Source organism: Natrinema sp. SYSU A 869, from assembly GCF_019879105.1.
Classification (GTDB): Archaea; Halobacteriota; Halobacteria; order Halobacteriales; family Natrialbaceae; genus Natrinema.
In genome coordinates, this window is sequence record NZ_CP082248.1 from 57,672 (window position 1) to 173,014 (window position 115,343).

The 115,343-nt window shown below is 56.8% G+C and carries 84 protein-coding genes, 1 tRNA gene, 4 rRNA genes and 22 pseudogenes (1 of these 111 only partly in view); 59 read left to right on the top strand and 52 right to left on the bottom strand.

Going from position 1 to position 115,343, the window contains the following annotated elements; genetic code table 11:
* Positions 1-23: 23 nt before the first annotated feature.
* Positions 24-1,180, top strand: a pseudogene (locus K6I40_RS04160) (glutathione-independent formaldehyde dehydrogenase).
* A gap of 242 nt (positions 1,181-1,422) precedes the next feature.
* Here K6I40_RS04160 and K6I40_RS04165 read toward each other — a convergent pair.
* The 3 genes and pseudogenes from K6I40_RS04165 to K6I40_RS04175 form a co-directional block, all read right to left on the bottom strand.
* Positions 1,423-2,541 carry a GTP-binding protein gene (locus tag K6I40_RS04165; protein ID WP_255681607.1) on the bottom strand — a complete coding sequence of 373 codons (1,119 nt, stop codon included), beginning with the start codon at positions 2,539-2,541 and terminating at the stop codon, positions 1,423-1,425.
* A 309-nt stretch (positions 2,542-2,850) separates the two neighbouring features.
* A pseudogene (locus tag K6I40_RS04170) lies at positions 2,851-3,827 on the bottom strand (formyltetrahydrofolate deformylase).
* A gap of 321 nt (positions 3,828-4,148) precedes the next feature.
* Positions 4,149-5,353 (bottom strand): annotated as a pseudogene (locus K6I40_RS04175) (DHHA1 domain-containing protein).
* A 328-nt stretch (positions 5,354-5,681) separates the two neighbouring features.
* Between K6I40_RS04175 and folP the strand changes: the two are divergent.
* Positions 5,682-8,108, top strand: a complete 2,427-nt coding sequence (gene folP / locus K6I40_RS04180) for a dihydropteroate synthase (protein ID WP_222914342.1) — start codon at positions 5,682-5,684, stop codon at positions 8,106-8,108.
* A gap of 46 nt (positions 8,109-8,154) precedes the next feature.
* On the opposite strand, the pseudogene K6I40_RS27870 reads toward folP, so the two are convergent.
* Positions 8,155-8,640 (bottom strand): annotated as a pseudogene (locus K6I40_RS27870) (transposase); the annotation flags it as partial.
* A gap of 169 nt (positions 8,641-8,809) precedes the next feature.
* Between K6I40_RS27870 and K6I40_RS04185 the strand changes: the two are divergent.
* From K6I40_RS04185 to K6I40_RS27875, 6 genes are all read left to right on the top strand, one after another.
* Positions 8,810-10,297 (top strand): NADH-ubiquinone oxidoreductase-F iron-sulfur binding region domain-containing protein, encoded by a 1,488-nt coding sequence (locus K6I40_RS04185; RefSeq protein ID WP_222914344.1) that lies wholly within the window; start codon positions 8,810-8,812, stop codon positions 10,295-10,297.
* Between the two features lie 3 nt (positions 10,298-10,300).
* Positions 10,301-11,266: a 2Fe-2S iron-sulfur cluster-binding protein gene (locus K6I40_RS04190; protein WP_222914346.1), complete on the top strand. Its 966-nt coding sequence runs from the start codon at positions 10,301-10,303 to the stop codon at positions 11,264-11,266.
* A 29-nt stretch (positions 11,267-11,295) separates the two neighbouring features.
* A complete protein-coding gene (gene fdhF, locus K6I40_RS04195) occupies positions 11,296-13,530 on the top strand; it encodes a formate dehydrogenase subunit alpha (RefSeq protein WP_255681688.1) in 2,235 nt (744 codons plus the stop codon).
* A gap of 1 nt (position 13,531) precedes the next feature.
* On the top strand, positions 13,532-14,272 hold the full coding sequence (locus tag K6I40_RS04200; protein ID WP_222914347.1) for a DUF1641 domain-containing protein: 741 nt from the start codon (positions 13,532-13,534) through the stop codon (positions 14,270-14,272).
* A gap of 105 nt (positions 14,273-14,377) precedes the next feature.
* Complete coding sequence (locus K6I40_RS04205; RefSeq protein WP_255681608.1) at positions 14,378-15,763, top strand: molybdopterin-dependent oxidoreductase; 1,386 nt, start codon at positions 14,378-14,380, stop codon at positions 15,761-15,763.
* Positions 15,764-16,008: 245 nt separating this feature from the next.
* Positions 16,009-16,221 (top strand): molybdopterin dinucleotide binding domain-containing protein, encoded by a 213-nt coding sequence (locus K6I40_RS27875; RefSeq protein ID WP_255681689.1) that lies wholly within the window; start codon positions 16,009-16,011, stop codon positions 16,219-16,221.
* A gap of 74 nt (positions 16,222-16,295) precedes the next feature.
* Here K6I40_RS27875 and K6I40_RS04210 read toward each other — a convergent pair whose 3' ends face one another.
* The 4 genes and pseudogenes from K6I40_RS04210 to K6I40_RS04220 all read right to left on the bottom strand — a co-directional run bounded on the left by K6I40_RS04210 (position 16,296) and on the right by K6I40_RS04220 (position 19,841).
* Complete coding sequence (locus tag K6I40_RS04210; RefSeq protein ID WP_255681609.1) at positions 16,296-18,047, bottom strand: archaea-specific SMC-related protein; 1,752 nt, start codon at positions 18,045-18,047, stop codon at positions 16,296-16,298.
* Entirely contained in the window at positions 18,044-18,250 is a 207-nt protein-coding gene (locus K6I40_RS27880; RefSeq protein ID WP_255681610.1) for an ATP-binding protein, read from the bottom strand. Before K6I40_RS27880 ends, K6I40_RS04210 begins: the two co-directional genes overlap by 4 nt.
* 79 nt (positions 18,251-18,329) lie before the next feature.
* Complete coding sequence (gene rdfA / locus K6I40_RS04215; RefSeq protein ID WP_222914349.1) at positions 18,330-18,938, bottom strand: rod-determining factor RdfA; 609 nt, start codon at positions 18,936-18,938, stop codon at positions 18,330-18,332.
* A gap of 175 nt (positions 18,939-19,113) precedes the next feature.
* Positions 19,114-19,841 (bottom strand): annotated as a pseudogene (locus K6I40_RS04220) (IS6 family transposase).
* A gap of 234 nt (positions 19,842-20,075) precedes the next feature.
* Between K6I40_RS04220 and K6I40_RS04225 the strand changes: the two are divergent.
* Complete coding sequence (locus K6I40_RS04225; RefSeq protein ID WP_222914351.1) at positions 20,076-20,723, top strand: helix-turn-helix domain-containing protein; 648 nt, start codon at positions 20,076-20,078, stop codon at positions 20,721-20,723.
* Between the two features lie 679 nt (positions 20,724-21,402).
* On the opposite strand, the pseudogene K6I40_RS27885 reads toward K6I40_RS04225, so the two are convergent.
* Positions 21,403-21,603 (bottom strand): annotated as a pseudogene (locus tag K6I40_RS27885) (hypothetical protein); the annotation flags it as partial.
* 171 nt (positions 21,604-21,774) lie between these two features.
* Here K6I40_RS27885 and K6I40_RS04230 point away from each other — a divergent pair.
* Positions 21,775-22,674 (top strand): annotated as a pseudogene (locus K6I40_RS04230) (DNA-binding protein).
* An 813-nt stretch (positions 22,675-23,487) separates the two neighbouring features.
* On the opposite strand, the gene K6I40_RS04235 reads toward K6I40_RS04230, so the two are convergent.
* From K6I40_RS04235 to K6I40_RS04245, 3 genes are all read right to left on the bottom strand, one after another.
* The gene (locus tag K6I40_RS04235; RefSeq protein WP_222914353.1) at positions 23,488-24,294 is read right to left on the bottom strand and encodes a class I SAM-dependent methyltransferase; all 807 of its coding nucleotides are present in this window, start codon (positions 24,292-24,294) and stop codon (positions 23,488-23,490) included.
* 151 nt (positions 24,295-24,445) lie between these two features.
* Positions 24,446-25,270 carry a DUF2182 domain-containing protein gene (locus tag K6I40_RS04240; protein ID WP_222914354.1) on the bottom strand — a complete coding sequence of 275 codons (825 nt, stop codon included), beginning with the start codon at positions 25,268-25,270 and terminating at the stop codon, positions 24,446-24,448.
* Entirely contained in the window at positions 25,267-25,806 is a 540-nt protein-coding gene (locus K6I40_RS04245; protein ID WP_255681611.1) for a DUF1326 domain-containing protein, read from the bottom strand. Before K6I40_RS04245 ends, K6I40_RS04240 begins: the two co-directional genes overlap by 4 nt.
* A gap of 231 nt (positions 25,807-26,037) precedes the next feature.
* On the opposite strand from K6I40_RS04245, the gene K6I40_RS04250 reads away from it, so the two are divergent.
* The 3 genes from K6I40_RS04250 (at position 26,038) to K6I40_RS04260 (ending at position 28,463) form a co-directional block, all read left to right on the top strand.
* Positions 26,038-26,853: a MarR family transcriptional regulator gene (locus tag K6I40_RS04250; RefSeq protein ID WP_222914873.1), complete on the top strand. Its 816-nt coding sequence runs from the start codon at positions 26,038-26,040 to the stop codon at positions 26,851-26,853.
* A 176-nt stretch (positions 26,854-27,029) separates the two neighbouring features.
* Positions 27,030-27,416: a cupin domain-containing protein gene (locus K6I40_RS04255; RefSeq protein ID WP_255681612.1), complete on the top strand. Its 387-nt coding sequence runs from the start codon at positions 27,030-27,032 to the stop codon at positions 27,414-27,416.
* A 249-nt stretch (positions 27,417-27,665) separates the two neighbouring features.
* Positions 27,666-28,463 carry an alpha/beta hydrolase gene (locus tag K6I40_RS04260; protein ID WP_222914358.1) on the top strand — a complete coding sequence of 266 codons (798 nt, stop codon included), beginning with the start codon at positions 27,666-27,668 and terminating at the stop codon, positions 28,461-28,463.
* Between the two features lie 67 nt (positions 28,464-28,530).
* Here the strand turns inward: K6I40_RS04260 and K6I40_RS04265 are convergent, their stop codons facing one another.
* Positions 28,531-29,328, bottom strand: coding sequence for an alpha/beta hydrolase (locus K6I40_RS04265; RefSeq protein WP_222914361.1), 798 nt, complete (start codon positions 29,326-29,328; stop codon positions 28,531-28,533).
* Positions 29,329-29,346: 18 nt separating this feature from the next.
* Positions 29,347-30,747 (bottom strand): FAD-binding oxidoreductase, encoded by a 1,401-nt coding sequence (locus K6I40_RS04270; RefSeq protein WP_222914363.1) that lies wholly within the window; start codon positions 30,745-30,747, stop codon positions 29,347-29,349.
* 161 nt (positions 30,748-30,908) lie between these two features.
* On the opposite strand from K6I40_RS04270, the gene K6I40_RS04275 reads away from it, so the two are divergent.
* The 8 genes and pseudogenes from K6I40_RS04275 (at position 30,909) to K6I40_RS04310 (ending at position 40,256) form a co-directional block, all read left to right on the top strand.
* Complete coding sequence (locus K6I40_RS04275) at positions 30,909-31,472, top strand: OsmC family protein (RefSeq protein WP_222914365.1); 564 nt, start codon at positions 30,909-30,911, stop codon at positions 31,470-31,472.
* Complete coding sequence (locus K6I40_RS04280) at positions 31,472-32,248, top strand: methyltransferase domain-containing protein (protein ID WP_222914367.1); 777 nt, start codon at positions 31,472-31,474, stop codon at positions 32,246-32,248. The genes K6I40_RS04275 and K6I40_RS04280 overlap by 1 nt, the downstream gene beginning before the upstream one ends.
* 34 nt (positions 32,249-32,282) lie before the next feature.
* Positions 32,283-33,104: a class I SAM-dependent methyltransferase gene (locus K6I40_RS04285; RefSeq protein ID WP_222914369.1), complete on the top strand. Its 822-nt coding sequence runs from the start codon at positions 32,283-32,285 to the stop codon at positions 33,102-33,104.
* A gap of 1,511 nt (positions 33,105-34,615) precedes the next feature.
* Complete coding sequence (locus tag K6I40_RS04290; RefSeq protein ID WP_255681613.1) at positions 34,616-35,317, top strand: class I SAM-dependent methyltransferase; 702 nt, start codon at positions 34,616-34,618, stop codon at positions 35,315-35,317.
* A gap of 170 nt (positions 35,318-35,487) precedes the next feature.
* Positions 35,488-36,435 (top strand): CPBP family intramembrane glutamic endopeptidase, encoded by a 948-nt coding sequence (locus K6I40_RS04295; protein WP_222914371.1) that lies wholly within the window; start codon positions 35,488-35,490, stop codon positions 36,433-36,435.
* 277 nt (positions 36,436-36,712) lie between these two features.
* The gene (locus K6I40_RS04300; RefSeq protein WP_222914879.1) at positions 36,713-38,134 is read left to right on the top strand and encodes a serine hydrolase domain-containing protein; all 1,422 of its coding nucleotides are present in this window, start codon (positions 36,713-36,715) and stop codon (positions 38,132-38,134) included.
* 163 nt (positions 38,135-38,297) lie between these two features.
* Positions 38,298-38,537 carry a hypothetical protein gene (locus tag K6I40_RS04305; RefSeq protein WP_222914373.1) on the top strand — a complete coding sequence of 80 codons (240 nt, stop codon included), beginning with the start codon at positions 38,298-38,300 and terminating at the stop codon, positions 38,535-38,537.
* Positions 38,538-39,417: 880 nt separating this feature from the next.
* Positions 39,418-40,256 (top strand): annotated as a pseudogene (locus tag K6I40_RS04310) (IS5 family transposase).
* A 78-nt stretch (positions 40,257-40,334) separates the two neighbouring features.
* Here K6I40_RS04310 and K6I40_RS04315 read toward each other — a convergent pair.
* The gene (locus K6I40_RS04315; protein WP_255681614.1) at positions 40,335-40,910 is read right to left on the bottom strand and encodes a helix-turn-helix domain-containing protein; all 576 of its coding nucleotides are present in this window, start codon (positions 40,908-40,910) and stop codon (positions 40,335-40,337) included.
* Between the two features lie 198 nt (positions 40,911-41,108).
* A complete protein-coding gene (locus K6I40_RS04320; RefSeq protein ID WP_222914375.1) occupies positions 41,109-41,567 on the bottom strand; it encodes a hypothetical protein in 459 nt (152 codons plus the stop codon).
* Between the two features lie 86 nt (positions 41,568-41,653).
* On the opposite strand from K6I40_RS04320, the gene K6I40_RS04325 reads away from it, so the two are divergent.
* The 6 genes from K6I40_RS04325 to K6I40_RS04355 all read left to right on the top strand — a co-directional run bounded on the left by K6I40_RS04325 (position 41,654) and on the right by K6I40_RS04355 (position 46,880).
* Complete coding sequence (locus K6I40_RS04325; protein WP_222914378.1) at positions 41,654-42,205, top strand: DUF4188 domain-containing protein; 552 nt, start codon at positions 41,654-41,656, stop codon at positions 42,203-42,205.
* Between the two features lie 303 nt (positions 42,206-42,508).
* Positions 42,509-42,889, top strand: coding sequence for a winged helix-turn-helix domain-containing protein (locus K6I40_RS04330; protein WP_222914380.1), 381 nt, complete (start codon positions 42,509-42,511; stop codon positions 42,887-42,889).
* Complete coding sequence (locus K6I40_RS04335; RefSeq protein ID WP_222914382.1) at positions 42,882-43,715, top strand: arsenite methyltransferase; 834 nt, start codon at positions 42,882-42,884, stop codon at positions 43,713-43,715. The genes K6I40_RS04330 and K6I40_RS04335 overlap by 8 nt, the downstream gene beginning before the upstream one ends.
* Positions 43,716-44,145: 430 nt before the next feature.
* On the top strand, positions 44,146-44,577 hold the full coding sequence (gene arsN2 / locus K6I40_RS04340; protein ID WP_222914384.1) for an arsenic resistance N-acetyltransferase ArsN2: 432 nt from the start codon (positions 44,146-44,148) through the stop codon (positions 44,575-44,577).
* Between the two features lie 1,141 nt (positions 44,578-45,718).
* Complete coding sequence (locus K6I40_RS04350; RefSeq protein ID WP_255681615.1) at positions 45,719-46,348, top strand: hypothetical protein; 630 nt, start codon at positions 45,719-45,721, stop codon at positions 46,346-46,348.
* The gene (locus K6I40_RS04355; RefSeq protein WP_222914386.1) at positions 46,341-46,880 is read left to right on the top strand and encodes a hypothetical protein; all 540 of its coding nucleotides are present in this window, start codon (positions 46,341-46,343) and stop codon (positions 46,878-46,880) included. The genes K6I40_RS04350 and K6I40_RS04355 overlap by 8 nt, the downstream gene beginning before the upstream one ends.
* Positions 46,881-46,885: 5 nt before the next feature.
* Here K6I40_RS04355 and K6I40_RS04360 read toward each other — a convergent pair.
* Positions 46,886-47,808 (bottom strand): annotated as a pseudogene (locus K6I40_RS04360) (tyrosine-type recombinase/integrase); the annotation flags it as partial.
* A 32-nt stretch (positions 47,809-47,840) separates the two neighbouring features.
* Here K6I40_RS04360 and K6I40_RS04365 point away from each other — a divergent pair.
* The 4 genes and pseudogenes from K6I40_RS04365 (at position 47,841) to K6I40_RS04380 (ending at position 50,695) form a co-directional block, all read left to right on the top strand.
* Entirely contained in the window at positions 47,841-48,674 is an 834-nt protein-coding gene (locus tag K6I40_RS04365) for a type IV toxin-antitoxin system AbiEi family antitoxin (protein WP_222914388.1), read from the top strand.
* Positions 48,671-49,015: pseudogene (locus K6I40_RS04370) on the top strand (nucleotidyl transferase AbiEii/AbiGii toxin family protein); the annotation flags it as partial. The gene K6I40_RS04365 and the pseudogene K6I40_RS04370, both read left to right, overlap by 4 nt.
* A gap of 321 nt (positions 49,016-49,336) precedes the next feature.
* Positions 49,337-49,573 (top strand): annotated as a pseudogene (locus K6I40_RS04375) (nucleotidyl transferase AbiEii/AbiGii toxin family protein); the annotation flags it as partial.
* A gap of 520 nt (positions 49,574-50,093) precedes the next feature.
* Positions 50,094-50,695 (top strand): annotated as a pseudogene (locus K6I40_RS04380) (IS6 family transposase).
* 27 nt (positions 50,696-50,722) lie between these two features.
* On the opposite strand, the gene K6I40_RS04385 reads toward K6I40_RS04380, so the two are convergent.
* Together K6I40_RS04385 and K6I40_RS04390 are read right to left on the bottom strand one after the other, a co-directional pair.
* Positions 50,723-51,229 carry a VOC family protein gene (locus tag K6I40_RS04385; RefSeq protein WP_222914391.1) on the bottom strand — a complete coding sequence of 169 codons (507 nt, stop codon included), beginning with the start codon at positions 51,227-51,229 and terminating at the stop codon, positions 50,723-50,725.
* A gap of 49 nt (positions 51,230-51,278) precedes the next feature.
* Entirely contained in the window at positions 51,279-51,569 is a 291-nt protein-coding gene (locus K6I40_RS04390; RefSeq protein ID WP_222915009.1) for a hypothetical protein, read from the bottom strand.
* Positions 51,570-51,635: 66 nt separating this feature from the next.
* Between K6I40_RS04390 and K6I40_RS04395 the strand changes: the two genes are divergently transcribed.
* The 5 genes from K6I40_RS04395 (at position 51,636) to K6I40_RS04415 (ending at position 55,613) form a co-directional block, all read left to right on the top strand.
* Positions 51,636-52,163 carry a hypothetical protein gene (locus K6I40_RS04395; RefSeq protein WP_222914394.1) on the top strand — a complete coding sequence of 176 codons (528 nt, stop codon included), beginning with the start codon at positions 51,636-51,638 and terminating at the stop codon, positions 52,161-52,163.
* A 3-nt stretch (positions 52,164-52,166) separates the two neighbouring features.
* A complete protein-coding gene (locus K6I40_RS04400; protein WP_222914396.1) occupies positions 52,167-52,625 on the top strand; it encodes a hypothetical protein in 459 nt (152 codons plus the stop codon).
* 357 nt (positions 52,626-52,982) lie between these two features.
* A complete protein-coding gene (locus K6I40_RS04405) occupies positions 52,983-53,864 on the top strand; it encodes a right-handed parallel beta-helix repeat-containing protein (RefSeq protein ID WP_222914398.1) in 882 nt (293 codons plus the stop codon).
* Positions 53,861-54,172, top strand: coding sequence for a hypothetical protein (locus K6I40_RS04410; protein WP_222914400.1), 312 nt, complete (start codon positions 53,861-53,863; stop codon positions 54,170-54,172). Before K6I40_RS04405 ends, K6I40_RS04410 begins: the two co-directional genes overlap by 4 nt.
* A gap of 283 nt (positions 54,173-54,455) precedes the next feature.
* Positions 54,456-55,613 carry a Fic family protein gene (locus K6I40_RS04415; protein WP_222914402.1) on the top strand — a complete coding sequence of 386 codons (1,158 nt, stop codon included), beginning with the start codon at positions 54,456-54,458 and terminating at the stop codon, positions 55,611-55,613.
* 508 nt (positions 55,614-56,121) lie between these two features.
* Here the strand turns inward: K6I40_RS04415 and K6I40_RS04420 are convergent.
* The 3 genes from K6I40_RS04420 to K6I40_RS04430 form a co-directional block, all read right to left on the bottom strand.
* Positions 56,122-57,087 carry a phosphotransferase gene (locus K6I40_RS04420; RefSeq protein ID WP_345779387.1) on the bottom strand — a complete coding sequence of 322 codons (966 nt, stop codon included), beginning with the start codon at positions 57,085-57,087 and terminating at the stop codon, positions 56,122-56,124.
* Between the two features lie 1,147 nt (positions 57,088-58,234).
* The gene (locus tag K6I40_RS04425) at positions 58,235-58,378 is read right to left on the bottom strand and encodes a hypothetical protein (RefSeq protein ID WP_222914408.1); all 144 of its coding nucleotides are present in this window, start codon (positions 58,376-58,378) and stop codon (positions 58,235-58,237) included.
* A 582-nt stretch (positions 58,379-58,960) separates the two neighbouring features.
* Complete coding sequence (locus K6I40_RS04430; protein ID WP_222915011.1) at positions 58,961-59,149, bottom strand: hypothetical protein; 189 nt, start codon at positions 59,147-59,149, stop codon at positions 58,961-58,963.
* Between the two features lie 225 nt (positions 59,150-59,374).
* Here K6I40_RS04430 and K6I40_RS04435 point away from each other — a divergent pair, with 225 nt between their 5' ends.
* A complete protein-coding gene (locus K6I40_RS04435) occupies positions 59,375-59,545 on the top strand; it encodes an HNH endonuclease signature motif containing protein (RefSeq protein ID WP_222914410.1) in 171 nt (56 codons plus the stop codon).
* A 168-nt stretch (positions 59,546-59,713) separates the two neighbouring features.
* Here the strand turns inward: K6I40_RS04435 and K6I40_RS04440 are convergent, their stop codons facing one another.
* Entirely contained in the window at positions 59,714-60,292 is a 579-nt protein-coding gene (locus K6I40_RS04440; protein WP_255681616.1) for a hypothetical protein, read from the bottom strand.
* Between the two features lie 68 nt (positions 60,293-60,360).
* Here K6I40_RS04440 and K6I40_RS04445 point away from each other — a divergent pair.
* The 6 genes and pseudogenes from K6I40_RS04445 to K6I40_RS04465 all read left to right on the top strand — a co-directional run.
* Positions 60,361-61,029 (top strand): annotated as a pseudogene (locus K6I40_RS04445) (nucleotidyltransferase domain-containing protein); the annotation flags it as partial.
* Positions 61,030-61,878: 849 nt separating this feature from the next.
* On the top strand, positions 61,879-62,094 hold the full coding sequence (locus K6I40_RS04450; RefSeq protein ID WP_222914413.1) for a helix-turn-helix domain-containing protein: 216 nt from the start codon (positions 61,879-61,881) through the stop codon (positions 62,092-62,094).
* Positions 62,081-62,665: an HTH domain-containing protein gene (locus K6I40_RS28865; protein ID WP_345779388.1), complete on the top strand. Its 585-nt coding sequence runs from the start codon at positions 62,081-62,083 to the stop codon at positions 62,663-62,665. Before K6I40_RS04450 ends, K6I40_RS28865 begins: the two co-directional genes overlap by 14 nt.
* Positions 62,662-63,462, top strand: a complete 801-nt coding sequence (fabG, locus tag K6I40_RS04455) for a 3-oxoacyl-ACP reductase FabG (RefSeq protein WP_222914416.1) — start codon at positions 62,662-62,664, stop codon at positions 63,460-63,462. Before K6I40_RS28865 ends, fabG begins: the two co-directional genes overlap by 4 nt.
* Positions 63,463-63,524: 62 nt before the next feature.
* Entirely contained in the window at positions 63,525-64,652 is a 1,128-nt protein-coding gene (locus K6I40_RS04460) for a thiolase family protein (protein WP_255681690.1), read from the top strand.
* A complete protein-coding gene (locus tag K6I40_RS04465) occupies positions 64,649-65,008 on the top strand; it encodes a nucleic acid-binding protein (protein ID WP_222914421.1) in 360 nt (119 codons plus the stop codon). The genes K6I40_RS04460 and K6I40_RS04465 overlap by 4 nt, the downstream gene beginning before the upstream one ends.
* 513 nt (positions 65,009-65,521) lie before the next feature.
* Here the strand turns inward: K6I40_RS04465 and K6I40_RS04470 are convergent.
* Positions 65,522-66,876 (bottom strand): annotated as a pseudogene (locus K6I40_RS04470) (sulfatase).
* Positions 66,877-67,065: 189 nt separating this feature from the next.
* Between K6I40_RS04470 and K6I40_RS04475 the strand changes: the two are divergent.
* The 3 genes from K6I40_RS04475 (at position 67,066) to K6I40_RS04485 (ending at position 68,720) form a co-directional block, all read left to right on the top strand.
* Positions 67,066-67,215, top strand: coding sequence for a hypothetical protein (locus tag K6I40_RS04475; protein WP_222914423.1), 150 nt, complete (start codon positions 67,066-67,068; stop codon positions 67,213-67,215).
* 94 nt (positions 67,216-67,309) lie between these two features.
* The gene (locus tag K6I40_RS04480) at positions 67,310-68,140 is read left to right on the top strand and encodes an alpha/beta hydrolase (RefSeq protein ID WP_222914424.1); all 831 of its coding nucleotides are present in this window, start codon (positions 67,310-67,312) and stop codon (positions 68,138-68,140) included.
* A gap of 199 nt (positions 68,141-68,339) precedes the next feature.
* A complete protein-coding gene (locus tag K6I40_RS04485; RefSeq protein ID WP_222914426.1) occupies positions 68,340-68,720 on the top strand; it encodes a DUF302 domain-containing protein in 381 nt (126 codons plus the stop codon).
* Between the two features lie 138 nt (positions 68,721-68,858).
* Here the strand turns inward: K6I40_RS04485 and K6I40_RS04490 are convergent, their stop codons facing one another.
* A complete protein-coding gene (locus tag K6I40_RS04490; protein ID WP_222914428.1) occupies positions 68,859-69,923 on the bottom strand; it encodes an NAD(P)/FAD-dependent oxidoreductase in 1,065 nt (354 codons plus the stop codon).
* Between the two features lie 414 nt (positions 69,924-70,337).
* Between K6I40_RS04490 and K6I40_RS04495 the strand changes: the two genes are divergently transcribed.
* Complete coding sequence (locus K6I40_RS04495; RefSeq protein ID WP_222914431.1) at positions 70,338-70,712, top strand: helix-turn-helix domain-containing protein; 375 nt, start codon at positions 70,338-70,340, stop codon at positions 70,710-70,712.
* 97 nt (positions 70,713-70,809) lie between these two features.
* On the opposite strand, the gene rrf (K6I40_RS04500) is transcribed toward K6I40_RS04495, so the two are convergent.
* The 9 genes and pseudogenes from rrf (K6I40_RS04500) to K6I40_RS04540 all read right to left on the bottom strand — a co-directional run bounded on the left by rrf (K6I40_RS04500) (position 70,810) and on the right by K6I40_RS04540 (position 81,251).
* Positions 70,810-70,931: ribosomal RNA gene (gene rrf, locus K6I40_RS04500) — 5S ribosomal RNA — on the bottom strand.
* A 71-nt stretch (positions 70,932-71,002) separates the two neighbouring features.
* Positions 71,003-71,124 (bottom strand): 5S ribosomal RNA (rrf, locus tag K6I40_RS04505).
* A 129-nt stretch (positions 71,125-71,253) separates the two neighbouring features.
* Positions 71,254-74,173: ribosomal RNA gene (locus K6I40_RS04510) — 23S ribosomal RNA — on the bottom strand.
* A gap of 219 nt (positions 74,174-74,392) precedes the next feature.
* Positions 74,393-74,464: transfer RNA gene (locus K6I40_RS04515), tRNA-Ala, on the bottom strand.
* A gap of 143 nt (positions 74,465-74,607) precedes the next feature.
* Positions 74,608-76,081: ribosomal RNA gene (locus K6I40_RS04520) — 16S ribosomal RNA — on the bottom strand.
* The 16S, 23S and 5S rRNA genes sit together here with 1 tRNA gene alongside, the layout of an rRNA operon.
* Before the next feature lie 1,531 nt (positions 76,082-77,612).
* Positions 77,613-77,780, bottom strand: a complete 168-nt coding sequence (locus K6I40_RS04525; protein ID WP_255681617.1) for a hypothetical protein — start codon at positions 77,778-77,780, stop codon at positions 77,613-77,615.
* A gap of 459 nt (positions 77,781-78,239) precedes the next feature.
* Positions 78,240-79,739 (bottom strand): AAA family ATPase, encoded by a 1,500-nt coding sequence (locus K6I40_RS04530; RefSeq protein WP_255681618.1) that lies wholly within the window; start codon positions 79,737-79,739, stop codon positions 78,240-78,242.
* A gap of 358 nt (positions 79,740-80,097) precedes the next feature.
* Positions 80,098-80,685 (bottom strand): annotated as a pseudogene (locus K6I40_RS04535) (IS5 family transposase); the annotation flags it as partial.
* Positions 80,686-80,750: 65 nt separating this feature from the next.
* The gene (locus K6I40_RS04540; protein WP_222914434.1) at positions 80,751-81,251 is read right to left on the bottom strand and encodes a hypothetical protein; all 501 of its coding nucleotides are present in this window, start codon (positions 81,249-81,251) and stop codon (positions 80,751-80,753) included.
* Between the two features lie 838 nt (positions 81,252-82,089).
* Here K6I40_RS04540 and K6I40_RS04545 point away from each other — a divergent pair.
* Positions 82,090-83,322, top strand: a complete 1,233-nt coding sequence (locus K6I40_RS04545) for a C39 family peptidase (protein WP_222914435.1) — start codon at positions 82,090-82,092, stop codon at positions 83,320-83,322.
* A 1,822-nt stretch (positions 83,323-85,144) separates the two neighbouring features.
* Positions 85,145-86,143: pseudogene (locus K6I40_RS04550) on the top strand (IS630 family transposase).
* 933 nt (positions 86,144-87,076) lie between these two features.
* On the opposite strand, the gene K6I40_RS04555 reads toward K6I40_RS04550, so the two are convergent.
* A complete protein-coding gene (locus K6I40_RS04555) occupies positions 87,077-87,850 on the bottom strand; it encodes an IclR family transcriptional regulator (RefSeq protein WP_222914437.1) in 774 nt (257 codons plus the stop codon).
* Between the two features lie 696 nt (positions 87,851-88,546).
* Here K6I40_RS04555 and K6I40_RS04560 point away from each other — a divergent pair.
* The gene (locus K6I40_RS04560; protein WP_255681619.1) at positions 88,547-89,125 is read left to right on the top strand and encodes a phosphogluconate dehydrogenase C-terminal domain-containing protein; all 579 of its coding nucleotides are present in this window, start codon (positions 88,547-88,549) and stop codon (positions 89,123-89,125) included.
* A gap of 202 nt (positions 89,126-89,327) precedes the next feature.
* Here the strand turns inward: K6I40_RS04560 and K6I40_RS04565 are convergent, their stop codons facing one another.
* The 4 genes and pseudogenes from K6I40_RS04565 to K6I40_RS04575 all read right to left on the bottom strand — a co-directional run bounded on the left by K6I40_RS04565 (position 89,328) and on the right by K6I40_RS04575 (position 92,854).
* Positions 89,328-90,722 (bottom strand): four-carbon acid sugar kinase family protein, encoded by a 1,395-nt coding sequence (locus tag K6I40_RS04565; RefSeq protein WP_222914439.1) that lies wholly within the window; start codon positions 90,720-90,722, stop codon positions 89,328-89,330.
* Positions 90,715-90,993, bottom strand: coding sequence for a RuBisCO large subunit C-terminal-like domain-containing protein (locus K6I40_RS28870; RefSeq protein ID WP_345779396.1), 279 nt, complete (start codon positions 90,991-90,993; stop codon positions 90,715-90,717). The genes K6I40_RS04565 and K6I40_RS28870 overlap by 8 nt, the downstream gene beginning before the upstream one ends.
* Positions 90,927-91,976, bottom strand: a pseudogene (locus K6I40_RS04570) (RuBisCO large subunit C-terminal-like domain-containing protein); the annotation flags it as partial. The gene K6I40_RS28870 and the pseudogene K6I40_RS04570, both read right to left, overlap by 67 nt.
* Before the next feature lie 71 nt (positions 91,977-92,047).
* Positions 92,048-92,854, bottom strand: coding sequence for a hypothetical protein (locus K6I40_RS04575; protein WP_222914440.1), 807 nt, complete (start codon positions 92,852-92,854; stop codon positions 92,048-92,050).
* A 168-nt stretch (positions 92,855-93,022) separates the two neighbouring features.
* Between K6I40_RS04575 and K6I40_RS04580 the strand changes: the two genes are divergently transcribed.
* On the top strand, positions 93,023-93,448 hold the full coding sequence (locus K6I40_RS04580) for a VOC family protein (protein WP_222914442.1): 426 nt from the start codon (positions 93,023-93,025) through the stop codon (positions 93,446-93,448).
* A 406-nt stretch (positions 93,449-93,854) separates the two neighbouring features.
* Here the strand turns inward: K6I40_RS04580 and K6I40_RS04585 are convergent, their stop codons facing one another.
* Positions 93,855-94,643: an SDR family oxidoreductase gene (locus tag K6I40_RS04585; RefSeq protein WP_222914444.1), complete on the bottom strand. Its 789-nt coding sequence runs from the start codon at positions 94,641-94,643 to the stop codon at positions 93,855-93,857.
* Between the two features lie 298 nt (positions 94,644-94,941).
* Between K6I40_RS04585 and K6I40_RS04590 the strand changes: the two genes are divergently transcribed.
* Complete coding sequence (locus K6I40_RS04590; protein WP_255681620.1) at positions 94,942-95,703, top strand: aldolase/citrate lyase family protein; 762 nt, start codon at positions 94,942-94,944, stop codon at positions 95,701-95,703.
* A gap of 216 nt (positions 95,704-95,919) precedes the next feature.
* Here K6I40_RS04590 and K6I40_RS04595 read toward each other — a convergent pair whose 3' ends face one another.
* The 5 genes and pseudogenes from K6I40_RS04595 to K6I40_RS04620 form a co-directional block, all read right to left on the bottom strand.
* Positions 95,920-97,224, bottom strand: coding sequence for a TRAP transporter large permease (locus tag K6I40_RS04595; protein ID WP_222914446.1), 1,305 nt, complete (start codon positions 97,222-97,224; stop codon positions 95,920-95,922).
* Positions 97,217-97,462, bottom strand: a complete 246-nt coding sequence (locus K6I40_RS04600; RefSeq protein ID WP_222914448.1) for a hypothetical protein — start codon at positions 97,460-97,462, stop codon at positions 97,217-97,219. The genes K6I40_RS04595 and K6I40_RS04600 overlap by 8 nt, the downstream gene beginning before the upstream one ends.
* 332 nt (positions 97,463-97,794) lie before the next feature.
* Positions 97,795-98,808 carry a TRAP transporter substrate-binding protein gene (locus K6I40_RS04610; RefSeq protein WP_222914452.1) on the bottom strand — a complete coding sequence of 338 codons (1,014 nt, stop codon included), beginning with the start codon at positions 98,806-98,808 and terminating at the stop codon, positions 97,795-97,797.
* A gap of 660 nt (positions 98,809-99,468) precedes the next feature.
* Positions 99,469-99,900: a universal stress protein gene (locus K6I40_RS04615; protein WP_222914454.1), complete on the bottom strand. Its 432-nt coding sequence runs from the start codon at positions 99,898-99,900 to the stop codon at positions 99,469-99,471.
* Positions 99,901-101,335: 1,435 nt separating this feature from the next.
* Positions 101,336-101,864: pseudogene (locus K6I40_RS04620) on the bottom strand (IS6 family transposase).
* A 41-nt stretch (positions 101,865-101,905) separates the two neighbouring features.
* Between K6I40_RS04620 and K6I40_RS04625 the strand changes: the two are divergent.
* Positions 101,906-102,074: pseudogene (locus tag K6I40_RS04625) on the top strand (IS6 family transposase); the annotation flags it as partial.
* Positions 102,075-102,551: 477 nt separating this feature from the next.
* Here the strand turns inward: K6I40_RS04625 and K6I40_RS04630 are convergent.
* The 4 genes and pseudogenes from K6I40_RS04630 to K6I40_RS04645 form a co-directional block, all read right to left on the bottom strand.
* The gene (locus K6I40_RS04630; protein WP_222914456.1) at positions 102,552-102,941 is read right to left on the bottom strand and encodes a hypothetical protein; all 390 of its coding nucleotides are present in this window, start codon (positions 102,939-102,941) and stop codon (positions 102,552-102,554) included.
* A gap of 673 nt (positions 102,942-103,614) precedes the next feature.
* Positions 103,615-104,619, bottom strand: a complete 1,005-nt coding sequence (locus tag K6I40_RS04635) for a sulfite exporter TauE/SafE family protein (RefSeq protein WP_222914890.1) — start codon at positions 104,617-104,619, stop codon at positions 103,615-103,617.
* 29 nt (positions 104,620-104,648) lie between these two features.
* A complete protein-coding gene (locus K6I40_RS04640; protein WP_255681693.1) occupies positions 104,649-104,891 on the bottom strand; it encodes a hypothetical protein in 243 nt (80 codons plus the stop codon).
* Positions 104,884-106,372 (bottom strand): annotated as a pseudogene (locus K6I40_RS04645) (FAD-binding oxidoreductase). The gene K6I40_RS04640 and the pseudogene K6I40_RS04645 overlap by 8 nt, the downstream one beginning before the upstream one ends.
* Before the next feature lie 149 nt (positions 106,373-106,521).
* On the opposite strand from K6I40_RS04645, the pseudogene K6I40_RS04650 reads away from it, so the two are divergent.
* Positions 106,522-107,432 (top strand): annotated as a pseudogene (locus K6I40_RS04650) (transcriptional regulator).
* A gap of 269 nt (positions 107,433-107,701) precedes the next feature.
* Positions 107,702-108,586: an alpha/beta hydrolase gene (locus K6I40_RS04655; protein ID WP_222914457.1), complete on the top strand. Its 885-nt coding sequence runs from the start codon at positions 107,702-107,704 to the stop codon at positions 108,584-108,586.
* Between the two features lie 143 nt (positions 108,587-108,729).
* Here the strand turns inward: K6I40_RS04655 and K6I40_RS04660 are convergent.
* A pseudogene (locus K6I40_RS04660) lies at positions 108,730-109,567 on the bottom strand (IS5 family transposase).
* 321 nt (positions 109,568-109,888) lie between these two features.
* Here K6I40_RS04660 and K6I40_RS04665 point away from each other — a divergent pair.
* Positions 109,889-110,569: a DUF2270 domain-containing protein gene (locus K6I40_RS04665; RefSeq protein WP_255681681.1), complete on the top strand. Its 681-nt coding sequence runs from the start codon at positions 109,889-109,891 to the stop codon at positions 110,567-110,569.
* A gap of 150 nt (positions 110,570-110,719) precedes the next feature.
* Entirely contained in the window at positions 110,720-111,703 is a 984-nt protein-coding gene (locus K6I40_RS04670; protein WP_222914461.1) for a hypothetical protein, read from the top strand.
* Positions 111,704-112,119: 416 nt separating this feature from the next.
* On the opposite strand, the gene K6I40_RS04675 is transcribed toward K6I40_RS04670, so the two are convergent.
* Complete coding sequence (locus K6I40_RS04675; protein WP_222914463.1) at positions 112,120-113,616, bottom strand: TrkH family potassium uptake protein; 1,497 nt, start codon at positions 113,614-113,616, stop codon at positions 112,120-112,122.
* A gap of 262 nt (positions 113,617-113,878) precedes the next feature.
* On the opposite strand from K6I40_RS04675, the gene K6I40_RS04680 reads away from it, so the two are divergent.
* Together K6I40_RS04680 and K6I40_RS04685 are read left to right on the top strand one after the other, a co-directional pair.
* The gene (locus tag K6I40_RS04680) at positions 113,879-114,394 is read left to right on the top strand and encodes a hypothetical protein (RefSeq protein ID WP_222914465.1); all 516 of its coding nucleotides are present in this window, start codon (positions 113,879-113,881) and stop codon (positions 114,392-114,394) included.
* 45 nt (positions 114,395-114,439) lie between these two features.
* Positions 114,440-115,177, top strand: coding sequence for a sugar phosphate isomerase/epimerase (locus tag K6I40_RS04685; RefSeq protein WP_222914467.1), 738 nt, complete (start codon positions 114,440-114,442; stop codon positions 115,175-115,177).
* 48 nt (positions 115,178-115,225) lie between these two features.
* Here the strand turns inward: K6I40_RS04685 and K6I40_RS04690 are convergent, their stop codons facing one another.
* On the bottom strand, positions 115,226-115,343 hold the 3' portion of the coding sequence (locus tag K6I40_RS04690) for an ArsR family transcriptional regulator (protein WP_222914469.1). The gene runs 464 nt beyond the window's last position; 118 of the gene's 582 nt are visible here — the last part of the coding sequence; its start codon lies off the right edge, out of view — the gene reads right to left on this strand; its stop codon occupies positions 115,226-115,228.

Consider the following 115,343-nt stretch of genomic DNA (forward strand, 5'->3'; position numbering starts at 1 on the left):
AGTGGAGATATCGATCAATGTCCATGAATGCCGTCGTTTACAAAGGCGAACGCGAGGTAGCAGTCGAAGAAGTCGAGCAACCCCAGATCGAGCACCCGAACGATGTCGTGATCGACATCACGACGTCGTGCATCTGCGGGTCCGATCTACACATGTACGAGGGCGGACGGCCGCGGAGTCAGGGATCGTATTCGGGCACGAGAACATGGGTATCGTGACCGAGGTCGGCGACGCGGTGAGTTCCCTCGAGGTGGGCGACCGCGTCGTCGCGCCGTTTAACGTCGCCTGTGGCTTCTGTGAGAACTGTGAGAACGGCTACACGGGCTTCTGTACGAACGTCAACCCCGGATTCGCCGGCGGCGCGTACGGGTACGTCGCGATGGGGCCATACCAAGGCGGTCAGGCCGAGAAACTCCGCATTCCGTACGCGGACTTCAATGCGCTCAAACTGCCTGACGGGGACGAGCACGAGGATTCGTTTGCACTGCTCGCGGACATCTTCCCGACCGGCTGGCACGGCACGGAACTCGCCAACCTCCAGTCCGGTGACTCCGTCGCTATCTATGGCGCCGGTCCGGTGGGCCTGATGGCGGCCTACAGCGCCAAGCTCAAGGGTGCCGCGGAGATTTACGTCGTCGACCGCGTTCCCAGCCGCCTCGAACTGGCTGAGGAACACTGCGACGCGACGCCGATCAACTTCGAGGAGGGAGATCCGGTCGAACAGATCAAAGACATCCACGGCGGCGGCGTCGACAAGGGCGTTGACGCCGTCGGATATCAGGCCATCGATCCAGATAAGGAAGGTGACGGCGCGTATGACCCTGCTCGCGAGAACCCGGCTGTCGTCATCAACAACCTCATTCGGACGGTCCGCCCGACCGGTGAACTCGGGATTCCGGGTCTGTACGTCCCCGAAGACCCCGGAGCACCGGACGACATGGCCTCACAGGGACGTCTTGGCATCGACTTTGGCCTCCTTTTCGAGAAGGGGCAGGCGCTCGGTACCGGTCAGTGCAACGTCAAGGAGTACAACCGCGAACTCCGCGACATGATTATCGAAGGGCGTGCCGATCCCAGCTGGGCCGTCTCGCACCGCGTCGACCTAGAGGACGCGCCGGAGATGTACGAGAAGTTCGACAACCGCGAGGAAGGCGTCACGAAGGTCCTGCTGGAACCGTAACCCTCGCGCGATCAGACGCCTCCGTTTTAGCGTGACTACGTCGCTCTGAGTCATGTGGTAGCAGATCACTCACACAGAGTTTTTCGTACCTAGACGGCTGGACGCAAGGGACCGAGTACGAGACGTGGACGAGTACCCGAGTACGACGCGAACCGGACAGTAACCGGCGATGGATCAACGTCGGCTGTGAGGCTTCTGCGGGCGCTGGAATGACCAGCGAAGGGATCGGATCCGGACGGAGATCAAGCGGATCCGCGGGGGAAGGGATCGGTAGAGTACTCTTCGGTCTGTTCGTCGGATGCCGCCAGACAGCCGTCGAGTTCATCGGTTACGGCCGCTTCATCGAGGTCGCTACCGATGAACACTAGCCGCGTCGCCGGATCATCATGGCCCCATTCGCCGATCGGGCCAGCCTGGACAGACGGACCGGCTTGACTCACCCCGAGAACCGTCTCTGGGCGACTCGCTACCCACACGAACCCTTTCGCGCGGATGATCTCGCTGTCCCAGTCGTCGAGCCACGCGTCGAACCGTTCAGGGTGGAAAGGACGCTCTCGCCGATAGACGAACGACCCGACTCCGTGTGCCTCGGCCGCCGAGACGGCATCGCCACCGTGGTCGTGACCCGGATCCTCGTTTGCTGCTTCTCCCGACAGGGCTCGTTTCCAGCCTTGCTGCCGCCGCGCCGCTTCGAAGTCGAACGATCCGGTGTCGAGAACGTCACTCGGGTCGACATCGCTGTACGTCGTTCGATGAAGCGTCGCGCGCGGCTGGAGTTCGCGGATGGCGGCCTCAATAGACTCCCGCGCATCGTCGGGTACCATATCGCACTTGTTCAGCAGCAACACGTCGCAGAACTCGATCTGGTCGACTAACACCTCGGTCAACGGGCGTTCCGGGTCCGGGGCAGCATCCGGGAGGGATTCTTCGGAATCGAACGCTTTCCAGAACCCGTAGGCGTCGACGACCGAAACTGTCGTATCGAGGCGGAACCGGTCCGGAAGGCTGTCTTCTTTTGTCCCCTCCGTGAGCGTACGAGCGATGGGAACCGGTTCGCTGATTCCTGACGCCTCGACGACGAGGTGGTCGAACGAGCGCTCCTCGGCCAACCGCGTCGATTGAGCGATGAGGTCGTCCTGGAGCCGACAGCAGATACACCCGTTCGAGAGGTCGACGACACTCTTCTCCGTCTCGTCGGCGATTAACTCCGCGTCGACGTTGACCTCGCCCATGTCGTTGACGATGACGGCGATTCGCCTATCGCCGGGATTGTTCAGCAGTCGGTTGACTAGCGTCGTTTTGCCTGCACCCAGCGGTCCGCTGATAACAGTGATCGGAATCTCGGATGAAGATGTGACCATACCGTATGGCATCTCGTGTCGACGTCTAATGAATCTCCCGTCATCACCGAGAGTGATGGTTCGTGGCCCCCTACAATATCGACGATACAGAGGCCGTTATTGCAGTTTTATGTTCATGATTGGCGTCGCGGTCGGAACGAGGACACGTCCGCTACAGACTCGCTCGCACCGTCCACAACAGATTATTTACTTGATGTGTTGCGGAGAACTGGAAAACGTGCCGGTTCGTCTAGCGCAATACGGGAAAGAAATCACTCTCTCGTCGCCTCTGCGACGGACCCCGTGGTCAAGCTTGAAAGGCGCCGCGAGTCAGTCATCCGCCGTCGCCGTCTCGTCCGTTTCGTCGCCAGCCACCGCGTCGAAGCCGTCGACCGGCTGGTCGGGGATCAGCCGGTTAAGTTCCTGGGGAGCGCCGAGCTGCGTGTCGGTCTCGTCGGGATTTCGAGTTCGGTGCGTCCGAACTGCACGGAGAGCTCTTCGTCGAGATGGAGCTTCATCGCTTCGAGAAGGGCCTCGGCTTCGAGCGGTTGGCCGAGCCGCTTGAGGTCTGCCTCCGTGGCATCCGAAGGGACGTTGAACGACCGCTGGGTGATGATTGGGCCCTGGTCGAGATCGGTGGTCACGTAGTGGGCGGAGACACCGGCGATGCGGGCTCCCTCTTCGAGAGCCTGTCTGTACGCAGCGGCACCGGGGAATGCCGGGAGCAGACTCGGATGAACATTGATGATCCGACTCTCGTAGCGGAAGACGACTTCGGGCGAGAGGATGCGGATGTAGCGAGCCAGCGCGATCAGGTCGATGTCGTAGTCGGTAAGCAGGTCGAGCAGTTCTTCTTCGTTGGGAGCCCCCTTCTCGTCGCCGATATCGTGAAAGGGAACGTCGTACTGCGCCGCGAGCGGCTGAAGGTCGTCGTGGTTCCCGATGACTACCTCGATGTCCGCGTCCAGTTCGCCGCTGTTCCAGGCCTCGAGCAACGCTTCGAGGCAGTGACTCTCCTTGGTAACGAGGACGGCGATGGACTGGTTCTCGCAGTCGGACGGGAACCGAACCTGGACGTCAACCCCGAACCCGTCGCAGAGGTCCTCGAGGTCCTCCTGGAACTTCAGTTGGGTAGTGACCATCTCCGATGTATCGACCTCCATAGTCATCCGGAACGTACCGTCCCGAACGGCCTGGTCGAGGTCCACGATGTTGGCGTTGCGCTCGAAGAGGAAGGAGGTCACCTCGGCGATGAGGCCCGTATCGTCTTCGCCCACGACCGTTATCTCAGTCCACTCGCGAGTCATACCTGCATCCTCCGACTACTGCCGTCGGTCGTTCTACTCGTTTTCCATCGGTTCGATTCGAGAGAAGCTTTGCGTTCACGTAGCAGTGATCCGTAGTCCGCCGAAGCGGACGTCTCACTCTCTTTGAGAGGCATTCCGGACGTGACTTCCAGTCCTCCGGTAATTAACCTTGTTCCTCCTGAAACACGGGGGATACGATGTGTTTTCGGAGTCGCAATATGCCAATGAATTCTGACAACATGAGAAGGAAGACGTACGGTGTATGGGATACCGAGCGACAGCGGAAGTGCAGTCGCTCCAGGTAATGGTGCGCCGAAGCGGCTACGCCTGCTCCCGCAGGTACTCGACGATGGTCGTCGGTTCCTCGTCCAACCCACCGCCCTGCGCAAAGGTCGAACCGCCGCCACCGCCACCGCCGAACTCCGCCGTGACATCGTCGATGATCTCGCTGGCGTCCGGTTCGCCCGTCGTCGCGACGACCATGAACGAACTACCGTTGACGCCGGTAAGTGCGATCACGTCCCCTGCGTCTCCAGCGAGTTTTCTGACTCGCTCGGAAACGTCGTTTGGACCCATCCCCTCGACTTCGCCGACTAGCCAGTCGTCACCGTTCTTCGATACGGCTTCGTCCGCCAGGGTCGTCAGGCGTTCCTCCAACAGACGCTCGTGTAACTGGTCGATCTCTTCCGTGAGAGAACCGTTCTCCTGTACGAGACTGGTAGCCCGTTCTGGAAGGTCATTGACGCTCGTATTCAGCACGTCCGCCGCACGTTCGGCGTTCTTTCTATCGTCGATCCGTGTCTGGATGGCCGTATGACCGACAGCGTACTCGACGCGGATGAGATCGGACCCTGGATTCGAGACGTCCAACACCGATATCGGCCCGATCTCATCGGTATTCTTCACGTGGGTACCACCGCAGGCCGCGATATCCCACTCGTCGATCTCGACCACGCGAACGGTATCAGACAATTCGCCGTCGTCAGTTACGTTGAACACCACGTCGTCGCGCTGACGGGCGCGCTCACTGTCCATTTCTTCCCACGTGACGTTCCGCGAGTCCCAGACGACTTCGTTCACCATTCGCTCGAACGTGACAGCGTTTACGTCGTCCGGATTGTGATCAGTTTCGAAGTCCAGACGACCTTTCTCCGAACTGATATCGAATCCGCCGTATCCGGGGTCCTCGAACAGTTTCCGTCCTGCACCGTACATCAAGTGACTCGCCGTGTGCGCTCGCATGCAGTAGGTCCGGAACTCTTCGTCGATGCGACCCGTGACGGCCTCTCCCGCTTCGAAGCCAGGCACAGTCGCGAGGATATGGATGGTTTCCCCGTCTCGTTTTTGCACGTCGGTGACGTCAATACCGTCCAGAAATCCGTTGTCGGCCGGTTGTCCACCCCCTTCCGGGTAGAATACGTCCGGTCCAAACGGACCGCACGACCGTCGACGGACCGAACGGTCGCCTCGAACTCGGTCACGTATGGCTCTTGGGCCGCTATATTGTTCGTCGAGTCGGTGGCCATAATGGGGATCTCGTCACACACTTTCATAAACAACACGGTGCCCGTAAAGCGTAAGACGCAGTTGGCCGACAGAGGGTTGCACTCTATCAAAAGATGCGACCGGTCGGCCAGCAGAGGCGGTGCGAAACGCGACTTCAGATCGGTGGCAGGACAAGGATGGCACCCCAACCTCGATATATAAACCACACTACAAGCTGTGGATACGTGAGCAGTGCCGACCATGAATCGAGGGCTATTTTCTCGGTAGAGACACCTGATTGTGGACGCTAACCGGCCGAGATAGCGATGCGGCAACACATTAATACCGATACCGGTGTCCCTATTTGACATGGAGTACCACGAGGCAGTCAACTATCTGGAGAGTCTGGACCGTTCCCGTCCGAAGCTCGGGACGGAGACGACCGCTAGGATGCTATCCGCTCTCGGAGATCCACACGAGAAAGTCGACTGCGTCCAGATAGCGGGGTCGAACGGGAAAGGGAGCACAGCGGTGATGCTCGAACGGGTACTGCGGGAAGCGGGCCTTAACGTCGGCCTATATACCTCCCCAGACCTGAACGACTTCCGCGAGCGGATCCGGATCAACGGAGGGAAAGTCTCGAAGGAACGCGTCCGATCGTTCGTCGAGGAGATCAAACCATGTCTCTCACGACTGCGCGGCGACGGTGACTGTCCAACGTACTTTGAGGTACTGACCGTACTCGCATTGCAGCATTTTGGCAGTGAAGACGTCGATGTGGCAGTCCTCGAAGTCGGTATCGGTGGTCGGCACGACGCAACGAGCGTCGTAGACCCAGTGGCCGGTGCCGTCACGAACGTGAGCCTAGAGCACACCGACGTTCTCGGCGAGACGATCGAAGAGATCGCCCGAGACAAAGCGCAAGTCGCACCGGACGGGAAACAGCTCGTAACGAGTGCAAATGGCGAAGCGCTCGAGGCGATCCGATCCGAAACGGAGGTCGTCACTGTGGGCGAAGCAGAGGCCGACACCATCGCCCGAGAGGGTGAAATGACCTCGCAGGTCGAAACAACCGTCTTGATACTCGGTCGGGAGTGGAATGTCGAGACGAACCTTCCGTTGCTTGGCCAGCACCAGGCGACCAACGCCGGAGTTGCGGCGACTCTCGCCCGACAAGTAGCGAAAGTCGAGACCTCTGCGATCGAACTCGGACTCCGCAGCGCCCACTGGCCGGGTCGGTTTGAAGTAATGTCGACCAACCCGCTGGTGATCCTCGACGGTGCTCACAACCCGGCCGCGTGCGAGACGCTCGCTGATCTCGTCGACCGGTACGAGTTCGACGGATTACACCTCGTCTTCGGCGCGATGAAAGAAAAAGACCACTCGAGAATGGCAGCGGAACTCCCTGAATCGGACGTGCTCCACCTCTGTCAGCCAGATGTGAGTCGGGCCGCGTCCTTCGACACGCTAACAGGAGCGTTCGAGACGTACACAGCCCAGATCGAGCGGGACAAGACGGTACAAATGGCAGTCGAACGGGCGCTCAACTCGGCAGACAGCGACGACTGCGTACTGATCACCGGTTCACTGTACGTCGTCGCCGAAGCTCGCGATCGATGGACGCAGCGCCAGATCCCAAAACAAGCTGATACACTCGACGCTGCGCGATCCGTTCTCTCCGAAGCGTACGTTCAGGATGGGTTCGCCAACCGTATCGCTAAAGACACTGTCACCAATACGTTCAAAATTCAGTTGCGCAAGAAGCAGGCGGAGTATCTACAGCAGACGATGCAATCCATCGGCGGGACGTGTGTCGTCTCAGAGATCGATTCTCCCGGGCGACATGTATCCGTCGTCCTATCTGGAACTGCCACCCAGTACGAACGTTTGGCCGACACGATCCAAAGCAGTGATTTGGGACTTTCGTACGTTTCGGAACGGTTCAGGGAGATTATCAGCGATAGCGAAGAGGCCGACCAGTATCCGTGGGATGCCGACACGGCAGTCATGGGTATCCTGAACGTTACTCCGGACAGTTTCTACGACGGCGGCCGGTACGCTCAGATGGAGGACTCCGTACGACGAGTCCGTGAAATGGTTTCCTCGGGCGCGGACATTGTCGACGTCGGCGGCGAGAGTACGCGGCCGGGAGCCGATCCGATCACGGTTGAGGAGGAGATCGAGCGTGTCGTCCCGGTTATCGAACGCATCTCCGGGACAGACGTGCCAATCTCTGTCGATACGAGGAGAGCCGCTGTCGCAGACGCCGCCCTGGAGGCGGGCGCAGACATAATCAATGACGTCTCCGGACTAGCAGATCCGGACATGCGATTCGTCGCTGCCGACCACGATGCGCCGGTCGTCGTCATGCACAGCGTAGATGCCCCGGTCGATCCGGACCGATCGACGGCGTACGACGATGTCGTCGAGGACGTCATCCGTGAACTCGGTCAACGAGTGTTGCTCGCCGAACAGGCGGGACTCGATCGCGATCAGATCATCGTCGATCCCGGACTCGGCTTCGGAAAGTCCGCCACAGAGTGCTTCGAGTTGGTCGACAGGCTGGGGGAACTGCGTGCTCTCGGTTGTCCGATCATGGTCGGCCATTCCCGCAAGTCCATGTTCGAGCGCGTTGACTGCAGTATCGACGATCGACTACCGCCGACGGTAGCAACGACGACCATGGCGGCCGAGCGAGGTGCGGATATCGTCCGCGTCCACGACGTCGAAGAGAACGCCACTGCGATCCGGACGGTTCGAGAAACGAACAGTACGGACAGAAAGGAGCCATACTAGTTGGGAGGTGAGACTGCAGCGGGTTTAGCGGGCTTACTATGCGTGAAACCGATAAACCGACTGCTCGCCAAATCGAGTACAGCAAACACGCGAACGTGAAGTCGAAGAATTGGAGTCGGAAATCCTTTGAGTTTGTCGTGGCCATAAACCGCTTGATCGACTTGTAGCCGCTCTCGTTCTCCCAGCGATACCCGTACTCAGTGATGAGATTACCGCGATTCGACAGAAACACCGAATACTGCCGGTGATCGTCATGCTCAGAGTACCCTTTCCGTCGATCGATCTATGTCGTCTCGTGTCATTCGTTCTTTCTAAGATCGCGTTTGTAGTCAGTTTCGTATCGGTCGCAGTCACTTCGGAGCAACCGCTTGGCTTTGGCTTTCTCGCTGGTCTGCATTCGTTTTGGGGCGACGTACGACAGACAGCGCTGGCTAATCATCTCTAGGACGTGCTGGCTGTCGAACCCACGGTTTATTGACACGTTATCACGGTGAACGCGGCCCTTAGCAGACTCAAGCAGAGATCCCACGACGAGAGGTCAAGTATGGGTTCTGCTATGAGGGAGTTATCGGTACCAGTTATAATATAGCGGCTATTTATATTCATACCACAGTTACGAAACCATACACAGTTAACATGAGATCAAACCATCCCAGTGATTTATGATACGGAACGAGAATAGACCCATGAGAACGTAGCAAATGACGGCCATTACAACAGGCGATCATCTAGTCGTTCGAATCGCCGACAGCGATCCAGACGAAGGCTCTGTTCCATCCACCACTAGCTTTGACGGCTCCGTCGTCAACGTCGGCCCGACTGGAGTTCCCGCGCTCGAACCGCTCGTCACAGTGTCGGCTGCGGGCCGAACTGCGCTTCATACACGATGTTCGACGGAGGATCTTGAATCGATCGTAGCAAGCATCGATACGACTGGCAGCGTCGACGGTTCGGACCCGGATGCCGTCCTCTCGCACGCCCCAGACCGAAACCAATTTCCGACCGCACCGCTGCCCGGGCTGCGTGCTGGCGACAGACGCGTGCTCGGAGCATGCGGCTGGCGACGGCCGACAAGCGTTGCAGACCACGAGGCCGCTGGCGGATTCGTTGCGAGTGAGGCGGAAACGGTGTTGAGTGTCGGTGAATCCCTCCAGGGTCGCGGATGGGGTGATCTATGTCAGGACAGATCTCTCACCGACATATGGCGAACGGTCCGCGCGGCCGACGGCGATCCGATCGTTGTGGTGAACGGACACGGCTCACCCGCTGACACGCTTTTGCTCTCCAGCGCGCCGTTCGATGTCCTTGACGGCGCGTCCGCTCTCGCGAACACCGTCGCCGCCGACCGGATCGTGATCTACGTGTCCTCGGAAGTCGATAATGTGGTCGAGACAGTTGGTTCAGCAATCGACGCCTACCCGGACCCCGCGGCCCCGATGGAAGTGTGTACCGGTCCCCAAGAATACCGGGCGGCCGAGCCGACGATGACGGTCGAAGCTCTGGAAGGGAACCACCGGCTGGAGGCTCGGCTCCGACCCCCGGGACTTGAGCGTGTGGGACTCGACGGCCAGCCGACGCTCGTTCACACGCCGCGGACGCTCGCACATCTCGCCGTGGGCCTGCGTGAGGGCATCGACGAACAAACGCGCGTGCTGACCGTCCGTGGTGACGTCGACTCCGTCGCGACGGTCGAACTCTCGGAGACGGAGACACTGTCAGAACTAGTCGACACCGTCGGCGTTGACGGGTCGTTCAAGGCCGCTTGCGTCGGCGGTCGGTTCGGCGGGATCACCCGTGATCTCGATGTCGGTATCGGCTCGAAGGCGCTCCGAGACGCCGACCTCGGAACCGATGGGACCGTCGATGTCCTCTCGGACGACCGGTGTGTAGTTGAGTTCGTCGGCCAGCGTGTAAGCTTCGCCGCCGAGGAGAACTGCGGCCGATGCGTGCCGTGTCGGGAGGGGACGGCGCAGTTGACGTCGCTACTCAGGGATGTCTACGGAGGCGAATTCGACACACAAGCGATCGAAGAACTGGTCCGTGTGATGACCACTTCAAGTATATGTGCGTTTGGCGAGCGGGCAGGTCGACCCGCCCGGACCGCTATCGAGGCGTTCACATCGGAGTTCCAAGCGCACGCGGAGGGTCGCTGTTCCGCAGGTACCTGTCTCGACGCACTGGAGGCCTAATCTATGAGTTCGGAAACTCCACAACAGACCGACGCACCGCCGCTGACAGAGCAACTCGCCCCCGGAACGGCAACGGATCCCCCGGTCAGGAGCACCGACGCGGCGACCGTGACTGTCGACGGAACCCGCGTCGAAGTGGAGGCCGGCGCGACGCTTCTGGACGCGGTCGAGGCGGTCGATACCGAGGATGACGTCCCGGCGTTGTGTAGCTACGGTCGCCAAGAGATCGGTCCTCGGAGTGAGTGCCGAACCTGTATGGTCGGAACCGACGAACACGGCGTCGTACCGGCGTGTAGCTTCCCGGCTACGGACGGGCTCACCGTTCAGACCGCCGCAGCCGACGCCGCCGAAGCTCGCGACGTCAACCTCGATCTCGTCCTCTCGGATCACAACCTTCGGTGTACGACCTGTGGGAAGAACGGACGGTGCGAACTGCAGGACGCCGCCATCGAACAGGAGGTCGAAGAACCGCGGTACGGCGTCCTCGACGATCGCGACGAGTACGAACCGATCGACGACTCCTCGTCGTTCATCCAGATCGACCGCAACAAGTGCATCCTCTGTAACCGTTGTGTCGAGGCCTGCAACGATGTTCAGGTTGAGGGTGTCCTCCGGATAGAGGGCACCGGTCAAGACACACGGATCGGGTTCCAGAGCGACGCGGAGACGATGGAGGATTCGACTTGCGTCTCCTGTGGGCACTGCGTGACCGTCTGCCCGACCGGCTCGCTCGTCGAGAAAGGGATCGAGGACGCAACGACGATTCCTCTCCCTGGCTTCACACAGAAGAATAGCGTCGGAAAGACCTACGAAAGCACCGGAAAATCGAAGGGACCGATGACGCCGAAGAAACGCACCGAACGCACGCCTGAGAAGCCCACGAATGAAATGATCGATGCACCGACCGACGACAGCACATCGAGCGATGCCTGGGACGACGATGCCCAGAGCGGAGGTGACTGGCTGTGAGCGACGACCTCAACGGTGTCGCAGGGTATATGCAGGAAGCCAAGAATCAAGCGATAGAGAACGTCGAACACGTCGCTGAGGGCGTCGCTGCCCAGACGCTCCCCGAAGGGAAACTGTTCGAGATCGCACAGTCGATCAGTGACAAGCGACTTGAGGAGCTGACCGTCGAAGACACGACCTGTGGCTACTGTGCGGTCGGCTGTCGGTTCGACCTCTACTCCGACGGCGAAGAGGTTCTCGCTGCGCGTCCGACTGACGAGGAGGACGCACCCGTAAATGGAATCTCCACGTGCGTGAAAGGGAAATTCGGCTACGACTTCGTGAACTCCGACGACCGGCTGACTGCGCCGCTGGTCCGCGACGAACACGGGGAGTTCCGCGAGGCGACGTGGGACGAAGCGCTCTCGAGGGTCGCCGAGGGGCTCGACCGTATCCGAGACGAACGCGGCGGCGAGGCGCTGTCGGTGATCGCCTCCTCGAGGGCGACGAACGAGGATAACTACCTGATGGGCAAGTTCGCCCGGCAGGTGCTCGGCACCAACAGCATCGACAACTGCAATCGGCTGTGTCACTCTTCGACGGTCGCCGGGCTGGCGAAAACCTACGGATATGGCGCTGCATCCATCAGTACTGACGACCTCGAACTCGCTGATTGCATCCTGCTGACGGGGTCGAATACCACTGAAGCCCACCCCGTCCTCGCGACGCGGATCAAACAAAACGTAAGAGACGGAGGTGACCTGCTCGTGTTCGATCCGCGAGAGGTCCAGATCGCCGAGTACGCGACGCAGTATACCCAAATCAAACCCGGATACGACGCCGTTTGGATCAACGGTATCACCCGTTACATCATCGATAACGGCCTTCACGACGAAGAATTCGTCGAAGAGCGGACTACGGGGTTCGAGGATGTCAAGGAAGCGGTCCAGGAGTTTACCCCCGAGCGCGTCGAGGAGGTCACTGGCGTCCCGCACGAAGCGATCGTCTCTGCTGCAGAGACGATTGCCGCGGCGGATGCCTGCGTGTTCGGATGGACGCTCGGCCTCACCGAGCACTCCCACGGTACCGAGAACGTAATGGCGATGGCGAACCTCGCAGCGATCACTGGCAATCTCGGAAAGCCCGGTGCGGGAGTCTCGCCGTTCCGCGGGCAGAACAACGTTCAGGGCGGTGGTGGCGATATGGGGCCGCTTCCGGACAACTTCCCGGGATATCAGGACATCGCCGACGACGACGTTCGCGCGAAGTTCGAAGACGCCTGGGACTGCGAGATCTCATCGGAATACGGCTACTACACGACCCAGATGTTCCTCGCGGCCGACGGCGACGACATCCGTGGGATGTATATCATCGGCGAGAACGCGGCGCTCTCAGAGCCCGGCATCAACCACGCCGAGGACGTGCTCGAGGACCTCGAGTTCCTCGTGGTCCAGGATCTCTTCGTGACCGAGACCGCCCAGTACGCCGATGTTGTCCTCCCGGCCTGTTCGTTCGTCGAGAAGACAGGGACCTTCACGAACACCGACCGCACGGTCCAGAAAGTCAACAAAGTGATGGAGCCGAAAGGCGAATCCCGACCAGACTGGCGAATTCTTCAGGACCTCGCAAATCGGATGGGGCGCGAGTGGGACTACGACTCGACGGCCGAGATTATGGACGAGGTAAACTCACTCACACCACTGTACGGGGGCATCACTCACGAGCGCGTCGAAGCGGAGGGTGGCCTCCAGTGGCCTTGCTGGGACGAAGATCACCCCGGGACGAAACGGCTCTATACGGAGGGATTCAACACCGAGGATGGCACGGCTTCGCTCCAACCTGTCGGATACAGCGAGCCCGCGGAGACGCCGGACGAGGAGTACCCGTTCACGCTCACTACCGGCCGCGTCCTGTATCAGTATCACACAGGGACGATGACCCACCGTGAGGAGGGCATTATGCAGTACAACCCGAGTGACTTCGTCGAAATCAACCCCGAGACCGCAGCCGAGTACGGCATCGAGAGCGGTGACCCGGTTCGGATCGAATCCCGACGCGGCGAAACGACTGTCCCCGCACAGGTGACCGACCGCGTGGGCCCCGAGAACCTCTTCGTTCCGATCCACTTCGCCGAGAGCGCCGTGAATCGCCTCACCGACGAAGAGCACCTCGATCCGGTCGCATCGACGCCGGAATTCAAGGTTTCAGCCGTGAGGATCGCGGCTGTCAAGGACGATATCGATCGAGCCGGAACTGAAGCGGTCGGGACAACGGGGGACGACTGAGATGGCGAAGCCACAGCCGTCCTACCCCGAGTCAGCGACCAACGGCGCGCGGAAAGAGCGTCCCGAGGGCAACGGCGAAGCGGCCGTTAAAGACGCCCTCGCAACCCACGGTGACGACGTCGCCGCAGCGATCGAGCAAAGTGACGAACTCGCGGATGCGATCACAACCGCGGTCCTCGTGCTCGCGAGTGCCGACGATGATGAGGTTGGCCACGTCACGGACTCGGCGGCCAACCTCATCGCCGCCGCCGACGGCCTCTCGACGGACGGAACAGCGGAGTTCGCGGATGAGCTGGGTGAGAACGCCGACGCGCTTTCGGCGTCACTCGAGGTCATCGTCCAGTTCCAGCGCGAGGGCCACCTCGAAGATCTCGCGACCATCGCTGCCTCGTTTACCGAATCGCTCTCGCCCGAAGAGGTCGAGGAGTTATCGGTGATGGTCGAAGACAACGGAACCGAACTCGTCACCGTCCTCGATACCATACTGGAACTCCAACGCGAAGGGCACCTCGACGACCTCGTCGAGACCGCGAAGACGCTCTCGATGCTGGAAATCGACGAGGATGCCGCCCGCGGTATGAACGAGTTTTTCGGTGCGATCGGCGATGCCCAGCGTGACTCCGAGCCGATTGGCCTGCTGGGGACGGTGTCGGCGCTGTTGAATCGGGACATTCGGTTCGGCCTCGGATACTTCATCAGTCTCCTGAAGGCTAAGGGACGGCGCATCAGGGAACGATCCTGAACAGTGAGCAACACCAACGACCACTCGACCGTCTGTCCACTCTGTGCAGTCGGCTGTCGGCTGGAGCCCGGTGATGCGTCGTGCGCTGAGGGGGTCCCGGGACCCATGAATCCGAACGGTCGACTCTGTCGAAAGGGCATCGGCGCACTCGATGTCGACACAGGCGACCGGCTTACGCAACCACTGCTCCGAGATGGGGGCGAACTCCGGCCAGCGTCGTGGGGAGAAGCCTACGAACGGGTCGTCGACGGAATCGACGCCACCCTCGACCGTTACGGTCCCGACGCGATGGCGTTCTTCGGCGCGCCACACTGCACCAACGAAGAGAACTATCTCCTACAAAAGCTGGCACGAATGCTCGGCACGAACAACGTCGATAATCGGGCTCGACTTTGTCACGCGTCTACGGCCCGGGCTCTCGAGACGCGCGTTGGATGGCCTGCGTCGACGAACGGGCTCGCTGAACTGATGGACGCCGACGTAATTGTCGTCGCGGGGGCCAACCCCGCCGAACGCCAACCGATCGCGTTCAACAGCTTCGTCCGACCGGCAGTCAATAACGGTGCGGTGCTCGTCCACATCGATCCAATCGGTAACGCGACGACGCGCCTTGCAGATATCCACGTAACCCCTCGTCCACGAACCGACGCATTGGTGTTCGATCTGGTGAGCAGTCGACTCCTCGATGGGGACCAGGTCGATCGAAATTTCATCCGCGAGCGCACTCGACAGTTCGAGTCGTTCGCAGCATCTCTGCGGGGTCTCGACCCAGCCCAGGCAGTGTCTGTGGCGGGCGTTGACGAAACGCATCTCGATCGCCTCGCGGAACTTCTTGCGACCGCGAACAGTGTCGCAGCGCTCGTTGGAACGGGTGTCGAAGGCGACGGCACAGACGCTTCCGACGCGCTCCTTGACCTCCTCCTTCTCACCGGGAACTGTGGTCGTCCCGGTACCGGACTGTACGTCCTCCGTGGCCTCGCAAACGAGCAAGGGGCGACTGACGTCGGCTGTGTACCGGATCGGCTACCCGGTCACCGATCTGTGAGTGCGATCGACGCTCGTGAACGACTCGCCGAGGCGTGGGGCATGACACCGCCGCCAGACCCCGGTAAGAACGCCCGGGAGATGCTTACGACCTGCGGTGAGGAAATCCACGCAGCGGTCGCCGTCGGCGAGAACCCGGCCGTCTCGAAGTGCGATCCCGAGTGGACTCGCGACCGACTCGACGCACTCGACCATCTCGTTGTTCTCGATCCGTTTCTCAGCGAAACTGCGAGTAACGCGGACATCGTGCTCCCGGTCGCTGTTGGATTCGAGAAACAGGGGACCGTTACCAATCTCGAGCGGCGGGTCCAGCGCTTTTCCCCAACGAAAACCCCCCAGATTCGGTTCGTTCGGATTTCGAGATTCTCCGTGATCTCGGGACGCGGTTACTCCCCGATTCGAACGCGTTCAAACACCAAACGGTTGCCGATGTATTCGATGAACTGACCCGTGTCGCACCGACGTACAGTGGACTTTCTTTCGCCGGGCTTGGATCGTCCGGTCAACAGTGGCCAACCGACGTCGATTCGACACTGTACCGAGACAGCTTCGAGACGTCTGACGGACGAGCCGTCTTCAGTAGCAGGCGACCGAGATACGCTTTCGATTCCGCGAGCGGTCTCTCTCTGGTCACTGGCGGACGGATGGGAGGATCACAGCCCGACGCCAGCGAGGCGAACCGCGTACTCAGAATGCATCCAAAAGACGCCCGAGACCGGGATATCGAAGAACAGGAGCCTGTTGTAATTTCGAATGAGGAACAGACTATCGGGGCTAGTGTCGAGTTGGACGAGAACGTTCGGCGTACGGCAGTATACCTCCCTGCCCAAGTCGCGGATCCCCTTCTGCGTCGCGGCACAAGCACCGTCACGGTCGAGTCACCGTCCGACCGGGACCACATGTGAGACTACGAAGTGGTCGGATTTTGGGTAGTTGTGTCGCTTCGATGTACTGGTCAGATACGATGAAACAACCGTACTCAGGGCGCTGCATCGAGCGTCGAGGTGGTAATAGAACAAAAGGTGCTGTCAAGTTCATCGGCTTCCTCGGGGAGAACCGCTGTGACGACGTAATCCGCGTGCTGTTTGAAATACGTCAGGAGGCCGTAGATACGATCAGCGTCGAGCATCTCTACGGCATCAATGACGACGATGGGGAGTTCAGAGCTCACACCGTGTGCGATATACCCCGCGAGCGCGACAACGAGCCCGATAACTTCGCGTTCGCTTTTACTTAGCGTGTCGATCGTATCCTCGTAGGCAGCCCCGTCAGCAGTTGACCGCACGACGTGTAGTTCAAAATCGGTCCGAGAAGTCGATCGTTCCGTTGTCTCGGTGAGACGCTCGATCCATACGCGCTCGATGTTTTCGTACTCTAACTCATCTATCACCTGCTGCATCGATTCGTTGAACGCAGACACGAGATCGCGCTCTATCGTTTCGATCCGATCGCGCTGTTCCTGAAGCTGCTCGGATATGGACTCGCGCTCGGCCTCGAGATCGTCACGCTCGGCGCGTTCGGACTTGATCCGTTCGATCTCAGTCTCGACGTCGGTGAGTTCGTTCTCGAGTTGGCCGCGTTTGTACTCGAGATCGCTGATATCGCCGTATAGACCGATGAGTTCGTCGTCCTCCACATTGATCTCTTCAGCTTTCGTTTGAAGCGCTTCGATCTCACTCTGGAGCGACGATCGGTCATCCTCGAGCCCCTCGACTTGTTCCTCTCGGCGCTCGATTTCGTCTTCGATCGACTGTTTTCTGTCTACGAGCCGTTTGCGTGTCTCGCGTTGCTCTTCGAGCTGTCGCTTCCGGCTTTCGAGGGACTCGATCCGATCAGCGATCACGCTCTGTTGGTCTCGTTTTTCCTCGAGGATTTCCCGGACGACTCGGACCTGCTCCGCTATCTCCGACCGTTCGACGGTGTTCCCGCACGTCCAGCACGTGATCGTCCGGGACGTCGGATCGAGTTCACTGATGATGTCATCGGACTTCATCTGATCGGGGATATCAGTCTCGTCGTCCAGCAGTTGTCCGTTCATCTCTACGATCGGACTGAGCGCGTTGATCGTCGTCGTCAACTGCTGTTTTTGATGGTGGAGTTGCTCGATCTCGGTTTCGATCTCGTCGAAGTCCTGTGTCTCATCGGCACCGTGCACCTCAGCTAATCTCTCTGAAGTCCCGTCGAGATCGTCACGAAGCGATGACAATGCCTCTTTCTGTGTTCGAATTCGATCTCGGATCGTCTCCCGCTCCGTGCGTTTCTGTTGTAACTCCTCGAGTATCCGTTCGTCCTCGTCTGTCCCTCCGCTTACTTCCCTTTCCTCGATAACCTCGCGTTTTGCCTCGAGAGATTCCTCGATATCACGTATTTTCTTCTGCAAGCTATCGGCCTTCGCCTGGAGCGTCGGAAGGCGATCTACCATCCGATCTATCTTTTCGAGTCGGCCATCGATATCGTCTTTTCTGGTCTTCAGGCGATCGATCTCCGATTTGATCTCCTCGGTATCGATCGGTCTCATCAGTAAGCCGTAAATATCGTTATCGTTGACAATAGCCCGTCGAATCGGATTCGTTTCACCGAGCGCGACAAACAGTTCACAGAGCTGGTTCCGATCAGAAACGCGATCGGCATCGGAGACAACCGAGCTGCCGTTTTTCGCGTTTAGGTCGACGTAGTAGTCACCGTCGTCCGTTTCGAGTTCGACGTACCCCTCGTCAGCGTCGCTCTTCAACTTTGGATCGTTCCCCCGAGGACAGCAGAAAGTGCACGCAAAAAGGAGGACTTGTTTGACGCGTTTTCTCCCGAGAGTAGCGTGACTCCCGGAGAGAGTGTCACGTCTCCGTCTGATATTCCCCCGATGTTACGAACGTGTACACGAAGATCACCCAGTTCTTCGGCAGTATAATCTGTCGATGTCGTATTATTATATGACATGGTAGTTCAGTATTCGATGATATTCGACACTTCAATAGATAAATAATAAACCCCATAATCTTCAATCTTATGTCAACATTCATTTCTCTGTATCATTGGCGCAGTTACAACGGCCTCGCTCTAGAAGCCGAGAGAACGTATACTCTTCTCCACACTTCGTGCAGGCGATTCGAAGACTCAACGTCACGTCCACGTCGCTGATCGCCACATGACCGGCAGAGCGAAGTCGGTTAATCGTCCGTTCAGTGATGACCTCAGTCCGAGATAATAGTTTGAACACCGTATTTTTTGCGTCGGAGGTGGTTACGTTCGGCTCGTAAGATGTATCCACCCCGAGACATTCTTGGAGATGCGTTCGAATAGTCTGGTAGCTAACAAAGTCCGACGTGACTGCCTCTGGATCTACCCCTGATCGTCTGAGCCGGTCGTTTACTTCGATTTTCGAACCCGAACTCACGTCGTCGGCGGTAAGAAGGTAATACGTATTTTCGACCTCACCCTCGATTATTTCGGCTCTGGCATCCCGCATCGCGGCCTCGAGCACTCGCTGGTTGAAGTAGGTCTCGAGATCTCGAAGGCTCGCATCGGAATTCTGTTGCCGGTCCCGTAGCTTCGCATCGACATCGTCAAGTCCCCACTTCTCGCATACCCGATCGACCTTGCACACTTGACTGTCATCAGCGGACATTGGCTACCTGTAGAACGTGCGCTGGGACACCGGGTCCATCGTTACTCTACTTATGGTATCGGAGGCTAGTCGTCGCATACCTGTTTTAGATCCCGTTCATAAATAACCATAACGATATTGTTGTATCTTCTTGCCATGCTTCTGAAAGCGGGTCTGTTGTATCATAGGGCACTGTCTAGTTTAGCACCTCCGCTGGCGTCTGTCCGTTAAGTGATTGGTGCGGTCGTTGTGTATTGTAGTAGTGTATAAACTATTCAAGTCATTCTCTGACGCTTGCCCGACTGCCCACCCATGAATTATGGAAGCGGTCAGCACGTATTTTGAAGGTGTAAAACCACTTTCCGATCAGGTTTCGATCAACGTAGTTGAGCTGACCGCTCAACCCTAATCGGGAGAGGGTAGTCAGATATCCGTAGCCATCGACGAGAAACACCGTCTCGGAGAGATCGTGTTTCTCGGTCAACTTATGCAGGAACGCAGCGGCTGGATCGGTCCCTCGTCGTCCGAAGACTGCAACATCAAGAATCACCCGCGAGCCTAGGTCGATTGCAGCATATACCCAAGACCAATCGCTATTGGTCTTGACAGAAATCTTATCAAAGGCGACCCGCGACGGCTTCGCCGTCCTCAGAACGCTCTGCGTTCTGATGGGCCGCACGAGAGCGTTGCTCTTGTGGACGTCGGCGGGTCTGGAACGGTATCAGCCAGCCGATGTACCCAGTGCCAGATTGCTTGATGTGACCGTTCAACGCCGAGCAAGCGAAGAATCGCTTGTGTCTCTCGAAGCGAGCAACCGGTCGCGTGGAGACGGACGGCGAACGCCCTGACGGGCGTCGCCGTCCGCTCCCAAGATTCATCAAATTCCGCTGCGTAGCACTCGCTGAGCAGGTCTGCGAGTGACATAGCCAAACTAACTCTACGACCTGCTCATTCCCAAACTGGCCTAACTAGACACTGCCTATCATAGTGATTTATGTCCCTCGAGAGTCGTTGCCAATACAGGAAGTAGCTAGACTGAAATCGTAATCTTCCACGATGAGAAAATGATACCCGAGAAACAATGAAAAATATCTTACTTGCGGCAACATTCAACCAGCTATCCGGATGATAGGTGGATAAGAGTCATAACAAAATCAAATGTCAATAACAGCGAAAGCATATATCGAACACGAAGACCTAGCGCTCGTTCCGACACTGTGCGATCTTGATGGCGTCAATATTCGGGTGATCCACCAAGCTACGACCGATCCGACCTCCAGTACTTTCCCGTTCGTGATCGAGTACGACGATCTCGAAGAGTTAGAAGAGACACTCAATAGAGATCATACTGTGACCAAGTACGAACGAATAGATAGCAATAACGGCACCAATATATATCAGATACAACATACAGATACAGCTAAACTTATCAGCCCAGCTGTCACCCAGGTCAACGGATTCCTCTTACAATCAGAGACGAAAGATAAAGGATGGCTGATTCAGGCACAGCTATTGAGCCGGGACGCACTTAACTCTGTATGGGAGTATGCGAGGGAAAACGACATCAATTTCAGATTGCTGGAGTTGTATGAAAAACGGAAGGGAGGGTCCGATAGCTCGTTTGGATTGACGGAAGAACAACAGAAAGCTCTCGAGATCGCGTACGAAAAAGGGTACTTCAGCGAACCGCGTGAGATGTCGCTCGAGGACGTTGCCAACGAAGTCGGCATCTCCTCTACAGCGATGAGCGGCCGTCTGCGCCGAGGGATGAGAAACCTTCTCTCCTCGACACTCGTTGAAGATTAGAAATGACTTATAGCGCCCTTGGTGGGGCGCTGTTCAGATGAGAGCGTGACTGGACAAGGCGGTATGATTCGTGAGTTTTCTGTCAGAATTCAACCTCTTTATGAATTCTATGAGAGTCCATCCCCTCTACTAATCACGAAAGATGAATCTCAGCAGGTCACGGCTTCCTGAGGGTGATCGTACATGAATTCCGAATCGACGTCAGTCGGAGCACCACTCGAGGAATTCCTCCGGTCGAAGGCGAAGGGCGGCCAAGACAGCAGGAACTACCGCCGAAATCACGAATGCTGCGTCGAGGACTTTCTCAGCTGGCTCGAAACGGATCCCCGATCGGGAACGATGTCGACAAGGTTTTTGCTAAGGTAGTGGCCGAAATCTCGAGTAGCCAATCTCGGAATTCGTCTGTGATACGCGGGTTCTCCTTGAGGGCTTGTTCTGCACTTCCGTATTCAATCGCACTTGGATCAGCGTATGCTTGACAGGGCCAGCTGACCCACACGTCATTAGCAGTAACGTCGTTGAACGGGCGGTTGTCTGGATCAATGAGATCGGCAACGGCGAACTCTCCGGGTAGTTTTCTGAGTAGTCCGTTCGCCTTTGAGTGGAATCAGCTTATCTGAACAATATCGAATCGGACGGTTTTACGGTGGGGTGCACTCAATCGATACCCAACTGCATCGACAGTCAAGCCGTACTCGACAAGGATCTTGCAGCGAGCGGTGATGAGTTGCCGAGAGAACCGGACATGGTCGCTCTCAGCCATCGTATTGGGCGTATCGGGCCCTGCTTCAGACAGATGCTCCAAAATTCGATCGTCGGCGCAAGGTATCCAGTTAGCGTCGCATACTCGACTCTGCTTGCGCCAACACGTCCCTGACACGTGTTGAGTCCCGCGTCTCGCTATCGTTTGAGAGAGTACAACTCTCTCGCAACTTAGCGAATCATAGATTCGCGATGTCCGCGAAACCATCGGTTTCGCTTGATGATAAAAGACGCGTCGCGTCTTTCAAACTGTCGGCGCGTGAGGCCTTCGGAACTTAGTGAGGTCCCAATGTCAAGTAATAACTCGAGTAGCAAGGTCGTTACGGTGGATGAACAGGCATTCGAACAGGCAGGCGAGCAGACGGTCGATGAAGATAGCGTCCCAGTGGTCGACGAGACGCCGATATTCGAGGCGACGGTCAAACAGGAGATACAGGCAAAGGTAGATACGAACCACCCGGACGGAATTGCAGAGACGAGTACCGAGCGGATTCACGGTGTGACCCTCGAGCAGGAAGAACGCATCAGGGCGCGAGAGGAAGAACTCGAGCGGATAGTTCCCAGGCCGAGCTGGGAACGCAGGAGGGTCGTGAAAAGCGGACGCGAGAGATTGCCGCGAGACGGAGCGTAGAGCGGCGTGTGACGTTCCAGAAACGGACTGCGAGCGTGAACCCAATGGCTGACCCGGAGCGGGCGGATCCCCGTGCAAAACTCACTCAGAAAAGAGTTGGCGGCAGTGAACAAGCAATCGATGCGGCTGGCCGAGAAGTTGGATGGCTAGTCTCGAGCGGCGATCAGCCGGCGGTTGGGTGAAGCCGTCGTCAGTGGGAAAGACCTGACGAGTACGGTCGTCAACGTGTTCGAGGAGTTGCAGACAGCGCCCGGACAGGTGATTCCCATTGGGAAACTCGAGGAGGTCGATCGAAACGAGGTGAACATCGACGGGTGTGTCGAAATGCTGTGGGATCCATCGCATCCGAGCATTGCGCAGGTCGGTCTCATCGCAGACGACAGTGGACAGACGCGTGTGACGATCTGGAAGAAGTCCGAAGCACTGTGGATCGAGGAAGGTGAGCAAGTGCGCATTCACAAGGCGGCCCGGAACTGGTACGAGGGACGTGTCTCACTGGCCGTGACCGGCTGGAGCACGATACATTTCCCCAATCGCGATCGCTGGTGGGAAGCGTAGTTGATTACTGCGGTCTTCTTTTTGCTTCGTGCCAGTCCAACCCAGACCACCTCCTCCCCACCTTCCGCTCCGTGCTCGCTTGGGAAGGCGAACGTAGTGAGTCTTCCCAGCTCTCGTTCGCTCCGTTCACGAAAATTTCGCTGCGCGCGCAGCCGCAACCTCAGAGAGGTCAGTTAACTACTATCCTGGGAGATCAGTATCCAAAGAGAAAATCTTCTATTTTGCATATTTTTACTAATTGGATCTGAACTGAGTCATTTTCGGATCAAATCCTGCAGCGCCCATACATTTGAGGTACAATAATCGCCCGACGGCGCGGCGATTATCGGTCGAACGGGCCGGTTCGTTGCTTTCGTTCGATAGCTGACCAAGCGAGTTGGTGTCACGGGGATCCGCGTACATCCAAACCGGTCGGTAGAGAGAAAATCAATCGCCGATTGGCGGCCGATCATTGCTGGAGATTACCTCCACCCAAATCTTGTCAAAAGTTCTGTGCTGCATCTCTCATGGGGCCCTCGTTTATTTCGTCTCATCGGCACTGAACTGACCATAAAGTACTGCGTGCGCATGGAACGCTTCCAGCATCCACGAACGAAGTGAGCGGTTCACCGACGGCGAGGCCGAAGGCCGAGCCGTCGGCCTTTTTCATCGAAGTTTTTGCGCCGAGTGGTTCGCCGTGGCGAACCCGAGGCGGAAAAAGTTCGTTCTCTGTATCCAGTATGCCACCTCTGACAAGGTCTGAGAAGGTTTCAGTGGTCGTGCTGCATATATCCCACTCCACCGCTGATAAGCCGGTGATCGGTTGGCACTAAATCAGCCGACTACTGCCGTCGTCAGGCAGTACTCCATGGGAACGGCATTCTGGCTATCGTCAAAGTACTGCTCGATAGTCTCGATCATTTCCTCACGGAGGGCCGGGAGATCGTCTTCGTCGATGTTTTCGAGTGCTACGATGAACATTCCAGACTGGGTTACTGCGGCCTCCCAGTAGTGTTCCGGTGAGAGAACGGGCGTCAATACTGTTCCAGTCTCAAACACGAGTTCATCGACATTGTCGCCTAACCGTTTCCTCACGACGTCAGGATCGCCCCACAGGAAGGGCGGAACCGGCGCATCTGGCTTCGGTGGGAGATACTCGGTCAACGTTTTACCCATCGCTGGGACGACGCTCGCAGGCGTCCATGAGGTAAACGCGATCTGCCCACCCGATCGCGTTACTCGAAGCAGCTCCTGAGCGGCAGCATCAGGCGGGTCTGCGAACATGTGACCGACGCATGAGAGCGTTATGTCGAACGCATCGTCATCGAACGGGAGATCCGTCGCAGTACCTTCGTGCCAAGAGATATCCTCGACACTTGCAACCGCGGCATTCTCTTTGGCCTTCTCAAGCATTGTCGGGGTGATGTCCAGACCGGTGACGCTGGCACCTCGCCGAGCAGCGGTGATGGCGATGTTTCCGGTCCCACAGCCGACATCTAGTACGGTATCGTCCGAATTGACGTCCGTCGCATCAACGAGACGAGCCGCCATGGACAGGAAATGCGGTGCGATGTCCGAATAGGACCCGAGCGACCACACAAATTTCGCGTGCTCCTCTGGAGACGATACTTCTTGAGCCATGGTAACAAACTACGCCCCGGACCAGTATAACACTATGTGCTGAGCGATACATCCTCCGTATTCAGCAGCTGATTCCCGAGAGTTTCTCGGTAGGTCGCCAAGCGGCTGTGGTGAATACAGGGTTCCTATCCATCGATCACGCCGGATGATTCTACACGAAGGTGACCAAGATGAGGGCACTCCCAGCGATGCCAGCGACTACGCCAACACCCTTAGCCAGCTGTGTTCCCCATGAAACCGTTCGTTCGAGCGAAAGCAGGATCGCAATGAGCGCCATCCAGACGATATTCATCGAACCGACGACCACCATAAACGCGAACAGGGCCCAACAGCACCCGACGCAGAAGATGCTGAACTCCCAGCTCATACGGATGGCCCCACGAACGCCCGGCTGGTGGTGACCCATCAGGAAGCCGAGCGGCGACCGGCACTGGCGCAGACAACGGTCTTTGTACGGCGAGAGTTGATACCCTGCTAGGAGCAGTAGTGTCCCGCCCAACAGAAGCCCGCCATGTTCAGTCGCAAGGGTGCCAACTGGCACCACGGTGTTGACGATGAGGGGAACAACCCCTGTCAGCGTCCACAGGAGTGCGTATGTTCCCATAACCGCCCCAACCCGTGCTGCTTTTCCTGTAGCAGTTGTTCCCTCAAGCGTCTTGGCGTAGAGTCGGAACAACGGGACCGAGGACGGATACATCATTGCGACCATCATCACGCCCCACATGAGCAGGTAGAGTCCGATTCCGGTCACCCCGTTCGAAAGCGCCATCGCTTCCGGCGCTCCAGGATCGGACATCTGCATGTCTCTCGCTCCGCCCGGCATCGGGAGCCAGCGGCCGATGACCACCCCCCACGCGAGCAACGCGATCACGTAGGTGACGAGTGCGACAGTCGGGATCCGGCGGTTGAAATGATCGCCGAACAATTTCCCTGTGGACCTGAGCAATTGGCGGGAGCGGTCTCCCACCGTCGTCATGCGTTCGCTAACTCGAAATCACAGAAGAACGCGTTGTTCTCCGAGACGTCCCACGTGAATTCGTCGTTGTATTCGACCGTGGCAGTGGTGGATTTCCCGGTAGACATCTCCAGACTCTTCGTGAATGGATGGGGTGCGATCCTTCCGAGTTCCTCGTTGAAGCCGTATTTCCCGGCCACCTCCATGGAGATCATATCACCGACCTCGACAGAGAAATCTGCCCCATCCCGGGTGAATGAGAACGGGGCGGCCGCGACCTCGGCACTTTCGACGTGGGTATCGGCAGCGACCGCGAAGATGCCGCCGGCCCGGCCCGATAAGATGTCTTCGAGAGCGGCCTGCTGGTCGTCGTCGGCCGTCTCGTCGATGATGACCACCATTTGCCAGGCAGTATCCGGATCGAACAGGACTCCCTCTTCGCTCCGGATGAGCATCGCAGCGTGGAGGCCACTCAAATCGACATCACCGTAGTGGCCGTCTTCGATATGCCACGCGAACGAGACCGTACAGATATTATCGTCTGGAGATTCCAACACGATACACTGACAGGTGGCGTCACAGTTACACGCTTCAACGTAATCACCGCTGATGGACCATTTTTGTGACATAGATACACTGTCGCCGCCCAATATGAAGTAGTCATCCAGTGAAATCCAGTCACTACGTGCAATGGTCGGACGCATCCATACGCGGATCGTAAAATTCTATATCGAATTCATATGCTGTACAAGATGAACGAATAGTTATGTCGTTGGCACACCTATGTGTTGTATGTATCAAAGGGCACAAATTCTACGCCTCTCGACGATATCGAGTTCCTCGCACGATCAGAACACCGCGTCACAGTATTGGCTGCGCTGGCTAGGCGTCCCCAATCCCGGACTGACCTTCTAGAGCTGACTGAGGCGTCAAGTTCTACGATCGGGCGCACGTTGCGCGAGTTCGAAGGACGTCAGTGGATCGAGAAGGACGGCCACCAGTTCGAGGCCACACAGCTAGGTAGATTCGTCGCGGCGGGCATGCGGGAACTGACCGACCGGCTCGAAACGGAGCAACGGCTTCGGGACGTCTGGCAGTGGCTCCCGTCCGAGACGAGTGGCTTCACCATCGAAATGGCGTCCGATGCGGTCGTGACGGTAGCCGGTGCTGATGACCCGTATGGCCCAGTGAACCGATTCGTGTCGTTGCTCTGGGAAACGGACGGGTTTCGGTTCGTCGGGCACGACGTCGCCCTGCTGGAGCCGTGTAAAGACGAGCTCCGTCAGCGAATCCTCGACGGCATGCAGACGGAGGTCATCGACCCGCCAAGCGTCGCTCGATACATCCTCTCGACGTACAAGGAACACTGTTCAGAGCCGCTGGAGAGCGGTAATCTAACGGTCCAGATGCACGATGAGTTGCCCGCCTACGGACTCAGTCTCTTCGACGACCGAATCGCAATCAGCGGCTACAACACGGAGAGCGGGACGGTCCAAGTATTGCTCGATACCGATGCACCGGAGGCACACGAGTGGGCGATATCGGCGTACGAATCCTACCGACGCGAAGCGCGACCACTCGCCCTCAAAATGGCAGCAAAGTGACCACATCAGTGCCGCCGGAAAGATCGGCTGCCGCTCCTCTCCCAGCGAGAGCCCAGCTGTCTGCAGGAGTGATTCTTGCACCGCCTGCAAGACGGTCGGTGGCTGGGTGAGTATCACTGGATGCCTACATGCTCCGCTCACTCGTAGTGAGACGTACTGAATTCGAGGCCAAGCCAGTGCACCAAGCAAAAGAAGACCTAACAGTCGTCATGGAGACGCCAGCAGCGGTCGTTCAACAGCAACCGGGGTTCGGAGCCGCGACCGAATACGGCGAACTGGCCGCAGAACACTTCCAGGTGAGCGCGGGAACCGACCTCACTCCCTTGCTGAAAGGACTCCACGAAGATACCTGTCAGTGCCCACACTGGGGATACGTGATAGAGGGCGAAATCAACGTCCAGTATTCCGACGGAACCGAGGAAGTAGACGACGCCGGGGACCTCATCTACTGGCCGCCAGGCCACACACTCTGGGTTGACGAAGACACGGAGTTCATCCTGTTTAGTCCACAGGCGGACCACATGGCGGTCTTCGAACATATGGCAACCAAGATGGACGAATAACGATGACAACGACACTCAACCAGGTGATGGAGATCGTCTCGTGTCCGCGCTGTGACCGAGAGACACCCGTTTCAGTTCCGGACACGGATGTAGACTTGGAAGTTAGACGATCTGTCGCGCTCTATGGCGATCACACGACCGTCACGTGTCCAGCTGATCACAGATTCTGGGTGTATTTCTGTTGAAGAAGAGTACTCGTGAATACAACCACCCATGACAGAAACAACACCACTAGACTCAGATACGGAAATGGGAACAGTCACGTCTACTGATGGGACCGAGATCGCCTTCGAACGGACGGGGAGCGGGCCACCACTCGTGCTCGTCCACGGAGGTGCCTGCGATCACCGGTTCTGGGACCTCTCCAACATCCGTTCCACTTTCGCAGAACAGTACACGGTCTATCCGATGGATTGCCGTGTTGTTGGCAAAAGTGACGACGCCGCCGAGTACGAACTGGAACGGGAGTTCGAGGACGTGGCTGCGGTCGTCGATCACCTCGACGAATCGGTGACGCTCCTCGGGCACTCCTCCGGGGCGCTCTTATCGCTGGAGGCGGCCCTGCGTATCAATGATCTCCACAAACTCGTTCTGTACGAACCGCCGATTCCGGTCGGCAACCACGAACTCTACTCCGAGGAGGCGCTCGCGGAGATGAAGCGCCTGCTGGACGAGGGGAAGAACGAACAGGTGCTCGTGCTATTCCTCCGAGAAATTGCTCAGTCTACGCCGGAGGAAATTGACGCGCAGCGCTCGGCACCGGACTGGCAAGACCTCGTGGGCGCGGCCCACGTCTGGCCGCGCAGCGTGCAAGCGGTCGGCGAGTACGAGTTCGATGCGGCCCGATTTGCAGACTTGACCACGCCGACCGTGTTATTGACCGGCAGTGAGGGTCCACCGTTCTTGAAAGACGCCACGGAACGGGTCAACGATGTGCTTCCGAACAGCCGGATCATTACCTTCGATGGGCACGCGCATGAGGCGATGCTCACCGCACCGGACCGCTTCATCGAAGAGGTGCTTGTATTCACTCTTGAATCGAACTAAGGGATCCACTCTTCTTTTCGGCAGCCGTTCGATCTACACCCCGCCCGAAAATACAGCCGTGTATCGATCACAGCGAGTTGATGAAGTGGCTCACCACCCGATTGAACCGCTCCGGTTCCTCGAACGGGGGACAGTGACCGCTGTCTTCGAAGCGTTCAAACTTGGCGTCTGGAACGAGATCCGCGACGTGTTTCACGGCCACGATCGGTCCCCGTGTTTCGCCCGCGCCGGCGCAGACCAACAGCGGAACGTCGATTTCGGGAAGAACGTCCCGATAATCGCGGGTGAGCGCGTCGAACAGGATGGCACTTTTGACCGGTGCTGGAGTTCGAGACATCTCGTCGAACTGTAACGCTCTCGCCTCGGCAGTGGGATTCTTGAAAACCTGCTCCGTGAAGCGGTCGAGGAGGCTCGTCCGGTCGGCCTGAGCCAATGCGAGCACGTCTTTGAGACCCTCCAGATCGGTGAGTCCATACTCGTAGTCGTCCCACTGGAACCGCGATGCCTCGATATCGACATCGACCAGTCCCCGTACTCGGTCTGTACCGAATTGATCCACGTAGTCCCACGAGACGAACGCACCCATCGACCAGCCAACGAAGACCACATTCTCAAGATCTCGCTGTTCGACGAAGTTGTGGACATCGCGGGCGTACTGCGCGACCGTGTGCCCGAGATCCGTCTTTTCCGACCGACCGTGCCCCCGGAAATCAATAGCGATCGTTCGGTACTCGCTTGAGAGTCCAGTCAACTGCGACTCGAAATAGCGGAGACCGCACATGACGCCGTGGAGAAAAACGATCGGCTGGCCCTCTCCGTGATCCTCGTAATAGAGATCCGCCCCGTTACACTGGATGTATGGCATAATAATTATCGTATGGTATTAGATGCTCGGCTCGATATTCTGATTCATCTGGAACAGGTTCTCGGGATCGTACTCGTTTTTGAGTGTGGCCAACCGCTCGTAGTTGGCACCGTACGCGGCCTTCACTCGTTCGTCACCTTCCTGACTGAGGAAGTTCACTGCGACCCCATCCGATGCGAACGGGGCGATGGCGTCCATGAACTCTTGGGCCCAGGAGATGTGAGCCTCGTCCTTCTCGGGATCGGTCCAGCGCGGGAAGACGTTGAAGGAAAACGCGGCATCTCGGTGCCGAAACGCCGTCGTGTCGGGGGAAACCCGCGCGATCGCGCCGCCGAGATGCTCTAGTACGATGTCGCTGGACGGTGTCGGGCGGGTTCGTGCCCGGTCTACGACGATGTCGATCGCTTCATCGGAGAGCGGTTCCACCAGTTGTGTCTTCCAGTAGTTCCGAGCGCCTGCCTTCAAGTCCTCGTCGAACAGCTGTTGTAAGCCGGTGAACGGCATGGGCCCGACGAGATCGGCGATCGGATCGCCGAATTCTCGGAGCGGTTCGACGACCTGCTCGCCCTCTTCGATAGGGCCCGAGTAGCACATGATGAAGGCGACGACCGTCGTCCCGTGCAGTTCCTCTGGGATGAACGGTTCCAGCGGTGCCGCCGTGATTGCGACATAGCAACAGAGTTCGTCCGGTGCTTCAGACGTGAACTCACGGTGGAACCGGAGAAGATCCGTGGCATCCTCGAACGGGTGGAAGATCGGACCACCGAGCACTTCCGGGCCGACCTTGTGACAGTCGAACTCGAACGAAGTAACGATCCCGAAGTTGCCGCCGCCACCGCGGATTCCCCAGAAGAGATCCTCGTTTTCGTCTTCGCTCGCGTGCAGCAACTCCCCGTCTGCAGTAACGATGTCCGCTGACCGGAGATTATCGATCGTGAGGCCATACGATCGACTGAGCCATCCCCACCCTCCACCCAGTGTGAGTCCGGCGACGCCGGTCGTCGAGACGATACCGGCAGGCGTGGCGAGACCGAACGCCTGCGTCTCGTGATCGAGTTCACCGAGAAGGACACCGGGTTCAACCCGGACGGTTCGGGTTTCGGGTTTGACCCGCACTGATTTCATCCGAGAGAGATCGATCACGAGACCACCGTCGCATACGGCGTTGCCGGCAGCGTTGTGCCCACCGCCTTTGACAGCGAGGGTAAGGCCATGTTCGGTGGCGAAGTTCACTGACGCGATTACGTCCGTGACGCTTGCGCACTGAGCGATGAGTGCGGGCTCCCGGTCGATCATCGCGTTCCAGATCGTCCGAGCCTCGTCGTACCCGTCGTCGTTCGGACGGAGCAGCGTCCCACGAAACTGTTTCTGAAGGTCGCTAACTGCGTTGTCGTCTACCGGGGGTGCATGAACTGCCATGACGAACGATATGGCTTTGAGGGATAGGTAGTTACCTAGTGATTCTCACGCACTCAGTGACCCCCGCTCATCATCTGCAAGGCGGTCAGTGGGTGGCCGAATGCCACGAGATGCCTACATAGCTCTCGTCCGCGTCTTCCTCTTACAGGGAGGAATATCTCATGAGTATCACTCACGGCGTAGATGTAGAGCAACTCGGCCAAGCGGTCGAAGCAATCACAGAGGAACCTGAAGGTGGCCAATTCCGGTTCCGCGCGGAAACCGAATGGACCGACGGCCTGCAATGTGTGACGACGATCGACGATTTCGATCAGGCCGGCGAACGAATTCACACCCAGGAGTTCCGCGTCGAGGGCGACGAACCGGAACAGATCCTGGGCAACCGGACCGCACCGAATGCGGTCGAGCTCCTGCTCGCCGCCCTTGGATCGTGTCTGAGCGTCGGATACGCGGCCAACGCCGCTGCCATGGGTATTGAACTCAGTGACCTTCGATTCGAACTCGAAGGCGACGTCGATCTCCGGGGATTCCTTGGCATCTCCGAGGACGTCCGCGCCGGGTACAACACGGTGACCTGCACCGCCTACATCGACGCGGATGCGTCGGAGGATAAACTCGCCGAACTCCGAGACCGGGTCGAAGCCACCTCACCGCTGCTGGACAACATCACGAATGCCGTCCCGCTCGAAACCGACGTTGTCCCCGTACAGAGGGGTGAGCAGTAATGTCGAAATCACTCGACGTCGATAAGCTAGAGCGAGAAGTCAAGACCGTCTACCGGAACGTCGCAGAAGCGCCGACCGACGAGCATCACTTCGAGATGGGACGCCCGCTAGCGAAGCGGCTCGGCTATCCGGCTTCTGATCTCGATCGAGTGCCAGCAGAGGCTATCGACTCCTTCGCTGGCGTTGGATATCACTTCGACCTCGCCGACATCCAGGAGGGAGACGACGTGCTTGACTTGGGCAGCGGCTCGGGCATGGATGCCTTCGTCGCGGCGCTTCACGTCGGTGACGCTGGGAGCGTGAGTGGGCTGGACATGACCGATGAGCAACTGGAGAAGGCACGGCGGCTCCGCGACGAGGCCGGGATGGAGAACGTCTCGTTCGAACAGGGGTACATCGAAGACCTCCCGTTCGCCGACGAGTCGTTCGACGTCGTTGTATCCAATGGCGTCATCAATCTCTCTGCCGAGAAAGAGCACGTCTTCGCGGAGGTGAATCGCATACTCAGGCCAGATGGCCGGTTGGCACTCTCCGATATCATCAGCGAAACCCGGATGCCCGAGAGCATCAAATCCAACGCGGATCTCTGGGCGGCCTGCATCGGTGGTGCCGAACAGGTCACCGACTATACCGATATGATCGAAACGCCCGGCTTCGAAGACGTCGAAGTCCGAGAGAATCCACAGTACGAGTTCATCTCGGATCGAGCGACGAACGCGTGCCAGAAGTACGGCGTGAAAAGCATCTCGCTGGGCGCTCGAAAGAGTCATCAATAAAATTGAGGATAGAACTTACTATAAGGCAACCGAGATGAACGATAATATCCAGTCAGTTGATTACGAGGGCATTACGGAGGGTCAACGGGAGATGTGGTCGAGCGGCGATTTCAACGAAATTGCCCGCCAAAACGTCGTCATGGCCGAGGCACTCTGTGAAGCCGTCGATCCACATCCCGGACAACGAGTCCTGGACGTGGCGTGTGGGAGCGGCACAGCGGCGCTAATCGCGGAGCGACGGTACTGTGACGTCACGGGCCTCGACTACGTACCTGGATTGATCGAACGAGCGAAAACCCGGGCGCGGGCCAACGGACAAGAGATCGACTTCCAGGTTGGTGATGTCCAGGACATGCCCTTCCCCGACGACAGCTTCGACGCGGTACTCTCGGTGTACGGCGTACAGTTCGCACCCGATCAGGAACGGGCGGCACATGAACTGCTTCGGGTGTGCAAACCGGGCGGCAAAATCGGTCTGGCGGGTCCTATTCCCGACGGGTGGAGCGGCGACTGGTTCGCTGCTCATGCGCAATACGTTCCTCCACCACCCGATGTCCCATCGCCCTTCCGCTGGGGCACCGACGAGGGGCTCAAGGAGCTACTCGGCGCTAGCACTCGGTCGATCGAAAGTGACCGACGATCTGCGCTCCAGTACTATCGGTCGATCGACCATGCGGTGGACGTGTTCAACACGTACTTCGGCCCGACAATCCAGGCGCTCAAGATGCTTGATACTAATTCGAAAGAGCGCTTCCGAACTGACCTCGGGAAAGTATTCGACCGTTATAACCATGCGACGGATGGGACTGCAATCGTCGAGAATCAGTACCTACAGACCGTTGCAACTCCCGTGTAGTGCGGTGTATTTTCAACTAGGACCCAGTCACTTGAATTCGACCGCCTCACGCCTCAAAGGTCGATTCGTTCGACACTCGAACTAGAGCCTGCAGCGCCCATAGATTTGAGGTACAATAATCGCCCGACAGCGCGGCGATTATCGGTCGAACGGGCCGGTTCGGTGCTTTTGTTCGATGGCCGACCAAGCGTGTTGGTGTCACGGGGATCCGCGTACATCCAAACCGGTCCGTAGAGAGAAAATCAATCGCCGATTGAGGGGAAAGCCGCTAAGCAAGGCAAATTCCAAATGTAGTGCTCTAAATCCCTCGTTTTGAGATTATCTAAACGAGCCAATTTGGGACCAAGGTTTCAATAGTAGCGACTCGTTGCTTAGATACAGAGAACAATGGCAGAGGACCGTTCAGCTACGGATATCTTTCGGTTACTATCCGACGATACCCGAGTTGATATCCTCCAAGCCGTTGCCGTCGCCCAGTACGAACTCGAACAAGTCGGATCCGGGCCTGCACAACTCGCTTTCTCAGAGATTTACGACCACGTCGAGGTGGAAAATACCTCGAAGCTATCGTACCACCTCGGAGAACTCACCGGTACCTACCTTCGGAAAAGCAACGACGGGTATTCGCTTTCACATGCCGGGGAGCGAATCGTTCGATTCATTCTGTCGGGCAATTACGAGCAACCGGACTCGTTCGGTCCCGAATCGATCCCTGGGACGTGTATCTTCTGCGGCGAAGAATCACTCGAAGCACGGCTTTCGCATCAGTTCTTCCGTATCGATTGCACGAGGTGTGAACAGCAGGTCATGGGTCAACCGATAACGCCTGCGCAGGCCAGAACACGAGACGATGATGATTTGATCCGAAGCGTCCAGCTCCGAAGCGCCGAGGACTACCGGCAGATTCGGCGAGGGATGTGTCCTGAGTGCGGTGCTCACCTTTCTGCCGAAATAATTGAGATTCCCGAGAGTCCGTTACCTGATTCCGATTCGTTTGTTGTGACGAGCAGTTGTGAGGAGTGTCTCCGAGAATACAATAGTCCGTTGACTTATACCGTCCTCCACCATCCTGCTTCAATTGCGTTCCATTGGGACCACGGCATCGACGTGACATCGAGAGGGATCTGGGAGTTCCACGACCGCGTCTACGACGGTCGTTGGACGTCCAGGCAATTCGCATCCGACCCTGACGAATACGAAGTCGTGTTACGCCACGGGGACGACGCAGTTCGGCTCCATCTCAATTCGTCTGCGACGGTCACGCGGACAGAGCGCGTGCGACGCGAAAGTGGCGAATTTTAGCACACCTGACAGAGTAATTACGAAACCGCCGTTGACCGAAATCCATTGTTCGTTCAGAGTCCCCCGAGATAGACGAGTGCGACGCTTAGACAGGCGGATATCGGGTCAATCTGAGTTTTGAAACGAACCCGATAAGTTATCAAATTTCCGATAGATTTATTGATACCGCTGGCTCGTATTGCAGTCGAAGTCAACGGAGACCCGAACCTATGCAATCGAGCAATCCAGGTGAACAGGTAAATCCGAAGGAAAACACGAACAGTGAGAGTACCGAGCGAGACCAGTCGGTGCAAAGACGGTCGATGTCGGCCGAAGAAATCGCCGACGCGTACGCAGACGTAGCTGACAAACTCGCACGGTGGCAGCGACTCGACCGGCTGTTCGCTGGTCGGTATCGTCGCCGCCAGTTCGAGCACGCGAACGGCCGAGTGCTTGATGTCGCCTGCGGTACAGGGAAGAACTTCAGCTATCTCCCACCGTCAGTCGAACTCGTCGGTATCGACATCAGCACCGACATGCTCGCCCACGCACGTGACGAACTCGACAGACTCGGTCTGGACGGCACTGTCCACCAGATGGACGCCCAGGCACTCGACTTCCCTGACGATAGCTTCGACACGGTTATCTCGTCGTTTTCCACATGCACGTTCCCCGACCCAATCGCGGTGCTCCACGAGATGGAGCGGGTCTGCACCCCCGACGGCGAGATTCTGCTGGTCGAACACAGTCGTAGCAATATTGCTCCACTTGCCTGGCTTCAGGACTGGCGCGCCGAGTCCCACTACGAGAAGAACGGCTGCCGGTTGAATCACGACCCGCTGGCGACCGTCAAACAGGCGGGACTCCCGGTCAAGAACGTCTCTAATGCGTTCTTCGGTCTCGTCACCGCCATCGAAGCCACTCCGAGGTGAGTATCCACCAATGAACACAAACACGACCCAGGAATCGCTCACGAACTGGTTCGACAACCACAATTCCACAACGCACAGAACCACTATGTACACCCCTCACCCGACGCGTCGCCAGAACCACCCGAACGAGACATTGCATCCGAATTCGACCGGAATGCGGGAGGTGACGCATGTATAACGTTCGCACCTTCCTTCGGTCGCTTGTCTGGAGTCAGCAGAGTGGCCGGGTGCGTGCCGTCTGGCGCGTGCTCGTTCCGGTATTCGCTGGCTTTCTCGCATTACAGTTCGTGAGCGCGGCGGCGTTCACACTCGACTTGAATCGCGGCCAAATGATGGTGGCCGGGTTCACCGGGACCACCGTCGTGATGACGGTCGTTCTCGGCGTCTCGGCCCGGTATCTCGACCGCCGGCCGGTCCGAGAGTACGGGTACCGCCTGTCGTGGAACTGGTGGCGTGACTTCGTCGCGGGAACCGGAATCGGAACTCTCGTCGTTGGACTGACCTTCGTCATCGCGCGCCAGACCGGTTCGTTGCGGGTAGCTAGTAGTGGACTCGTCCCGGACACAGCTTCTCTGGGATGGTTGCTGGTGTTCTTCGCCGCGTTCGCCGGCGTCGCGTTCTACGAGGAGTACATCTACCGTGGCTCGTTCATCATGAACGCGGTCAAGGGGCTCACGGCCCGCGGCGTCACTCGGCCGGTCGGCACCGTTGTCGCGTTGCTCGCAAGCACGTTCGCGTTCGCCGTCATCCACCTTCCCGGTGCGATTGCTGCGGACGCGAACGTCGCACTCGTCGTCGTGAAGACGGGGCTGCTCGGCGGCTTGTTCGGCATCGCGTATCTCCGAACCGGCGAGCTCGCGTTTCCGATGGGGTTGCACCTCGGCGTGAACTACGCGCTGATGAACGTCTTCGGCATCTGGGCCGCAGGAACACCCGGCGTCCCGACGCTACTGACAGTCGAACTCACCGGAACAGGCCTGTGGAGCCCATCCCGTGGCATTCCGCTCTTCGTAGCGATACTTGTCGGATACGTCCTTGTGATCGCGTGGACACGAGGACGAGATTACGACTGCACTGCCCAGCAATACAACCGCTCCACTCCCAGGCATTCAGACTAATGACACGACAACGACTTTCCAAGACAAACGACAGCGCTCATGGAACGACGAGACGGTCGTTCCTCACCGGTCTCGGTGGGCTCGGACTCATTGGCATCGGAACCACGGTGGGTCGAACAAGTGCTACGACCGACTCTAGAGCCAACGATCTACAACAACACATAGACCCCTTCGCGGATCCGGGCGAGCTTGAAGCGTTCGTCGATGAGGTGATGGCCGAGCGGGTCGGGACGACAACGCCCGGAGCAACGGTCGTCATCGTCAGTGGAGACTCCCTATCCTCACCAAAGGATATGGCTCTGCTGACGTCGATACCGACGATCCGGTTCGAGCTAATGAGACAGTGTTCCGGGTTGGATCGGTCGGGAAACTCGTGACATACACCGCCGTCATGCAGGGTGTCGAACGGGGTGTGCTCGACCTCGACGCCGACGTGAACACGTACCTCGACGACTCAGCAGTTACCGTACCGGACACGTACGACGACCCCGTGACACTCCGCCACCTCGGTACGCACACCGCCGGGTTCGAGTCCGCACTCGATCCCGACATTGTCGCCGACCCAGCCGCTCTCGACTCGTTGGAGACGGTACTTATCGACCAGCAGCGCTCACGCATCCGTCCGCCTGGCGAGCTCGTCGGGTACTCCAACTACGGTGCGGCGCTTGCCGGTCACATCGTCGAGGAAGCTCACGAGACGACGTTTGACGAGTACGTCCAGTCGGAGATCTTCGAACCACTCGGCATGATTCACAGTACGTTCGCCCAGCCCGTCTCTGACGACCAGCCTGGCAACCTTGCCGCACCCCACGTCCGCAACGGTGAGTCGTTCACGGTTGCCGACGACGTGTACCTCAACATGCGTCCGGCGGGCTCGCTGAGTGCGACGGCGACGGACATGGGGGCGTTCATGAGCGCACACCTCGGCGGCGGTTCAGTCGGCGACAGGCGGATTCTCCACACGGAGACCGCCAAAAGGATGCACAGTCGTCACCACGTGCGTCATCCAGCAGTCACGAACTGGCGGTACGGCTTCCACGAGCACGGTGACCCAGATGCTAACCTTATTGCCCACTCGGGCGGAACGGTCAACTTCACGAGTCACCTGCTGCTCGCTCCGGACCACGATGTCGGGATCTTCGTCGCCTACAACAGCAACCCCGACGAGCTTCCGGCGACTGTCGTCGATGAGATCGTCGCGGCGTACAATCTCCAACCGCCACCGACTACGCCGACACCCACTTCGAGACCGGGCGGTGATGAGCGCGCTGAAACTGTCGCTGGCGAGTACAGCCTCTCGTATCTCCCGCAGAGCGGTCCCCTTCAGGTAGTAGACCTGCTGGAACACGTAACTGTCGAACCCGCAGACGACGGCCGTCTGCGCACGACGACTCTCGAAGATCCCGCTCGGGAGTGGGTCGAAACCGAACCGTACGCGTATCAGGAGGTCGGCGGTCACGATGTTCTTGGCTTCGAGGTCACGGATGGAGACGTAGAAGTGCTGAATATGAGCAGTGAACCGAACGGCGTCTACCAGCCTGTTCCCTTCCACGAACGCCAACTCGTCACCGGCGGTGTCCTCGGGACGGCACTATCCGGGTTTGGCCTCTCGCTCATTGGGTGGGGCGGACAGAGCACCTGGCGGCAGTGGAAGCAGTATCGCACCGATGACGAACCTGACACGGAGGACTCCGAATGACAGATCAACACGTCTCTCAGCAACAAACCGGACAGCCGTGCGACGACACCGACAGTAGCGGGTTCACTTACGGCGTCAAACGCCGACTGACAAGCCCTCGTGGCTTGCTTGTACAGCAGGCGTCGGGTTAAGCGGTGTCTCCATCGGGTTCGTCGTGCTCTTCATGTTCGTATTGGATACCGGCGGCGACCTCACGCTCTTCACGCGCCCGCTCCAAATGCAGATCGCCCTCGCGCTTCCGTATCTCATCGGTGTTCTTACGCTCGGGACGACTGCCGGTGCCCTGCTGGCATGGCGGTACCGCTACTGGTCACTGCACGCACGCATCCACCAGACGATCCTGGCACTGCTGGGCCTCGCGTTCAGCTGGCAGCTCTCGATGCTCGGATTCCTAGCAGTATGAGTGGGGGGTCACAGAACGATTCGCATGACGTCCTTTCGCCCTGTTTGGAACGAGCTATCTGTTCACTACATTCAAGGAGTGAGCGTTTCCGGTTGGCGCGAATCGGTTTGAGGAAGGTCGGGCCGTTACTGACTACCCTTGGAGGAGGGCAGCTACTTCCGCTGCGATTCGTTCCGGAGCTTCACCTGGACAGCTGTGACTGACGCCGTCGAATTCGACCGCCTCACGCCTGAAAGAGCGATTCGTTCGATAATCGAACCGGAGCCTGCAGCGCCCATACATTTGACGCGGAATAACCGCCGGATGGCGCGGCGATAACCAGTCGAACAGGCACGGTTTTGCTTTCGTTCGATGGGGCAACGAGAGTGTGGTTCTGCCTGGGGTTCGCGTACAGCCAAACTGGTGGCGAGAGAGAAAATCAATCGCCGATTGACACAACACCCCCAATACTCTGCAAGGATACGTATGCTGAATACAGCGGCTGTGTGCAGCACGAACAAGTCGTTTGTTTCACGTCGAAACGAGTGAACCACCCGTTCAGTAGACCTGCGCAAGTACCTTTTTCCGCCTCGGGTTCGCTCGCTGCGCTCGCTCACCTCTCGGCGCAAAATCTACGCTAAAAAGGCCGCTCGCTCCCGGTGGTCGCTCGCGGGTGCAGCGCTTGCGACTCGACCACAGCGGTAACGCCTCCGCCTGTATTCAGCACAACCCGCCCCGACCTATACGGATTCTGGTAGAAAGTACGTGCTAAATACAGAGGATCGGCCTTGTTTAGACGCTCAAACGTTAACAGTGTAGAGCCGATCGAACTCGTATCGTCGTACTAGTAGCTCGGAGAAAATACCAAATCTACTAGGAAGTGAAGCGGGACGGGTTCGTTGTGCACACGAAGACCTCCCGCTTCACAGAGAAGGTTGTATCGCTCGCCCAAAAAGCCGTCGTTGGCACGCCAGCTCCGGTCTACCGTCCGGGAGAAGAAGGCTACGCTGACTGGGTGATTCTCGCCGTTCAGGGATTGAAAGAGTATCTCGGCCATCCGTACCGGAAGCTGATGGACGTCCTCCGCGAGATGCCGAGAGTGACGAAATCACTCGGTTTGACGCCTGAAACGGTGCCACACTTCTCGACGGTGTGTACGCGAAAGCAGGCGATTCCAATGAAGCGGTGGCGAGCGATCCTCGATCAGTCCGTCGAGCTGTATGATCTCGGTGATGTGCAGGCGATCGACGCAACCGGTGTCGATCGCGTCCAAGCCAGCCAGCACTACGCCAAACGCACCGACTACACGTTCGAGGCGGTGAAGACGACGCTGCTCATCGATTGTGAAACCAGTGCGATTCTCGATATACACTGTTCGATGAAACAACCGCACGATACACAGGTCGGCTGGCAGGTGTTAGTGCGGAATCTCGATGAGTTGGCGACTGTCGCTGCCGATAAGGGCTACGACTGGGAGGAGCTTCGCACGAGATTACGTGCAGAAAGTATCACACCGCTGATTCCGCAGCGAGATCCTGGAATGCGGGGGTGGGCGAGAAATTTCTCATCAAGGACCGGGCGTATCACCAGCGTTCGAACGCTGAATCGGTGTTTTTCGGGCTCCGGCGCAGATACGGCGATACGCTCTGGTCGAGAACCTGGTTCGGTCAATTCCGTGAACTTGTCATGAAATCCGCCGTCCGCAACATCGAACGCGCTATAGAGAACTCACACCCGTGAAATCACGCGTCCAAACAAGGCCCAGAGGATCTATTCATTACGGATTCGTGATGCAGTTCGGAGCCGTCGGCGGAGCGGTCAGTCACGGCTAAGTGTAAATCGCCCGATGATACGGCCCGCACCGCGCCGAATCGTCTCGCTCGCACTCGACTTGTCTACTCCAAGCGTGTCTGCCAGTTCAGCGAGGGTACACTCTCGCGGCACTTCGAAGTATCCGCGGCGGTGTGCGACGGTCAGGTATTCACGTTGACGGTCGGTCAGCAGGGCATCCTGCTCGTCGGTATGAACGAGCGTCAGCAACTCGTACTCGCGGCCGGTGTCATCGAGTGCCGCGCCGAACGCTTCGAACTGGTCCTGTGTCGCGGTCAGATCGAATTCCATCTCGCCGTCTTCGACGATGATCGGGAACTCCGGCGGGAGCGAGGATTCCCAGAGAAATTCGTAGAGGCTCTTCTCGTCGGCTTCATACTGCCCGATAGCTCGCTGGTCGTCTACGTACAACTGGTCGTACGCGGAAATGTCAGTGTATCCTTGGATGGCATCGGTGACCCGCTCCGGGTTCTCGGCCCGGACTTCACCGAGTTCGAGCGCCCGACCGCCCTTCGGGACGCCGGTGAGCAGTCGGAGCGTCGCGTCCGGGAACGACTTAGACACCTCAGTGATCCAGATTCCCTGAGGCAGGGTCAAACGGAAGCGTGCACGAATCATATCCATCTCTTCCGCTGTGAGCGTTGGGTTCGAGACGTAACCATCGTGGATCATCATTTACTCCGCCCCAGCAAAAATATTAGTCTGCTCGCCACCCCAAGTCACAGGTCTTGCATCACACGTCGGCCACTCTGTTTTCTCCCGTCACGTATCACCCCGGTACCACAGCACTGCCCCGTATATTGATCCGATAACGACCGAGACGATGAGCGCGAGTACGATCCCGAACGCAAGATAGCCTGCGACGGGATTCGAGTACGGCATCATCACGTCCTGTGGTGGTTCGACCGCCCACGGGCTGATATGAAAGTACGCGAGCATTCCGGCACTGAACGCGAAAAACCCGGCCCAGTACCTAGCCTCGACGCGCCGGGTTAACGTCAGATAGAGGCTGATTGCAAGCAACGGGTAGATAGCGAGGCTATACGTGAACGCATTCACCTCCGGCGTGAGGGGCCAGCCGACGTGATTACCACGGATAATGTGGTCGATGTGGTGCGCTATTCCTAGTACAGTTGGAACCAACACGAACAGGTAAAACGCCCGCGTCAGGGTACTGTCCTTGGTTGGCAGTTCGATCGGGAGCATGTCTTCGACTTCCATATCTGGAGATCGTCTGCAGCCGCAATCAGGATTCACCCAACATGTTGGGAGAACGATCAACTCGATGTCACCCCACCAGCAACACGATGACAGACAACTGCCATCGGGGTGACGAACCGATCGAACAGAAGGTTGCCGCGGAGCGCAGCGAGGAATTCGTAGTCTTCCACATTGGCCTCCGAATCAACGCGTTCTGGAAGCTCCATCGGTGGCTTCCGATCTTCCTAATCGAGCCACAGATAGTCCGGGAACTCGTCTCGGACCCAGAGTCGGGCTTGCTCGGGAGTCGAACAGTCGTCGGACCCGGCATCCGAAACATCGGATTTGTCCAGTACTGGGACTCCTTCGAGGCCCTCCGTGACTACGCGCGGGACAGCGATCGCCTTCATTTCCCCGCCTGGCAAGACTACTATGAAGACGGAACGAAAGAAGACGCGGCTGTCGGGATCTGGCACGAGACGTACATCGTCGATCCCGACGACTACGAGACAGTCTACAACAATATGCCACCCCATGGTCTTGCCGCAAGCGACAGGACAGAGATCGTGCCTGCGTCGGATCAGCGGAATACAGCGGCAGGCCGATTAGGACAGACTGACGGTACCGATTCGCCGATCCATACTACCGACTCAACGTGAGGATTGATTAGCGTATCTAAGGGGGAGACTATGACCGAAATAGAAAGATTCCGAGAGGTTGACGCCATCTGTAATCGACCACAGGTATCTCCTCAATCAGCCGAGATAGATGGTCAAACTGTATGAGGCGGCCCGCTTCGCCCAGAGCGATGACATCCGGATGGGCCCAGTATGGAATTCAGATAGATTCTGGATAGAATCGGATTTTCGGGGCCATAACTCCCTCTAAAAGCTCTCTTCACGGTAGATGAACTACGACCCGAACACTTATATTAGCATACCCTAATATTAGGGTATGCTAAAATGAGTGGGCAGAAGACCAATAGCCAGTCAGCAGAGAGCCGAGACCAACAAGGGACTGATTGCTGTACTGCCAGTCATTCGCACTCACTGGCGGAACAGGAGGTAGCCGCTGACGTAGATGTCCTTGCAACCCTCGGGAACGATACTCGGTACGAAGCGCTTCGACTTATCGCCGAGGCCGACGACGACATCTGCGTCTGTGAGATTGAACCCGCACTCGGCGTGAGCCAGGGAGCAGTCAGTCAAGCACTCTCTCGGCTCTTCAGCGCCGGCCTGGTCGAACGACGAAAGGAGGGCAGATGGCGGTATTATACCGCGACACCGCGCGCAGAACGACTTCTCACAGTCCTCGACGATACGAGATCACACGATAATGACTGATACCACACCCACAACGGATGCGGATGGTGACCGTCTCAGTGCCCACGAACAGCGCACCGCCGTGCGCGAACGGTACGGACAAATCGCCACGGAGTCGGCCTCGTGTTGCGGAGAGACGGGATCCTGTAGCGAATCACCCACAGATACGTCGAAGAAAGTCGGCTATTCGGACGACGAACTCAACGCCGTTGACGGGAACGCAAATCTGAATCTCGGCTGCGGTAATCCCACTGCGATCGCTAGCCTGGACGAAGGGGACACCGTCCTCGATCTCGGCTCCGGTGGCGGGTTCGATTGCTTCCTCGCTGCCCGCGAAGTCGGGGCGGCCGGCCACGTCATCGGCGTCGATATGACGCCCGAGATGATCGAGAAAGCCCGCCGAAACATCGAGTCGAACGCTGCACAGAACGTCGAGTTCCGAATCGGCGAAATCGAACACCTTCCGGTCGCAGATGAGTCCGTGGACGTGATCCTCTCGAATTGCGTCATCAACCTCTCGCCGGACAAACTACACGTGTTCCGCGATGCGTATCGAGTCCTCCGACCCGGCGGACGCCTCGCCATCTCGGATGGCGTCCTAACTACCGAACTACCGACCGACCTACAGTCGGATCCAGCCTCAGTAGCTGCATGTATCGGTGGAGCCGTCTCAATTCCAACGCTCGAAACGATGCTGAGCGAAGCCGGATTCACAGACGTTTCCATCGAACCGAAAGCGGACAGCGACGAGTTCATCCGTGAGTGGGACGATGAACGCGATTTGAGCGATTACGTTGTCCCAGCAACGATAGAAGGAGCAAAATCAGGAACGGAGTCTCATCCATAGCATGAAAACGAGCCCGGACAACCGTAGTCCCGCGGTTCTGAACATGGACACCGCTACCGAATGCATCGACCAATCGAATAACGATCGATCCAGTAGACACAAGAGGTACACTATGCATCGACCGCCGCCTGACCCACGAAAGTATCGAACCACTACTGACCCTACGTGGAGAGGTATCCTCGTATCCTACCTGATGGTAGCGTCGTTTCCGCTGTTACTCTGGGTTGTGAGCCAGCCCGTAGCTGGGACCGTAGTCGTGACGGCTATTGTCGGGCTAGCCCTCGGAGTCCGCCACGTCCATAAACTGGCTCGCTGCTTCTTCGAGTGTGGTGGGTTCGCGTTCGAACTCGGCGGGAAAATACGGGTATGTATTGCTCAGCCAAGTGTCGAAACGGCGTGCTAACCGTCAATTGGACCGTATAAATCCTTCATGATAACGATCGAGAAGGCGGATGAAGAAGCACTCCACCGTGTTGAATCATTCCTAAAACAGAGTAACTTGCCGTATCAGGATGTGCGCTCAAACCCGGACTGTTTCTTCCTCGCGTACAGTGGCACGGAGTGCATCGGGAGTGGAGGCGTTGAGATGTACGGTTCAGATGGACTCCTCCGGTCTGTCGTTATCAGAGAGACCGATCGTGGACAGGGCTACGGGACGATACTGTGTGATGAGTTAGAAGAGTATGCGCGAGCGGATGGTGTTCAGATACTTTACTTGTTGACCACGACCGCATCAGCGTTCTTCCGAGACCGAGGATATGAAGAGATCAGTCGGGAGAACACCCCACCACGTATCCAGCAAACCACCGAATTCACGGACCTGTGCCCGAGCTCGGCCACCTGCATGCAAAAATCGCTCTGAGCTTGATTCACCGAGAATCCCATGCCGTCCACGGGACAGGAGATGTCATGCTTTCAGCAGATGTAGGATTCATCTATCTTCAAGAATGTCTCCTACCAGCGCTCTCACATATACATGAACAGATAATAGAAGCAGGGTGTCAGAGACGAAGATGCTGTACACGATGTGTGGCTCGCCCTTGATGGGAAGTTGGACAAACACGGAAACCGGCGGTTCTTGTGGACGAGCTGTCCGACGATACGATGTTCACTTCGCCCCCGCCCGTCCTCCAGCGGGCGATTGGGGCACTGATCGCCCCACTCGCGCGCCGACTGGGATACCAGGCCACATACCCGGAGTATGAGCGGCCAAGCTTCTGGGTGTCGCAGGTGGAACAGCTGCCAGAGTGAGTTTACTTTTCCAACATACCCCCATATTTAGTGACAGAAAAGGTGATATTGAAACGGTCGATTTCGGTCGTCTCACGCCTCAAAGGTCGATTCGTTCGATGGTCGAACTAGAGCCTGCAGCGCCCATCGCAGATTTTCGGGGTTAAAATCACCATACAGCGGCGGGGCAAGATGCCGCACGAACACACTGCCGTTGCTTTCGTTCGATGGGGGATAGGTGAGTAGTCTCCACGAAAATTCGCGTACGTCCACAATAGTGGCGAGAGAGAAAATCGATCGCCGATTGTACAATACCCTCTATCAGGAGGCGCGTGCTGACATACAGAGGATGAGTTCAGCAAGGTGAGCTTGTTTGTTCCACGCTGAATGCGGTGACCCGGCCGCTCACTATGCGTGCGTAATGAGTAATCAAGAAGCCCTGATCTCAGTCACCCTTAATCTGGCAGGGCCCGAATACGCCCCTATGGACGACAAAGATGCGAAGAATATCAAGGTTTATGAATAGTACAGACATGGTGAAATTATAGGGGAGGAAGTGCGAGCAATCTTGGGCGACGATGTCATCAATTCGATGGAAGCGGAAGTTGAAGCGTTTGAATCAGCCATGGAACGCGATACGAGCGTTTTCTTTGTTGGTGACGACAACTGACCACGAATCTGGATTAATAGGGAACGACCGAAGTTCCAACCGTAGTAGACTAGTTGGACAGATCTCCAAAACACTTTAGAACATAGTTCGCGTACTATGGACTATGTCGAACGCTCCAACTCCTATCCAACCACCGGACGCGGGACACACCGCACACCGGTTTTTCGTCATCCAAGAGCTGCTGGGGACTCCTGATCTCGCGCGGTTCTACACAGATCTCTTGATCAACTCCCCCACAACGGTCACGGCAGCCCGTGAGCGCCAGGGTTTCTCCAAGAGTACTGCCTACAAGTACGCAAATACACTGGCCGAGTTGGGTGTCGCAGAGGAGTTGGATGAGTACGAAGATGGCTCTTCACTCTGGCGTGCCGACCCCGTGAGTGGAGACTGGACAGACGAAATAACCCTTGAACTCGGCCCCGCCATTATCGCGGTCTATGGCGCAACCAGTGTGGACGACGATCTCGAATTGTTCGTTGACCGCCACGGGAAGGCCGCACTCGCACCGGCGGTCATGGCCACGCTCACTTACCTGCAAGGCGAGACAACGCGTCGTGGTGTCGCGGATGAACTCGGTATCCCTGCTGTGGAGGGCATCGCGGTCACTCAGGCAATTGAGCGAATCATCGCCGTGGTGAAAAACCACGACCCAACCCTCAGCGACATCACGTTCGAGGTGGACGTTCACGACCGCGCAATTGAGCAGGGACCGTACCAGCGAGCCGATGAGTGAGGAGCATCCGTCTCCGTTCCCAACAGCCCTTATTCTCGATACAAGCTTTCTTCGAACCATCGGGGGAACGGAATCCACCTCGTATCAAACATTCATACAGTACGTCAGAGGGGAGGGAATTGACCTTTATCTGACACCGGGTGTCGTGGAGGAACTCGCGGAGCAACGCGGATACATCAGTATCGACTGGGTTGATCGAGCGGACACAACAGCATGGATCAATCTCATCGATACCGTGCAGCCAGGAGTTCGGGTGCACGACGGGCCGCGTGCTGGCAAGATTATGGATCGGGTTCATGAGCGACTGGCGAAGTTTGAGCAGACAGATCCAGACGAGCTAAGGAAGACTGATTCAGAACTTCCAGCGGCTGCCGTGATGCTTCTTGGTTCGACAGCGCATGACTCCGTCGGGATTTTGATTGACGACCGGAACGCTGAGCGGGCGATTTCTGGTGTGATCGACAATACGTACTATGACGGTCGAATTCGGGTACTCAGCATCTGGGATGCAATAGAGTATATCGAGTCCTGACTGCGTCAGAGATCGTCTAAGTAATCCCTCCGCTGTTCCATTTTCTCTTCCTCTGAACGCGAATCATAGTGCATCGAGAGTACTGTTTCTGAGACGTTCGCGCGATCGCCGACCGCCTTCATCGGCCATCCTTCCTGAAGTGCGTGAGTGATACCTCCCCTGCGAAGTGCGTGGGGCTCTCCACAGACGGGCATCCAGAAGCTCCATCGTACGCTGTTGCTTCACACTGTTCGATTTCACGACCATGCGGACACTCCCCAGTTACGACGCAAGGCCTCGTGAACCGATAGCAGTCACCGCGCAGCGTTGTCGTATGAGCACGCCCTTGGGATGTCGCAATTAACGGTTCCCGGCCGTGCTCGTCAGTCACCGACGGTCGAGTATGCTCCAACCAATCATCCAGCAGCTCACAGACGTGGTCTGAAAGAGCGACGAAACGTTCCCCTTTCCCTTGATTCTTCAGCGTCGTCCCCGTGTCGGGACGGTGGGCCACCTCCAACGACTGCTTGGCAGGATCGTAATCAGCACAGTCCAGTGCGTGAATTTCACCCACCCGCATCATCGTATGCCACATCAGCGTGAGAACGACGTGTGGCCGCGACGCGTATTCGTACTTCTCCAAGTAGTTCAGTATCCGGTCTGCCCGTTCCGAACCCAACATCTCATCGCGGATGTTGTCGTCGCCGGTCAAGTTCGGTGACAGAACCTTCGTGTGTAGATCCTGTTCGACGCCGTCAATCGACTCCAGCCACTTGATGAACACTCGCAGTGTATCCATCTGGGTCTTCTCAGTTGCTGGGGAGAGATCGCCCTCCATTCGCCGCCAGATTCTGAACTCGTGAAGCTGGCGTCCAGACAGCTCGTTCAGATTCGTGATCCCTTCGTCGTTGCACCATCGGATGAAGTGACCCAGTCGTGAACGATGGGAGCAGATTTAGGGTCTATGTACGCTGAGCGGCTATGAGGCCGACAAACAAATCAGAGACTCACAGAAAGAGTCTGTCGACGCGCGAATCCCAGGCACTCTCGCGACTTGCGAGCGAGGGGCGACAAGTCGTCACTATCGGTGATGTCAAGGAAACGTTGGAGATTTCTCGAAAATCAGCCAAGGATATGGCATACTCACTCAAGGAGAAAGGCTGGTTGGAGCGCCTCTTCCAGGGGAAATACCTTATCTTGCCACTTTCTGCTGGAGAGAATGCGGTTTACACGGAACACGAGTTCGTCATCGCTTCCGCGCTCGTGGAACCGATGTACATCGGCTACTGGAGCGCGGTGAATCACCATGGTCTCACGGAGCAGATGTCACGGACAGTATATCTTGTGACGACAAAGCGCGCGCAGACACGAGAGATTCACGGTGTCGAGTATCGACCGGTGTCGGTCACTGAGCAGAAATTCTTTGGATATCAGCCGACAGCGGTCGGATCCGCACAGGTGAACATCGCCACTATCGAAAAGACGCTGGTTGACTGTGCTGATCATCCCGAGTTCTGTGGGGGAGTTGGTGAACTCGCCAAGGCGATGCAAAACGCAACGGAGAAGCGATGTTCGTGGGAAACTGTCGTAGAATATCTCCGCCGGGTCGGGAACGGTGCTGCAACGAAACGTATCGTATACCTCGCTGACCAGCTCAACATCAATCTCCCGGAGTACTGGGATCTCGTCGATGATTTCACGACCGGATATCCACTTCTTGACCCAACTCGAGAAGCGACGGGCACCCGGGACAGTAAGTACCAGCTGCGTCTGAACGTAGAACCTGAAGCATTCCTTCCGGAAGACTTCGCATGATTACCGATACACGTCTGAGACAGTTAGCCAGAGAACTAGACGTTCGTCTGGGTTACGCGGAGAAGAACTACGTCAACTCGTGGATTCTGTGGGCGATCTATACGAGCTCGTATGGAGATAATCTGCTGTTCAAGGGCGGCACCGCTCTTAGCAAGCTCTACTTCCCAGAGACATGGCGGTACTCAGAGGACCTCGACCTCGGTGTCGAAGGGGACTACCGAGGTAGCGAGGAAGAGTTGGCGACTGCGTTAGACGACGCAGCAAGGCGCTCCGGGATTGATTTCGAGGTTACCCAACATCGCAAGTTTCGGAACGAGGGCTATCCAACACATTATACTGATGAACAGGCGCAATACCACGGCCTTCAGGCCGTGAATACGCGCCGTAAGCTTGATTGTTCGACCCCACTATACACCTCTTGTGCGCGGAGAACTGGCAGTTGACTCGGTGTTTGCCACGGCGCGAGCCGAAATCAAACAAGTGAGCCGACCGCGCCGACCGACACAAAACAAGACACCTCCGAGCCGTCAACGCGGTAGGAGTAACGGCTTCGTGGCAGAGCCAGCGCCGTCGGTCGCAAACCGTAGACTCCCAACCGTCAGGATTGACCTGCCCGGCCAACACCGGGTGGGAGGCCCGCGTCTTTAGGCGCGGGAGGATGTCACGTTGACATCGACATCCAGTACAACGCCATTCTTGGCCACAGGAATACGACGAGTTTGGACGTCATGATTGACGAGCACGTGGCGTTCGATTCAGTGGATCACACCCACCAGTATGAAGACACGCCTGACTTCACGCTGACTGCGTACAACCTTGAGGAAATCTTCGCAGAGAAGCTGCGAGCACTCTACCAGCGATCACAAGTGCGTGACTACTACGACCTCTATCGCATGATACGAATTTCGAGCGCATACCTGCGTCTTCAGGCGCAGGTCGAGCGGTAGGCGCAGCGTGTCACCCGCAGCCGGTGATCGGGACGGATTTCCATCGTAATCGTTTTAGTGTGATAGCACGTAACATAGGGTGCTACGAATACCGTGAGAGGCCGTTCCCGAACAGACAAGGGATGGTGAGGAGCGCGGTCTGTTCCTCACACGGCGATGACATGGTATTCGATGGGGCCTATTTGACCGGGCCACAGCCCTATACAGGGGAGGAAACGAGAGTTCCCCCGGTGTGTCGCCGGTTCCCCTTGAGTGCGGGTTGGAACCTCGAACGCCGCACTCGGCGGAAATCCGATGGTCGGATTCCACGTCCTTCAGGGCGTGGAGGAGGTCAATCTATCCCTTACTCTGAATAAAGAAGCCTATATTCAACTACTGTTAACGGTACGACGGTGTTCAAATAAGGATTGAAAGGTGAGGCGTAGCGTTTTCTGCGTGTCCATGGCCGAAAACGCTACGCCTCACTGGTTCTATCGACCAGATTGAGTTAGATTTTGTGGAGCGAGAAGCAACACCAAAACTGTTGATAAAGCTCGGTATTCAGTCCTATCTTGCAGGACAATCACCTTCGAATACTGTATCTATTATTGAGGTATTTGGTGTTGAACGAGCACGTTCGACCGTTCACGATTGAGTTCACAAAGCCGATCTACAGCCCAAGGTGGACGAAACCCGGATCACATTGCGGTCGACGAGACCGTGATCCAACTTGATGAGAAGCGATATTGGCTGTACGCTGCAGTCGATTCTGATACAAACAATTTACTCCATTCAAAGCTTGAACCGGTAAGAACGAACGTTTTTGCTCACGCGTTCTTCGCCGAGCTACGCGAGAAACACGACGTCGATGACGCCGTGTTTCTCGTCGATGGAGCGACACCGCTCCAAGACGCCTGCTCTCGCCACCTCGATTTCAGATACGAACGTCACGGAAATCGGAACAGTGTAGAACGTGTTTTTCGAGAGATAAAGCGACGAACTATCTCTATCTCGAACTGTTTTAGCAACACCAAAGCAGAAACTGTCGACGAGTGGTTGCGATCATTCGCCTTCGCATGGAATCAGCTTATCTGAACACTACTATTTCTTCCAGCCGAAGAACTAACTATTTGTATGTAACTGGTAATTTTCTTCCATTGGGCGTGTATACACCTCGATAACGTGCTCATCAGGATCTTTGAAATATAACGACCGGTATGGCGCTTCAGCATCATATTCCCGTTTTGTTACGGGAACATCTGCGTGCTGAAGGAATTTATACGCGGTGTCAAAATCACTCTCATCAACATAGAGGGCGAAATGAACGTGGTCACCACCCTCATCATACAATGCGGAATCTGGCCAGTCAGTGACTGGTCGTGCTTTGTGTTTCCTGTCTTCATCGGAAAATTCGCGAGGCAGCCATAGGCCTAGGCGGGTATTCCCTCCAACATAGATCCACGTTGCCCAGACCTCTTCTCCAGAGGGTGATCCCGTAAATTGCCCATCAGCGTACCCCCATTGGTCAACAATGGGAAATCCAAGCGTCTCTGACCAAAATGAAACAGCCCGATCCATGTCTGCAACTTCGAGGACGAGTTCAGAAACACCCTGTACTGGCAGCGTCATACTATTCCCCTTATACGGATGTCATTAAAAGTCATACAATCCATTTGGGTCATAGAAACCCATCTTCGTTCTCGAGGGTTCGCTGGGCACCGAGTTCTTCGTATTCTTGGCCCGGTTCCCAAACGATGTTGTATCCTAGCTCGAGGAGCACCGCTTGTAGCTGATCGAGAACCTCGCCGGAGGAGACGATTTCGTGTGTGATAATCCTGCTGCCCGACAAACCGGCAGACAGGCGGTCGAGCCGCTCCTTCCACAGCACGGCTTCAGTGATCGTATCGAATTTCGATACGTCAGCGTCAAGTATTTCGAAACGATCACAGCCGGCGAATTTCGATGACACACTCTTAGTATCGATATAAGATCAGCCACCTCAATCTATATTAAGATCCAGTCCGAATAATCGAGTATGGTCGAGGATACCAAGCTGCGGAACCAGCAGACGACGGGCGAAGACCGTGTGCGGATGATCGCACGACAGCTGTCGGAGCCCCGGACAGCAAATTGGATCGCCTCCGAAGCAGGTTGGTCACACGAGCCAACCAAGCGCGTCCTCGAACGGCTCGTCGAGGACACCATCCTCCATCGTGACGACAGCGGCACCCACACCACGTACTACCCAGATTACCGCCGCCAAGCGATGCAGGAGGCGATGCGCCTTCGGGACAGCGGGCACACAGTTGAGGAGCTCACGGACCGCCTCGCCGAAATGAAGGCACAGATCCGGGACTGGGAGAACGAATTCGGCGTCGAGTCACCGAACCACCTTCGAGGAACGCTCGCCGACGACGCCCTTGACACCGACGAAGAGGACCGTCGCCGTGAGATCGCACGCGAGTGGGAACACCTCCAGCGTCGCATCCGGATCGTCGGGTTCGCTATCCGCGAATGGGACTTCCTAGCCCCAACAACAGACCCCGCCGAGGCCAGCAGCTAACGGATGTCTGTCCCGCACCCTGGTGGTGACCCGAACGCGAATCTATACGAACAACTGAAGCGGGACGTCCTTGACCGTGTACCACAGATTGCGGCGGTCGAGTACGTTCCGGACGATATCGAGGCCAAGCAGTTGCGAGCAATTTTCGATCCGGACCGCCTTGACCCTCCAACAGGGCCTGAATCGCCGGAACTAACCGTCAAGTGGTATCGCCAGGACCCACACGATTGGTTCCGCGTCAACTACACCAACCCAAACGCGGGTTTTCACGCTGGTTGGCACCAAGATGAGAATCATCCCGATCTCGGACGGGTGCATTTCCAGTACACGGTCGCCGACGAAGCGGACCGATGGGATATCACATTCGAACACGAGACACCTTCCATGATCCTCTGGGAAATCGTCGAAGATCTCCTTGAAGATGTTCGTCCGACATACCAGTACTCGAACGAGGAATCATAACCCCCGGTAAGACAACCGAGAACGCATCGGTCGATCACTCGCGAGTTCGTTCAAGCGATACCTCCTGGACAAGGGGAAGGCCGCGGTGGCGAGGGCGAAAACTACCGCCGGAACGCGGCGCACGAACTCGAGCGAGAGCGCACAGGCGGATGAGTCAGTCGTTGTGCACAGCCACGGCTGGAGTGGTTTTGGTGTCAGAAGAAGACGCTGAATGAGCGCCTTCGAGGTATCACGATCCTAGTGATACCAATGTCACGTAGCAGCGCTAGCGGTAAGGTCGTTACGGTCGATGAACAGGCATACGAACCAATCAAATAGCCCCCAAGCACGAAACGTCCAGACCGCGAACATCGAGATATGAATCGTAGAGAGTTCGTTCGAACGGCGGGTCTGCTCGGACTGGCCGGAATACCCGAGAAAGTCGCTGGACAGAACGATAGGAACAGCGCAGACGACTACGACACGATTCGGGTCCCTAACGACGAACCTACCATACAGGACGCCGTCGATGTTGCCGAGCAAGGCAATCTTGTGCTTCTCGAAGAAGACACATACGAGGAGGCAATCGAGATCAGGACACCTAGGATAACACTGCGCGGTCACAACCGAAACACGGTTATCCTCGACGGTGGGTTCGAGCAAGAAGACGGGATACTCGTCGAAGCCGATGGGGTCGCTGTCGAAAACCTTACCGTACGGCACTTTCGAAACAACGCCGTCTATTGGAACGATGTCGACGGGTTCCGGGGGAGTTTCCTGACAGCGTATAACAACGGCTACTACGGGATTTACGCCTATCGCTCACGTGACGGCCGATTTGAATACAGCTACGCGTCGGGTCATCCCGATGCTGGATTCTACCTCGGCCGTAACCAACCGTTCGAGGCAGTTATCTCCGACGTTGTCGCTGAGTATAACGGTCTGGGGTACTCGGGGACCAGCACGGGTGAGGATCTGACGATCAAAGATTCGATCTGGCGGCATAACATGGCCGGTATTGTTCCGAACACGTTAGATACGATTGACCCACCCCAGCATTCCTCACACATTGTGAACAACGTCGTCCACGACAATGGCAACCAGAATGCCCCCACTGAGCAATACACGTATCCGATGTTTGGCACTGGCATCCTTCTCTGGGGTGGGAACGATAATCTCGTCGAGGACAACATCGTCGACGGCCACCCAAATTTGGGATTGCCGCCTATCCTACCGTTGACGAGCCGTCGGAGAACGTGATCCGAGAGAATGTCGTCCGCGGATCAGGACGGGCAGACCTAGCGCTGGGCGCGCCTGCTGGCGAGGACAACCAATTTGAAGCAAATGAGTTTATGACCAGCCTGCCGTCGGCCATCCAAGACGATGCGAGCGAGGGCGACGATCACGTCAGCGAGATCTTTCAGGAACAACAACGCCGCGCCGAGAACGAGAACTATCCGTCGGGCAACTGGCGCGACCAGCCAGAACCACGAGACCAGCCGACAATGCGTGATCCGGAAGCGCCACCTCGGCCCGCCAGCAAATCCATCTCATGGGGACAGTGGTGAGCTCCTACTCGAGCTCAGCCATGTGGTAGGCAGCAACATCTGCGCGGGTCAGCTCTGAGGCGAAAATGGTGTTCAAGAACGGGTCTCTGATTCGACAATTAGTCGTCTTCTCGGCGTTTCTCGTTCGTGGATATTGTATAATTTCCATCACGTTCGTAGCGTGGATGGGGCCTGTTCACCAAAATTTCCGTATCCTATTTTGAGCAAGCATGCTCGAGACACCAGTAATCAAGTTAGTTTATAAGCGGTATGATTAACAGGCTGGAAATCGTGGTATAATCAAATGCCGACTCGAGAACTTCCGGAGGAGGCACCAGGACACTATCGTGAGTCGCATCCACACCCATACTACATTCCGGAAAAACTCCCCCTCACTACGCAGATTGCTGTCGACGACGTCCTCACGGAGCTTATCGCCGATGCCACCTTTCAACTCGGCCGCATCGACGGTATCAGTCCAACCGTCGATTTCTCACCAGTTCTCTACACTTCCCTCGTCCGGCTTGAAGCTGTCGAGACTGCCGAAATAGAAGGTGCTGACGTCGAAATGGACGAGGTCTACGCGTATCACACACGTACCAATGCAGGGGAGAATGTCGACACGAGCCGGGACCTTCAGGAGGTCCTGAACGCCGAACGTGCACTTCAGGAGGGGTTCAGCGCGATCAAACACGGTGAGCCAATAGCACTCGAACTCCTCCAGTCGCTCCACGAATTGCTCCTCGAGAACGTTCGAAACGAAGGCGAAGAAGTTGGAGAATGGCGGACCAGCGATGTTCATATCCCCTCTCCATACGCTAGTCAGCCACCATTCGTCCCCCCGCCCCACCGGAACGTTCCTGAACTCATGGACTCTCTGGAGGCCTACATCCAGATGGGCGGTCAACATCACCCGCTCGTTGACCTTGCGATTACGCATTACCAGTTCGAGACGATCCATCCCTGTGAGGACGGGAATGGACGGCTTGGTCGCATCCTCATCGTGTTACAGCTCTGTGCTGCTGGCTACCTGAGCGAACCATATCTCTACCCGAGTGCCTACTTCAATCGCAACAAGCAGGAATATGTGGAGAAGATGCGCGCTGTGAGCGAACACGGAGATTGGCGTGACTGGATCACGTTCTTTATCGAAGGTATCGAGGTGCAGGCACGGGACTCATACGAACGGACACTTAGGCTGATGGAGCTTCGGCGTGACTACGAACAACGGTATCAGGACCAGAAAACGAGTCATCGCCTCGCACGAGGAGTATTCGATATGCCATACTTCACAGCACACGACGTGCAGAATCGGTTCGATGTCAGTCGACAAACCGCATACAACGCCATTGAGGAGTTAGTGTCTGAGGGAATTATCGTCGAGACGACTGGAAACCAGCGGAATCAAGAGTACAAGGCAATCGATGTCTTCGACATCCTTGAGGGGATACCTGATCGCTAGTGACATCCTCCTCGCGATAAACGGCGAGGCTTCCCACGCAGTAAGAATACCGGACTTGCCGGTAAGGTTTTGAGACTCATACTCACCAAGCGTCATCCTTGAGCTGCAACCTCGTCTGTAGGTCGGCAGCCTTCTCGGCCATCGACTCGGTTGGGAACTCGAAGGTCTCTCAAGGCCCGCCCGTGTGGTCATGGGCCAGAACATGCGGACGCCCGTTGGCACTATCGATCGAGTCTCGAGCGTGGCTACGGTTGTTTCAGGCGATCGCCGAACTTGTGCCGATGTGGATCGATAGCGGTTCATCATCGCCGTCTTGGTTGACCATGACGTCTGTTAAACCCAAGCAAATAATGCTTCCAATTATCTAAATCGTGATTTTACTAACAGTGGCCACTGGAAACGACCTGAGTACAATCCAGTTATACATCTCCGCACAACATTCGGTTCAAACGTCTCAAACAGAATGTCTTTCTACTACGGCTGAAACGAATACCTGACATTGCCGGAGTTAGCAGACGGCCTCAGCTGCTGCAAATCGTTCATCTAGTTCGTCACGTACCCATTCAGCGAGGTCTGTTGTTGCTTCCGGTGCGCTCGGTGCCCAGAGTGGAAACGTTTTGGCCGTTTGAAGGAACGTCACTAGCCGGTAGATGGGCCGCCGTCGGTCGAACCTCTGTGGAAGTTCACCTGCCCATTCACAGTATCCGTCGTGAACCGCTGCGCGTAGTCGGCCTCGATCGCTGTCAGACACATCTGCCCGTTCAGCCACCCAGGCCTCACCCCAGCAGAGGCCTAAACCCGGGTCGCCAACCAGTGTCCACTCCCAGTCGATCACCCCTGGTCGCCCATTCTGGAACACGTTCTCTAACCGGACGTCTGGATAGAGGAGTGCGGGCGACGCGCCGTCAAGGACATCTGTCTTTCCGCGTACTAGATCGGCCGCCCGTTCAGGGACGCCTGCGAATCGCTCCGATGGGACGTCGTTCGCCTCGCGCTCTATTGCGTCTGCGAGCACCGCACTCCACGCACCAGTCTCACGGTCGAGGTGATCTCGGTCACCGCCAGTAATCCATCCATGGTCGTCGAAACGCGCAGTAGTGATCCCTGCCACCACCCGGCCGATATCCCGGGCAATAGTTTCTTGACTCTCGTCTGCTTCCCAGTCCGTGCTGGCGGGAGTTCCATCGAGAGGTGAGGTCGCAAGATATGGTGGATTGAACGCTGAGTCCGCCGCGATTACGGTTGGAACACGAACCGAACAGTGATCGATAGCATAGCGGGTGGTGGCGACTTCGCGCCGGTTACGGGCAGCGTCGCCATCTATACGAAGTTTCAGGAAAACACGCTCGCCGTTGGAAAATATGATTCGAAGCGTGTGATTCCCCGGACGACCCGAGTCCACTGCCTCGTCGATAGCAGTCATCGTGCGATCTTGAAAGGCGTCGTTGAGCACTATTCGGACCGAATCGTCCATAATTAGCAATTCATTCGAACGTTCTAACTATTTTTTCCTTGTTGAATCAGCGCTCTATTCGTAACGGTCTATGAACTGGTCGCTACTTAGCGTATTAAAATCAGAGCACGACGGCTAGGATACCAGTGAGGAATCACCGAGCAAGATTATCAGTAGATAGTAGTACGGTTTCTTTATTTAGAAATACGCTCGAAATCGAATTGGGCAATTCGGTAACTACGTGTGCGTATTTACCGAATCGGAATCTTTGTAACGCGGCTGTTTTTAAATTTATACATGGATAGAACAGATTGGTTCCTCGCACTCATCACGTTTTTATTGGCTGTAATCACCCTTGAAACCGTTTCAGATGCTACGAACGAACTCTTTCAAGATATTGGCAGTAGTATCTCTATATTGGTGATTTTCCTCTTGCCGCTCTATCTTTTGCCCACGTCGTGAAGAATCGTGATAAATCAGACTGATAATTGAGTCCTCTGTACTTACCGTGGTTTTCACGAACTACTCTGAATAAATCGCATTACCAACTACTGTTATTGGCGCCCAGCTATTTCTATTGAGCTGCAATCCAAATGCTATAAGTAACTAGGTATCATTAATCAAGATGGAAGCCGCGCTCCACCTCGTCGCGGGGGCATGCGTTGAAATGCCCCGGGTGTTGGAGCACCCGAGACGTGGCTTCCAATCCATCCGCGGATTTGAAAGCCATGTTTCGCTTACTTCTAACGGGATATAAACGTCCCGCACGAGAGTCGTATCGCACTCGAGTAGCCGTCGGTCGCGACAGTCACCGCTTGAGGTGCCTATGAGCGAGAAGACACAGTCAGAAGAGGAGGAAGACTGGTCGCTGCCATCGTGTCCGCACTGTGGGAAAGCGGTAATTCTGGTACACACACGCGGTCCGATGGAGCATGTTGCGGCGCCGTGTGGCTGTCGAGTCGCGTCGCCTGACCTCTGAGGGATACTCAATCATCGACGCCGATTGAGATCACTGCTGCCACATATTTTGGATTGTCGTAGTGGGTGTCATAGAAGAGTTCTCATACTCTGTGCGGGTAGCCGACGAATGATAAGTATAGAGCAAGTAGTGTGCAGCCTTTTCAGTGAGATAGCTATCTGGAAAATGTGATCCCAAGAGGGGCGATTTTTAATCCATTACGGATGCTGGTTGGTCGCCATTGTTCTCGCGCCGTGCGCTAATGCTGCAGGCCATTGCGGCGACCAGCAGGAACAGCGTCGGTAGCAGAAAGTACCAGCCGATACTCGTGACACCGAGGATTGAGATACCCATACCAATGACTGTCGTGGCCCAGGTGATGTAGCGGTGACCGGTCCACGCTGCGGCTCCGCCGAACGTGACGAGAGCCAGAAGAACCACTGCCCAGAAAAACAATACCGGAGCGTTTCCGGTGGGACTCCCTAAGAGGTAGTCGATACCCGACTCACAGCTGCGGGTAGTTCCGTCGGTATTTGACCCACTGCTTGTCCAGCACGAGACTGGGCCGAACGCTCCCATCAAAGATAGGGATCCATACGTTCCAGCCAGACTGGCCAACCCAGCAGCGATTCGGGCGACACGTTTGGGACCGGCCGTTGTGTTAGCCATATAGAACAAAACGTAGTGTAGTATAGTTAACATTCGTCTGGTAAGTACGTGATGCACTAAGTACGCACACGTACGTGCCGGCTGGTTCACCAGAATGTAACTGAGATTAATCCTTGGGAATGGTTCTATGACACCCTCTTGTCGTAATCAACACAAAGACGAGCAGTTTTCTACCGATCTAGCGGATATCGGTGAAGGAACAATCACGGAAACCGATAGTCGAGTATACTATAAATTTAGTATTGAATTTTGAACCCCATCCACGAGTTAGTCTTCCGGCATCGTCACACGAAGTTCGCCGTCGACCTCGTAGAAGTAGCCTCGCTCGATCAACCGGGAGAGGGCATGGGTCGCGTCCTCGGGTTCGAGGGCCAATTCATCAGGACTGCAGAGAACCTCGATCGCTTGCTCTCGAGGGAGACCGATGACGGGCGATCGAAAGCGGAGGTTGAACAAAAAGATGAATACACTGTTCCCACAGACGAAATCGGATCTCTGCCGCGTCTGTGATGAACCCGTCGTCGACGGTCGCTGGAACTACTGTTCGGAGCGCTGCCAGAACATCGTGAACGCGGCCCAGCGAATGTTTCTCTGGGACACCGTCCGGGACAAGATCCTCGAGCGGGACGCCTACACCTGCCAGAAGTGTGGTCGGTCCAAGGGGCTCCTGGAACTGAATCGATGGAGGTCGACCACATCGAACGGATCGCGGACGGCGGTCACCCACTCGGGGAGTCAAATCTCCAGACATTGTGTAGTGAGTGCCACGCCGAGAAGACAGCCGACGAGAACAGTACGACGACGCGAGATACTGTGCCGGACGTGACGCTTGACGAGTACCTCAAGTCGTAATGGTGGCCAGGGACCCCCATTCTGTCCAGTGTCTATTCTACCTATTCGTAGAACATACCCCACCGTGTCCAGTGTCTTCTGCTTCGAACAACCGACTCCAGTGACTACAATCCAGCAGAGAAAACTTCGGTTAGAAACTATGATCTAGCCGCTTCTGGATTGCTTCCGTTACCCCACCATGTCCACTGTCTCATCGAGTGCCTCGAGCAGCAAATCAGGATTCGTGTCGAGTGCATACTCGTAATATCGGCCACCGGATTCTCCTTTATTCCGTTCATCACGGGTTGCAATCCCCAGCATAGCAAGTTCTCCGAGATGGTCACGAATTCGTCGTGGTACGAGTGGTTCCACTGCAGCCCGATCACAGACGATCTCGTAACGGTCTTGGATATCACGGGCTCGAGTCGGTGCTTCACCCTCTTCATGAAGTATTACTAAAGCGTACAAGACGAGGTGTCCCTGTTGGGTGAGGCCGGCCACTCCATCGACGATCCGACTCCGCTCGAGCAAAGCTCGCGCTTCGTCGACGTGAGCTTCAGTGACGTGTTCAGCGTTCTGTTCGACGGCAACGTCGCCAGTCTCCATCAGTAAGTCGAGACTCTGACGGGCGTCCCCAGCATCCTTTGCACCGAAGGCAGCACACTTCGCGATTACTTCGTGCGGGACGACGTCATCGTAGAACGCAATATCGGCACGCTGGCGGAGACTATCTCGGAGTTCGTTCGCGTTGTACGCGGGAAACTGCAACCCCAGCTATCCAGTTGATCGTGGCCAGCTTTTTATACCTCGTTGCACAAAATCAGACAGTGTCTGAGATGGCGAAACAGGATATAACAGTCTGCATCGATGCGTACCCAAATGCGGACACTGCCATATTTCGCATCGAAGCAGCAGACGATATTCTTCGTCTACTAGTCGACGTCCACGAGACAGAGTTCACGATCCCCGATCTCGTCGACGCAACGGACGTGACTCGCTCGACGGTCTGGCGGGCCATCAACCTGCTCGAGAGGATCGGTGCCGTTCAGATTCGGGAGACACCGCAGCGAAACTACGTCGCCATCAATCCAGATCGTCTCCAGAAAGACGATCCAATACTTGCCATCGACCAGACAGAGTTCCATGCGCCGATTCGAACATTTGTCGACCAGATACAACGTGCAATCACCGACGCTGACGACGTCGACAATATTCGAGGAATCATCGTCTTCGGAAGCGTTGCACGCGGTGAGGCAGACCGCCAGAGCGACATTGACCTGTTCGTCGTCGTTGACGGCAATCGAACGAGTGCCCGACGCGTCGTGACCGACGTTGTTGCTGAGCTCCGTGAGCAGCGATTCAATGGAGACCGGTTCGATTTCGAACCGTACGTCGAATCCGTAGAAAGCGCTCAACGGGCCGGATCGAAGCTCCATGAAATCTTCACAGAGGGAGTTACAGTGTATGGGGACGATCAGCTTCAGTCGCTCCGCAAGGCGGTATTGCTAATGAGTAGTACCGCCGGCATCGAGGGATATCGAAAGACAAACTCACAGCGTCTCTCAGACTCTTCCAACTTCGTCAGAAATCCTACGCAAACCCGGACGAGAAGCCCTTCGAGATCATAAGAGCGATCTTAGAAGCCAACGGTGTCCAGATCGTTGATGAGGTGATCTCGGCACTGTCGTCGATGGAATCAATGGCAGAACTCGAGAGCACCATTCGACTGATCGACAGGCGGGGCTATCTTGTGGACCAGATGAGTCCCTCTTTGGCTCCGTAGCGGTCAACGAGCCGAATTATATACCAAACTGTGTTGGGGGTGAAACTTTGTCCAATGCCTATATATCTTAAAATGCGGTTGAGCCAAACCGTATCTGGCTGTACCGCGCACGGCTGGCCGCCACACGGCGGTCACTCGTGGACATCCTTCGGACAGATTCAGACACAGCCGGCGTGGTGAATTGCCACGGGGTCAAGCAGTTCGAGATGCGGGGCATCTGTTATCACGGAATACTTGATTTCCGTACAGCCTCCAGACACACGGCCTGCTTTATCTGTGGACCGCCTCGAGGTCAAGTAGTTCGAGAATCTTTGATTCTCGTCATCACGAGAGAGCTTTGCTCTCTCGAACGACCCCGAGGCACTCGGCCTGTTTCGCCTGTAGAACTAAGATTTCTGACGGAAGAGGACTATCCATACGCATTGTTATCGAAAAACCATCATACATTTTGTACAGTTTATATTCTGTTCATACTACCCAATCATAGCCACCCCGCGCGCTGCTTTCTAGTAAACATGTAAGGTGTTTATAACCTCAGGATTTAAATAATAATGTCTGGCATTCAACTGTGATGTCCACGAGGCAACAGTCGTTAGCGGTACCAGACGAGCTCGCATCACCACAGGCCAAACTGGTCTACCTGTCCCTTCTCATCATGGAGGACGCAACAGCGACCAACCTCCAACAGTTCCTCGGACTGCCGAAACTCACGCTCCTCTCCGTACTCGAGTCGCTCGTTGCAAAGGATCTCGTCCGCCAGACGGAGGATGGCTATGTCAGTCAGTGAATTTACCGAGTCCCTGATCGTCCCCACCGGTACACAGACCGATCTCCGGGTTGATTGTTATGTCCGGTCCGCCGTTGGAGGACCGACTGCCGAAACGATTACCTCGATTGTCGATCGACTGCAGCGGCTCTGCGACTACGGGCAGATCAGCACCTGTCAAATCTCCTCATGGCCGCCGGAACGCCATACGGTCAACACGCATGAACCGACGCGACATGGGCTTATAGCCGAGTTCGAACGCTGGGCTGACCAACACGGTGTGACGCTCGAGCCAGCCTTCCGTCGGCAAACGGTACCACCGTCATCACTCGGGATCAGTGCCGACGATTCGCGTGAACGAATACGGGTACCGATCGTAGCGCTGGCATTGTACGAGGATACGCCTCCCGATTCAGACCCGGAGACAGAGTCTCTCCGCGGGGTTGTTCCATATACCGATCAGACCTACACGGATACCGCTCGGACGTATACGGTCGATGACTGGCTCTCTGCGGTCGACCCAGAGATGTCTGAAGGGGGAACACATGATACGCAGACCGATCACCCATCGCTGCTGGAGGGAGAGCGATGAGTATCGAACAGCGTAAACGGCCGGCTGAACTGGATCTCCCGTCTCGGCAGCCGCTTGCCGGACGGACGTGTCTGATCACCGGTGGGTCACGTGGCATTGGGCGTGGCATCGCCCGTGAACTGGGTCGCCACGGTGCAACTGTCATCGTCAACTACCGGTCGTCGGAGACGGCCGCCCATGAGGTCGCTGACGTGATTACGGAGTCCGATACAGAGGGGACAGCTCATCCGGTCCAAGCCGACGTCACGGACCGTAATGAGGTCGAAGCGATGCGCGAGGCGGTTCAGGACTCGTTCGGCCCGATCGACATCCTCGTCAACAACGCCGGGATCACGTGCGATTGTACGTTCGCCACTATGACTCACGAGGACTGGCACCGTGTGATCGACGTCTCCCTCCACGGGACGTTCAACTGTACACAGGCGTTCTACGACGATATCGCAACAGTCGACGACGGGCGAGTAATCAGTATCTCGAGCGTGATCGGCAAGCAAGGAAACGTTGGACAGGCAAATTACGCGGCGGCGAAAAGCGGCCTCTTCGGCTTCACTCGCTCACTCGCACTCGAGTTGGCGGATACCGGAGCAACGGCGAACTGCATTGCGCCCGGCTTCACCCGCACCGGGATGGTCGAAGCCATTCCCGACCATATTCGGGACGATCTACATGCGGAGATTCCGCTCGATCGATTCGCCAACATCGACGAGATCGCCGGACTCGTACGCTATCTCGCTACGGAGGAATCGGGCTACATCACCGGGGAAGTGATCGACATCAACGGAGGGATCGACCTGTGACGACGGCTCGTTCCCAAGCCACGGACGGGCACACCGAACGCGTGGCGGTGATCGGCGCCTCGATGACGCAGTTCGGCCAGCGCGAGGAATGGATCCTGGACCTGTTGGCGGAGGCTGGAAGTGAGTGTCTCGACGATGCAGGCGTCGAGGCGTCCGACGTCGAGCACCTCTACGTCTCGAACATGACCAGTGGCGAGTTCGAAGGGATGACAGGCGTGATGAACGCGCTGGCCCACGATCTGGGCGCGATACCGGCATACACCCAACGGGTCGACCAGACGAGTTCCAGCGGCGGCGCCGGTATCTATGCCGCCTGGCAGTCGATCACAAGTGGCGCTAGCGACATGACACTGCTCGTCGGCGGCGAGAAAATGACCCATACGACGACCGGCGAATCAACCGACATTATCGCCTCGATCGGTCACCCTGTCGAGTATAAACACGGGGTCACGCTCCCGTCGTTCGCGGGACTCACGGCCCGCCATTATCTTGAGCGGTTCGACGTGCCCCGCGAGAGTCTCGGCAAGGTCGCGGTTAAGAACCACGCGAACGGCGTCGACAACCCTAACGCACAGTTCCAGAAGGAGGTCGACCTCGAGACCATCCTCGAGTCACCGATTATCGCTGATCCGCTCCGCCTGTATGACTTCTGTCCGGTCACGGACGGCTCGGCTGCGCTGCTGTTCTGCCCCGAATCGGTCGCCCAGGAGTACACCGACGAGTACGCGGTGGTCGCGGGCGTCGACGGTGCAACGGACACCCACGTCGTCCACGAGCGGAAGGATCCGACCGTGATGGACGGCGTCGTCAAAAGTGGACAGGGTGCCTACGAGATGAGCGGCTACAGCCCCGATGATATCGACGTGGCCGAACTCCACGACATGTTCACCATCCTCGAGTTCCTCCAGATGGAGGGGCTCGGCTTCGCCGAGCAGGGCGGAGCTTGGCAACTCGTCGAGGAAGGTTACACCGAGCGCGACACCGGCGAGTTGCCGATCAACACCTCGGGCGGACTCAAGTCGAAAGGGCACCCGCTCGGAGCCAGCGGTGTTGCTCAAGGCGTCGAAATCTACGAACAGCTCGTCAGCGAGGCTGGCCCGCGGCAGGTCGACGCAGACGTGGGGCTGTGCTGTAACGTCGGCGGGTTCGGCAACTGCGTCATCACGACGATCATGGAGGCAGCACGATGACGATGGACGCGACTCGGTACACGGACGGTTCGATCAGCTACCCTAGGCATCCACGCGGTCCCGGTGGCGCGGAGCCGGTCGAAACGATCGATCTCAGCGAGTACACCGCCGAGGTTGTCACGTGGACGACGAGTACGGCGACGCCACCCGGTGTGCGCGAGCCGAACACGCTTGCGATCGTCGAATTCACCGTTGAGGGTGAATCGGTCCGGGCGATCGGGCAGGTCACGACCGATGAGGTCGCAACCGGTGACGAGGTCCGCCCGGTTCACGTCGACGAACTCCGCGAACCCGGCGCCGGCATCCGTGAGCCCGATAGTCAGGCGTGGGACGGCTACCGGTTCGAACCAGCGTAAACTACCGCGCTCTCCCGCTCACCTGACAGCTCACGCTCAACAAGATAGCCGTCGTGGCCGATGACGGAATCATTCACTGGGTCACATCTGATCAGGAACCCGCGGCAGTTACGTTCGGGTAACCGACTAACTGAGACGTTAGATTACTGTTTATCACCCTGTAGGATAACGTTCCATCCGGAGGCACTCCCCGAACCACGCTCCAGACTCGAGTCACTCGCGACTCGAGAACTGCACCCACCTGCGTTCCTCGTTCGGCATCGCTCTGGGACATGTCATTGCGATCCGACGACGAGGAACACGCGCTGAGCGGACCACAGCTACCGAGACACACCACCAGGGTGCCTCCATTTCTCCACACGACGGCTTCGATACTAGCTTCGCGAGGAATTCGCGGAGTCGCTACTTTGTTTCCGTCTCACTCCGAGCTCGCGTTCCCACTGCTGTTCACCACCGCGTGGGGTTCCGATCTCCGTCGCAGCGAACCTTTCTCCGAACGTTGCGATAGCGATACTACTCGAGCCCAGCGAACATCCGATCGTAGTCGTCGGGACGAACCGGCCCGTCGAGTACTGGATCGTCCGTCTCGCGCATCCATGTTGCGAGCGTCGACGCTAGTTTGGCTCGCACTTGTGCGTATTTCGCTTTGTCGGCGACATTCTCCTGCTCGTGTGGGTCAGATTCGAGGTCGTACAGTTCTTCGTACACCCGCGTCGGCCGCCCGTAGCGGCCCCGGACCTCGCGCCCGGCCAGGCTCGCGTAGACGTCGTTGGGGAGAAACACCCTCGGGTTGTGCCAGAAGTTCCTGATGTACTTGAACCGCTCTGTCCGGACAGCACGAATCGGGTTGTACATTCCGTGCCAGGTGATTTCTGCGAATACGCGGTTGCGAGGGAGTACATCCGGTCATTATCGAGCAGCGGGACCAGACTGTAGCCGTCGATGTCATCCGGTGTCTCGCCCGTAGCGAGGTCGAGAACAGTCGGCAGGATGTCTACATTACTCACTAGCTCCTCGTAGACCGTCCCGCCGTCGATCAGCGGTGGATACCGTGCCAGCAGAAAGGCTTCGATGCCCGGATCGTAGCAGGTCCCCTTCGCTCGAGGGAATGCGATGCCGTGCTCGGTCGTAAACAGCACAAGCGTCTCCTCCTCGAAGCCCGCCGACTCAAGGGAATCGAGGATCGTTCCCAGAGCATCGTCGAGCGCGTACACCATCCCTCGCATGGCTGCGAGATCCTCGCGGATACCTGGCTCGTCGGGCAGGTACCCGGGAACCTCGATCTCGTCGGGGTCGTCCGCGTCGTAGCGATCGCCGTACCCGTAGAGGACGTCGCCCTCCTCCTCGTCCACTTCGTCCATCTCCAGGCGGTGGGCCTCGAAGAACCCCACCGACGCGAAAAACGGAGGCTCGAGACCGCTGTCCAAGTACTGCGAGAGGGTGTCCGCGACGTCCGCCGCGCGGTTGACCGAGTGCAATTCGGGAGCGACGTTCGGAGAGAGGCGACCGGCCGTATGGATCTCGTTGTAACCGATGTCTTCGGGCGACTCCGAAATGTGCTGGAGTCCGAACAGGTGTGTCCCGTAGCCGGCTTCGGACAACCGATGCGAAAGCGTCTGTTCGGTGTCGAGTTCCCATTCGGTATGAGCCAGTCCCAAGAGTCCGTTCACGTGCGGGTAGTAGCCGGTGAAGAGGCTACTGCGGCTCGGCGAACACTGCGGTGCCGTCGTAAAGTGGTTGGCGAACCGGGCGCCCTCATCGGCCAACCGATCGAGGTTCGGCATCTCGATGTCGACGCCGTAGCACCCCACGTATTGGCCGAGATCGTGGCAGTGTATCAGGAGCACGTTCGGCGCATCCATTGTCATTTTCTCCCACGGGAGAAAACGGTTAAAACTGCAGCCGTGTGACGGCGGATTTCGAGAGAAGTAGGTGTCTCAGCGATGGACAAGAAGACAGATACTCGAGAATCGTTACCGCAACATTCTGAAGCCCGAGAGCGTCGTCTGGGACAAGATCGGTGAAACCGTCGAAGAGAACGCAGTTGTCGACAAGCTTTGTCAGCTCCGCGAGGCCGCTCGAGAGGGCAACGTCCCAGTGTTCTACTCCCCGCATACTACGAGGACGCGGAGTACGACGACTGGCAGCACCTCAACGCGATCGACGAGATCATGTCCGACACGCGGATGTTCGACGTCGACACCTAACCGTCAAAAACGAACTCCAGTTGTTTGTTGGTCGTGAGAACGATCGGCGCCTAAGCGGCACAACGCTTTCACCTAACGGACCGTACGACGGCACGTGAACCACGATACCTGGTCCGAGTCACAAGCAGAAACGACCGTCACCGTCGACGGCCACGAGCTGTCGATCGCGTATCGTGACGAAGGCGAGGGCGAGCCCGTCGTGTTTCTCCACGGTATTCCGACGTGGTCGTTTCTCTGGCGGCGGATCACTCCTCAGTTAGCGGATCAGTTTCGGACTATCGTCCCGGATTTCGTCGGCTACGGAAACAGTGATCGGCGCGATACGTTCGACCGCTCAATCCGCGCTCAGGAACAGGCCGTCGCCAACCTCGTCGACCAGCTGGGACTCGAGGAGTTCCACGTCGTCGGTCACGATATCGGTGGTGGCGTCGCGCTCCGGTACGCCGCACAGACGGACGATCGGATCGACAAACTGGTCCTTTCGAACGCGACAGCGTACGGATCTTGGCCGGTCGAGTACATTACCTCGCTGGGGCTCCCGCGGACCCTCGAGATGGATGCTGACGCGTTCCGCGAACGACTCGATCGCGCGTTCGTCGACGGTCTCGAACGAGACGACCTGAATCCGGAGTGGGTTGACGGGATGACAGAGCCGTGGCTCCGAGCTGACGGTCGGCGGGCGTTCGCCCGCGCTGCCGTCGCGACGAACACGAACCATACGACCGAAATTGATTACGATATCATCGACGTCGACCTGTTGTGCCTGTGGGGCACAGCGGATACGGAACAACCCGTCGACGATGGCCGGAGACTCGTCAACGATATCGGTGGCGAGATCGTCGCGCTCGAGGACGCCGGACACTGGGTGACCGAAGACCGGCCGGACGCGTACCGTGACCATCTCGAAGCATTTCTCACTGAGTAGCGTCGGTCGACGCCGTGACAGCGATTACAAATCTGGAGAGTATCGTTCGGGCAGACGACCGGGTCACCATTATAATCCGTGCGGTCGTCGTTCGCGTGATGGTAGCAATTCATCGAGTGACGACGACGGAAGAGAGGGTGTCGGGAACGATGCTCGGCGGCCGCTTGCCGACGGTGGGTCGGACGACTGACTCGTGACCATGGAGAGCGATTCCGATGTCGAGACGTCCGTCAAGCGGGTGAAAGACGCCATCGAGGGGAACGACGACCTCGGCCTGATGGCGGAAGTCGACCACGAGGCCAACGCCGCTTCGGTCGACCGTGACCTCCAGCCGACGACCGTGCTGGTATTCGGGAACCCGGATCTGGGAACGCCGTTGATGCAGTCGGCCCGGACGCTGGCGATCGATCTCCCGCAAAAACTGCTCGTTATGGAACGAGAGGATGGAACGGTCACGGTAACCTACAATGACACGACTTATATCGCGGAACGACACGGCGTCGACAAGCAAGACGACCGCTTAGACACTGCTTCGGATACACTGTCATCGCTGGCCGCTATCGCGGCCGGACGGGAGTAACGAGCCTGTTGCGACTACGGGTTTTGATCAGAGGGGAAAGGGACGCCTTTAGCAGTCACATTCGCCGGTCGTGGCGGCAGTGTACTCCAGCATAGTGAGGTTACGATACTACCTCGAATACCTGTTTGCTGATCACGATCAATCGTCCGCCGTCGAGGCGTGTTCATTCGCCCGACTTCGCAGGCCGGCCGCCATCGCGGGGACGTCACTCGCCGTGACGGGACCATCGGTCTCGAGTTCCCCGAGCGACTTCGGGAACTCGCGGTGTTCCTTATGAATCGCGATTCCAACCTTCGCCCCCTGGCCCATCGCGACGGGGATCTGGTTGTGTCCAGTCGTCAGATCGCCGACCGCGTACAGGCCGCCGACCGACGTTCGGCCGTGATCGTCAACATCGACCATTCCGTCGTTATTTAGATCTGCGCCGAGCGATGCTGCGAGGGCATTGTTGTACTCACTCCCGTACATCGCGAAGCCGCCCGTGTACTGACGGACTGTACCGTCGCCGGGCTCCGTCTGGCTGCCAGTGGGACGTGGTCCCACGCTGTCTGCGAACTCCAAGGCCTCGAGCCAGCCGTCATCGCCGTTCCGGACGCCGGTCACGTCCTCGTGAATGACGTCGACGGGGTGGTGCTTGAGTATCGTCGCAGTCTCGTCGCTCCAGGTCGGTTCGTCACCGCGGAGCAGCAGATCGACGTCGTCGGTGACGTTCAGCACGATCATCGCGACATGGGCAGCGCTCTCGTCGTGGCCCATCATGTAAACCGGCTCGTCGACGAACATGGACGCGTCGCAGTGCAGTCCGCGCCCGGTTCGAGGCAGCGGCGGCTCAGGTCGTCCGTCGGAGAACCCAGTCGCCAAAACGACGCTATCCGCGATGGCCGAACCATCCGTCGTCTCGAGTGCGAACGAGTCGTCGATCCGCTTGACGCCCGTCACGAACTCCTGATGGTAGTCGGCACCGTACGATTGAATCTTCTCGACCGCCGTTTCGAGGAGTTCGTTGCCCGACACTGATTCGGGGGTGCCGATGACGTTGTGCGTGTCCTGCATCATCGCGGCCCGACCCCCGCCCCGGTCGAAGACTGCGGTATCATGTCCGAGTCGCGCCGTGTAGAGGGCGGTTGTCAAGCCGGCGGGACCACCTCCGACCACGGCGACTTCGTATCGGGATTCATTCGAGGTATCAGTGGATGTCGTCATTTTATGGTGACCTATAGTTAGCAATAAACGCTCGCTAACCTGTTGGTCATTCGGTCACCGGTCGGTAACCGGCCTCAGTGCAGGAGCGAAGAAGTAGTCTAAGAACAGAATAGATACTACTAGTAACTAGGTTACAATACGTGACAATATGCCGATTCAGGACTAATTGACCCCTATGGCACTGTCTAGTTACTCGATCTCGACGTATAGAAGTGTTTCAGAGCCTGCTACAGCATTACTGGTGAAATATGAGATTGTCACTGCTTATGAGAAATTTGCTGAAGCAGCCGAATTATCGCTGCTCGTGGAACAGAGTCCCCTATATCAGATCCAATATGGTGATTTTACAGCCGATACCGTCACTTCATCACCTTCCCGTATTGCGGTTTCTCTTATCTAGACAGTGCCACCCCTATGGACGAATCAACACAGCAACTGAAAGTGTGGTGTACAGGCGAAGACTGGTGTCCGATCACCTCCACTGCAACGCTAATCGGCAAGAAGTGGCACACTGTGGTCATTCATCAGCTACTTGCCAACGGTCCGCTTGGGTTCAATGCACTCAAAGAAGAAGTCGGAGGCATCTCCAGTAAGGTTCTCTCGGACGTCCTCGAAGATCTCGAACAAAAGCAACTGATCGACAGAGAGATTGTCAACGAGAAACCAGTCCGAGTCAAGTACTCGCTGACCGACATCGGTGAGTCACTCGAACCAGTCATTCAGGAAATGGCTCATTGGGGAGAAGAACACCTAATGACTGCACCGAACGAAGAGAGTTCAGTTGCGTAACTGTATGGATTATTTGGATGTTATAAGGTTCTACCTGTTGTTTCGCCTCGCTAATAAGAATATTACATAGCGGTCGCTGTGTGAGTGAGAGTATGAGTAGGAGCGGCGAATCGAATTTCCCAGAGGGTCGCCCACTCCAGTACTCACCGAAACGTAGGCGAGCTTATCTTCCGTGTTCGGGATGGGTACGGGAGGTACCTCGCCACTGTGGCCGCTGTAATGCCGATCAGCGGAATCGAACCGCCGTCAGACCACGATCGGTGAAGTTCGACCGTATTGGTCGATATGAGTGGAGGCGGCGAAACGAATTTCCCAGAGGCTCGCGCACTCCAGTACTCACCGTAACGCTGGCGAGCTTATCTTCCGTGTTCGGGATGGGTACGGGAGGTACCTCGCCGCTGTGGCCGCCCTAATGCCGATCAACGGGATCGAACCGTTGCAATACCAATATCGGTGGTGTGTCTAAGACCGTGTATACGTGTAGTCCAGTTTACGTCCGGACCCGTTCTCGCGTCACGGATCCAATGCGATGTAATGTATGAATGTGTGGCTCGATCGATTAGTGCTCGCGGGCTCAACACCTCGTTGCCTTGGTGCGTACACCCCGAGTCTATCGAACTCGTCTTCTACGAGTGATCTCAATGGTATCTCTTTTCCAGGTGGGTTTCGAGCTTAGATGCGTTCAGCTCTTACCCCGTGGTGCGTCGCTGCCCAGCACGTGCCCTTCCGGACAGCTGGTACACGAGTGGCACCCATTCGTAGTTCCTCTCGTACTATACGAACGTTCCCGTCAGATACCGTAACACCCCCAATAGATAGCAGCCGACCTGTCTCACGACGGTCTAAACCCAGCTCACGACCTCCTTTAATAGGCGAACAACCTCACCCTTGCCCGCTTCTGCACGGGCAGGATGGAGGGAACCGACATCGAGGTAGCAAGCCACCCGGTCGATATGTGCTCTTGCGGGTGACGACTCTGTTATCCCTAAGGTAGCTTTTCTGTCAGCAATTGGCCGCATCAAGCAGCCTAATTGGTTCGCTAGACCACGCTTTCGCGTCAGCGTCGATCGTTGTGTTCGACACTGTCAGACTTCCTTTTGCTCTTGCGCTCTTCCCCGAGTCTCCGACTCGGGTGAGGAAATCTTGGGGCGCGCTCGATATCTTTTCAAGCGCGTACCGCCCCAGTCAAACTGCCCGGCTACCAGTGTCCTCCGCCAGGAGTGAGAGTCGCAGTCACCATCGGGTAGTATTTCAATGCTGCCTCGGTGGCCCGCTAGCGCGGGTACCTGTGTAACGGCTCCTACCTATGCTGCACAATGGCGACCACGTCTCAGTGACAGCCTGCAGTAAAGCTCTATAGGGTCTTCGCTTCCCCTTGGGGGTCTCCAGACTCCGCACTGGAACGTACAGTTCACCGGGCCCAACGTTGGGACAGTGGCGCTCTCGTTGATCCATTCATGCAAGCCGCTACTGAAGCGGCAAGGTACTACGCTACCTTAAGAGGGTCATAGTTACCCCCGCCGTTAACAGGTCCTTCGTCCCCTTGTACGGGGTGTTCAGATACCTGCACTGGGCAGGATTCAGTGACCGTACGAGTCCTTGCGGATTTGCGGTCACCTATGTTGTTACTAGACAGTCGGAGCGCCCGAGTCACTGCGACCTGCCTCTTCGCGAGGCAGGCATCCCTTATTGCGAACGTACGGGACTAACTTGCCGAATTCCCTAACGTCGGTTGATCCCGACAGACCTTGGCTTTCGCTGCCATGAGTACCTGTGTCGGATCTCGGTACGAACAGTGTGCTTGCCTTTTCACGGGCTCTAGGTTGGCCTGACTTGCGCGATCCTGCCATTCGTTCGCTTCGTGCCATTACGGCTTCCACGAATTTCGACAGTTCGACTGGGCGAAGGCCCAGCTCAGGCGGCCCCAAAGCGTCGGCTTTGAGTGCACACTGGCATAGGAATATTAACCTATTTCCCTGTTGTCAGCTTCGACTTACGGGCTGACTTAGGACCGGCTAACCCTCAGCTGATAAGCATTGCTGAGGAACCCTTACTCGTTCGGCCGTCGGGGTTCTAACCCGACTAACGCTGCTACTATGACCAGGATTTCGTTACTGAACGGTCCACACGAGTTCTCACCCGTGCTTCCACCCGAACAGAACGCCAACCTACAAGATTGCGGTCTGATCCGCACTGCTAGGTCTCGGTGGTAGACTTGAGCCCCGATCATTTTGGGCGCCTCAAACCTCGGCCGGTAAGCTGTTACGCTTTTCTTGGAGGGTAGCTGCTTCTAAGCTCACCTCCCGGCTGTCTAGGGCTTGAGACCACCTTCGATCGCACTTAGTCTACACTTGGGGACCTTAACCCAGCTCTGGGTTGTCTCCCTCACGGTACACAGGCTTACCCCGTGCACCGGACTCCCTGCGTCAAACGACGTTCATAGGTTCGGAGTTGGACAGGGGGGCGCACTCCTCTCGGAGTGCGGTCCCCCAATCCGTCGCTCTACCCCATGAACTATCTCGGCAGAGGTCATGCTTCGACATGTTTCGGTTGGAACCAGCTGTTTCCGGACTCGATGGGCCTTTCACCCCTAGACGTAGGTCACGAGAGGGTATTGTAGGACACCAACTCTAACAGACTTCCACGTGCCTTTCGGCACGCTTCATCTTGCCCACGCCTAGATCGTCCGGTTTCGGGTCGTGCCCGTTTGACTCCCCGCGCTTGAACACGGTGGCCCTGGTGCAAAGCACTGCGGCCATATCGGTTTCCCTACGCCTTCCTCGATAAGCGAGTTAGACTCGTCAAACAGGCACACTCCCTGGTTCGTTTTTCAAAACGTACGACAGAACACCGGCTTCCCAAACCTCCTACTAGAGGTTCGCACCTCGATCGTTTTGTCCGGGACCTTGTATGCCCTGTCGCTCCATCGCCAACTGATTTCACGCCCTATTGCACCTCCCTTCGTGGGGTGCTTTTCAGCGTTCGCTCACGCTACTTGTTCGCTATCGGTCTTGAGGAGTGTTTAGTCTTCGCGGTCGATGCCCGCGATATTCACGAGGGATATCCAACCCCCGATACTCTGGGACTGACGCACAGCGTACTCGTCGACGGTACGGGACTGTCACCCTGTTTCGTGCTCTATTCCAAGAGACTTCGCGTCGAATTTCTGCTGCTGAGAGTCAGCCCGAACACCACATTGCCCGTGAAGGCTTCGGTTTGGACTGTGTCGCGTTTATTCGCCATTACTAACGACATCGCGTTTGCTTTCTTTTCCTGTCGATACTAAGATGTTTCAATTCTCGACGTTCCCCATTGCGCGAAGCAATTGCGGTGGGGATTCCCATTCGGAAATCCTGAGTTCTTCGCCTCCGTGCGGCTCCCTCAGGCTTATCGCAGCTTGGCACGTCCTTCATCAGCTCTCAAGCCGAGCGATCCACCAGCTGGCACAGTAGCCACGTTCATCGGATCGGCGGTTGCAAAGCAACCACGTAGTGACCCGGGAACGGGTCCAGTGGACGCCTGGACTACACGTACACACGGTCTCATCTGCACGCCGTAGACGCGGCATGCATTAACCCTTCCCACCCGCGTTTACACGGGATGGTGCATCGGTTCTATCGTACTCAATCATCGAGCCGTCTCCCACTTAAGGGGCACGATTCGATGACCAGTACGAGCCATGGACCCACAGGGATTCGAACCCTGGGCATCCTCCTTGCAAAGGAGGCACTCTACCACTGAGCTATGGGCCCACGTCCGCCCACAATGGGCGGACAAAGCGTATCACGTTAGCCTCGGTAGTTCAAAGGTGCCCGATCGGCCATACGGTGGTCGATCGAACGTGGAACCGCAATCCGCTAAGGTGGGTCAGGCGCGACGGCCTGATCCCGATCTGTGGAGGTGATCCAGCCGCAGATTCCCCTACGGCTACCTTGTTACGACTTAAGCCCCCTTGCGGAGCCCAGATTCGACCAACGTTGCGTTGGCCTCATCCGGACCCCACTCGGGTGCTTTGACGGGCGGTGTGTGCAAGGAGCAGGGACGTATTCACCGCGCCCTTCTGAGGCGCGATTACTACCGAATCCAGCTTCATGAGGGCGAGTTTCAGCCCTCAATCCGAACTACGACCGAGTTTCGGAGATTAGCGTCCCCTTTCGGGGTTGCATCCCACTGTCTCGGCCATTGTAGCCCGCGTGTCGCCCAGCACATTCGGGGCATACTGACCTACCGTTGCCCGTTCCTTCCTCCAGTTTGGCACTGGCAGTCCTCTTAATGTACCCAACCACCACAAGGGTGTTGCTGGCAATTAAGGGTGCGGGTCTCGCTCGTTGCCTGACTTAACAGGACGCCTCACGGTACGAGCTGACGGCGGCCATGCACCTCCTCTCAATGGCTCCAGTAAGATCATCAATCTGACCTTCACTGCACATTGTCGATGCTGGTGAGATGTCCGGCGTTGAGTCCAATTAAACCGCAGGCTCCTCCGGTTGTAGTGCTCCCCCGCCAATTCCTTTAAGTTTCATCCTTGCGGACGTACTTCCCAGGCGGTCTGCTTCACGGCTTCCCTACGACACAGCACAGGCTCGTAGCCTGTGCCACATCTAGCAGACATCGTTTACAGCTCGGACTACCCGGGTATCTAATCCGGTTCGTGACCCGAGCTTTCGTCCCTCACCGTCGGATCCGTCTTCCAGAGGCGCTTTCGCCACCGGTGGTCCGTCCAGGATTACGGGATTTCACTCCTACCCCGGACGTACCCCTCTGGTCTTCCGGTCCCAAGCCACACAGTTTCCACCGGACGCCTGCGCGTTAAGCGCGCAGATTTCCCGATAGACTTGCGTGGCCAGCTACGGACGCTTTAGGCCCAATAATAGCGGTCATCACTCGTGCTGCCGGTATTACCGCGGCGGCTGGCACCGGTCTTGCCCAGCACTTATTCTACTACCACCTTACGGTAGTGAAAAGCGAGGACTATATGCCCTCGCACTCGGAGTCCCCTTATCGCACTCGCGTGCAGTGTAAAGGTTTCGCGCCTGCTGCGCCCCGTAGGGCCCGGTATCTTGTCTCAGATACCGTCTCCGGGCTCTTGCTCTCACAACCCGTACCGATTATAGGCACGGTGGGCCGTTACCCCACCGTCTACCTAATCGGCCGCAGCCACATCCTATGGCGCCGTAGCGTTTCAAGTTCACACCACTCCAGGTGGTGAACTCTATTCCGAATTAGCCTCAGTTTCCCGAGGTTATTCGGATCCATAGGGTAGTTTGGCCACGTGTTACTGAGCTATCTGCTACGAGTCTGAACTCGTGCAACTAGCATGGCTAAATCGGACTCCAATAGCAATGACCTCCGGCAGGATCAACCGGAATGCTATATATGTACTCCCCATAGTGGGGAGGGTCTGTTGGCGGTGAATGTTGCAAACACACTCACACATAAATGGTCCACGTTCGATGACACTGGTCGAATGACCAAACGGGCGTCACCGAACTACCAAGGCTAACATCAGATCCCATCTGTACGGCGGACCGCAGGGGTAGGATCCTCATCTCCTTCGGATGTATTCGTACTCCCTCCGGGGTACATAACCCCTTTGGACTCGAACCATCCGAGGTGGCGGAGTGCATCACACACGCCGCCTCCTTCTTCGTATATATACAGAATCGCCGGTCACTACTTAAGGCCTACGAACCACAGGTCCGAAGGTAGGTAGTACCACGCGTACTATGTGGAGGAAACTGAACAGTACGAGGAGGAAGTCAACTCTGAACCGGCCGCGGTCGATGAGTCAACCTCTAAAAGATATCAAGCACCTGCTCTCAAGATTTGGGTCTGAATCACCCCTCCGTCGAATGAACTACTCACCCGTTGGCTGTCGAGGGAACCAGCCGTTCACTCGAGACGGTTTATCGGTCCCAAAGGGTGCGGAGGATTGAATGAAGCTCTCTGCAGAGATGTATGAGGGCAACCAATGGAGCAACAGCGCCACCAGACGCTGAGACGACACAGGTTCTGAGGCGAGAGAGTGCCAAACGACCAACCGCGACACATGCCGAATGCCGAACTGTTCGAGACCCGCTCGAGATCGGACAGGGTATGCTGGCCGGTTCTGCTTGGACAGCTGTGAAGTCCGCTACGGATATATAGCCCGTACGTCGCACAGCCGCTAGCACATCTCGAGTAAACTTGCCCCCTGAAAATGGCCTGTCGAACCAGCAACCGTCATCGCTCCGTTCGTGACGACCACCAGTTACATGACACTGTCGACTCGAGTCACTCGAGCAGAAATGACTCTACCACAACGGCGACATGATCCTCTCTACTGCTCCCACGAGGGACATCACTGCCCTACCACCCACAGAGTATGAATTGTGGTCATTCAACGACTCTTTGGGACAATAGTCGAAGTTAATCCTCTGAGTGAGACATTTCCCAGACCGGCACTGTCTAGTTCTGGATTATTTCAGTTGACGTTTTGTTCGTTGAGAGCTTAATGCGGTCTCTAGCGGGTATCGGAGTTCTTCGAGCGACATGGACCTTGCGACAAGAACACTTCATCGTCTCAAACAGGTTCAACTAGACAGTGCCTCAGAAGCATCCGCGTGAACTCTTCGACCCGGCTTAAGCGCAGAGCTTCGTCGCCGTGCCTCGAGATCCCGCGTGGCCCCCAGGGGGCTTCTACTCGTGACATTCCGGCGGCAGCCACCTGTCAGCAAAGGGCTTCGGCTCCGACATCGCCCACAACAGCCGTGTCCTCGGCCATCCCAGGCTTGGTCGTGTGCGTATCGCCGGTAGCTTTCGGCGGCAACTGCTACGGATTGTCTTTCATTCCGCTGGGGCGGGACGGATGTCCCAAGGGTGGGTACTCCATGCTGAGATGTAAATGTTTCGAACATTTGGTTACCGAATCTTGTTTTTGGCCAGTTCCATCACATCGCTGATCCACTGGGTCAATAGCCGTGTCGCCGGATCGCGATTGATACATCGGCCCTCTTTGTCGAACTCGAGAACCCACTCGTCTTGGCCGTGATTGATAGTGACCGTCTTACCATCGTCCTCGTAGATCAACTCAACGTGGCCGTCGTGGACTCGTCTGCTGGGGCTTTCGGATTGAGGTCGATATCAATCCATCGGCTATCAATAATTGCCGACGTTACATTCTTATCTTCATGATATAGCTGCTTAAAGGTTTCTTCCAATTCTGAAGCCAGTTTGATGTGATAATCGGCGTTCCGGTCAAACAAGCCCCTCCGAAAACCAGCACCTCGTACGAGTAACCTGATATTCAACGATGCTTCTATAACTCGGTGAGAAGACAAACACCCACCATTTTCGAGTTGTGAATGGGGAGGGGTATGACAGTCTATGAAGGAGAAAGTCGATTTTCGCGGTTCACCTACCCCCCGTTTTCGAGTAGTAACGGAAATCCTGACGAATGACACACCCCATTTTCGAGTTGTAACGCACTACTCGGAACACTCACACTCCCCGTTTTCGAGTAGTAAGACAGTGGGAATAGAGTCAAGATCAGTTCTTGGTACGGAACTTCTTCAGCCATTCGCGAACGACGGCGCTGATAGTCGCGTCTTCATGAGCTAAATCAGCGAACCGAGAGTCCTCACGGATCGTCTCCAGAATCGTTTCCGGATCCTCAGAGAGGGAGAAATACATGTGCACTCCTCTCCCCCGGCCCTTACCTCGTCGCTCGAAGTCCAACACACCGTACGTACTCTGCTCAGTTACGTGGTTCACGAAGGTTTCGCGACTGTACTGATCCGCATCCATCGTGTCGGCAATGAATTGGTAAGTCTTGAACGCAGGCCCAGCCGGTATCCACTCTGGATATTCTTTCGCATAGTGGGCAGTGGCTGCCACGGCATAGATGGAGAGTTTCTTCTGAGTCGAAATCCCGCTAATATGGCGGAGCTTCCGATTCTCGGTATATTTCTCTTGGGCCTCACGGACATCAGTCTCGGTGACCGTGTTAGTGCCACACCGCTCGGCCAGTTCACCAGCCCACCTGAGGAGATCGATCGCTTTCCGTGCATCCCCGTGCGTTTGGGAACCGAACGCAGCAACAAGTGGAATGACGTCATCTGCAAGCGATTCCGGTTTGAAAGCATCGTGGCGGTATTTGAGGATACTACGGAGTTGCGTTGCATCATAGTCATCGAAGAAGATGTCATCAGGGTTGTAAGAACTTTGTGCCCGACTGTTGAGGTCTCTCATGAAATCGGCATAGTTAGTGATCGTCGTGAGCGAGATTGGGCCATCAAAATCGGCGAGTTTTCGAGCCCGTGAAAGCTGGTAGATGAGAGAATTGTACTCAGCCTCTTGGTACGGTCCCTCAAGCATATCGATTTCATCGAGAATGAAGATAACGCCGTCATAATGCTCTCGCATTAGCTCGTACAGTCGTTCGAGTTTCTGATCCGTAGAGACGCCGGTTTGGGGAACACCAGGATCAACACCAAGGTCGTCCGCAGCAGCTTTGACTAACCGATAGACAGCACGATCTGCGGTCTTCGGCCCCTCGCAGTTGATGGAGAGGACACCGAACGTCTTTCCTTGCGATTCACATAGTTCGACAATCTGTTTACAGACTGCATGAATGATGAGCGACTTCCCCGTTCCGGAGGGACCACTCAGAAGCATATCCGAAATGCCTTCGTTCTGGAGAACAGGTTTTAGATTGTCAACGACGCGGCTCAACTGGTCATCGCGACCGACGATACGATCCTCATCGATGATAGTATCTGAACGAACCAGATCTTTATTGGCGAAGACCCCACCAGATGACTCAGTTTGAAGCCGTTCCCGAATTGAGATACCACCATCATCGCCGTTTATAGCCTCTTGAGGCGGATTAGTAGTGTCCGAGCCATTCTCGAAAGCCGTTTGCGATGTTGCAGAAGAATCTGCATCCTCGATCACCGAGTCAGGATTCTCTGGATCAGCAGAGGAGGATTCATGATCCTTCTCACCTGATTGATGATCTGAACCGTCTCCACGTCCCTCTCGTCCCATTATGAACCCCCTCGAACTCTGGGTATAAAAATGGACCCTTGTGGAGTTGTAACCGGTCGAAAACAGGTTCTATAACAGCTATAGATAAGTATTCTCTGAGTCAGTCAGATACCGTCTTCGCAATCTATCACCCCCCGTTATCGAGTTGTAACAGATCGGGGGTAGCTTCATCATCGGCTTTCTGACTCGACCCGCACACACACCGTTTTCGACTTGTAAGCTATTGAGAAGAGATAACATATCTCTTCTGACCATCTTATTTTTCAAGTTGTTAGAGCAGGAGGATCAATCTCAGGACCAGAATCGTCAGGGCTTAAATCGATGGCCGTGGTGAATCGCCATACGGCGTTGGATTTGCCTAGCTCACAGCACGCTTGATGTTGTAGACGGCACACATCAGGATGATTTCACGGGACTCACAGTACCAGCTTCGCGCACGCTCGGTGATGCTCGTGCGTGCGCTTGATTACTGAGAAGACGGTTTCAGACAGCGCTCTCTGGACGTAGAGAGCCTCATCGATCCGCACGTTATGCACGTGATCGATGGGGCGGAATTCACGATGTTTGGTCAACGGTCTGACGTCCCCTTCCCGCAGTTTTCCGCGTAATCGTTGCTAGTCGTAGCCTTTGTCTGCGGCGAGGCTGTGCAACTTGCCCGCCACAACGCAGGCGAGTTGCCAGCCGATCTGCGTGTCGTGGCGTTTCCTCGCCGTACAGTGAATGTCAAGAACGGCCTGTGATGCTGTGTCGACGAAAGCGGTGGTTTTGAGCGTCTGAACACGGTAATTGGTGCAGCGGCAGTAGTGTTTGCTGGCGTTTTCACGGTCGAAATCGAAAAACGTCACGTCCATCGCTACATGGCCAGATGACTTGTGCAGCTGCGCGAGAGGCGCAGCAGCACTCGCCAGACCGCCATCTTGATCCTGTCAAACGCCTCCACTAGTGACCTGAACGCCAAAACGTTTGTCAGATAGTACTGAAGTTCATCGAATCGTGCTGACGGAAGCCGGATCACTCGACGGACGGGCCACTCAGCCGGGACAGTGGCCCCTCTGGGAACAACTGAAAGAACACGGCCCGTAACAAGACGAGGGCACCAAGTACCCCTCCAAACAACAGCGCCCAGATCGATGGGGAAACACCGCCCGTTTCCGCCAGATAGTGGATGTACAGGCTTACAACGGCCCACAACAGGGTGAACGCGGCGAGGGTTCCGAGCACGATCGAGGCGAGGATCCGAGTCACCGCCGTGTCACCGGGCTGGATCCGATTGCCGGAACCGAGAACTGTCGAACTGAGTCGGATTCCGTGTGCCAACACACCGACCAGAACGGAAAGGGCGAGGAGACCAGGAACGAGTATCCTTACTGGGAACCAAAGCAATCCGAGGACGGTCTCGAAAAGAATCACGGATTCGTTGACTACCTCGGCCGTCAAGAGGATCGCGAGGACAGCGAGGACGAGTTCGGCTACTCGTCTCCCGACCGGATTATCGAGGTGGAAGGCAAACATGACGTGTCACACACTATTGTTTTAGAAGTAATAAATCTACTGTGGACCGGGGGTCGTCGCCTGTATCGAGCGAGTCGGGTCAATGTCTGTTAGGAGCGTGTCTGTGCTGCACACGTGTCCTCAATTCTATGGAAACGCCGTCTTCGAGTCAGTCGAGCCGGTACTCGAGCTGCCAGCGCTGTGTATCCAGGCGCTTGAACTCGGCGACGAATAGCTCGAGCGCGTCGAGAAGGGCTGCGAGTTCCTAGTCGTCGACCGTCTCCTCGAGTGCTGATAGTCAGTCACGAACGTCGTCAACATCCGGCCGTCTGACGGGTTCACTGGTGGATTCCGATTCTACACTTATTATAGTAGGTCCTACGTTAGATACGAATACAAAGACTGTCCCACCGAATCAGGTTGTCTCGAGTAGACCTACCGATCACAATCAGGACACTGCGTGATCTTGTCCTCGTCGCCAATGTAGAATCGATTGGACGGCCTCGTAAAGACAGCAAGATACCAGAACCCGACGTAGTATAGCGATTCATCAGATCCCATCAGTTATGTCGAGTCGTTCAATCGTCTGATCAGTGGCATTGTGGAGCAGGTGGAGCTTCTCTCCAGCCTGCTCCTCCTTGCGAGCTTTGTACGAGAATAGTGAACTGATACATGATTCTCGATGAGGAGGCGTCTTAGTGCACACTTGCCGCCTCCTCATCCTCTCGAAAAGATGTCTTGATAAGCCGCCGAAGTCACTCGGGCCTTAGCTTAGTTAAAGATATATAGTCGTTACAATTTTCATATAATGATAATTTGAAAATACTTTATAATATTATAACTATAATACCCAGATGTTATGTCTGGTGATACCAATAAACGACGAACCGTTCTGAAAAGAATTGGCGTCCTGTCCGCCGCGCTGGCGACGCCTGTAATGACGGGCTCCGCACTAGGGATAGCCGAGGGCAACTCGACCGCAGTGGAGCGGTCCGATAGAATCTCAGAACCGATAGCACACCTGATAGCGAAGTCTCGTGTCGAACACAACAGCACGCGCAAACAGTTTTCAGACCTCGATCCAGAGGGACTCGCTAAGCCGGAACTGTTCTATTCCGTCTCCGAGACCGGAACGTACAGGCCTGCCGCCTGGGTCTATCCGATTGAAACCGACGGAGAAGAAGTCGGACACGTAGCGGTGAGCGCTCGACCGGACTCACCCGGGATTATCAGGTGCAGCACTGGGGTCGCACCACAGACCCGACTGCGACACAACCGAACGCTCCGAAGCAAGGTTGGACGTGTCAAAGATGGGCCGCGGCTCATATATAACAACCCGATGAGTTTCGGGGTTGAGGTTCCAACGACGAACGTCGCAGGCGCCGAGGCTGCAGAAGATGGGAAGTCGGCGTTCGTCGACCTGAAGCACGGATTAACAGCGTCGATAAACGCTGTTGCGAACCCGGAATCAGCTACACAGACCGACGGAACGTTGACCGTCGATCGAACGACTCTAGAAGAGGCTGAAGAGACATCGTTCAGTTCGCTTTCTACGGAAAGCATCAGTAATGTCCCGAATTGGAACGCACACCGGTGTGGCTCCAATTGGGTCGGCTGTACTCCCGCTGCCTCGTCGATGTGTATTGGGTATCACGAGAACATATCTTCCCGGGACTGTGATCTGATGTGGGAACTTAACGATCATATGGGCACCAACAGCAACGGTGAGACGGTTCCCACGGACTTCGTTAGCGGTATTGAGGATTACGACTCCTCATACAGTGCCTCGAATACTGTATGGGGGCGCCGTTCGAAGATTAAAAATCAGATCGATTCGGGGAACCCCTGTGTACTAAGCCACTGGTTCAACAGTAGCCTTGACAAAAGCGATATAGATGGCGTAGAAGATCTCAAAGACATAGCGGTCGGCCACTCCGAAACGGCCTACGAGTATGAGGAAGACGACAACCCCTGGTATGATCCAACGGAACCCGCGCTGTACGTAACCACTCACGACACGTACGGGAGTGTCAACGAGATCTCCTTGAAGAGTACAACCGTCATGTTCCTCGTGCAGTCGATCGAACCGTAACACACACCGAAAACGAGATCACAATCTTCAGTGCTTCACAAAGCCGTTAGTTGGAAGTCCGCTTGCTGAGTTGTGACCAAACAAACAGCAGAGCAAGCGGGCAGTGAAATCCACAAAGATCAGCTCCTGAACTTTCTCGTCATCAATAGAGCCGGTGAGATGACTTTCTGGGTTACAATGGAAGCGAGAGTGCGATTTTGACCCCTTTAAATTACTACTGAACAAGGGTTTCATAGCCTATTTTGGATAAAGAAAGCATTAGCAACTATGTTAGAGGAACCATCTATTTCTTCATCTAGAGAAGTCCTCTCTTAGTTGTCAATCGTATTCATTGAGCGCTACTTGAATAACTGGGGGGCGATGAGTGAAGTGTTTCCACTTGCTAGCAACTTCTCGCCGCCGATCGAAGTTCTAACAGGCGGAGCAGGCCGAGTGCCTCGGGGCTTGACCCCGAGCGGTTCACACAGCCGTGCGATTCACCAGAGCCGAATCGATACAATTGGAACTACGTGAATGATGCTTTGAGTGAAATGCTTCATGTTGTTCCCCCCGTTTTCGAGTTGTAAGCACCGAAGTCGACGCAGAAGGACTACGCTTGCCGAGGCAGTTCAGGATTGGTAACAATATTGGTCTGCATATGATAACCTCCAAAGCAATGCAGCAATCTTGATCACCTCACCCCTCCCCCTTTTTCGAGTTGTAAACTCGAGACAGAGGGGAAGGAAGAACTACCGAGTAGATGTTCTGATGACTGGTTGGGCCGAATTCCCTTGGCAAAACGTCTGAACGCTTCCTTCTTCTACTTGAAACTAGAAGAGCAAAAGTTTATATAATTCGTGGCCTTACCATACCCGCACTGGGAACAGAAGTTGTATAGAATGTATGAATATAGATAGGAGACGCTGTACAGATATATTATCTCATAATGAAGAATTGTGGCGTATCAAACCTTCTCCTCCCGAGATTAATTAGATACACCTCATCAGTTTGCTTCTCACTTGACCGCCACCACGCAATTTACAACTCGAAAAAGGGGGGAGAGGGTTCTTAGTTCCAGTTCGTTAGATTGACTGTCAAATTTCATCGAGTTCATCGAATGTCTGTCCGGTCCTAGCCGAGGAGAGAGAACGCTCTCGACAGCTTGGATGAGCTGCATCTCGTGTGGCTCTTTCGTCGTCGACGACCACGTTCTCAATATCATATCCTGAATGGACTGTAAGGTCCTGACTGCGAGTACGTTTAAGCGCCCAATGTGGGCGGGAGATCTCAGTTATCTGAACACCACCGGCTGAAGGGCGAGTTATAATTCAGTGCAGACTGGCTAAACCAGTCTGCTTTGACCGATCGGGAGATTTGCTATTGATTCTGACCGGCTCGCTTGCCGATCACTGATCCTCCGAAGTCGGCCACTAAATTGACTCGAGCATGTAACGCTGGAATTTCTGTTCTGTGATTACTGAGTGTGTCATCTGAACATACTGGCTGCGCTGCTCATACCACTGCAACGGATAACAGTAAATTTCATTTAATAACCTTTATGGAAATAGTAGATTTCCCATTCCTCTCCCCGCGAAGAGAAACAATCTGCTTACTGGATATTCTGATCGTCAACTCCTGAATGCGGTCCTCGATCAGCGTGGTCACCACATACTGCTCCTCAAGGTCAACCAGGGCCTCGTTCGCGAAGGTGGCGAACTGGTCGTCGCCGAGTCGGTCAATCTGCGCCTCGAGTTCACCTCGGACGACGTCGTATTCGGGGCTAGCCTACACGAGCATATAGTAACCGTTAGAACTTTTTGCTCATAGATTGTTGCTGAATGTAGTGGATCATCTCGACGAGATCTCTGTCGAGGAATTGCAAAATTCCCTCGACAATGTGGAAGGAAAGAAGCCGACACAACGACTCTTAGCGGCAATAGCGTACAAAAACGGTATCACGCAGACTGAACTAGCCGAGTGGTACGACGTTCAGCGACGGACAATCTATAGCTGGCTCAAGCGACTCGATACTGACGAGTCGCTTGAACAGGCCGTCACTGATGATCACCGATCTGGAAGAAAACGAAAGCTATCAGAAAAGAGCAAGAAAAATTCGAAGAAACTATTCACGGATCACCTGCAGAAGTTGGGTTTGACGCGTCGGCGTGGACGCCGGCGCTCGTCCAGCAGTATCTTGACGAGACGTACGGTGTCGAGTACTCAATCCCAAGTTGCCGGCGGTTGCTCAAAGAGGCGGGATTGAGATATCAAAAACCTCGCCGTACAGCCGCTGGATCTGATGCTGACGAGCAAGAAACGTTCCGCGAGGAACTCAAAAAGAGCGGCGGGAAATGGACGCCACGGTAGTCTGTATCGATCAAACCAAGAAATCGGTTCAAGTTGAGCCGCGTGCCGCGTAGTTTCCCCGCGACATGCGCCCTTCAGTCGAATTATCCGGAAACACGACTGGACGTGCCTCTTGGCAGCGATCACCGAGGACGGTGATCGCTTTTTCTCTCGATTCGAAGAGTACGTTACCACCGATCACGCAAAACATTTCATTCTCGCATTATGCAATGAGCTCGAAGATGACTTGATCGTCGTTCTGGATGGAGCGCCGTACTTTCAAGCGTCGCCCGTCACGGACCTGACGGCCCGTAACGACCTCGCATTCATCACGTTGCCGGCGTATTCGCCGGAACTAAATCTGGTCGAAGAGTGCTGGCGACAACTGCAAACAGCTCTCAGCAACCGGTTCTTCGACTCACTTGGGGAGCTAACAACGGCGATCGATACCGCTCTTAAGCAATTCTCTATACCAAGAATGAGAAACTATTTTTAATCCCTACTATAGTCTGTTTCTCACGTCCCGGCCGCTAACCGACTGCTGTGTTGGTCGAGACAGCGGCGTGTCGTGCCTCCTCTTGACGCTCGGCATCGATTTTTGGAAGCTATTCATCTAGGTAGGCGCTCCTTGTAACCGATATGACAATTGAAATCCCTAATCGGAATATATGGCTGTACATTTCTGCTATTGAGTGAGTGGAATAATGATGGTAATATAAGCGTATAATCGTACCAAGATACCGATAGAGGGAAAAATATGAATTAGTATCGAGAATCAGTGGAAGACCATTTCTAATATAGTGGACTCTTCCTAAGAACAATAGAATTTGACTAATAGCTACTTAGGCGTACATTATATGGGTGAGCGTTTTCGAAACATGGAGGTCGTATTTATGCTCGTGTTGGTCTGGGATCGATATCGTCGATTCCGTCCAAATCGAAGACGGGGTCAGCCGACGCGCGCGACGACGTTGCGAGGAGCTCGAGCGACGGTGCCGTTCGGGTCAAAGAACGCGACTCCCGAGTCAATCGGTGCGGCGTCGGTTCGGAACGATGGTACGGCCGCCAGTACACGAACCGATAGGCGGGTCAGAACGAGACCGGAGCGACATGAGCAGCGCCGAACCGTTCACTTCTCCGCGTGCCCTCGACCAGTGGCGGTTCGAAGATGGGGAGACTCCGCCGCCAGCTGATTACAGACATACAGCTGTAATACTCGGAGCTCGATCACGTTTTGATGTGACTGCGGTAAACACCACGCTTGAGGCGATTCCCGCTCAAAATCGCTGAGTGACACGAGGTGAGACAACTACCGACATGATCTCTAGCACCGCATTTATGATGCTGTTCGTCAACGATCACGGAACTCCGAGCGCAACTAGCGAACCCAGGATCGATTCAATACTCCGAAACCGATCTCCGGAGCCGTTTACAAGTCATGGAACTTGAGTTCCAACTCGAATTCGTTGCCCGTTTCGCGCAGTCGCTGCGTCAGCGCTTCCTTGGATTGTTCGTTCTTAATGCGCTCGATCGGTCCGCCGAGTGCGAGCGCTCCCAGCACTTCGTCTTCCGGCCGAATGGGGACCGCGATTCCGCAGTACCCTTCGACGTGTTCCTCCCAGTTGTACGCATACCCCTGTTCACGGACCTGATCAAGTTCCGCTACTAGCTCTTCTCGATCCGTAATCGTGTGGTCGGTGAGCGCAGGAAGCCCAACCGTGTCGATTATTCTGTCGAGACGTTCCTCGGAGTAGAAGGCAAGAATTGCCTTCCCCGCCGCATTCGCATGGAGATAAATTCGTTTCCCTGGTCGGCTGTCGATCGCCGTGGCGTGTTCACCGGTCGCCGTGTACACGTGGTATCCGAATCCGTTCTCCTCAACGATGAACTGCACTTGTTCGCCCGTCTCTTCCGCGAGCGCTTCGACGAACGATTCGGACAGACGGTTCACTTTCTGCCGGTCGCGAACTCGTCCCCCGATGTAGAGGAACTCTAGGCCGGGATAGTACGTGTCGCCATCTCGAGTGACGTATCTCCGTTTGATGAGTGTGTTCAGGTGGTGGTACACCGTGCTGTTCGCCAGATCCAACTCCTCCGCGATCTCGTGAAGTTTTGCTCCGTTCTCCGTCTGGAGGAACTCCACGATATCGAACGCCGTTTCCGAGGCCCGCACCGTTCGCGTGTCGCTAATATCTGAGACCATAGTCGACTTCCCATTTCTATCGATAAAATAATTCTGGTAATCGTCGCGGTTATACGTATTCTGTGTCCACCCGTTTTCATACCTGAGAGCGACGGGGTACTACCGACTCGAGACGTCCCAGATGGGAACCAACTGTTTGCAATTCTGCCGCGGAGAGTGCCTGTGTTCGGTTCCTCACGCAGCAGTACGGTTAGCGAGGAGGAAAACGGACTATTGTTCTGCAGTATGCGATGCCTCTCGATAGTCGACTTCGGGACGCGGCGTGTCGCGTTTTCCGTCATACTCCGAAAACCGAATCCAGAGGGGGTACCGGTGGCTTTTGCCGGGTGCCCCGTCGCTGTTATCGTTCGGTCAACGGAATCGCTTCTCGCTAATGCGTCATAATCGTGCCGTAGCAGCAATGTTTAACCCATTGGGCAGAGTTGGTAGAAACAGATTAGCAAGCATGACCACTCGAGTCGCTCTTCTGGGAGCCGGCGGAAAGATGGGATGCAGGATCACCGACCGCCTCAAGAATAACTCCAGATACGACATGCGGTACGTGGAACCGAGCGAGCAGGGCCAGGAGAGACTCGCCGAGCAGGGGGTCTCAGCGATCGGGCTCTCGACGGGGCCGAGATCGTTATCATGGCTGTCCCGGACGACCTCATCGGACCCATTTCCGAAGATATAATTCCGAAGATCGATACCGGAACAATGGTCGTTCTCCTAGATCCTGCGGCGGCGTACGCCGACACGCTCTATGAGCGGAATGACACCTCCTATTTCATCACTCATCCCGCTCATCCGTCTATCATCGATGCGAGCTCGGATTTGAGTCGCGAAGACCCGGACTGGTTCGGCGGCCAGGGACGAGAAGAACAGGATATCGTCTGCGCTCTCCATCAGGGACCCGACGAGAACTACGAGCGCGGAGAGGCCCTGGCGCGCGACATCTACGCGCCGGTCCGCCGCGCCCACGAGCTGACGACGGAACAGATGATCTTGCTGGAACCGGCGCTCGTCGAAATGGTGCTCGGTTCGTGTCTGTATGCCGTTCGAGAAGCATACGATCACGTGGTTGAGCAGGGGGTCCCCGAACAGGCAGCGAGAGATTTCCTCTTCGGTCACTTCAGGGTCGAATTGGGGATCGTATTCGGATTTACAGACTTTCCCTTCTCCGACGGGGCACAGGAGATCATTGAGGAGACCAAAGGAGACATCTTCGCGTCCAACTGGAAGGATCAGGTGTTCTCCGAGGACAAACTCGACGAGATCGTGGCTGAAGTGGCGTAGGAACGACGCTCTCTCGCTTCGAGAGCGACGAGCCATTCCTCGAGTTCGATGATTGAAATCCTTCGCGAAAAAGGCGGCGTTCAGAGATGGATACTGTGCGATCACAGTTCTTGTTCAGACAGAGGACAAGAGAACTCGTACCGCGTCTATTCGTTGGCCAACAAGAGGGCTGTTCATCAGAGCCGATGCAACTGGAGCGTAATCAGTCGGTACGGTCTATTCCGCCCTGTCGAACGACCCCGAAGTAATCAAATTCGTCGTTCCTCGTGTGGACTTGCCCTCCTTTAAGCGCGAGTTCTAGACCATCGAATTCCGTCGTCGAGTGGGCTCGGCACAGCGGTCCACCGGGTGCGACCGGTGCGATCGCCTCGAGCGCGTCGAGGTCCAGTTCAGAGATCACGTGGCTGCTTGTGTCCCCGCCGGCGACGCAAGCGCGCGTCACGCCCGATCGCTCGAGGATCTCACGGAACATGATCCCCTGCTGGCGCCCCAGGTACGATTCGAGGCTCTCCTCCGCACCGTGTTCCTCGAACGCCGCCCGCGTGGCGTCGATAGCGGGGTCGTCCGGACCGCGGGCGGAGTAGAGAACGACGCTCTCGCCTTCGTCCAGTACAGCGAGGGCCTCCTCGACTGCGGCGGCCCGTGCGTCGCTCTTCTCGTCCGGGTCGACCAGACGCTCGGTGTCGATCGAAACGAGGCGGAACCCGTGGTCGCTCGCCCAGTCGATCTGCGTCGCCGTCTCTTCGGACGCGCTTCCGGACATGACGGCGATACGGTCCGCCGGCTCTCGCTTCTCGAAGTACGTCGCGTTCCGATCTATCTCTCCGATCTCGTCCCAGTGGCTGACGAGGGCGTGGTGTTCGAGGCCCGAGGAGCCGACTGCGAACAGCTGTCCCGACGTTTCGGTCGCGCGGGTCCACAGAAGGCGCCCGATCGTAGCGAGGTGGTCCGTGTTCAGTGCGTCGAGGACGACGATTTCGTCCTCGTCCTCGCGAATCGTCTCCTCGAGCTCCGTCTCGGCGGCCTCGTAGTCGTCGAGGAACCGTTGGTCGACGCGGCCGATCGGCCGATTCGTCTGCTCCCCAAGATGGCGCCGGAGGTCGCTCTCGTGCATCGGGGTGACTGGATGGTCGCGCATGGTCGGGTGGCGATCGATCCGATACACGTCTCCTCCCTGTTCCGCAAAGAGGTCCGAAAACGCAACGTAGCGTCCGTGCGGGACCTCCGTTCCCTGAGACACGGGAACGAACGGCGAGTCGTACACGTCTTGGGCGATGTCGATCGCAGTACCGATGCTTCCGACCTTTGGCGAGGAATCGAACGTCGAACAGACCTTGTAGTGGACGATCGGAGCGTCCAATTCGGCGAGCGCTTCGAAAACTGGAGGGAGTTCCGATTCCATCTCTTCCGGCGTCATTGTCCGGCTTACACCAGCGACGCCGACAGCGTCGAGGTCATCGAAGCGCTCTAGGTCCTCCGCGGTCGGGGGTGTCATGAAGAGGACAGCCCGAACGCCGTTGTCGGCCAATCCCTCTAGCGCGTCGGTCGATCCCGTAAAGTCGTCTCCGTAGAACGTCAGCAGTAGTTCGTCAGTCATTGTCTCCGTAGTAGTCGATTGCCGTTCGTAATTCTTCGTGTGTCTCTGCGTATTCTTCGAGCGGAATGCCCCGCATCGCAGCCTCCCATCCTTGCTTGAGGTGAGCGACGCCCGCTTGAGGGCCGTTGGGGTGGCCCAGGATACCGCCCCGGCGAGGTACATGAGGTCGGTGTTTCCCAGCGCCTCGTACGTATCGTGCGCTTGCCCGGCCCACTGGCCGGAGGAGAACACAGGCATCACCGCGTCGTCGGTACTGATTGGCGTCTGGCACGCCTCGGCGGACGATATCACCGACTCGTCCGCTTCCGTGAACTTGTTCCGGATCCCGCTTACGTGCAGGTGGTCGACGCCAGCGAGTCGCCAGAACTTCTGCCACGCCTCATAGCTAAATCCCAGCTGTGGACACCGGGAAAGCGCGCCCCAACCGTTCCGGTGCCCGTGTATCGGGAGGTCGGATTCCTCGCGGAGTTTCTTCACTCCGGAGAGACCGACGCTTCTGAGACTCACCATGAGGCAGTTGCCGCCCGCGTCCTTCACCGCCTCGTACCGCTCTACCATTTCGTCGACGCCGCCGGTGATGTTACAGGCGTACATCACCGTCTTCCCGGTCTCCGCTTCGTGGCGGTGGATGGCATCCATCACTGCTTCGATCCGGTCTTTGACTCGAGAGTACGGGGGATCGGCGATGAGTTCGTCGTCCTTGATGAAGTCGACGCCCGCATCGACCAGCGTTTCGACGAGTTCGCCGGTCTCTTCGGGAGAGAGCCCGACGCTGGGCTTGATGATGGTTCCGATGATCGGCTGGTCGTGGACGTCGACGATCTCTCGTGTCCCCTTGATACCGAACTGCGGTCCAGGCTGAGCGGCCGCGAACGAATCCGGAATGGAGAGTTCGACGAGCTGGACACCGGAGAGCTCCTGCAGGACGAACAGGTTCCCGGCGACCATCGTCATGAGGTTCGGAAGCGACGTCCCGATATTCTCCGTGGGAAACGACAGGTCGACCTCCGCTCGGGTGTACTCCGTCGAGTCCTCGATGTCGGGCGGAGCGGCCGACCCTGGAAGGGTCGGCTCGTCTACTGTCTCCAGTTCGGTCACTGCTTCGACTCTCGCACCGTGGCGCTCGGTGAGGTCGTCCGTCTCGGCCGATACCTCGACGAAGGTGCCGGAGGACTGTTCGTTCGCGATCGCCTCCGCCGCTCGCTCGGGGTCGTACGGTGTCTCGATGCGGTATGTTGCGTGGATCCGTGACATATGATTGGTGGGTAGACGTCTGATCGCTCGCTTTTAGTCCGCACCCGTCCGTCTGCACTCGTATGTGGTGGTCACTGTTTCTCGGCCTCTCGGACACGCTCGACGAAGCTCGAACAGGAATCGCCGGGCTCCACACCGAGCTCGGCGGCGATGTCATTGACGTGACTGAGGACACCCTCGTCCAGCGCCGACTTCGAATCGCCGATCCGCGCTGAATCGACGCCGACGGTCGCAGCGGGGATACCCCGGTCGTTCATTGTGCGGATCCGACCGATGCCGGCGTCGTCTTTCCCGACGCCCGCGTCGAAGAGGGTGATCCCCGCGACGTCGGCCTGGATGTAGGAGTCGAACTCCCCGGCGAGTCGCTCGCCGTGACTGCCGGTGACCGTGATCGCTCCCTCGTGTTCGTCGGAGATCAGACCGATCGAATCGAGCGTCCAGACCGGGATCTCGCCGTCTTCGACCTTCGACTGCGTCATCTCGCTTCCGACGTCCTCCTGGACAGGTTTGACGCCCGCATCGTGCATGGTTGCCGCGCATTCGAGGGCGGACTGGCTGACTTCACAACCGCAGTCTGCAGCGACGTCGTTGATGTGGCTTATCACGCCGTCTCGAGCCATATCTGCACCGTCTCCGATTCGAGCGCTCTGATTATCGACCGTCGCGGCCGGGAGGCCGAGTTCCTCAAGGTAGGACAGCGATTCGATTCCGGCGTCGTCTTTGCCGACACCGGCGTTGTTGAAGACGATCCCGGTGAGTCCGAGCTGTGCGGCGTATCGGCCGGACGAGATGCCGCCGTGACTGCCGGCGATGATGACCGTCCCCTGCGAGTCTTTCGGCTGGGTGATGCTATCGACTAGTCGGATGTCTCTTGGCATCGTGGTTCATACAGTGATTAGGAATTTTAAAAACGTTTGGGTCATACCAGATCTATCCGGACGAATCTCCTCGGCCGCGAGAGCACTCCGTGTGCGCGAACGCCGATTTCGAATAGCGCTCTCACCGACAGGCAAAATTATTTGTAACTGACGAACGGACTCTTCAATGTGTTCGAGAGAATCCATCACATAGCGATACTTGTAGGCGGCGTTGAGCAAGAGATAGATGAATACACGGCCTTGTTTGAGGAAGACTTCGGCATGGATCGGATTCAGAAAGTCCTCTTCGAGGACGATAATTGCGAAGTCGCCCTCTACTCGGTCGGCGAGACTATCATCGAGTTCACGTCCCCGACCGGCGAAAGCGGTTGGCACTACGAACACCTCCAGGAGCACGGCCCCGGCTTCTTCCACATCGCGTTCGAGGTAGACGATATCGAACGGCGGCGGTCAGAACTCGAGGAGCTGGGATACGGCTTCGTCGACGATATCCGTGACGGGATCGACTGGAAGATAACTACGCTCGATTACCACGATACCCCTCTCCCCATGCAAATCGTCGAAGATCCGCGGCCCGTCGATGAACGGGTATAGCGAGATAGCGGCGCGTTCGAGAAATCCGACACGGACTACCACTGATTGGCACTGACAGTCGGTTACGCGACAGCGTATTCTCGCAACCATTGAACGGCCGCCTTCCGACCCTATTCGTGTTTTCCAAGTAATCTGACGGTCGTAATCTACGTTCAGCCGTGCTACGATCGAGATCCGATATAACGGCGGAACAGAACTAGTCGAAAGATACAGCTACTGCCGGAACTCTTTTACTTGACAACGGGTCTTTGCTGGAATCTGCCATCTGTTAGCGGAGTCTCACCAGTCTCGTTGGTCCTGTCCTGCACACGTGACCTCCATCCGTTGCACTCAGTATTGACGCTACTTTGCACTCTGTATCGACGCTATTCAGGCGTTCGTCGCATGCGATCGGTCCGGATGATCGTCAGTAGCCACCGCCCATCGTGGTCGTGACGCCGCCGTCAACGACCATCGTCTCGCCGTTTATGAAGCTCGCGAGCGGGCTGGCGAGGTACAGCGCGGTGTCCGCCACGTCTTGGGGCTGGCCGATCCGACCGAGTGGTGTCGCCTGCTCATGTTTCTCGGATGATTCGTTATCGATTAGCTCAAGATCGTCCTCCGTCATGGGCGTCTCGATCATACTCGGGTGGATCGAATTCACTCGAATACCCTCGGGACCGAGTCGGTCCGCCAGCGCGTACGTCATCGATTCGACTGCGCCTTTCGACGTGGAGTACCGCACGCCGTCGCCGCGGCCGATAGACGACGTGACACTGGACATGTTGATGACCGATCCGCTCCTGCCCGCTCTAATCATGCTCTCGGCGGCCGCCTGAGCGCCGAAGAACACGCCCTTAACGTTGATATCCATGATCTGATCGAAGTCCTCCTCGGTCGTCTCGAGGAACTCATCGCTGTGCGTGATGCCGGCGTTGTTAACCATGATCGAGACGCCACCGAGCTGATCAGCGACGGAGATCGCTTCTCGAAGATCCTGCACATTAGCAACGTTGCATTCGACGTATTCCGCTTCCTGCTCGTACTCTCGCTGAATTTTCTCGTGAGTCGGGATGCCGCCGCCGCGGGGGTCCGACTGTAGGTCGGCGACGACGACATTCGCGCCGTGTTCTGCTAATGTCAGGCTGATCGCTCGTCCGTTACCGCTCGATCCGCCAGTAACTACCGCTACATCGTCTGCTAACCAATCAGGCATATTCCTGTGGTTATTTCTCTCCCGCCTATATAATAGTACCGCTGCTAATAGCGGAGAAGCAGCCGGCACTCAGCAACTTGTTTCGGAAGGGGGCGATTTTGTCAATGAAGATCTGTCTATCGGATCGATTGCGACACACGATACGCGGTAGACCCGATAGTTGCAGTCGAGGCCGTCGAAACTGTCCGTTGCGTGCACCGAATGTACTGTCTAGCTGGAACGAATCACGCGCTCGAGATCCCGTGGGAAGGGATCTCGGACAGCAGGTTTTTACTTGCAGGTGTCGATTCATATTCCGATGATGAACGATACACAGCAGTTGTTCCAGCCAAGCGAGCCCGCAACGGGGAACTGGATCTCGATCGGACATCCGGCCGTCGCAGAAATCTGTTCCGAAGGGTTCGATTTCGTCGTTATCGATACGGAACATACCGCGATGGGCTTGGAAACGATCGAGAATATGCTCCGGGCCGTTCATGACGACACGGCGTCTATCGTGCGCATCCCATCGAACGACCCGGTGCGGATAAAGCGTGTCCTCGATCTCGGAGTCGCGGGGCTCATGATCCCGATGATTGAAACCGGCGAGCAGGCAGAGCAGGCCGTCAAAGCGATGCAATACCCTCCGGAGGGAACGCGTGGTGTCGCACCCGCACGAGCGTCCGATTACGGCCGTACCTTCGGCGAGTACTTCGAGACCGCCGACGACGAACTGGTCACCGTCCTCCAGATCGAAACGAAACGGGGCGTGGAAAACGCGGAAGATATCGTCTCCGTCGACGGCGTAGACGCAGTCATAATCGGTCATGGAGACCTCTCGGCGTCGCTGGACATCTTCGGAGAGTGGACCGACGAGCGGTTCGAGTCGGCGTTGGACTCGATAGTAACGGCGGCACAGGATAACGGCAAGCCCGTCGGGATGTTGGCCACGGACCACGAAGGGATCCATCGCTGGGTCGATGCGGGTGTCGACTTCCTGTTAGTCGGCGCGGATATCGCCTACCTTTCGGCCGGTAGCGACGCGGCGCGAGAGGAGTTCGAAGAACTCGTCGGGAAGTGATCGTAGCTGCGGTCCGGACCGTTCCATAGTTCGATTGTGTGGGTATCCGATGCTACTCTCCACCATTGAACGGGGCGGACGGCCGGCGATCGATTTCCATCGACGAAGAGTTCTGAACAACTCTGGCACCCTCAAGCGATCGCTGATCGACGTATTCGATAGCGCTGCAACCTCGTCGGTCGAATCGAAGGAAGCGACGGAAGGTGAGCCAGCGCGCTACACGAGACCGAAGTAGCGAGGGACAGCGAGGACGACCGATGGGAAGAGGATTAGCACGACCAGGGCACCGAGCAACGGAATGTAGTACGGGATGATCCCTTTGATGATATCTTCGATATCCAGATCGGTGACACGTTCCAGCGCGAAGAGTACGACGCCGAACGGCGGCGAGATAAGTCCGATCATCAGGGCGACCATCATCACAATACCGAAGTGGATCGGATCAATGCCGATCTGCGGGAGTATTGGTGCGACGATCGGGACGACGATCATGATGATCGCAATGGTCTCCATGAACGTTCCGAGGATCAGGAAGAATAAGGCGAACAGAAGGAGCAGGACCGTTGGTTCCGACGAGATAGTCAGTAGCTGCTCGGTGAGAACCGTCGGCAGACCCGAGATAGTGAGGACGAACCCATAGACGTTTGCGAACGCGATAATGAGCGTCAGCACGGCGGTGTCTTCAAACGTGTCGCCGAGGATGGACCATAGCGTCCTCGGATCTAAGTTCTGGTAGTAGAGGCCGCCTAGGAATACCGCGTAGATTCCGGCGACAGCGGCTGCCTCGGTCGGCGTGAACAGGCCGGTCGCGATTCCGCCGATGATAATCGCCGGTGCTATGAGTCCGGGCAAGGCCCGCACGCTCGACTCAAGGAGTTCACTGAGGCTGAACGACTCCACGGTCGCCGTGCCGCTCTTCAGCGCGCCGACGGTGATGAACGCCATGAGACCGACCCCCATCACCAGGCCGGGAAGGATTCCAGCGAGGAAGAGGGCCCCGATCGAGACCTGCGCCGTCACTCCATAGACGATAATGGGAATACTCGGCGGGATGATCGGTCCGATGGTAGAGGACGCACCGGTGATTCCGGCTGCGGTCGATCCGTCATATCCACGGCTGGTCATCGCCTCGTATTCGATGGACCCTAGTCCGGCGGCGTCTGCCACCGCCGCACCGCTCATCCCGGAGAAGATGATACTCACCACGACGTTCACGTGGCCGAGTCCGCCGGGGAGCGGACGCACGAGGGCTTCGGCGAAGTCGAAGATGTCGTCCGTCAGTCCGATGGAGTTCATCATCCGCCCCGCGAACAGAAAGAACGGGATCGCGAGTAGCGTAAAACTGTTTAGCGAACTGTACATCTGATTAGCGAACGTCTGGACGGTCCACGCCGGACCGACACTGAGCAGCATCACTAACGCCGAGACTAACCCGAGCGCGAACGCGACGTGAACGCCGAACACGTACATGACTAACAACGGTACGACGAACAACGCGGCCAACAGTATCGGATCAGCCATCGTCGGTCACCCGGGCGTCCGGCTCGGTAGTTTCGCCGGTCCATATCAGAGCCGTCTGCTCGAAGACGAACACTATGCAGAGACCGAACACACCGATAAGGTAGACCATCAAGTATCCGACCTTCAGCCAGCCTACCGTCGGAAGCGACTGAAGCATCGTTCGGTCCAAGATGCTGATACCGGATAGTATTACTATGGAGCACATCACGACGACCAAGACGTTCGAGAGCGTGATCATGAGATGTCGCACCAAATCGGACACCATCCGCAGTAGTGGCCGCACAGAGATGTGATTTTACGCCGCATCGAGTACGGAACACCGGTTAGCGTCATAAAGACGAGCAGGTATCGAGCGACCTCGGTCGTCCAAACGCTCGGGAAACTCACCGGAACGAATCGAAAGAGTATCTGTAGTCCGACGATCACTCCCATCGTAGCCAAGGTAAGCCTCCCAATGCCGCCCAGCAACTCCTCTACCCTGCCCATCAGCGGGCGGACGGACACCCCGAAATCCAGGTTGGCTATATCTCGTATACTAGTCATGGTGTACTCTATTCATGTTCATCCATGTTAGGCTAACGACTGAACGTCTTCCAGACTCGGCTTCCAGCGGTCGCTGAAGAACTCCTCTAGCTGCGGTTCTGCGGCACTCCGGAACGCGTCTTGATCGACGTCGCTACCGGGGATGACCGTCACGTCGTGTTCGTCTTGCACCATCTGGAGCAGCTCGTCTGCCCGTGTTCGGGTCTCTTCGTTGCCCCACTCGATCGCCTCGTCGAGCGCAGTCTGCATCGCTTCCTGCTCGCTTTCGTCCAGGCCCTGCCACCGATCCTCATTGATCACCCAATTCTGTGTCTGAAGGAGGTGATCGGTCTGCGAGAAGTGCGTTTGAACCTCGTAAAGGCTGGAATCCATGAACTGTACGATCGGACCTTCGGATGCATCCACGACGCCTGTTTGAAGAGCCTGGTACAGTTCATCGTACGGGACCGGTGTCGCCTCAGCGCCGATCTCTTCCCAACTGTTCACCCACGTCTCGAACTCGGGGAGTCGCATCTTGACGCCCTCGATATCGGATGGCGCACTCACCTCCTTGTTTGCGGTAGTTCCTCGAAATCCGCGGAACGCCGACCCGAGAATCCGCTGGTTGGCGTCGGCTATCAGTTTGTCGTTGAAACCATCGTCACCGTAGACGTATTCGTCCATGAGCGCCTGAAAGTGCTCCCAGTCCTCGGCGATGAACGGAGCTTCCAAGAAGCCGTACTCAGTACCGTATGACTGCGTGAGTGCCGTCATCGCCACACCGTGGCCGGCTATGCTTCCGGAAGACGTGGCACTTATGTGATCTTCCTCTCCACCAAGGCTCACGTATTCGAGACTCAAACTCCCATCAGTCTCGTTTGAGAGGCTCTCTCCCCATCGCTCGAGAAGCTTCACTTGTGGGTGATCTTGACTGAACGTCGCAGCTATCTGAAATGAATTTCCAGACGTACCGCCACCGATACAGCCGGCGAGGGTACTGATTCCGAGCGCTGCTGTGCCACCGATAGTTTTCAGTAATGGTCGCCGCTCTTTATCTGCCATGGTATCCCATACTACACAACCCGCTAATTATGCATAAAGATTGGGGAGTTATGTGCCTCAAATTCATTAGAATACTGAGTATATAACGTCGCAGAATCGACCAGGACAATCCCGGTATCAGCGGCATCCTCAGTCAATGAGGAATCCGGCCCCTGCATCAGACCGCCGGAGATGGACAACGGAGACGAACATACCGCAGAATATACTGGTCGCCGGTGGTGTTGATATCGGAATAGCACGAAGAGAAACGCGGCCATATTTGTGTTACGCGTGTGGAACGACGTGGCCAACCGACAGAATGAGGGACTCCTGATGAAGTGCTATGGTACTCTTCGGCGAGAAATCGGCTGAGTGGAAGGGATAGTGAGAAGAGACTCTAGCGGACACGACCCAAAAGAAGCTGATAGACTCGTTCGCAGTACTTCAGCTGTCTTCGCATCTCGCGAAAGCAGATGGTGACAGTATCAATCGACGCCGCCCGTGTGGCAACCTACGGATTCGACCCGAACACCCAACCCTACAATCTATCGTGACATGCGTCGCGGTGTCGGCAGACCAACTGTCTTCGGATCGGATTAGAGGCGCGTATTCCACCGTGAGAGCAGTCATTAAACGGTGTCGACCACATCCCACGAGAGACTGCTACGGCCCACTCTCCGTTCACTGACTCAACACGGACACAACCGGACGGTTCGTGTTAAGAAGTACGGTCTGAGCGACGCTCCCGAAGAGGATCTTTCCTGTTTGCGACCGCCGCCGCGGACCGATGACAATGTATCGAGCGTCGTGATCCTCCGCATACTCGATGATTTCGTCTGCCGGATCTCCGATAAGTCCAGTTTCCGTCGTTTCGACCGTGACGGGATGGGCTTTGAGCAGGTCCGTAACCACGCTTGCGGCGACCGCACGTAACTCCGTTATCTCGACGGCGTCGTCCTTGCTGATACTTGCGGTTTCGGCATCGACGGCTTCCGACCGCGTCATCACGTGGACGACGTGAAGGTTGTCCCCGAACTGTTCGGTCAAGGTGGCAGCTTGGTCGAGGACGTCCGGTGCTCGCTCTGAACGGTCGACTGCTGCGACGATTACCATGTTCAATTCCTACAATTCGCATTATTATAGTTGTTTCTCTGCCGCGACTGAACGCGATCCGCCTGAAACGATAGCCCAGTAGGACTGTGGGTTGACATCTCACGGGTTCCAGAGATCGGTGGCTCCGGCCGAGAATTCGTCTCTCGCTAGCACCTGAGTGGAGAAGACGGGATCGTATCACCTATTCAGCCGCCAATGAAGATATTCCATATCACTCTATCTGCCTCAAAAAGTATCTCCCGTATTTTAACCTGTTACCAAGGACCAAGAAGAATTTCTAATTCGATGGTATCACCCATTCAGCAACTGGATAGAACCCAATTTCGCATCTCGCTAAAACCAGTCGGTCGCCACAATTCGCTTTTCCCGTCAACTACGGTTCGTTCGCTGTTCAAAGAATTCATTGAGAGGGAACGTTACCTTCACCCGGACAAGGAGGGCAGTGTACAGACGCCCGTAGTTGAGGAACTCTCTCGTGTTGGACGAGAGTGAGAGCGGTGTTCTCTACTCTGCCGGCGGTCCGAATGATCCCGCTATCGGTAGCACGAGGGCGTTTTGGAATGTAAGTTCCACCTCGAATTCGATGGCTAAGCTAGATGACGGGTTTAGCGGGAGGAACGATTACAGTAAAGGCAAGTATCCCTTTACAGCTATATGTTCGTAATCGCATCCGACCGTCTCCAGTACAGGAGACGATCCATCCCTCAAACTCCAACATTCCGACCGTCTATTTGCGAGTTACGAACACGGTGAGCAGCCTTTCACGGCCGATCGGTTGTCCGGGGTCTGCACGTTTGATGATCGTGGGGTCGCTAATACAGGTGTGCTGAGTGTCTTCTGCTTGGTCTCGATTAATTCCGAACTCGTTCGGGATCGAAACGTGTTTTGCCCAACTCTCTGGACATCAATCCGAGCTAGTACTGGTCGCGTCGTTCCGTGACGTCGATGGTCGTCTCCTCGAAGTTGACCGTGACTCGCTTGAGTACATCTGTAACGTTTCGATCGAATCGACTGATTCGGTCGATTTCCCCATGTGAATCGTTGACTGCTGTTTGACGACTACTAACATCCCTATCGTAGGACCCGATATCCTCTTTCAGAATGGCAATCGAGGGGTTCGTCACAGAAATCAGCTGTTATCTGCTGTTCGTTTTATTGAAGCGACCAATTGATTCAGTTGAGCGCTGTGAGTTGTTGCCGAAGCGAAGGCATTGGCGGATCAATTTAATGAACCGCCTCTACGTCACACACATTGATACTTACCTTTCTCGGTGCTGTTTCGTTACGCGTGAAAAGCATAGGACGATCTTGTGGTGACAATTCCAAAAATCGACTGCCTCAGTGGATATATCGACTGGATCGATTTGAGTGGTCGTGTTTAGTTCTGAGCATTGTGACAGATGGCAAAGGCTTGAAGCCACGATTCTACTGTTGACTATTTTGCGTAACTAAATAGTTTGAAAACGAAGAAGTATGTTATTTTATCTCTTGAAAGACACGTTCTGCAGCGTTCCGGTTTCCATATTTTTCATATCAAAATCGGAGTTCACGTCGACGGAGTGCAGTCTGGAGATGTTTTGCACCATCGACAAGAAACTCAGCATCGTCGAGGTTATGTTTCTTAGTGAGGTCTTGCAGGAACTATTCTGTCAAAGCGGTCGTAATCGTCGAATACAGCGTATGTGGAGAATACTGCTCGTTTGCGGATCAACAGCAGTGTATAGCCAGTAACGGTATTTGCCGATCTGAACCACCGCTTTATCAAGCTAGATTTCATTCGGATTCTTGTCAGCTGTCGGCTATAGATCGCACTTGTGTACCCAATCATGGACTGCCTTGCGACTGCGTTCGACACCGAACCTCTCTAATCACCGAACTGTATTTGAAAGTGATGGTCCAGCAAACTGGAGTCGAATACCGATCTTCATCAGCTGACGTGGTGTCCACTCTCGGGCGCTGTTCAGATTAGGATGAAGAGTGAGGCGGTACGATTTGCTAGTGGTTCATGCCAGAAATCGACCGTCTCAAGGCGCTAGCGCAGCGATCCAGTTAGATTTGTGGAGCGTGAGGCGACACTGCACGAACTGATGCGATTGAGTATCCAGCTCCATCTGACTGGACTATCACTTTCGGATACTGTTTCTATCTTAGAGAAATTCGATGTCAAACGAGCGTGATTGACGATCCATAATTGTTACGAGCGGTGGCGGTGAGTTTGGATATACGGAGATCGTCGGACGGAGCCGGCCCCGAACCGTGACGGAACTAAATCACCCGCGTGCCGAGACGGCACGAGATGAACTCACTGAACTGCCGTGATCCAGGTGAAGTCGATGGCGTCTGCCAAATGGAAATCGTGCCGAACCGGCACGAAAGCCAGAACATTTGATGCTTCAGGCCTTATAAAGAAGGTCGAAAAGTCGCCGCAATCAGGCGGTTTCCAGTATTACCTGAAGTGAGAAAACCATGGGATCTGCAGGCTTGCGTTCGACCGTCGAACGAATAGACCTTCGCGGCATGAGACGGCCGAAATCAGACGTCTTAGAATGGGTTCTAACGAGGACTCGCTTGGAAGCAACCCGTGAGGCTCAAACTCATCACCCCGACCGCGCACTTGAACCGTACCTCGCCGACCGTCCGAACCTTTTGATTCAATCGTCCAAAACGCGATCGACGCCTCGGTGGAGCTCGTGGACTGACACACGTCCGCTTCCCAACTCCGACGCTTTGTCTTTCAATCGCTGGATGAGATCATCACTTACGTGGCCATACACGTCGATGAATTCGAGGTCGATGAACTCGCCAATCGGGGGGAACTTAGGGCCCGCAACCTCCATGTGAAAATCCAACGAGGCTTGATCGGCGTGCATGTGCATCACGGTCATCCAGTCCCCGTCGGCGCTGAAGTAAACGTCGTACGCCAGTATCTCCGGCTCGTTGTCCTCGATGAAGTCCACTAACTCCCCCATCGCCGATTTGAGCTCTTCCACCTCCCCGTCATGCACCGTAGATCGGTCAATGTACACGATGAAGTCAGTCATCTCGCCCCCTACGTTTGACGCTGCAACCGCGTTGTACCGCTTCCGTGTTGGTCGCTATTGGTGCTGTCATAGGATCACTCTCGTCGCTGCGCCCAGCACAACAGAACGGCCTTGAGTACCGAGACGGCGGAGCAGGCGCTACTAGTTGCTACGTCGCGGATCACGTTAGCTGTTACCGTGTACAAAGTGACGGAGGGAACCCCGGATACGTTCGAACAATTGACCTCCTCCACGCCCTGAAGGGCGTGGAATCCGACCATCTGATTTCCGCCGGGTGTGGCGTTCGAGGTTCCAGCCCGCACTCAAGGGGAACCGGCAGCATACCGGGGGAACTCTCGTTTCCTCCCCTGTATAGGGCTGTGGCCCGGTCAAACAGGCCCCGTCGAATACCATGTCATCGCCGTGCGAACCACCGCTGGTTCGCCATCCTTTGTGGTTCAGGAACGGCATCTCACGGTATTCGTCGCACTCTATGCTACGACGCACCACACTAAAACAGTTTTGATGGAAATCCGTTCCGGCCATCTACGACAGTTGGTCGGATAGGCCTACCGCTCGACCCGCGCCTGAAGACGCGGGTATGCGCTATCGTTCTGTATCATAGCAGCTACTGCCGAAACGGATTGCTACTGCCGAAACGGATTTAGAGAAACCACGAGGCCCAGAGGATAGTCTACTGTTCGGACTTCGGCCACTCCTGCCAACCCTTACCGGTAGTTGGTGGGTCAGGGGCGACCCACGCTCTCGATTTCCTGAGCGCAGCAATCGACGTGCGGACGATCGCACTACTGACCAAGACCGCGGTTCCAAAGATGAGGACTGTACTCACGGTTTCAAGCATCTCAACGCCGTACACAACACTTACTTGCTTACTTGCGATGGCGATACCCCCCGAGAGCAGCATCACTGCGAAGTATCCTTTGATGTCAGCCTCATTTACCAGCCGCGTCGCACCCGCACCGATGCGAGCACCGAGCGCGCTCCCGCCGAGTAACGCGGCGACAACGGGGATATTGACGGCGTTCAACTGGGCGTAGACGAACGTCCCGAACGCACCCGAAACCGAGATCTGGAGGATGCTGGTCCCAGCAGCGATTGCAGTAGGAATGCCGAACCCGTAGACCATGACGGGGAGCAGAAGGAATCCCCCACCGACGCCGAGACATCCAGAGAGAATGCCGATAGCCGACCCAACGACAAGGATAACCCACACCGAGACGGTCGCACCGCCAGGTAGCGACATCATCGGTGGGAGCTTGATGGCCTGAACCTTGGTAGCGACTCGGCCCGTTCCCACATCTGTCCCGTCAGTACGGACATCTCGGAGAACAGAGAGGCCGACGGCACCAAGAAGTCCGACGTACACCACGCTGATGACGACGTCAGCGCTGCCGAGATCCGCAAGCAAGAGCACGACTCGAGTGCCGACCTCGATACCGAACGTCATTCCGAGAATCATCACCGCCGCCAGTGTATAGCTGACTTGGCCGTGATCGCGGTGTTTGAGCGCACCGATGACACTAGTGCCGAAGACGAACGCGAGTCCGCTCCCGACGGCCACCGGTGCCGGATATCCGACCACCAACAGCGCTGGCGTCACGAGGAACGACCCACCCATCCCGAAGAAGCCGAAGAGAATGCCGATGAGCAGGCCGAATCCGACGAAGAGACCGATCATCGAGATACCGAGGCCAAGGAGTTCCACGGTCAGGTGCTCACGAGGATTTCACGGGCGGCCGGGCCAGCAACCCGCGCCAGCGCCCCGTATCCGACGTACAGTACGAGTGCCTCCGCCAGAACGTAACCAACCGTAGCAGCAGCCTGCCCGGACTCACCGAATACGGGAGCGACCAACAGGACGCTCAGCGACACCGCTAGTAGACTCATCAGCACGATCCAGCCTGTCGATACCTGCCAGACTGCCGTACATTCGGTGTATAGATCACTCATGGCATTCCCCGCCGCCGGCTTGAGCGTTTTCGGACGGCGTGATGTTCTGATTGAGGCGGAACAGGTTCGTCGGGTCGTACTCGTCCTTGAGCGCGACCAACCGCTCGTACGTCGGTCCGAACGTGGACCGCATCATATCGTCGCCCTCTTCGAGGAATCCCGGGAAGTTCAGGTACACCGAGCCGTCCGAGAACTGGCGCATGTCGTCGAGACAGTCGCGCACCCACTCGACGTTGGCGTCGTCGTCCTCCGAGCGTTCCCAGTTCGCTTCGACGCCGAGCAGGAAGGGCGCGTGCCGCCCCGCGAACGCACTGTCCTCGACGCCAACGTGGGCGATTGCGCCACCCAACTGCCAGACATCGACCGTCGATAGCGGTGACGGTGCTACATCGGACCAGTACGCAATTCGATCGATGCCGGACTCCGACAGGCCGTCGAGATACAGCGACTTCCAGTAGTAGCGCATCCCGTCGGGGTAGTCCTCGTCGAAGAGTTGCTGGAACTCGACGTACGGCATCGGTCCGCTGAAGTCGGCGATCGGCTCGGCGATCTCCCGCAAAGGTGCCAGTGCGCGTTCGCCGTCCGCGACCGAGCCCGCATAACAGCCCGCGATCGCTATTTGGATTCGTGCACCGCGTCCGGTGGGAAGAGGTCCTCGTCGGGCATCACACCGGACAAGGTGAGCAAGCTGACTTCCGAGGGCGCATCCGCGACGTAGTCGCGGTATGCTTCCAAAACCTCGACCATCCGGTCACCCGAATAGAACACGAGGCAAATCGCCACGTCCGGGCCGACCGGGTGGAGGTCGAACTCGAAGCCGGTGACCACCCCGAAGTTACCGCCGCCGCCGCGGAGTCCCCAGAAGAGGTCTGGGTTCTCGTCCTCGCTGGCGGTCAGGTACTCGCCGTCCGCCGTGACTAGATTTACGGATGCGAGGTTGTCACAGGTCAAGCCGTACTTGCAGCGGAGATGACCGATGCCACCACCGAGCGTCAGTCCAGCGACCCCCGTCTCCGAGACGGCCCTCCAGGCGTTGCCAGCCCGAAGGCCTGAGTTTCGTGGTCCACATCCGCCCACGTAGCACCGGCTTGGACCCGCGCCGTCCGTGTGTTAGGATCTACCCACACGCCCCTCATCTCAGAGAGATCGATGACGAGCCCGTCGTCGCAGACGGCGGTCCCGGCGACGTTGTGGCCACCGCCACGTACCGCGACGAGGAGATCGTTCTCGTGCGCGAAGTCCACCGCGCTGATGACGTCTCTGACGCCTCGACATTGGGCAATCAGGGCCGGACGCTTGTCGATCATCCCGTTCCACACCGAGCGCGTGTCGTCGTAGTCAGCGTCCTCAGAACGGCTGCGCCGTTCTGATGGGCTCGAAAGAGCGCCGCTCTTTCGAACGTCACCGGGACGAATCAGGTCGCCGTGGAATTCTGCTTCGAACCGTTCAATCTGTTCGGCGGGGATAGCTTGTTGTGCCATACAGAAGTGGACGATAGCGCGGGTGTTGGCCTCACCCATCGAGCAGGGTTCGGTGTCAAGAGCACCGTTTCAGGCAGTGAGACGAATTCCGGAGCGTGCACAGGATAGAGTTACTATCAGTGACACCCTTTGTCTAGAGGGTGAGTCACATGGAGCTTGATCAAGACGACCAATTGGATGACGATGGCCGTCCACTACCTGGCTCGCCGGTCCTGGAGGCTATCCTGGAAAACGAACGGAACCGCCGCTATCTCGGCGAGCGTCTGGACGCCGCGGGCGACCGCGTCGATACGGACCTGCTTGGCGACATCGTCCGGCACGGCCCGGTCCTCGAAGTACTGTTGGAGGAGCGGCTCGACCGCCGGGAAATCGAAGCGCGCCTCGACGTCTCGCGGGCGACGAGTCACCGCTACACGCAATGGCTCGACGAGCAGGGATTCGTCGAGAAGGTCGATGGCCGATTCAGTTGACCTGGCGCGGCGCAGTCATCGCCGAGGAGGTCCTCCGGTTCGAGGCGAACGTGCGGACCGCACACAGAATGACACCGCTTCTGGATGCGGTCTGTGAGGATCACCGGGACTTCATCCTCGAACCGTTCGTGGACGCAACGATCACCGTCGCGGAACCGGACGATCCCTACAAGCCGATCGAGCGATTCATCGCGCTTGTCAGCAAATCCGACACCTTCCGGGGATTCAATACAACGCACATGGCTCCGCTGATTCTCGGTGAGTTTCACCAGCAAGTGTTCGAGGAAACCGACACCGAGATCGTCTACCTCCCGCACATCGTGGAGAAACTCTTCGAGACGTACCCCGAACGTGCACAAGAAGCGATCGATAGTGGACACCTGGCCCTCCGGACGCGTGATGAACTGCCGTACGGTCTCGCTCTCTTCGACGAACGCGTCGGGATCGGAGGCTACGACGAAACCACAGGTCTCATGCAGGTGTTCGTCGATACGGATGCACCGATCGCATGGGAGTGGGCTGAGCGCGTCTACGCGTCAGTGAGAGCCGATTCCAATCCACTCGACGCGAAGCCAGATCTGAGTCGGTGATACGCATCGATGTGACGAAACGTTTGACGAACATCTCCGTCACATCACAAGGGCTGCTCTGAAATTCCCAAATCAGAGACGTGATTTGATGCATCCAGGCGAAGTAGATAACGTGACTACCATTCTCTGGTTGATACCTGCATCCAAGGCGCATATCGTCCACCGACTGCTCGACTCAAAGCGGGTCGTGCTTCCCGTTCAGACCGTGGGGACTTTTCACGAGATGACTCTATGTGATTGCGTCTCATAGAGGACGGGGGTGAACCACCATGGCAGAAGCAACACCACCAGACACGGGTAGAGACATGGAAACAGTCACGTCCGCAGACGGGACTGAGATTGCCTTCGAACGAACGGGGAGCGGGCTACCGCTCGTGCTCGTCCATGGAGGTGTCTGTGACCACAGGTTCTGGGAGTTATCCGATGTTCGTGCCACCTTCGCGGACCACTGCACGGTCTACGCGATGGATTGTCGTGGTGTCGGTGAAAGCGGCGACGTCGCCGAGCGAAGCTCGGCTGGCCAACCGGAAGCGTACGCTTCCGGTGACGCCGACGAGTACAACTTGGAACGGGAGTTTGAGGATGTGGCCGCGGTCGTCGAGACAATCGACGAACCTGTAACCCTCCTTGGGCACTCATCGGGAGCGCTCTTATCGCTCGAGGCGGCCCTGCGAACCGACAACCTACACAAACTCGTCCTGTACGAGCCGCCCATTACGTTCGACGATCACAAACTCTATTCCGATGAGGTACTCGCCGAAATGGAGCGGCTGCTGAAAGATGGGAAGAACGAGCAGGTGCTCGTCCTGTTCCTGCAAGAAATCGCCCAATCCACGCCGGAGGAAATCGACGCGCAGCGCTCAGCCCCGGACTGGCAGGACCTCGTAGACGCCGCACACGTCTGGCCCCGCAGCCTATCAGCGATCGGCGAGTACGAATTCGATGCAGCTCGGTTCGCCGACATGACGACACTGACGTTGCTGTTGTCCGGCAGCGAGAGCCCTCCGCTCTTGAAAGATGCAACGGACCCGGTCCACGACGCGCTCCCGAACAGCCGGATCAGTACCTTCGATGGGCACGCCCACGAGGCGATGCTCACCGCGCCAGACCACTTCACCGAAGAAGTACTTGGCTTCATCCGAGAGGAGAACTAACGATCGGTGATCGGTCGCTCCATCATTTCCGGCGTCTGCTCAATACACAGTCGTACGTAACGGCTGATTCGAACATTCAACCCCGAATAGAGATAGTGATCCGTGCTGAACACATCCTCTAGGTCTTGTTTGAACGCGTGACTTCATGGGTGTGAGTCCTCGATGGCGCGTTCGATGTTGCGAACCGCGGATTTCATGACAAGGTCACGGAATTGACCGAACCAGGTTCTTGACCAGAGCGTATCGCCGTATCTGCGTCGGAGACCGAAAAACACCGATTCAGCGTTCGAACGAAGGTGATACGCCCGATCATATATGAGTGAGTTTCTCGCCCACCCCCGCAACCCAGGATCTCGCTGCGGAATCAGCGGTGTGACACCTTCCGCTCGCAACTTTGTGCGAAGATCCTCCCAGTCGTAGCCTTTATCGGCTGCGACAGTCGCAACTCGTCGAGGTTCCGCACTAACACCTGCCAGCCGACCTGTGTATCGTGCGGTTGTTTCATCGAGCAGTGTATATCGAGAATCGCACTGGTTTCACAATCGATGAGCAGCGTCGTTTTCACCGCCTCGAACGTGTAGTCCGTTCGTTTGGCGTAGTGCTGGCTGGCTTGGACGCGATCGACGCCGGTTGCGTCGATTGTCTGAACATCACCGAGGTCATACAGTTCGACGGACTGATCGAGAATCGCTCGCCACCGCTTCATCGGAATTTCCTGCTTTCGCGTACACTCCGTCGAGAAATGTGGCACCGTTTCAGGCGTCAGCCCGAGTAATTTCGTCACTCTCGGCATCTCGCGGAGGACGTCCATCAGCTTCCGGTACGGATGGCCGAGATACTCTTTCGATCCCTGAACGGCGAGAATCACTTAGTCAGCGTAGCCTTCTTCTCCCGGTCGGTAGGTCGGAGCTGGCGTTCCAACGACGGCTTTTGGGCAAGCGACACAACCCTCTCTGTGAAGCGGGAGGTCTTCGTGTACACAACGAACCCGTCCCGCTTCACTTCCTAGTAGATTTGGTATTTCCCCCGAGCTACTAGCACAGCGATACGAGCTCGATCGACTCTCCACTGCTAACGTTTGAGCGTCTAAACAAGGCCCACCCTCTGTATCCATCGCGCTATTTGTGACAGTGTTCGAGAATATGGCGGAGCCATTGCTGAATAGATAGCGCGAATGTAGCACGAGATTGGGCTTGATTTTCGAAGGCGGTGATCGCTCAGTAGGTGAAGTAGATCATACTCATTCTATTACCCCGGTCGTTGAAAGCGTATCACTGCGATGGCCCAAAATCAGCGAAAGATATCGACCCCGGTGACGCTGAACACCGCGAAGTCGGCGAGGGATTATTAGAGGAGGAAATGGCACCGAGTTCGTCGATGGCACACCTCTACCGTGGCGAGATCCACCGAATGAAATTTTGGCGTGAACGGCTCGACCGGACGTCAAACTGGGCGGTTATCGTCATGAGCGGGGTCCTCACATGGGGCTTTTCAGGCCGCAATCGACCACATTACATCCTCTTATTGGGAGTAGCGGCATTGGCTGCGTTCTTGATCATGGAGGCACAGCGGTATCGCGGCTACGATCTCTGGCGCGGACGCGTTCGGATACTCCAGAAAAACGTCTTTGCGTACGGCTTAGACCCGTCCGCGGGGCTCGAGGAACCGTCATGGCGGGAGACGTTGAGCCAAGACTACCGCACACCCGTTATCAAGATCACGAGAGAGGAAGCGATTGCGCATCGCCTCCGCCGGATCTACTTACTGCTCTTCACGATTATGTTGAGTGCGTGGGCGGTCCGAATCACCGCATTCGTAACGACGCCGTGGCCGACCAGTGCCTCCATTGGAGCGATATCCGGCCTCCTCGTGACCGGTATCATCGTCGCACTGTATCTTGTTGCAGTCCTCATCGCCGTGCGACCACGGACGTGGCGGGCTGAAGACGAACTCCACTCACGAGATATCGGAAAGCATCGATAACGAATCCTGAAAACCGAGAGGGCAACGGAGGGACGCCATTCGCATTGGAGCGTTTCGAATCGATCGGTATTGGTACTCTTTGACGGCAAAGCGGGCTGCAACCCCACCGTTGACGATTATGTAGCTGACTCGCGTATGTCGAAAAACAGTATGGACGATATGACCGTCGAATTGGCTGGCCGCCATCCGTTCACGGGATTCACGCGATGGTTCTTGCTCACTGGAAATCGACTCTCGGTCTCGCTCGTCATCTTGGTCGGGATCGGTGTAGCGTTCGTCGTCGTTGGCGGTTCCGGTCTCGCCACGGTGACCGCACCGTCACGGGTCATGTGGTACCTCAACGGGACCGTCAACGGGCTGTTGACGCTCGTTCCGATTTCGGTCGGCGTCAACCAGATCGTTCTCTCCCACGAATTCGGCTCGATACAGGACCTCCACGAGCGTCGGACCGACGTCACGGACTTTCGAGAGCGCGTCGAGGATCGAACCGACACGCCGGTGAGTTCCCCGTACGCCTCAGCCTTCTTCGGGACGCTTCTCTCATCCGTCTCGGACACTGCGAGTTCATTTCAGCGCGGACGTGATAGCTCTCAAGCGGACGATCAGATACCGGATGATCTCGAGACAGTCGCCGAAGCGGTCGTCGACGAAGCGAACCGAGCGAACGACGAGTTGGAAGCGAACAGCTCGAGTATGCTGCAGACGCTCGTCGTGATGCTCAATTACGATAATTCGTCCCAATTCTACGAAATCCGGCGGTTACAGACGGAATTATCCAGTCGTGACGATGAGCCGACGGAGAAACTGCAGCAGATCAAAGAGCTGTTCGTCGAAATCGACGCTGCACGCCAGTTCCTCAAAACAGTCGTCGTCGAACGGCAATTGGCGCGTCTCTCTCGACTGCTGATCTATACCGGGATTCCGGCCGTGACGATCGCTGCGATCGGCATCTTCAGGTATCCAGACATTTCTGATTTGGCGTTGTCACACGGCGTCCGTGTAGTCGTCGTCGGAACGCTACTCATCACGACACTCGTACCGCTCGTGATATTGAGCGCATACATCCTCCGCGTGGCGACAATCGCCCGCCAAACGGCAGCGTTCGGCCCTTTCCTCCCAGAATCTACTGACTGATAGTGTTCGGTATCGAATACCGGCTGTCGGTCCTCGGTCTATCTCTAAGAGGAACTAGCGATTCTCTCGCGAACTCTTTTTATGTGGGCCTGCCAGCAGTGGCGATCGTCGCGAGCGGACTGTTCGTCTTCACCGCGTCGAACGGCGCGTCCGTGTCGCGCTCGGTCCTCACCGTTGCGGTGCCGGCGATCGTCGCGATCGATTTTTCTTCCGCTCGCCGTGCTGTTCGCGTTCATCCTCCGGATCGCAACTGTCTCCCAGCGGACGGCCGCGATGCTCCCGTTTACGACTCCAGTACAGGAACGAGAATGGAGCGACTCGTCGACTCAGATCGATCGACGACGAGATCACTAATGCGGCTTCTCGAGACGCGCCGGCGAAATCGATCTCGATGGGGCAACGGCCTCTCAACACCGTCACACCGATCCGCGAAGGAGGACGAGGACGGGAATGATCGTCAGCCGGCCAACCCACATATTTCCCATCAGAATCAGTTTCGCGCTCGGGGAGAGCGAGGGTGTCGTGATGCCACTCGAGAGACCGACGTTCCCCTGGGCGCTCGCGACCTCGAAGAGGACGTTCTTCAGTGGCGCACTCCCGTTCGGTATCGTCACGAACAGCGCGAAGACGCCCGCGAGCAGAAATCCTATCCAGAGGAACGTGATGATCGATGCATCGTAGAAGTTCGCGGACACGTGCTCGCCAGCGATTTCGATCTCTCTCGAGCTGTCGGTCTCGGGGAACGGTTCACTAACCCGTTCGCGTACCCCTTTCGCGAGGCTCACGACGCGAACGATTTTGATTCCGCTGGCAGTCGATCCCTCGGATCCGCCGACGGTCATCGCGACCGTCAGCAATACCATCGCACTGGGCGGCCAAATGGTGCCCATGTTCGTCGCAGTCGAGAAGCCGGTACACGTGATCGCCGAGACGAACTGAAACGCCACCGTGACGCCGCCTTCAACCGTCGAACGATACACGTCTGCGGTAACGAGATACGCAGCTAACAGCGTCGTTCCGGCCGCAGTGACGAATAGCAGCCACCGCGTCTGACGGTCAGTGGCGAATCCATCGAGGTTCCCCTCGAGCAGGAGATAGTAGACGGGAAGCGGGATCGCTCCGATGAACATGATCGGGAGGAGAACGAGTCGGATCGCCAGGCTGTCGTACGTCGCGATGCTATGGTCGGTGACGGTGAATCCGCCGGTCGACAGTCCGGTCATCCCGTGTTTGATCGCGTGCCACGGCGGCATGCCGGCGATCCAGAGGAGGACGATCGAGAGGACCGTGAACGTGGTGAACACGCCCAGCATCGCTTTAGGAGAGGGAATCCCGCTCTCGGACTGTCCAAGCGGCGAGCGTTCCTCGTAGTACTGGTTGAGGACGTTGCCGTCGGACCGCCTGACGACCGACAGGATCAGGACGATGATTCCGATGCCGCCGAGCCACTCCAGCAGCGAGCGCCACCACTGGAGCGTCGCCGAGAGTTCGCTCGCTCGACGCGTCACTGTCAGCCCCGTGCCCGTGATCCCGCTGAGGGCCTCGAACGCGGCGTTGGTGGGCGAGAGAAACGCGCGGACCGTCGGATTCATCGATGGCGTCGCGACGCCGCCGGGATCGAGGGCGATGGTTCCGGCGACGAACGCGAACGGGAGCGCACTGATCAGGCCGACGACGAGCCAGACGATCGCTGCGGACGCGAACGCCTGTGCGGTGGACGTATCGTCGGTAACCGACGTGATGGAGAGGAGCAGCCAGCCGACTGCGTAGACGATCGCTGCCGAGAGGAGTTCGGCCGGAATCGCGTAGTACTCCCCCCAGATGATCGACACGGCAACGAGGCTCGTAATTACGCCGGCGAAGCGCGTCAGGACGAGCCCCAGGTTTCGAGCGATCGGCCCGTACCAGCTCATCGGATTATGCCGGTCGTATCGACGATGGCGATCCTCAGCCGCAGCCGAACCGGTCCACCCGAAACGGTGATCGAACTCACGAGCCGCCGTTTGTCTCGAGCGCGCATTTAGTACCCCCATTCATGCTAAAGGCGACAGACGCCGTCATCCGGATCGTCGAGATGTCGAATTCGTATACGCTGTCGTCTCTCCATCTCGAAAATCACCGGCCGACGACGGCCGGTATCGGATCTAACTTCTCGCGTCGCATAGTCGGGGTCGAATGGTCAACGCCTTCTGGCTCGATCGCGACCTCGAGCGGACCGCGGCGTGGCTCGTCGACCGCCACGTGACGAGCAGCGTCTTCGAGTGTTCGATGGTGCTGACGACCGCGGTCCAGTTGAACGGCTATCCCGAATCCGATTCGCTCTATTTCACTCATCCCGACAATGAGCTGACGCGCTGGGCGGCGCGGTCGCTCGCCAACTGGGTGTACCTGCGCGACTACACCGACCGAGCCCACGAGGAGTGGCGATATCGGTGGGACCACGACCCGACGGATCGCCACGGCTCGTGGGCGACGGTCCGCTCGCTCGACGACGCGGTCGTTCGCGACCTTGAGTGGCCGGCCGAGGGCCGATCCGACCCGCCGCAACTGACGGGGGAGTGGACGGCTGACGACTACGTCGACGCCTACCGGTACTACTACGCCAACGAGAAGCGCCATCTGTTCGGCTGGTCGAAAGATCGATCGATGCCGCCCTGGATTCCCGAATACACGGTCGACGGCGAGGCGTGATCTCGAGACAGAATATTTCTGCCCGCGCGGTATAGTATGGCTGACATGGTGCGAACCGCGATACAGTTGTACACGCTGCGTGACCTCGACGACGGGCTCCCGACGCTGCTCCGCCGCGTCGGCGAGACCGAGTTCGATGGTGTCGAATTCGCCGGCTTCGGCGAGACGTCACCGCGAGAAGCCGCCGATGTACTGAACGAGGTCGGTCTCGAGGCCGCCGGTGCACACGTCGGAATCGACGCACTCGAGGACGACCCCGACGGAGCGGCCGAGATCTGTACGGCCCTCGACTGCAATCGCGTCGTCGTCCCCTATCTCGACGAAGCGCAGTTCGAGACCGCGACGGCGGTTCGAAAGACGGCCGACCGGCTTTCGGCGCTCGCGGACCGGCTCGCGGAGCGCGATCTCGAACTCGGCTATCACAACCACGACCACGAGTTCGCCGCGCTCGAGGGCGACGACCGGAGCGCCTTCGAGGTCTTGATCGACGAGACCGACGATACCCTGTCGATCGAACTCGACGCGGGGTGGGCGGCCGCGGCGGGTCACGATCCTGTCGCGCTACTCGAGCGACTCGAGGGGCGCGTCCCACTGGTACATATCAAAGACGTGGCCGACGGCCGACCGGTCGAACTCGGCGACGGCGAGGTAGATATTGAGGCGTGTGCGGCGACCGCTCGCGACGCCGGAGCCGAGTGGCTGATCTACGAACACGATGAGCCGACGGATCCCGCCGCCTCGCTCGCGCACGGGGCGCGGACGCTCGCGGAACTTCGCGAGTAATCGGAGGGGTCGGATACGGTCCGTCGAAACGCTAGGTTCCCGGGCGGCTCAACTCCGAACCCCGGTTTCGGCGTCCGTCGACGAGTCCGCCTGCAACTGCCCCCGAAGGTACCGTTCGCCGCGTCGCGTCAGCCGATACTTTCCCCGTTCGACTTTTTCGACAAAC

Bases quoted from the DNA above. Each gene is read 5' to 3' on its own strand.
- K6I40_RS04165 (WP_255681607.1), bottom strand. From the start codon at position 2,541: ATGGTCACATCTTCATCCGAGATTCCGATCACTGTTATCAGCGGACCG.
- folP (WP_222914342.1), top strand. From the start codon at position 5,682: ATGGAGTACCACGAGGCAGTCAACTATCTGGAGAGTCTGGACCGTTCC.
- K6I40_RS04185 (WP_222914344.1), top strand. From the start codon at position 8,810: ATGACGGCCATTACAACAGGCGATCATCTAGTCGTTCGAATCGCCGAC.
- K6I40_RS04190 (WP_222914346.1), top strand. From the start codon at position 10,301: ATGAGTTCGGAAACTCCACAACAGACCGACGCACCGCCGCTGACAGAG.
- fdhF (WP_255681688.1), top strand. From the start codon at position 11,296: ATGCAGGAAGCCAAGAATCAAGCGATAGAGAACGTCGAACACGTCGCT.
- K6I40_RS04200 (WP_222914347.1), top strand. From the start codon at position 13,532: ATGGCGAAGCCACAGCCGTCCTACCCCGAGTCAGCGACCAACGGCGCG.
- K6I40_RS04205 (WP_255681608.1), top strand. From the start codon at position 14,378: ATGAATCCGAACGGTCGACTCTGTCGAAAGGGCATCGGCGCACTCGAT.
- K6I40_RS27875 (WP_255681689.1), top strand. From the start codon at position 16,009: ATGCATCCAAAAGACGCCCGAGACCGGGATATCGAAGAACAGGAGCCT.
- K6I40_RS27880 (WP_255681610.1), bottom strand. From the start codon at position 18,250: ATGTCATATAATAATACGACATCGACAGATTATACTGCCGAAGAACTG.
- rdfA (WP_222914349.1), bottom strand. From the start codon at position 18,938: ATGTCCGCTGATGACAGTCAAGTGTGCAAGGTCGATCGGGTATGCGAG.
- K6I40_RS04225 (WP_222914351.1), top strand. From the start codon at position 20,076: ATGTCAATAACAGCGAAAGCATATATCGAACACGAAGACCTAGCGCTC.
- K6I40_RS04235 (WP_222914353.1), bottom strand. From the start codon at position 24,294: ATGGCTCAAGAAGTATCGTCTCCAGAGGAGCACGCGAAATTTGTGTGG.
- K6I40_RS04240 (WP_222914354.1), bottom strand. From the start codon at position 25,270: ATGACGACGGTGGGAGACCGCTCCCGCCAATTGCTCAGGTCCACAGGG.
- K6I40_RS04260 (WP_222914358.1), top strand. From the start codon at position 27,666: ATGGGAACAGTCACGTCTACTGATGGGACCGAGATCGCCTTCGAACGG.
- K6I40_RS04265 (WP_222914361.1), bottom strand. From the start codon at position 29,328: ATGCCATACATCCAGTGTAACGGGGCGGATCTCTATTACGAGGATCAC.
- K6I40_RS04270 (WP_222914363.1), bottom strand. From the start codon at position 30,747: ATGGCAGTTCATGCACCCCCGGTAGACGACAACGCAGTTAGCGACCTT.
- K6I40_RS04275 (WP_222914365.1), top strand. From the start codon at position 30,909: ATGAGTATCACTCACGGCGTAGATGTAGAGCAACTCGGCCAAGCGGTC.
- K6I40_RS04280 (WP_222914367.1), top strand. From the start codon at position 31,472: ATGTCGAAATCACTCGACGTCGATAAGCTAGAGCGAGAAGTCAAGACC.
- K6I40_RS04285 (WP_222914369.1), top strand. From the start codon at position 32,283: ATGAACGATAATATCCAGTCAGTTGATTACGAGGGCATTACGGAGGGT.
- K6I40_RS04290 (WP_255681613.1), top strand. From the start codon at position 34,616: ATGCAATCGAGCAATCCAGGTGAACAGGTAAATCCGAAGGAAAACACG.
- K6I40_RS04295 (WP_222914371.1), top strand. From the start codon at position 35,488: ATGTATAACGTTCGCACCTTCCTTCGGTCGCTTGTCTGGAGTCAGCAG.
- K6I40_RS04305 (WP_222914373.1), top strand. From the start codon at position 38,298: ATGTTCGTATTGGATACCGGCGGCGACCTCACGCTCTTCACGCGCCCG.
- K6I40_RS04320 (WP_222914375.1), bottom strand. From the start codon at position 41,567: ATGGAAGTCGAAGACATGCTCCCGATCGAACTGCCAACCAAGGACAGT.
- K6I40_RS04325 (WP_222914378.1), top strand. From the start codon at position 41,654: ATGACAGACAACTGCCATCGGGGTGACGAACCGATCGAACAGAAGGTT.
- K6I40_RS04330 (WP_222914380.1), top strand. From the start codon at position 42,509: ATGAGTGGGCAGAAGACCAATAGCCAGTCAGCAGAGAGCCGAGACCAA.
- K6I40_RS04335 (WP_222914382.1), top strand. From the start codon at position 42,882: ATGACTGATACCACACCCACAACGGATGCGGATGGTGACCGTCTCAGT.
- arsN2 (WP_222914384.1), top strand. From the start codon at position 44,146: ATGATAACGATCGAGAAGGCGGATGAAGAAGCACTCCACCGTGTTGAA.
- K6I40_RS04350 (WP_255681615.1), top strand. From the start codon at position 45,719: ATGTCGAACGCTCCAACTCCTATCCAACCACCGGACGCGGGACACACC.
- K6I40_RS04355 (WP_222914386.1), top strand. From the start codon at position 46,341: ATGAGTGAGGAGCATCCGTCTCCGTTCCCAACAGCCCTTATTCTCGAT.
- K6I40_RS04365 (WP_222914388.1), top strand. From the start codon at position 47,841: ATGAGGCCGACAAACAAATCAGAGACTCACAGAAAGAGTCTGTCGACG.
- K6I40_RS04385 (WP_222914391.1), bottom strand. From the start codon at position 51,229: ATGACGCTGCCAGTACAGGGTGTTTCTGAACTCGTCCTCGAAGTTGCA.
- K6I40_RS04395 (WP_222914394.1), top strand. From the start codon at position 51,636: ATGGTCGAGGATACCAAGCTGCGGAACCAGCAGACGACGGGCGAAGAC.
- K6I40_RS04400 (WP_222914396.1), top strand. From the start codon at position 52,167: ATGTCTGTCCCGCACCCTGGTGGTGACCCGAACGCGAATCTATACGAA.
- K6I40_RS04405 (WP_222914398.1), top strand. From the start codon at position 52,983: ATGAATCGTAGAGAGTTCGTTCGAACGGCGGGTCTGCTCGGACTGGCC.
- K6I40_RS04415 (WP_222914402.1), top strand. From the start codon at position 54,456: ATGCCGACTCGAGAACTTCCGGAGGAGGCACCAGGACACTATCGTGAG.
- K6I40_RS04420 (WP_345779387.1), bottom strand. From the start codon at position 57,087: ATGGACGATTCGGTCCGAATAGTGCTCAACGACGCCTTTCAAGATCGC.
- K6I40_RS04425 (WP_222914408.1), bottom strand. From the start codon at position 58,378: ATGGGTATCTCAATCCTCGGTGTCACGAGTATCGGCTGGTACTTTCTG.
- K6I40_RS04435 (WP_222914410.1), top strand. From the start codon at position 59,375: ATGGAGGTCGACCACATCGAACGGATCGCGGACGGCGGTCACCCACTC.
- K6I40_RS04450 (WP_222914413.1), top strand. From the start codon at position 61,879: ATGTCCACGAGGCAACAGTCGTTAGCGGTACCAGACGAGCTCGCATCA.
- K6I40_RS28865 (WP_345779388.1), top strand. From the start codon at position 62,081: ATGTCAGTCAGTGAATTTACCGAGTCCCTGATCGTCCCCACCGGTACA.
- fabG (WP_222914416.1), top strand. From the start codon at position 62,662: ATGAGTATCGAACAGCGTAAACGGCCGGCTGAACTGGATCTCCCGTCT.
- K6I40_RS04460 (WP_255681690.1), top strand. From the start codon at position 63,525: ATGACGCAGTTCGGCCAGCGCGAGGAATGGATCCTGGACCTGTTGGCG.
- K6I40_RS04465 (WP_222914421.1), top strand. From the start codon at position 64,649: ATGACGATGGACGCGACTCGGTACACGGACGGTTCGATCAGCTACCCT.
- K6I40_RS04485 (WP_222914426.1), top strand. From the start codon at position 68,340: ATGGAGAGCGATTCCGATGTCGAGACGTCCGTCAAGCGGGTGAAAGAC.
- K6I40_RS04490 (WP_222914428.1), bottom strand. From the start codon at position 69,923: ATGACGACATCCACTGATACCTCGAATGAATCCCGATACGAAGTCGCC.
- K6I40_RS04495 (WP_222914431.1), top strand. From the start codon at position 70,338: ATGGACGAATCAACACAGCAACTGAAAGTGTGGTGTACAGGCGAAGAC.
- K6I40_RS04530 (WP_255681618.1), bottom strand. From the start codon at position 79,739: ATGGGACGAGAGGGACGTGGAGACGGTTCAGATCATCAATCAGGTGAG.
- K6I40_RS04540 (WP_222914434.1), bottom strand. From the start codon at position 81,251: ATGTTTGCCTTCCACCTCGATAATCCGGTCGGGAGACGAGTAGCCGAA.
- K6I40_RS04545 (WP_222914435.1), top strand. From the start codon at position 82,090: ATGTCTGGTGATACCAATAAACGACGAACCGTTCTGAAAAGAATTGGC.
- K6I40_RS04555 (WP_222914437.1), bottom strand. From the start codon at position 87,850: ATGGTCTCAGATATTAGCGACACGCGAACGGTGCGGGCCTCGGAAACG.
- K6I40_RS04560 (WP_255681619.1), top strand. From the start codon at position 88,547: ATGGTCGTTCTCCTAGATCCTGCGGCGGCGTACGCCGACACGCTCTAT.
- K6I40_RS04565 (WP_222914439.1), bottom strand. From the start codon at position 90,722: ATGACTGACGAACTACTGCTGACGTTCTACGGAGACGACTTTACGGGA.
- K6I40_RS04575 (WP_222914440.1), bottom strand. From the start codon at position 92,854: ATGCCAAGAGACATCCGACTAGTCGATAGCATCACCCAGCCGAAAGAC.
- K6I40_RS04585 (WP_222914444.1), bottom strand. From the start codon at position 94,643: ATGCCTGATTGGTTAGCAGACGATGTAGCGGTAGTTACTGGCGGATCG.
- K6I40_RS04590 (WP_255681620.1), top strand. From the start codon at position 94,942: ATGATGAACGATACACAGCAGTTGTTCCAGCCAAGCGAGCCCGCAACG.
- K6I40_RS04595 (WP_222914446.1), bottom strand. From the start codon at position 97,224: ATGGCTGATCCGATACTGTTGGCCGCGTTGTTCGTCGTACCGTTGTTA.
- K6I40_RS04600 (WP_222914448.1), bottom strand. From the start codon at position 97,462: ATGATCACGCTCTCGAACGTCTTGGTCGTCGTGATGTGCTCCATAGTA.
- K6I40_RS04610 (WP_222914452.1), bottom strand. From the start codon at position 98,808: ATGGCAGATAAAGAGCGGCGACCATTACTGAAAACTATCGGTGGCACA.
- K6I40_RS04615 (WP_222914454.1), bottom strand. From the start codon at position 99,900: ATGGTAATCGTCGCAGCAGTCGACCGTTCAGAGCGAGCACCGGACGTC.
- K6I40_RS04630 (WP_222914456.1), bottom strand. From the start codon at position 102,941: ATGACTGACTTCATCGTGTACATTGACCGATCTACGGTGCATGACGGG.
- K6I40_RS04635 (WP_222914890.1), bottom strand. From the start codon at position 104,619: ATGATCGGTCTCTTCGTCGGATTCGGCCTGCTCATCGGCATTCTCTTC.
- K6I40_RS04640 (WP_255681693.1), bottom strand. From the start codon at position 104,891: ATGAGTGATCTATACACCGAATGTACGGCAGTCTGGCAGGTATCGACA.
- K6I40_RS04655 (WP_222914457.1), top strand. From the start codon at position 107,702: ATGGCAGAAGCAACACCACCAGACACGGGTAGAGACATGGAAACAGTC.
- K6I40_RS04670 (WP_222914461.1), top strand. From the start codon at position 110,720: ATGGACGATATGACCGTCGAATTGGCTGGCCGCCATCCGTTCACGGGA.
- K6I40_RS04675 (WP_222914463.1), bottom strand. From the start codon at position 113,616: ATGAGCTGGTACGGGCCGATCGCTCGAAACCTGGGGCTCGTCCTGACG.
- K6I40_RS04680 (WP_222914465.1), top strand. From the start codon at position 113,879: ATGGTCAACGCCTTCTGGCTCGATCGCGACCTCGAGCGGACCGCGGCG.
- K6I40_RS04685 (WP_222914467.1), top strand. From the start codon at position 114,440: ATGGTGCGAACCGCGATACAGTTGTACACGCTGCGTGACCTCGACGAC.